Below are 115,343 nucleotides of genomic sequence, written 5' to 3'. Positions count from 1 at the left end.
GATCAGCGCGGTAAAAGCTTTGTGCTCGGCGCGGATGCCTTCCAGATACTGCACGAACGTGGCGGTCTGGGCACTGTTTTCACCCCCTGCGAGCCAGTCGCGCACCATGCTGTTGCTGGCGATGTCCTTGGCGGCGGTGAGGGGTTGAACGAGGATTCGTTCGATGTCGTTGCGCATCGCTTCGATGCTCGACGGTAGCGCTTGTTCGACCAGGTAACTCTGGGCGAGACGGTTGACCACGAGGGTATAAACGCCAACCACGATCAGAATACTGACCAGCAGGGCGGTGCCCATACTCAGGATCAACTGCCATTGAATACTGCGTCGCCAGAACTGCATGGAGCACCCCCAAAGAATAAGAGGCTGAAACACTGCAACAGCCATGCCGATTGTATACAACGCAAACGACAATTTATTCTTCGGTTGTGCGCAAAGCCGATCAGGCCTGATTGATCGTCTTGGAGATCACTTCAACCGTGGCGCTGACTTGCTCTTGGTAACGGTCGAGTTCCTGCTTGTGCTGTTTCTGCATGTCGATCTGCTGGGAGCACAGATTCATCGCCGCCAGCACCAGCAAGCGGTCACCGATCAGCGTCGGGTACTTCTTTTTGGTGTCGGCCAGGGCAGCCTTCAGCATTAATGCGGCGTCCAGCAGGGTTTGCTCTTCCCCGGCCGGCGCCTTGATCGAATAGTCCTCCCCCAGGATCGAGACGACTTTTACCCCTGCGGCGCCTTCACTCATGCGCTGACAGGGCCGGCGCTGACGCGCTCAACCAGGGCCTGGATGCGTGCGGCGGTGGCACCTTGTTTCTCTTCCTGTTCCATCAGGCTCAGTTGCAGGCTTTCGTTTTCATCCTTGGCCTGAGCCAATTCTGCGCTCAGGGTTTGGTTGGTGCCGAGCAGGGTCTGGTTCTGTTGCACCAGGTCGCTGACCAGCTGTTCCAATTGGCTTAGGGTTGCTTCCAACATTTTGATTTTCCAAGCATTTTCAAAGGGCGCGTACGATAAAGAAAAGTCACCACGGATGCCAGGGTTAATCAGGCGCAAGGCCTTGATTTTGCTGGCGGGCGACCTTCCTCGCGAACTTTAAAGACTGTGATTGGCGGATCTGGTTCCTGCACTTCGTCGCCCGGGCGGGCGTGCGACAAATACCCGCAGGGGCTCAAGACTTTAGTCGTATGACCGATAAGTCACCCATACGTCAGTCTCAGCGCGGCACGGATGCGCTCTTTTCGGTAAATACCATGTCCCTTCGTAATATGAATATCGCACCGCGGGCGTTCCTCGGCTTCACCCTGATTGGCGGTTTGATGCTGGTTTTGGGGGTATTTGCCTTGAACCAGATGAGCAAGATTCGCGGCGCCGGTGAAGACATCGCCTCCATGAGTGTGCCGAGCATTAAGAGCCTCGACGAATTCACTCAGCTCTCACTGCGCCTGCGGGTGCTGTCTTACCGTTTGCTGGTGAACCGCGAACCTGATGTTCAACAGAAGACTATTGACCTGTTCGACCTGCGCAACCAGCAGATCCGCGAGGCGCAGAAAGCCTATGAGCCGCTGATCGATGGTCCGGAAGAACGCGGCGCTTACGATAAGTACGTGCAGTTGCTGGCGCAGTATCGTCAGCTTGAAGAGCGGATGAAGACGTTCTCGCGCAACAATCAGGTCGACGACCTGCGCAAGATGCTGAACACCGAGTTGCTCGCCAACTCCGAAGAGGTCAACGCGGCCCTCGCGAAGCTGCTGGAGATCAACACCCAGCAAATCGAGGAAACTGACCAGCGCGCCGGCGATCAGTATTCGACGTCGTTCAATCTGGTGATCACTTTGCTGGTCATCGCCAGCGGCCTGACCTTGCTTTTCGCCTGGTTGCTGACCAACAGCATCACCAAGCCGATCGCCAACGCCCTGAGCGCCGCCGAAGAAATTGCCGAAGGCAACCTGACTCGCCCGATCACAGTCGACGGTGAGGACGAAGCCGGCCGTTTGCTGCTGGCCATGTCGAAGATGCAGGACAAGCTGCGTGACACCCTGCAACGGATTTCCGGCTCTGCCACGCAACTGGCGTCTGCCGCTGAAGAGCTCAACAGTGTCACCGACGAAAGCGCCCGTGGCCTGACCCAGCAGAACAACGAAATCGAACAGGCAGCCACCGCTGTCAATGAAATGACCAGCGCCGTGGAAGAAGTCGCGCGCAATGCCGTCAGCACTTCCGAAGCCTCGAAAAACGCCACCACCTCTGCCGGTGATGGTCGCGACCTTGTGCAGGAAACCGTCAGCGCCATCGAACGCATGAGCGCCGACGTCCAGAGCACCGCGACCCTGATTGGCGACCTGGCCAACGAGTCCCGTGACATCGGCAAAGTGCTGGACGTGATTCGCGGCCTGGCTGACCAGACCAACTTGCTGGCGTTGAACGCGGCCATCGAAGCAGCCCGTGCCGGTGAAGCCGGTCGTGGTTTCGCCGTGGTAGCTGACGAAGTTCGTGCCCTGGCCCATCGTACTCAGCAGTCGACCAGCGAAATCGAACGCATGATCGGCAGCATCCAGAGCGGCACCGAGCACGCGGTGGATTCGATGCGCAACAGCACCGAGCGCGCCGAGTCGACGTTAAACATTGCTCGTGGCGCTGGCATATCGCTGGACACCATTAACAGTGCGATCGTCGAAATCAACGAACGCAACCTGGTGATCGCCAGCGCCGCCGAAGAGCAGGCGCAGGTGGCCCGCGAAGTGGACCGCAATCTGGTGAACATTCGTGATCTGTCGGTGCAGTCGGCGACCGGGGCGAATCAGACGAGTGCTGCCAGCAATGAGTTGTCGCGGTTGGCGCTGGACCTGAACAATATGGTTGGGCGGTTTAGCCTTTAACCCCAAAAGCAAAAAGATCGCAGCCTTCGGCAGCTCCTACAGGATGTACGTTGATCCAATGTAGGAGCTGCCGCAGGCTGCGATCTTTTGATCTGCAAAAGCTTTTTGACAGCATCACATTTCAACAGGTTAGAATCGCTGGCACGCAGACTGCATGGTCAGTTTGTGCCCGCCTTTCTGCTTTCTGGAGTACTGCCTTTGAATGCGACGACCATCAACAGCCTGTTCTTGATCGGCGCGTTGCTGGTAGGTGCGAGCATTCTGGTGAGCTCACTTTCATCGCGCCTCGGTATCCCGATTCTGGTGATCATCCTCGCGGTGGGCATGTCGGCCGGCGTCGACGGTGCCGGCATTGTTTTTGATAACTACCCAACGGCTTATCTGGTCGGCAACCTCGCCCTGGCCGTCATCCTGCTCGACGGCGGCTTGCGCACCCGGGTTTCCAGCTTCCGCGTGGCGTTATGGCCGGCGCTGTCGCTAGCGACGGTCGGGGTGTTGATTACCACCGGGCTGACCGGCATGGCAGCCGCCTGGTTGTTCAACCTGAACCTGATCCAGGGACTGCTGATCGGCGCTATCGTCGGCTCCACCGACGCCGCGGCGGTGTTCTCGCTGCTCGGCGGCAAAGGCTTGAACGAACGGGTCACCGCCACCCTCGAGATAGAGTCCGGCAGCAACGACCCGATGGCGGTGTTCCTCACCGTAACCCTGATCGACATGCTCGCCAGCGGCCAGACCGGTCTGCACTGGAGCCTGCTCGGGCACTTTATGCGTGAATTCGGTATCGGTGCCGTCATCGGCCTGGGTGGCGGCTGGGTCATGCTGCAACTGGTCAACCGTATCCACTTGGCCACCGGCCTTTATCCGATTCTGGTCATTGCCGGCGGGTTGGTCGTGTTTGCCCTGACCAACGCCTTGCACGGCAGCGGCTTTTTGGCGGTGTACCTGTGCGGCCTGGTCATCGGCAACCGCCCGGTGCGCAGCCGCCACGGCATTTTGCACATGCTCGATGGCATGGCCTGGCTGGCGCAAATCGGCATGTTCCTGGTGCTGGGGTTGCTGGTGACGCCCCATGACTTGTTGCCGATTGCCCTGCCCGCTCTGGGTCTGGCGCTGTGGATGATTCTGTTTGCCCGGCCGTTGTCGGTGATGGTCGGTCTGCTGCCGTTCAAGGCGTTCCATGGGCGCGAGAAAGCGTTCATTTCCTGGGTCGGGTTACGCGGCGCGGTCCCGATCATTCTGGCGGTGTTCCCGCTGATGGCCGGCCTGCCCAACGCCCAGCTCTACTTCAACCTCGCGTTCTTTATCGTGTTGGTGTCGCTGCTGGTGCAGGGTACGAGCCTGCCATGGGTGGCGAAGCTTTTGAAAGTGACCGTTCCGCCGGAGCCTGCGCCGATCTCCCGCGCCGCCCTGGAAGTGCACGTCACCAGTGAGTGGGAGCTGTTCGTTTATCGCCTCGGCGCCGAGAAATGGTGCATCGGCTCGCCCCTTCGGGAACTGAAAATGCCCGAAGGCACTCGCATTGCAGCCCTGTTTCGTGGCCAGCAACTGCTCCATCCGTCGGGTAGTACGGCGCTCGAAGTCGATGATTTGCTGTGTGTAATCGGTCATGAACACAACCTTCCGGCCCTCGGAAAACTCTTCAGTCAGGCACCGCAACGAGGCCTCGATTTGCGCTTCTTTGGCGACTTCGTACTTGAAGGAGACGCCCAGCTGGCCGCGGTTGCTGCGTTGTACGGATTAAAAGTGGAAGGCATCGACCCGGACATGTCCCTGGGCCATTTCATTGCCCAGAAAGTGGGCGGTGCACCCGTGGTCGGTGACCAGGTGGAGTGGAACAATACCATTTGGACCATCGCGGTCATGGAAGGGAACAAGATCGGCAAAGTGGGCGTCAGATTTCCCGAAGGAAGTCGCCCGGGTCCGGGCTTGTTCCTCTAAACTCCACTCTTCGTCTCGTTTTCGATCGGTCTCTATGTCAACCCTGCGCACCTTTTTCATCATCGCCCTGCTGGGCTTGAGTCTTTCTGTCGGTACAGTGCAAGCGGCCGAACCTCCGTCCAGCGAAGCCGTGCAGGCGAACCTGAACAAGATCGCCGACCGCAAACTGCCGGAAGCCGATCAGAAAGCCCTGCAAACCATCCTGCAAAACACGCTGACACAACTCAACAACCAGCGTGATTACGAGCAGAAGCTGGCCGATCTCAAACGGCAACTGGCCAGCGCCCCGAAGCAGAACATCGAGAACCAGCGAGAACTGACCAAGCTCAAAGCCACTAACGTGTTGCCGGTACCGCAACGCTATGCCAAAGAGTCTATTCAGCAACTGGAGCAGATGCTCACTGAGCGCTCCACCCAGCAAAGCGATCTGCAGAAGTCCCTGGCCGACGCCAACAGTCTGGTCACTACCGCCCAGACCCGCCCCGAGCGCGCCCAGGCCGAAATTTCTACCAGCCAGACACGCATCCAGCAGATCAACAACATCCTCAAGGCCGGCAAGGACAACGGCAAGACCTTGACCCCCGAGCAACGCGACCTGCTCAACGCCGAGCTCGCGGCGCTGAATGCCCTGATCCCGTTGCGTCGCCAGGAACTGGCCGGCAACAACCAACTGCAGGACCTGGGTAACAGCCAGCATGGATTGCTCTCGGAAAAATCCGATCGCCAGGATAAGGAAATCCAGGAGCTACAAACCCTGATCAACCAGAAGCGTCTGGCGCAGTCCCAAGAGACCGTGACGCAGCAGTCCATCGAAGCGCAGAAGTCTGGCGGCAGCACGCTGCTGGCCACCGAAAGCGCGGCTAATCTGAAGCTCTCGGACTACCTGCTCAAAAGCACTGACCGCCTCAACGAAGTCACTCAGCAGAACCTGCAGACCAAGCAGCAGCTGGACAACGTGACCCAAAGCGATTCGGCGCTGGATGAGCAAATCAACGTGCTCAAGGGCAGTCTGCTGCTCTCCAAGATCCTCTATAAACAGAAACAGGCCCTGCCGCGCCTCAAGCTCGACCGCGACCTGGCCGACCAGATCGCCGACATTCGCCTTTATCAATTCGAAGTCAGCCAGCAACGGGAACTGCTCAGCAACCCGGCCACTTACGTCGACAATCTGCTGTCTACCCAGCCGCCGGAGCAAGTCACCCCGCCGCTGCGCAAGAGCCTGATGGAGCTGGCCACGACCCGCTTCGACCTGCTGGAGCGGTTGAACCGCGAACTGAGCGCGGTGCTCAACGAATCCATCACCCTGCAACTCAATCAGAAACAATTGCTCAGCACCGCGCAAAGCCTGCGGGCGACACTCGATGAGCAAATGTTCTGGATTCCCAGCAACAAGCCGCTGGACCTGGAATGGATGCGCGCCGTGCCGGAGCGCCTGGAACGTCAGGTCACCACGCTGCCGTGGGCTTCCAGCCTGAGCGAATTGAGTGATGGCCTGACCCAGCGGCCGTTGCTGTTCCTGCCGCTGGCGTTGCTGATCGGTGCCCTGTTGTGGCGGCGCAAGAACCTCTATGCCCGACTGAACAAGGTTCACCAGGACATCGGCCACTTCAAGCGCGACAGCCAGTGGCACACGCCGCAGGCGATTCTGATCAACATTCTGCTGGCGATGCCGGTCTCTCTGGGCCTGGCCTTGTGTGGCCTGGCCTTGCAGATCGACGCTCGCGGGCAAAACGCCAACATGGGCGCGGCGCTGCTGCAAATGGCTCAGGCCTGGCTGGTGTTCTACACCGCTTACCGGATCCTCGCACCAGGCGGCGTGGCCGAACTGCATTTCCGCTGGGAAAAACCTCAGGTCGAGTTCCTTCAGGGCTGGGTCCGTCGACTCGGGCTGGTGGTGATCGCATTGGTCGCCGTGGTGGCGGTTGCCGAACTGCAACCCGCGACCCTGGCCGATGACGTGCTTGGCATGCCGGTGGTGTTGACCTGCTACGCCTTGATGGCCTGGCTGCTAAGTCGCCTGCTGATCAGCAGCCCGACGCACCAGAACGCTTCGCTGTTCCGCAAAGCCGTCGGGGTCATGTTCACCGTCCTGCCGGTCGCGTTATTCGTGGCGGTGTGCTTCGGCTATTACTACACCGCGCTGAAGCTCAGCGACCGGTTGATCAACACCCTGTACCTGCTGATGTTCTGGCTGGTGATTGAAGCCACCTTCGTGCGCGGCCTCAGCGTGGCGGCACGCCGTCTGGCCTACCAGCGCGCCCTGGCCAAACGCCAGGCCGCGAAAGAGGCTGGCGACGGTGAAGCGGTGATCGAAGAGCCCACACTGGATATCGAGAAGGTCAACGAGCAGTCCCTGCGCCTGATCCGTCTGGCACTGCTTGGCGGTTTCATCGCGGCGTTGTACTGGGTCTGGTCCGATCTGATCTCGGTGTTTTCGTACCTGGATAACATCACCCTCTACGAATACACCAGCGGCACCGGCGCCAACATGAGCATGGTGCCGATCAGCATTGGCGACATGCTCGGCGCGGTGATCATCATCGGCATTACCTTCGCCCTCGCGCGCAACTTGCCGGGCCTGCTGGAAGTGTTGGTGTTGTCGAAACTGAACCTCGCTCAGGGCAGTGCGTACGCCACCACCACGTTGCTGTCTTACGTGATCGCTGGTGTCGGTTTCGTCTCGACCCTGTCGACGCTCGGCGTGAGCTGGGACAAGTTGCAATGGCTGGTGGCGGCGCTATCGGTAGGTCTCGGTTTCGGGATGCAGGAAATCTTCGCGAACTTCATCTCCGGGATCATGATCCTGTTCGAACGCCCGGTGCGGATCGGCGACACCATTACCATCGGCAACCTGTCGGGCACGGTGAGCAAGATCCGCATCCGCGCCACGACTATCACCGACTTCGACCGCAAGGACATTATTGTCCCGAACAAGACGTTCATCACCGGGCAGCTGATCAACTGGTCCCTGACCGACACCATCACCCGGGTGACCCTCAAGCTCGGCGTCGATTACGGCTCGGACCTGGACCTGGTCAAGGAATTGCTGCTCAAGGCTGCCCGTGAAAACCCACGTGTGCTGAAGGATCCCGAGCCTCACGTGTACTTCCTGAACTTCGGCGAAAGCACCCTCGATCATGAACTGCGCATGCATGTGCGCGACCTCGGCGACCGTAACCCGGTGCTCGATGAGGTCAACCGCTTCATCAACCGCGAGTTCAAGAAACAGCACATCAACATCTCGTTCCGGCAGATGGAGGTTTACCTCAAGAACATCCAGGGTCAGGAATACAGGATGGTGCCGGTCGACCCGGAAGCCAAAACCATTGCGCCTAAGCCGGATGGTCAAGTGCCTCAAGAGCCACCGGCCGCCAAACTCGACTAACCGCCCTATCCCTAGCAGAATGCTCGGACATTCTGCTGGAGATGGCCCTTGAAAGCCCTCGACGAACTGACCTTCGATAATCGTTTTGCCCGCCTGGGCGATACGTTTTCCGCCCACGTGCTGCCCGAACCCATCGACAACCCGCGTCTGGTGGTAGCCAGCCCCGCCGCCATGGCGCTGCTCGACCTCGACCCTGCCGTGGCCGACACCCCGGAATTCGCCGAACTGTTCAGCGGCCATAAACTCTGGGCCGACGCGGTCCCGCGGGCGATGGTCTATTCAGGTCATCAGTTCGGTTCCTACAACCCGCAGCTGGGCGATGGGCGCGGGCTATTGCTGGGCGAGGTTTACAACGAGGCCGGCGAGCATTGGGACCTGCACCTCAAGGGTGCCGGCCAGACGCCTTTTTCGCGCATGGGCGATGGGCGGGCGGTCCTGCGATCCTCGATCCGCGAATTTCTTGCCTCCGAAGCGCTGAATGCCCTGAACATCCCGACCACCCGCGCACTGTGCGTGATCGGCTCCGACACACCCGTCTGGCGCGAGAAACAGGAACGCGCAGCCATGGTCCTGCGCATGGCGCCGAGCCATGTGCGTTTCGGGCATTTCGAATATTTCTACTACACCAAACGTCCTGAAAAACAGAAAGAACTCGGCGACCACGTGCTGGCCATGCATTTCCCGCAATGCCTGGAACAGCCGGAACCGTATCTGGCGATGTTCCGTGAAATCGTTGAGCGCAATGCCGAGCTGATCGCCCAATGGCAGGCCTATGGGTTCTGCCACGGCGTGATGAATACTGACAACATGTCGATCCTCGGCATTACCTTCGACTACGGCCCGTTCGCCTTCCTCGACGACTTCGACGCCCACTTCATCTGCAACCACTCCGATGACCAGGGTCGTTACTCCTTCAGCAACCAGGTGCCGATCGGCCAGTGGAATCTCAGCGCCCTGGCCCAGGCCCTGACGCCTTTTATCAGCGTCGAAGCCCTGCGCGAAGCCCTCGGCCTGTACTTGCCGCTGTACCAGGCCCATTACCTCGACCTGATGCGCCGCCGCCTCGGTTTCACCACGGCCGAAGACGATGACCAGAAACTGCTGGAACAGCTGCTGCAACTGATGCAGAACAGCGGCGTCGACTACAGCCTGTTCTTCCGCCGCCTGGGTGAAGAATCACCTGAACTGGCCGTCGCCCGTTTGCGCGATGACTTCGTCGACATCAAGGGCTTCGATGCCTGGGGTGAGCTCTACATCGCCCGGGTTGCTCGTGACGGCGAGGATGATCAAGAGCAGCGGCGCAAACGGATGCATTCGGTCAATCCGCTCTACATCTTGCGCAACTACTTGGCGCAGAAAGCCATCGATGCGGCGGAGAGTGGCGACTATTCAGAGGTTCGCCGACTGCATGCGGTGTTGAGCAATCCGTTTGAGGAGCAGCCGGGGATGGAGAGCTATGCCGAGCGGCCACCGGAGTGGGGCAAGCATCTGGAGATCAGTTGCTCTTCCTGAACCCGGTCAGATAAAGGTCTCCACCGACACTCCGAAGTGCTCGGCCAACCAGCGGATCTGCCGCAGGTTGAGATGACGCTTGCCGCTCAAGATCTCGGAGACCACCGATTGGGTGCCGACGCCAGGCAGCTCGCTTTGGCTATTCACGAGCAGACCAATGGTGCAGCCGGCGCTCTCTCAGCCTAGAAATGCCACGTCGTTCTGCACGATTGAAAATGTGAGCAGACGTCTCCACATAGAGGTCATCGGCTTCTTTACAGGATCATCCGCATGACCGACTCATTCCTCATCCCCTGCCCCCACTGCAACGGCCTCAACCGCATCCCTGCCTCACGCCTCAACGATCACCCAAAATGTGGCCGCTGCAAGGCCGAGGTCTTGTCGACCAAACCCTTCGAATTGAAGCAAGGCGATTACGCCAGTCAGATCAAGGGTGATCTGCCATTGCTGGTGGACGTTTGGGCGGACTGGTGTGGGCCGTGCAAGTCGTTTGCGCCGGTGTTTGAGCAGGCGGCGGTGCAATTGGCGGGCAAGTGTAGGCTGGCCAAGCTGGACAGCGAGGCGAACCAGCAGCTGTCGGCGCAGCTGGGGATCCGTTCGATCCCGAGTCTGATTCTGTTCAAGAACGGCCGGGAAGTCGCACGCCAGAGCGGGGCCTTCCCGTTACCGCAGTTGATAAGCTGGTTGCGTAGCCAAGGGATCTGACGAGCAGTCAGGTGCTTTCCAGCAGTTTGTGCAGCTCGACGAATTGCTGCGTCAGCTTATGACGCGGATCGAGGTGGATCAGCGGCGTGTTGGCCTGGTGTGATTCACGCATGCGCACCGAACTACCCAGGTACACCGGCAACACCGGCAGGCCTTCGGCGATCAGTTCGTCGAGGATTTGCTGGGGCAGACTGGCACGAGCCTGGAACTGATTAACGACAATCCCTTCGACTTCCAGCCCTTCGTTGTGGTCTTCCTTCAATTCTTCGATTTCTGCCAGCAGACCGTATAACGCCTGACGCGAGAAGCTGTCGCAATCGAAGGGGATCAGCACACGATCAGCGGCAATCAAAGCCGAAACCGCATAGAAATTCAGGGCTGGCGGGGTGTCGAGGTAGATCCGGTCGTAATCGCCGTCCAGTTCCTCGAGCAATTTTCGCAACTTGTTGATCTTGTGTTTGGCCTCAAGCTTGGGCTGCAAGTCAGCCAGTTCGGCAGTGGCGGTGATGACGTGGAGGTTGTCGAACGGCGTTTCGTAGATATCGACCTGGTTTTTCTTCGAGAACGGTCCGGAAGACAGGGTTTGTTTGAAAAAGTCGGCAATGCCCATCGGAATATCATTCCCGGTGAGGCCTGTCAGGTACTGAGTGGAGTTGGCCTGAGCATCTAGATCCACCAATAGGGTGCGATAGCCCTCGCTGGCGCTGACCGCCGCCAGATTGCAGGCAATGCTGGATTTGCCAACGCCACCTTTCTGATTGAACACCACGCGCCGCATGTCAAAACCTCCGTGTATCAAAGAATGACCGAGTGTAGTAGTCCACAACGGTGCTTTGCTACCTCGCCGGCATAGGGACTACACAGTCAGGTGTGAACTCACGCGGAAAAAACCGTGAAGTCATGCATTGCTTGCTGACAGAGCCGACAGATAGGCCGGTTATATGGATAATGGCCAAACGACAGCGATGGGCGAACCAAACGGTACATTTCATTGAGCAAAATGTAACCATCATTTGCTACACGCCCGCAGCAACGGGATAATGCGCGCCACTCGGCGCCAAGCGCCACGTAAGGTAGTTCGCGCTTTTTGCGACTCACCGCGTCAAGGAAGCCCGCAGGGGCGGGATGTATGTCTGTGATCAACTTCAACATCGCCCAATGGCACGCGTGGGCCCCTGGGCTCGAAAGCGTGGACGATTGGCAGACCTGGAGCCAACATCCGGTCGTGCTTGCGAGCAGCGATGCCGCCCCCGATGTCTCGTTTTTGCCGGCCATGCAGCGCCGTCGACTCAGTCGTCTGGCGCGGATGGCGTTCAGTGTCGGCTGGCCTTTGGCCGATGGTCGCCAGGACCTACCGTTGGTCTTTATTTCTCGCCACGGCGAAACCCCGCGCACCTTCGATATTCTCAGCGATCTGGCTGCCGATCAGCCGCTGTCGCCGACTCAATTCAGCCTGTCCGTGCACAACGCGATCATCGGCCTGTGGTCGATCATGCGGGGTGAAACCAGCGAAATGACTGCCCTCGCTGCAGCCGGCGATGGCCTTGAACACGGCATGCTAGAGGCTGCGGCGTTGCTTGGCGAAGGCGCACCCGCGGTGCTGCTGGTCGTCACCGAAGAGCAGCCGCCCGAAGCCTACTCGACCTGGATCGACGACGTGCCCTTCCCTTACGCGGTCGGTCTGTTGATCACCCCCGGCAACGACTGGCAGCTGTCCCTGAACAGCACCTCGGATGCGTTGTCCAAAGCCCACTGGCCCCATGCCCTGAACCTATTGCGTACCCTGCTCGGCCAGCAGACAACCTGCCAACATGCCTGGAAAAATCGTGTATGGACCTGGCAACGCAACCTGTAACCGATAAAAACCGCGACGCCTATTACTGGCGCCTGCTGGCTACCGCCGCAAGCTTCACCCTGTTCGGGCTGGGCGGGCTGTGCCTGCGCGTGGTGGTTTTTCCGCTGCTGAACTGCCTGCCCGGCGATGCCCGGACACACCGGCGGCGAGCGCGGCAGACCGTCGCTCGTCTGTTCTGGTTTTTTGTGCGATTCATGGCTCGCACCGGCGTGCTGACTTACGACATCCAGGGCGCCGAAAAACTCGGTCGCCGCGGGCAAATGATCATCGCCAATCACCCGTCGCTGATCGATGTGGTGTTCCTGATCGGCCTGGTGCGCCACGCCAACTGTGTAGTCAAGAAAAGCCTCTGGGAGAACCCTTTTACCCGCGGCCCGCTAGGCAGCACCGAATACATCAGCAACGACGGCAGCATGGACATGCTCGATGCCGCTGCCGATGCGCTTAAAAGCGGCCAGACCCTGATCATCTTTCCCGAAGGTACCCGCACCCAACCGGGTCAGCCACCATCCTTCCATCGGGGTGCTGCGGCGATCGCGTTGCGCGGTGCGAAAATTCTCACACCGGTGATCATCAAGGTCAGCCCGACCACATTGACCAAGGCCGAACCCTGGTATCGGATCCCCAAACGTCGCGTTCACTTCAGTTTCCGTGTCGGGGCCGATATAGACCCACAAGCCTTCGCCGCGCAGGGCCCTGCTCCACAGGCCTCGCGCAAGCTCAATGACTATTTGCATCATTACTTTATTAAGGAGCTCGCCGAAGATGAGCGATCTGCACACTCTTAGTCTCAAGCAGGAAATCAAAGCACTGATCATCGACGCCCTGGGCCTGGAAGACATCAGCGTCGAAGACATCGGCGACGACCAGACGCTGTTCGGCGAAGGCCTGGGCCTGGATTCGGTTGACGCCCTGGAGCTCGGCCTGGCGATCCAGAAAAAGTACGGCATCAAAATCGACGCCGACGCCAAAGACACCCGCAATCATTTCAGCAGCGTGGCGAGCCTTGCGGCGTTCGTCACTGCAAAACAGGCAGCTTGAGACCGGACCATGCAAACTCGTGACGACATCTTCAACACCCTGCGCGATGCTCTGGTCGAACTCTTCGAGCTGGACCCCGAGCGCGTGAGCCTCGAATCCAACCTGTATCAGGACCTGGAAATTGACAGCATTGACGCGGTCGACCTGATCGATCACATCAAACGCCAGACCGGCAAGAAAATCGCTGCCGAAGAATTCAAAACCGTGCGTACCGTCAGCGACGTGGTCGAGGCGGTCTACCGCCTGGTTCAGCCGGCCGCATGAGTCGATTGATCGGCCTTGGCCTGCTGCTGGTGGGCCTGCTGTACCCCTTCGCGGTGTATTTCGGCATGGAGCATTTCGCCCCATGGCAGTTCGGTCTGCTGCTGGGCAGCCTGTGGCTGGCCCGGGCACTGCTCGGCGCGCGCCGCCCCGGCAGCTTGTGGATGGCGGTCACCGCGATCGTTTTTTGCCTGTTGCTGGCGCTGTTCGACAGCCCGCTGTTGCTGCGCTGGTACCCGGTGCTGATCAGCGCGTTCATGCTCGGGTTGTTTGGACTGAGCTTGATAGTCGGCCCGCCGATCATCGAACGCCTGGCGCGTTTGCGTGAACCGCAACTGCCGGCCAAGGCGATTGTTTATACGCGCCAGGTGACAATCGTCTGGAGCGTGTTTTTCCTTTGTAACGGTTTGCTCGCCGCCGCCCTGACCCTCTGGGCGCCGCTGAGTTGGTGGATGTTGTACACCGGCCTGATTTCCTACGGATTGATGGGCCTGCTGTTTGCCATTGAATGGCTTATACGACAACGGGTACGAGGCCACCCATGAATTGGATAAAACTTGAGCACCTGTTGCTCAAGGCGCAACCGGAACGTGCCGTGACGGCCGAACCGGCGCTGAATCACGCGCAACTGTGCGTACAGGCGTTGAGCCTCGCCGCGGGCCTGCAAGCCCAGGGTGTGCGGCGCATTGCCGTGCACCTTGAGGACGCCGCCGACCTGGCGATTGCCCTGCTGGGTGCCTGGCGTGCCGGGGTCAGCGTGCTGCTGCCCGCGGACCTGCAAGCCCAGACTCGACAGCGCTGGTCGACCGAAGTCGATCTGTGGCTGACCGATCAGGCCGATGACGCGCACCTGAGCGATTACCGGCATCCGCCGTTGATGCCTGCCGCACTGGATCTGGATCGTTGTTCGCTGAGCCTGTGCACGTCCGGCTCCAGTGGCGAGCCCAAGCGCATCGACAAAAACCTGCACCAACTGGCCAATGAGGTCGAAGCGCTGGAGCGGCTCTGGGGAGCCGATCTGGGCCAGGCTTGCATCATTGGCAGCGTCGCCACTCAGCATATTTACGGATTGTTGTTTCGAGTGCTGTGGCCGCTGTGCGCCGGGCGCTCGTTTGTGCGCAAGCAGTTGGCATTCCCTGAAGACCTGCAACGCGCCAGCCGCGAACACCCGGCGTTTGCCTGGGTCGCCAGCCCGGCGCTGCTCAAGCGCATGGGCGACAACCTCGACTGGCCCGCTTTAAGTGCGGTTCGCCGAGTATTTTCCTCCGGCGGTGCATTGCCGGCCGAGGCCGCGCAAAGCCTTCAGCAACGCCTGCAGCAATGGCCGACGGAAATCCTCGGCAGCTCGGAAACCGGCGGCATCGCCTGGCGTCAGGGCCAGGATCTCTGGCAGCCCTTTGCTGACATTGAATTGAGCCAGGACAGCGACGGCGCCCTGCTCATTGCTTCGCCGTACTTGCCGCACGGCCATATCGAACACACCGCGGATGCCGCGCGAATCACTGCCGACGGCCGATTCGAACTGCTCGGACGGCTGGACCGGATCGTCAAACTGGAAGAAAAACGTATCTCGCTACCGATGCTGGAACAGGCCCTGATGGCCCACGACTGGGTTGCCGAAGCACGTCTTGGCGTGGTTCAGGAAAACCGTGCTTCGTTGGGCGCGCTGCTGGTGCTGACCGAGTCAGGCCTGCATGCCTTGCGTAATCAGGGGCGACGCACCCTCACGCAAGAACTGCGTCAACATCTGAGCCAGCATTGCGAAGCCTTGGCTTTGCCACGCCGTTGGCGCCTGCTGCGGCATCTGCCGCTGAACGCTCAGGGCAAACTGCCCCAGGCCACCGTTGAAGCCGTGCTGCTGGCACCGCGCCCAAAGGCGCCGGAGGTGCTGGAGCAGATCGAAGTCGATGGTGAGTGGAGCCTGCAACTGGCGGTACCCCCCGACCTCGCCTACTTCAGCGGCCATTTTCCCCAGGCGCCGGTATTGCCCGGTGTGGTGCAAGTGGAGTGGGCGTTAACACTGGGCCAGCAATTGATGGACCTGCCGGCAAAATTCGCCGGCATGGAAGTGCTGAAATTCCAGCAACTGGTGCGCCCCGGCGATGAAGTCCAGCTGCACTTGCGCTTCGATCCGACGCGCAGCAAGTTGTATTTCGCCTATCGCAACGAGACCGCCACCTGCTCAAGTGGGCGGATCTTGGTGGAGGCCAAGGGTGATGCGTAACTTGGGTGAGTGCTGCGCACTCAATCGCGAGCAGGCTCGCTCCCACATTAGATTTTCGCCGAACACAAATCCCTTGTGGGAGCGAGCCTGCTCGCGAAGCAGACAACTCGGTCTTTCAGGTGTGAGCCAACATGCATAACCCCTGCGCCGTGGTCCCGGTCTACAACCACGAAACCGCCATCACCACCGTGGTCGATGCGCTGATTGCCTGCGGCCTGCCCTGCATTTTGGTGGACGATGCCAGCGATCAATCCTGCGCAAAGGTGCTCGATCAATTGGCCCGGCGCGACAAGGTGTACCTGATCCGACTCGGCGCCAACCAGGGCAAGGGTGGCGCGGTCATGACCGGTTTTCGCGAAGCCTCGCGCCTGGGCTTCAGCCATGCCTTGCAGGTGGACGCCGACGGCCAGCACGATCTGCAAGACGTCCAGACCTTCATCGAACAGTCACGCGCCCATCCCGAGGCGGTGATCTGCGGCTATCCGCAATACGACGCCAGCGTGCCGAAAGGTCGTTTGTACGCCCGTTACCTGACTCATGTGATGGTCTGGATCAACACCCTGTCGTTGCAGATTCGCGATTCCATGTGCGGCTTCCGCGTCTACCCGTTACCACCGACCCTGGCGCTGATCGATTCGGTGAAGATCGGCAAGCGCATGGACTTCGACTCGGACATTCTCGTGCGACTGGCGTGGCGCAATCTCCCCATGCAATGGCTGCAAACCAAAGTCCATTACCCGCTGGATGGCGTCTCGCATTTCCGCCTGTTCCACGACAATGTGCTGATTACGAGCATGCACACCCGGCTGTTCTTCGGCATGTTGCTGCGGGCGCCGGTGATTCTCTGGCGACGGTGGCGAGCATGAGTGCTGACGCGGATAAAAAGCACTGGGCTGACCGCGAAGAGCGCGGCAGCTTCTGGCTGATGAAATTCACCGCACTCTGCGCCAAAGTGCTGGGCCGTCGGCTGCTGAGTCCGCTGTTGTACGGCATCGTCCTGTACTTTTTCCTGTTCGGTCGCAGCGCTCGCCGTAGCGCCTGGCAATACCAGCAACGGCTCGCCGACTGGAGTGGTCGCAACGAATTGCGCCCGACCCATTGGCGGGTGTTCGGCCAGTTCATGGCCTTCGCCGACTCCATGCTCGACAAACTCGACGTGTGGAACGGCAAGCTGAGCATCGAGCAGATTGAAATCATCGACCCGGCATTGCTGCGCAAGCAACTGCGCGGCACCCGCGGGCAGATGCTGGTGGGCGCGCACCTGGGCAATCTCGAGGTCTGCCGTGCGTTGGCCGAGATCGGCGAAAAAGTCACGATGAACGTGCTGGTGCACACCAAGCACGCCGAGCAATTCAACCGTTTGCTGGGCGAAGCCGGCGCGACCAATCTGCGCCTGATCCAGGTCAGCGAGCTGGACCCGCTGATCATGCTGCAACTGCATGAGCGCCTGGAGCGCGGCGAGTGGCTGGCGATTGCCGGCGACCGCGTGCCGCTGCATGGCGGGCGTAGCGTGACCGTGGACTTCCTCGGCCATCAAGCTGCGTTCCCTCAGGGGCCATGGTTGCTGGCCGGTCTGCTGAAATGCCCGATCAACCTGATGCTGTGCCTGAAGAAACCGACGGGCGACTATCGACTGACCCTCGAACCGTTCGCCGAGGCCGTGGTGTGGAAACGCAGCGACCGCGAGCAGGTCATTCATCAGTGGGCCTCCCGCTATGCCGAACGCTTGGGTCACTATTGCCTTGAAGCGCCTCAACAATGGTTTAACTTTTACCCTTTCTGGAAGACCGATGACGACGCCAACGCTTGAGCCGGTAACCTTCGGCGAACTCCCTTTGCGCATCGAAGACGTGCTGGCCCTGGCCAATCGTCAGGTGCCGACGCAGTTGCAGGGCGACCCTGCGTACCGCGAGCGGATCGCCAAGGGCGCGCGATTCCTTGACTCCCTGCTGGACAAGGAAGGCGTGATCTACGGCGTGACCACCGGTTACGGCGATTCCTGCGTGGTCGCGGTGCCGCTGCATCACGTCGAGGCGTTGCCCCGTCATTTGTATACGTTCCACGGCTGCGGCCTGGGCAAACTGCTCGATGCGCAGGCGACTCGCGCGGTGCTGGCGGCGCGCTTGCAGTCGTTGTGCCACGGCGTGTCCGGGGTTCGCGTGGAGCTGCTGGAACGCCTGCAAGCCTTCCTCGAACACGACATTCTGCCGCTGATCCCGGAAGAAGGTTCAGTGGGCGCCAGTGGTGATCTGACGCCACTGTCCTATGTCGCCGCGACGTTGTCCGGCGAGCGCGAAGTGATGTTCCGGGGTGAACGCTGGCTCGCCGCCGACGTGCACCGCGAACTGGGCTGGGAGCCGCTGGTACTGCGCCCGAAAGAAGCCCTCGCCTTGATGAACGGCACTGCCGTGATGACCGGCCTCGCCTGCCTGGCCTATGCCCGCGCCGACTACCTGCTGCAATTGGCCACCCGCATCACCGCGTTGAACGTGGTCGCGCTGCAAGGCAACCCCGAGCACTTCGACGAGCGCCTGTTCGCTACCAAGCCGCATCCGGGGCAAATGCAAGTCGCCGCGTGGCTGCGCAAGGACCTGGCGATCGACGCGCCGACCGCGCCGCTGCATCGCCTGCAAGACCGTTACTCCCTGCGTTGCGCACCCCACGTCCTCGGCGTGCTGGCCGACAGCCTGAACTGGCTGCGCTCGTTCATCGAGATCGAGCTCAACAGTGCCAACGACAACCCGATCATCGACGCCGAAGCCGAGCGCGTGCTGCACGGCGGGCACTTCTATGGCGGCCACATTGCGTTCGCCATGGACAGCCTGAAAAACCTGGTGGCCAACGTCGCCGACTTGCTCGACCGTCAACTCGCGTTGCTGGTGGACGAGCGTTACAACCACGGTTTGCCGAGCAACCTGTCCGGCGCCACCGCGGATCGCGCGATGCTCAACCACGGCTTCAAAGCCGTGCAGATCGGCACCAGTGCCTGGACCGCTGAAGCGCTGAAAAACACCATGCCGGCCAGTGTCTTCTCGCGCTCCACCGAGTGCCACAACCAGGACAAAGTGAGCATGGGCACCATCGCCGCCCGCGATGCGATTCGCGTGCTGGAGCTGACCGAACAGGTCGCCGCCGCCACCCTGCTGGCCGCCAACCAAGGCGTCTGGCTGCGCAGCAAGGCCGAGGATGCCCGTCCATTGCCGCCAGCCCTGGCCGCCATGCACTTCGAGCTGGCGAAAGACTTCCCGCCGGTCATTGAAGACCGTGCGCTGGAAGGCGAATTGCGCCTGTGTCTGAAGCGTATTGCCGAGCAACACTGGAGGCTGCATGCGTAGCAAGGGAGTGTTTCACACCAATACGGAAATCCTCGTGCCGTTCTTTGACGTCGACACCATGAACGTGGTCTGGCACGGCCATTACGTCAAATACCTGGAAGTCGCCCGCTGCGCGCTGCTGGACAAGATCGGCCACAACTACGACGCCATGGTCGAGTCCGGTTACGCATGGCCGGTGATTGATCTGCAATTGCGTTATGTGCGCGGCGCGGTGTTCGGCCAGAAGTTGAACGTGCGCGCCAACCTGGTGGAGTGGGAGAACCGTCTGAAGATCAGCTACCTGATCAGCGATCTGCAAACCGGCGAACGCTTGACCCGCGCCAGTTCCGTGCAGGTCGCCGTCGACATGAGCAGCCGCGAAATGCTGTTGGCTTCACCCAAGGTGTTCACCGACGCTGTTGAAAGGATGCTCGCATGACCCCGATCTTCAAATGCCTCGGCGCTTTGGCGCTGCTTGGGTTGTCATCGATCGCTCATGCATTCGATCTGCAACAACTCAGCGATCAATTGGCCAAACCCGATGTGATCCACGGCCACTTCATCCAGGAAAAACACCTGCGCGCCCTGCCCCAGCCGTTGACCAGCAAGGGCACTTTCGTCCTCGCTAAAAACCACGGCTTGCTCTGGCTGCTGAAAACCCCGCTGCAACAGGATTACCGCATCAGCGACAAAGGCATTGCCCGGCGTGACGCCAACGGTTGGCAAATGCTCCCGAGCAAGAGTGCTGGCGCCGAGCAGAACCGCTTGTTCCTCGCCGTACTGCAAGGCGACAGCAGCGGGCTGCAACGGGATTTCGAGCTTTCGCTGAGCGGCGATGCGCAGAACTGGAAGCTGACGCTGACCCCGCGTTCAATGCTGCTCAAGCAGGTGTTCACTCAGATCAACATTGCCGGCGGCGAACTGGTGCACAGCATCGAGCTGCTCGAAACCCAGGGCGACAGCACGCTTTTACGTATGCAAGACAGCACCAGCACCCAACCGTTGAGCGATGCGGAGCAACATGACTTTGCCGAGTGAACGGAGTCTTCCACGGCTGTTTCTGATCCTGCTGCTGGCGGTGCTTGCGCTCGCCGGTTGGCAATGGCGTGACGGGGCGCCGCTGTCGGCCAACCTGATGGAACTGGTGCCAGGCACGGTGCCGGACGCGCTGGAACTGCGCGCCGAACAACGCATGCAAGAACCGCTGAACCGCGAAATGCTGGTGCTGGTGGGCCATACCGATCGCCAGCAAGCCGTCGCCATGGCGCAGAAACTGGGTGAGCAATGGCAGGCGAGCGGCTTGTTCGAAAAGGTCCAATGGAACCTGCAAGCCGACCTCCCGGCATTACGTACACAATTACTGCAAGGCCGACTGGCGATGCTCTCGGCGGCCGATCGGAAGCAGCTGATCGAGCATCCCGACGCGTTTATCCAGCAAAGGGTGCAAGCGCTGTTCGACCCCTTCACCGGTTTCAGTCTGGTGCCGAGCCAGGATGACTGGCTGGGCCTGACCGGGCGCATCCAGAACAGCCAGCCGCAACACGGTGCCGTGCAACTGGACATCGGCAGTGGTGCGCTGGTCGCCGATGCCGACGGCAAGAGTTGGGTGCTGCTGCGCTCGCGAACCACGGGCAACGCCTTCGACATGAACTTGCCGCTGCAAGTGGCCGACCTGCTCAAACACAGCCGCGAAGAGGCCGCCCAGGCCGACGTGCAGCTGATTGCTGCCAGCGGCCTGCTCTACGCTGCAGCCGGTCAACAGCAAGCGACGCGAGAAATGACCTGGGTCGGTGGCGGTGCCACGGTGGGCATTCTATTGCTGTTGCTGCTGGCCTTCCGGCGCTGGCGGGTGTTGCTGGCCTTTGTCCCGGTGCTGGTGGGCATGCTCTTCGGTGCGGTGGCCTGCGTGGCGCTGTTCGGCCATATGCACGTGATGACGCTGGTGCTCGGTTCGAGCCTGATCGGCGTGGCGGTCGATTACCCGCTGCATTACCTGTCCAAGAGCTGGAGCCTGAAACCCTGGCACAGTTGGCCGGCCCTGCGCCTGACGTTGCCGGGCCTGACGCTGAGCCTGATCACCAGTTGCATCGGCTACCTGGCCCTGGCCTGGACACCGTTCCCGGCGCTGACCCAGATTGCCGTGTTCTCTGCCGCCGGTCTGCTCGGCGCTTATTTGTCCGCGGTGTGCCTGCTGCCGGCACTGCTCAAAGGCGTCGACCTGCGACCGGCGCAATGGCCACTGCGGGTTTCCGAGTATTTGCTGGGGCGCCGTGAAGCGTTGCTCAAATTCGCGAGTACGCCGGTGCTGCTGGCGCTGCTGATTGCGTTTTGTGTGGGCGGTCTGTTGCAGCTCGACACCAAAAACGACATTCGCCAATGGGTCGGTGCACCGCAGCAACTGACTGACGAAGCACAAACCATTGCGCGCATCACGGGCTATCAACCCACTAGCCAGTTCTTCCTGGTGCGCGCGGCCAATCAGCAGCAACTGCTGGAACGCCAAACCGCGTTGAGCGAGCGGCTGGATCAGTTGGTCAACCTGGAAAAACTCCAGGGTTATCTGTCGCTCAATCAACTGGTCAGCCAACCGACCGAACAGCAGCAAGTGCGCGAAGCGTTGAACAAGTTGCCGCAGTTCTGGCAACCGCTGCTCGATCTCGGCGTGCCCGCCGAGGCGCTGCAGGCAGAGCTCACGAAGTTGCAGGCACTGCCCACCGAAGACATCGACGCGGCGCTGGTCGGTCCGTTGGCCGAACCCTATCGCGCACTGTGGCTGGGGCCGACCGATGACGGCGTAGCGGCGATGGTCAGCCTGCAAGGCCTGAACACCCCTTCACTGCTGCGGGTCCAGGCGGTGGATTTGCCGGGCGTGGAACTGGTGGATCGCCTCGGTGAGTTGAACAACGTGTTCGCCGCGACTCAGGTCAGTGCCGCAGAGTTGAAACTCGCTTCCTGTGTGCTGATCGTGCTGGTGCTGATCCTGCCGTTCGGCTTCGGCGGCGCGCTGCGAATCGTCGCCCTGCCGCTGCTGGCCGCGCTGTGCAGCCTGGCCAGTCTCGGCTGGCTGGGGCAACCGCTGACGTTGTTCAGCCTGTTCGGCCTGCTGCTGGTGACGGCCATCAGCGTCGATTACGCGATCCTCATGCGCGAACAGGTCGGCGGCGCTGCCGTGAGCCTGCTGGGCACCTTGCTGGCGGCGCTGACCACCTGGCTATCGTTCGGTCTGCTGGCGGTGTCCAGCACGCCGGCGGTGAGCAACTTCGGCCTGTCCGTTAGCCTGGGCCTGGCCTTCAGCTTCATTCTTGCGCCTTGGGCCGGACGCCAGATTCACGCCACACCGGTCGCGGAGTCTGCCGCATGATGATCGCCTTGTTTTGGGCAATGGCCCTGGCACTGTTCGCGGTGGCCACCCGTGTCGGTCGTCACTTCGGCGTGATCCCGATCGTCAGCCAGTTGCTGCTGGCCACCTTCGGCCTGCCGCTGCTGATGTACTTCTGGATCGAACCCCAGTGGCAATTGAGCGGCGCCGCGCTGGTTGCGCCGACCTGGCTTAAAAACCTCTACAGCCTGAGTTTTGCCGTGTTGCTGGGGCACATTCTCAGTGACGTGATCGACCTGCGACTCGACCGCCAGAGCCTGAAAATCGCCCTGCCGAGTTTCTCCATTCCGTTTGCCTGCGGTCTCGCGACAGCGGTCTGGCTGTTACCGCCGCAACCCTGGATCAGTTCACTGGCGGTCGGCTTGCTGTTCGCCATCACCGCGATTCCAGTGTTGTATTTGTACCTGCGACACATCAACTACCCGCCCGCCGCCACCCGGCGACTGGTGCAGACCGCGATCCTCATCGACCTCACCTGCTGGACCCTGTTCGCCATCGCCCAGGGCAGCCTGCAACTGAGCAGCCTGCTGCTGCCGCTGGCCGGCGCCTGCTTGCCGTTGCTGCTGCGCCTGTTCCGATTGCGCCAGCCGTTGCTGCACAGTGGGTGCTTTTTCGCACTGCTGGTCGTGGCGGAACACTTCAGGCTCAACGCACTGATTTTCGGCATCGGTTACCTGCTGTGGATGGCCGCGCTCAAAGTGCCGTTGGTGCTGCCGTTGCCGGTGATCTGGATGAGTCACTTGCAGACGTACATCGCGATCCCGCTGATCCTCACGTTCGGCATCGTGCAAATCAACGTCCACAGCGCCATAGCCAGCCTCGGCTGGGTGCAACTGAGCGCACTGCTGCTGTTCCCGATTGCCAGTAAACTGCTGGGCAACTGGCTGGGCCTCGGCTGGGCCGGCGCCTCGTTTGAAGGCGCCAGTCGCTGGCGGGAAAGTGTCTTGCTGAATATCCGTGGCTTGAGCGAGATCGTCTTTCTCAATCTGCTGCTGCAACAACACCTCATCAGTCCGGCGCTGTACTTTGCGCTGATGGTGATGGGCCTGATCGCGACACTGCTGCCGGCACTCGCCGGCATGCACCGAACCCCTTTGAACATCGCCGTCCCGGCAAGGAGCCCCCGTGCCAACAGTTGAAATGGAACATCGTCAGGTCGTGGTGATTGGTGCAGGTCCATCGGGCGCCATCGCCGCCGCGCTGCTCAAGCGCAAAGGTCACGACGTTTTGATGATCGAACGCCAGCATTTCCCAAGGTTTTCCATCGGTGAAAGCCTGCTGTCCCACTGCCTGGATTTCGTCGAAGAAGCCGGCATGCTCGAGGCCGTGAACGCCGCAGGATTCCAGTTGAAAAACGGTGCGGCATTCGCTTGGGGCGAGCAGTACAGCGCCTTTGATTTCGGCGACACCTTCAGCAACGGCAAGCCGACCACCTTCCAGGTCCAGCGTGCCGATTTCGACAAGCTGCTGGCCGATCAGGCCGCGCTGCAAGGCGTGGACGTTCGCTACGGCGAAGCCATCGTCAGCGTCGATTTTAACCTGCCGAAACCACAGCTCGATGTGCTTCGCGAAGACGGCAGCCAGTACCGCGTCGAAGCCGATTTCGTGCTGGATGCCAGCGGCTACGGCCGCGTGTTGCCGCGCTTGCTCGACCTTGAAGCACCGTCGGATTTCCCGGTGCGCCAGGCAGTCTTCACCCATGTCGAAGACCACATCGAGAACCCGGCCTTCGAGCGGGAAAAAATCCTCATCACCACCCACCCGATCCACCGCGATATCTGGTTCTGGACCATCCCGTTCAGTAACGGTCGTTGCTCGGTGGGCGTGGTTGCGGCAGCCGAACACTTCGAAGGCCGCATTGAGAATCTGGACGAGTGCCTGCGTGGGTTTATTGCTGAAACCCCAAGCCTGGCCGGTGTGCTGAAAAACGCCGTGTGGGATACGCCTGCCCGAACCATCGGCGGCTACTCGGCCAACGTCAAAACCCTTCACGGCCCAGGCTTTGCACTGCTCGGCAACGCGGCGGAATTTCTTGACCCGGTGTTCTCCTCTGGCGTGACCATCGCCATGCGCTCGGCGAGCATGGCCGCCGGGGTTCTGCATCGCCAACTGCAAGGCGAACGTGTCGACTGGCAGACTGAGTTCGCCCTCCCGCTCAAGCGCGGCGTCGACACCTTCCGTTGCTACGTCGAAGGCTGGTACGCCGGGACGTTCCAGGACGTGATTTATCATGAGGGCGGCTCGCCCGATATTCGCCGCATGATCAGTTCGATTCTGGCCGGGTATGCCTGGGACGAGCGCAATCCCTTCGTCACCGAACCCAAGCGCCGGCTGCGGATGCTCTCGGAGCTTTGCGCACGGGATGCCACATGAGCTACCTGAGCGACACCTACGTCGAAGAAACCCGTTTCGGTTTGTGGTTTCTGCGCAGCCACACCTGGCAGCACCATGTATTGCGAGTGGCAATCAACGATTTGCGCAGCCTGTTCAGCGAAACACCGCCGAGCAACCCGGTGCTGCTGGATGCCGGTTGCGGTCAGGGCAGGTCGTTTCAGTACTTGCGCCAGACCTTTGCGCCCCAGCGCCTGATCGGCCTGGACGCCGACCCGCACAGCCTGAACCTGGCCGGCGAAGAAGCTGTCCGTCAGGGCGTGGAGGTGGAGTTGATCGGCAGCGATTGCGCGAGCATCAACGTCCCGGACGCCAGCGTCGACCTGCTGTTCTGTCACCAGACCTTCCATCATCTGGTGCAGCAGGAACTAGCACTGGCCGAGTTCTACCGCGTACTCAAACCCGGGGGTTATCTGCTGTTCGCCGAATCCACCGAGGCTTACATTGATACTTGGGTGATCCGCTGGTTGTTCCGCCATCCCATGCACGTGCAGAAGAGCGCCGCCGGGTATCTGGACATGATTCGCCAACAGGGTTTCGAATTCGGCCCGCAAAACGTGTCATATCCATACTTGTGGTGGAGCCGCGCCAAGGATTTCGGCCTGTTTGAACGCTTGGGTCTGCGCCAGCCAAAACCCGTTGGCCAACGGGAAGAAACCCTGGTCAACGTGGTCGCGCGCAAACCCCTTGAAAGGTGTGTTTGATGTTCATTGTCAGTGGCTCAAAGTACCTATCCTGTGGGAGCGAGCCTGCTCGCGAAAGCGGTGTGTCAGTCAACAAAAGTGTTGGATGGGCCGACGCATTCGCGAGCAGGCTCGCTCCCACAGGGTGTGCGGTGGTGCTGCGATTTCTGCTACTCGGCGCTGTCCTGTTGCTGAGCGCCTGTGCCAGCCGGGCACCGCTGCCCGAGCACACCCCAAACCTGCCGTTGCCGTTGCAACTGCACATCCAGCGTCTGGTGGCTGACCAACGGCAGGACTGGGTGCTGGTGATCCAGCGTGAAGGCTTAGGGATTCGCTGGTCGATGATGGACTTGCTGGGCATTCCACAGGCACGCCAGAAACTGGTCGACGGCGAGTGGCAGGCTGACGGTCTGCTGCCACCCAATCCGGAAGCGCGAGAGCTGTTCGCCGCGCTGCTGTTTGCGCTGACGCCCAAAGATGAACTCTCGGGCAACTATCCCGCCGCGTGGCAGCATGGCTCACAACGGTCCTTGCCAGCGCACTGGGAAGTCCGTTACTCACAACCCATGAGCTTTGAATTGAACCTGCCCAAAGGTCCGAAATATCAAGTCACGCCGCTCAGTGGGGACACACCATGACGGCCTACCTGAACGCCCTCGGGGTGATCTGCGCCCTGGGCCGTGACAAGCACGAAGTCACCCGCAACCTGTTTGCCGGTGACTGCTCGGGCATGCGCAATGAGGCCGGCTGGGTGGCAGGACGGTCGCTGCCCGTGGCCGCGGTCCAAGGTGAACTGGCACCGATCCCGGCTGAGCTTGCGCAGCAAAGCAGCCGTAATAATCAATTGCTGCTGGAAGCTGCGCTGCAAATCCGCGAAGACATCGACCAGGCGATCCAGACTTACGGTCGCAGCCGCATCGGTATTGTTCTGGGCACCAGCACTTCGGGCATCGACGAAGCCAGTCGCGGCCTGGCCCATTACATCCGCGAGCATCAGTTCCCGGCCGATTACGACTACCAGCAACAGGAACTCGGCGCTCCAGCGAACTTCCTCGCCGACTGGCTGCAACTGAGCGGCCCGGCCTATGTGATTTCCACGGCCTGCACCTCCAGCGCCCGAGCGCTGATGAGTGCTCAGCGATTGTTGGACCTGGGCGTGTGCGACGCGGTGCTGTGCGGCGGTGTCGACAGCCTGTGCAAGCTGACCCTCAATGGGTTCTCGGCGCTGGAAGCGGTGTCCGGGCAACGCTGCAATCCGTTTTCGGTGAACCGTAACGGCATCAACATTGGCGAAGCGGCAGTGCTGTTTTTGATGAGCAAAAGTGTTGGCGACAGCCAGCCAATTGCCTTGCTTGGCAGTGGCGCCAGCTCTGATGCGCATCACATTTCCGCACCGGAACCCAGCGGCCGTGGCGCCCAGCAAGCAATGCGGAAAGCCTTGAGCCAAGCAGAATTGCAACCGCAGCAGATCGATTACCTGAACCTGCACGGTACCGCCACGCAACACAACGACGCCATGGAAAGCCTGGCGGTGGCGACGTTGTTTCCGGCAGGTGTGCCGTGTTCGTCGACCAAACCCATGACCGGCCACACCCTCGGCGCGGCCGGCGCTCTGGAGGCGGCGTTCTGCTGGTTGAGCCTGAGTGCAGGCAACCGCGAGCACGCCCTGCCACCCCACGTCTGGGACGGCCAGCCGGATCCCGATTTGCCAGCCCTGAATTGGGTGACCCCGGCCGATCGCCTGGCGTCCATTGCACCTCGCTACCTGATGAGCAACTCCTTTGCCTTCGGTGGCAACAACGTCAGCCTGATTATCGGAGACGCCCCATGATTGACTGGCCGATCGCCGAACTGCTGCCGCACGCTGGCGACATGATCTTTATCGAGCAGATCCTGGCGTTCGATGACGAGCAGATTCACACCCGCCTCACGGTCAAACCCGATGGCCTGTTCAACCGCCCGGACGGCAGCCTGCCGGCCTGGGTCGGCATCGAATTGATGGCCCAGAGCGTCGCCGCCTACGCCGGCTGCCATGCCCGCCAGCGTGGAGATGCAGTGGAGCTGGGGTTTCTGCTCGGCACGCGGAAATTCGAATGCAACGTCGAGCACTTCCCCGCCGGCACCGAGCTGACCATCCACGGAATACGCTCGCTGGAAGACGACAACGGCATGGGCGTGTTCGAATGCCACATCACCGCCCCCGGCATTCACGCCACCGCTCGTCTGAACGTGTTCCGTCCGCCTCAGGCCGCTCAATATCTTCATGAATCTACCGGCTCTTCAAAAGGAACCCAGCCATGACTGAATCCGTACTGGTCACCGGTTCCAGCCGTGGCATCGGCCGCGCCATCGCCTTGCGTCTGGCCCAGGCCGGGCATGACATCGTGCTGCATTGCCGCAGTGGCCTTGTGGACGCTGAAGCCGTGAAGGCCGACATCGAAGCCTTGGGGCGCAACGTGCGCATTCTGCAATTCGACGTGTCCGACCGCGCCAGCTGCAAAGCCACTCTCGACGCCGACGTGGAAACCCACGGCGCCTATTACGGCGTGGTGCTTAACGCCGGTCTGACGCGCGACGGTGCTTTTCCAGCCCTGAGCGAGGATGATTGGGATGTGGTGATGCGCACTAATCTCGACGGTTTCTACAACGTCCTGCACCCGGTCATGATGCCGATGATTCGTCGCCGCGCGGCCGGACGAATTGTTTGCATCACCTCGGTTTCCGGGTTGATCGGCAACCGTGGGCAGGTCAACTACAGCGCCTCCAAGGCCGGCTTGATCGGTGCGGCAAAGGCGTTGGCGATCGAATTGGGCAAGCGCAAAATAACCGTTAACTGTGTCGCACCCGGCTTGATCGACACCGCGATGCTCGATGAAAACGTGCCGGTGGAAGAACTGATGAAAATGATTCCCGCACAACGTATGGGCACACCTGAAGAGGTGGCCAGCGCTGTGAATTTCCTGATGTCGGCGGAAGCGTCGTACATCACCCGGCAGGTTCTGGCCGTCAACGGAGGCCTGTGCTGATGAAGCGCGTCGTCGTCACCGGCATGGCCGGCATCACCTCACTGGGCAGCGATTGGGACACCATCGCCAGCAACTTCGCCGCCAACCGCAGCGGCATCCGCCGGATGGACGAGTGGGATCGCTTCACCGAACTCAACACGCGCCTGGCGGGGCCGATCGATGACTTCAAAGTGCCGAGCCACTGGACCCGCAAGCAACTGCGCAGCATGGGCCGGGTCTCGCGCCTGGCGGTCGGTGCGGCGGAAAAAGCATTGGCCGATGCCGGGCTGTTGGGTGACGAATCGATCAAGGACGGGCGCATGGGCGTTTCCTGCGGCTCATCCACCGGCAGCACCGATGAGATCAAGGCGTTCGGCAACATGCTGCTCAACTCGGTGGCCGAGGGCCTGAACGCCAACTCCTACGTGCGCATGATGCCGCACACCACGGCGGCAAATATCAGCATCTTCTTCGGCCTCACCGGTCGGTTGATCCCGACCTCCAGCGCTTGCACCAGCGGCAGTCAGGGCATCGGTTACGCCTACGAGTCGATCAAGTTCGGCCGCTTGCCGCTGATGCTCGCCGGCGGCGCCGAAGAACTGTGCCCGACCGAAGCCATGGTCTTCGACGCGCTCTACGCCACCAGCCTGAAAAACGATGCGCCGCAGACTTCCCCACGCCCCTATGACAGCGACCGCGATGGCCTGGTGATCGGTGAAGGCGGCGGCATGCTGGTGCTCGAAGAACTCGAACACGCACTGGCTCGCGGTGCGCACATCCACGCCGAACTCGTCGGTTTCGGCAGCAACGCCGACGGCCAGCACGCCACCCGGCCGGAGCAAACCACCATGCGCCGGGCCATGGAACTGGCGCTGGAAGACGCCGGAATACAGCCTTCTGACATTGGCTACGTGAATGGTCACGGCACCGCGACTGAACAGGGCGACATCGCCGAAACACTGGCAACGAGCGCGTTGTTCGGCGAACACATGCCGATCAGCTCGCAGAAGAGCTTCCTCGGTCACACCCTGGGAGCCTGCGGTGCGCTGGAGTCCTGGTTCAGCATCGAAATGCTGAACCGCGACCTGTACGTCCACACCCTCAACCTCGACGACGTCGACCCGCATTGCGGCAAGCTCGATTACCTGCGCGGCGAGTTCCGGCAGATGAGCAACCAGTACGTGATGAACAATAATTTTGCGTTTGGTGGGGTTAATACGTCGCTGATCTTTCGGCGTTGGTCGTAACGAGGCAATGCCCGGCAGATAAAGAAACGCTGCGAGCAATGAGTAACCTGTGGCGAGGGAGCTTGCTCCCGCTGGACTGCGTAGCAGTCCTTTCTTTTGGGGCCGCTTCGCGCCCCAGCGGGAGCAAGCTCCCTCGCCACAATAGCGCCGTCTCAAACAGGTCGGTTCGACATAGCCCCCGCCCTGTCTGGCTCTGCGATGGCTGGTTGCCCAGGATCCACAGAGTCTCACAAGCCCCTTTCGGGAAAGCAGGCAGCGTTAGCGCCCTGACGCACTAGGATGGATCGAGGTTATCCAGCACCCGATTCACCGCCAGTTCCCCAGCATGATCGACTGCTGAATCCCCAGCAGTGTGTTGCTTTGCGATCCTTCCAGATACCTCGCGAAATCGCTCGCCATGACGTTGGCTGATGCCAGGGATTCACAGGCGTATTCCAGTAGGGTGTGGTTGTCGATATCGGGGGCGATGAGGAAGATTTTGCTTGGTTGGCGTGGAGCGTCCAGATCCGTGCCCGGTGGGTTTGCTGTTGTATTGGTCATAATTCGGTCCAAAAAAGTGGAGCCGTCACCGAGTCGCTACTACACAAAAGGGTGGCAGCTGTGCGCAGGTTAGTAGACCGGGGACACGAGAAACCGGCGCGCCCGAAGGCGCCCTGCGCACCGCTGCCATCAAGTGCAGGTATGAAATACCTGACTGTCAGGAGCGCAAATGCGCCTCGTTAATCCACGGGCTACTAAACCCGATCACTGGGAATCAGTGATGCGAATCAAGTTACCGATGGCCCCCAAAGCGCACAAGCCGGCGGATTCTGGAGTAGTTGTAGGCAATACCGCAAGGCGCTGTAGCCTGTCAGAGACTGTTCGGAAATGTCCTACGCTCCTCAGCGAAGTGTCCGCTTTGGCAGAGGCAACTGCACCATTTCTAGTGAACTTGCGGGCGCTTTCGCGAGCAGGCTCGCTCCCACAGTGGATGAGTGATGTGGCTAACATTGCGTTCACACCGCTGAACCCTGTGGGAGCGAGCCTGCTCGCGAATGACTGCGAAGCAGTCACGCCTTCAGCGGCTCAACCTTGCGCGTCAACAACTCCACAAACGCCTTGGCCATCGGCGACTTCTGATCCTTGCGCTGCACCAGCCACACGGCCGATACCGCCGCCGGATCGAGCAGAGGCCGATAGACCACACCATCAATGCGCATCCGTTGATAGGACGCTGGCAGCACCGAAACACCCAACCCTGCCGCCACCAGACCAATGATCGTCATTGCCTCGCCCGCCTCCTGAGCGAAGTGCGGGCTGAAGCCGGCGTCCCGGGCCAGGCTGAGTAATTGTGCGTACAGACCACTGCCATAACTGCGTGGGAAAAATACGAAGGGTTCGAGGGCCAAGGCTGACAGAAACAAGCCCTCTTCGCTGTCGTTCACCAACGGATGCTTGGAGCTGAGCACCGCCACCAGTGGTTCGCGCATCAGCTCCACCACGCTGAGCGAGTCCGGCAACCCAAGTGGCCGCATGATCCCGACTTCGATCGACTCATCCACCAGCGCATCCGCTACCTGGGTGCTGCTCATCTCCCGCAGGTTCAGGTGCACCGCCGGGAATCGCTGACGAAATGAAAAAATCGCCTGAGGGATCGTTGAGTTGAACGGCGCCGACGAGGTGAAGCCAATCTTCAGTTCACCCAACTCACCCAACTGCGCCCGCCGTGCCACGTCTGCCGCTTTATCGACCTGCGCCAGCACCAGACGCGCCTCTTCCAGGAAAAGCCGACCGGCTTCACTGAGCTCGACCCGACGATTGGTCCGCTCGAACAACCGCGCACCCACCTCTTGCTCCAGCGCCTGAATCTGCTGACTCAGGGGCGGTTGCGAGATGCCCAGCACCTGGGCGGCGCGGCCGAAATGCAGTTCTTCGGCGACGGCGATGAAGTAGCGCAGGTGACGCAATTCCATGAAAACTCCATTAGGTCGTTAAACCTATCAAACAGGTCGAACAATATATTGGATTGAATCATTAGGCAGCTATATGCTTTTTTCATTGCCTGACTGGCTGCGCCCTCCGAGGTCCGAAGTGAAAACTGCTGTCGCTCCACTTGCCCATGAAGTTCCGCCCGCAGCGGTGGACGATGTTGTCGCCGAATTAAAGGAGATCTACATCGAAAAAGGCACGCCGATGTTCATGCGCACGGTGCTGGCGCTGTTCTCCGGCGGCTTTGCGACGTTCGCCCTGCTGTATTGCGTGCAGCCGATGATGCCGCTGTTGTCCCACGAATATTCCATCAACGCGGCGCAGAGCAGCCTGATTCTGTCGGTGGCCACTGGCATGCTCGCCATCGGTTTGCTGATCACTGGCCCGATTTCTGACCGGGTCGGGCGTAAGCCGGTCATGGTGACGGCGTTGTTCGCAGCGGCCTTGTGCACCATGGCCAGCGCGATGATGCCGAGCTGGGAAGGTGTATTGATCATGCGTGCGTTGATCGGGTTGTCGTTGAGCGGCCTGGCAGCGGTGGCCATGACCTATCTGAGCGAAGAGATTCATCCACAGCACATCGGCCTGGCCATGGGTTTGTACATCGGCGGCAACGCGATTGGCGGAATGTGCGGACGCTTGATCACCGGCGTGTTGATCGACTTCGTCAGCTGGCACACGGCGATGCTGGTAATCGGCGGCCTGGCCCTGATCGCAGCGGCGGTATTCTGGAAAATCCTTCCCGAGTCGCGCAACTTCCGCGCCCGCTCATTGCACCCGCGCAGCTTGATTGACGGCTTCACCATGCACTTTCGCGACGCCGGCCTGCCGCTGCTGTTCCTTGAAGCTTTCGTGCTGATGGGCGCTTTCGTCACCCTCTTCAACTACATCGGCTATCGCCTGCTGGCCGAGCCGTACCACATGGATCAGGCCTTCGTCGGGTTGCTCTCGGTGGTGTACCTGTCGGGGATTTATAGCTCAGCGAAAATCGGCGCCCTGGCCGACCAACTCGGCCGTCGCAAAGTGCTGTGGGCGACCATCGTGCTGATGATCGCCGGCCTTGCCCTGACCATGTTCACGCCGCTGCCGGTGGTGATCATTGGGATGTTGATCTTTACCTTTGGCTTCTTCGGCGCGCATTCGGTGGCGAGCAGCTGGATTGGCCGTCGTGCGATCAAGGCAAAGGGGCAGGCGTCGTCGCTTTATCTGTTCAGCTATTACGCCGGGTCGAGTATTGCCGGTACTGCCGGCGGGGTGTTCTGGCACCTTGGCGGGTGGAACGGGATCGGGCTGTTCATTGGCGGGTTGTTGGTGATTGCGCTGTTGGTGGCGTTGAAGCTGGCGAAGTTACCGCCGTTAGAGAATGTGAAGGCCTAACGCAATCCCCCTGTGGGAGCGGGCTTGCTCGCGAAGAGGCCGTAACATTCAACATTGATGTTGACTGACCCACCGCTTTCGCGAGCAAGCCCGCTCCCACATTGACCGCGTACTAGCTGGCACCTCACACAAAAACGCCCGGCAAATGCCGGGCGTTTTTTTATCGGGCCACGATCACTCGTGATACTGCGCCGACAGTTCATGCACCGCGCGCATGAACGCGCCAGCGTGTTCCGGGTCGACTTCAGGCGTGATGCCATGGCCGAGATTGAACACGTGACCGCTGCCCTTGCCATAGCTGGCGAGGATGCGGCCGACTTCGGTGCGAATGGCTTCTGGCTTGGCGTACAGCACCGTCGGGTCCATGTTGCCTTGCAGGGCGACTTTGTTGCCGACACGCTGGCGGGCTTCGCCAATGTCGCAAGTCCAGTCCAGGCCCAACGCGTCAGCGCCTGCATCGGCGATGCTTTCCAGCCACAGGCCGCCGTTCTTGGTGAACAGGATGACCGGAACCTTGCGGCCTTCGTGCTCACGGATCAGGCCGCTGACGATTTTGCGCATGTAGGCCAGGGAGAATTCCTGGTACGCCGCCGCTGACAGGTTGCCGCCCCAAGTGTCGAAAATCTGCACCGCTTGCGCGCCAGCCATGATCTGGCCGTTGAGATAGGAAGTAACCGACTGTGCGAGCTTGTCCAGCAGCAGGTGCATGGCTTGCGGGTTGTCGTAGAGCATGGCCTTGGTCTTGCGGAAGTCTTTCGACGAACCGCCTTCGACCATGTAGGTGGCCAGGGTCCATGGGCTGCCGGAGAAGCCGATCAGCGGCACGCGACCGTTCAGTTCGCGGCGGATAGTGCTGACCGCGTCCATGACGTAGCCGAGGTCTTTGTGCGGGTCAGGGATTGGCAGGGCTTCGATGTCTGCCAGTGTGCTGACGACTTTCTTGAAGCGCGGACCTTCACCGGTTTCGAAGTACAGGCCTTGGCCCATAGCGTCCGGGATGGTCAGGATGTCGGAGAAAAGGATCGCCGCGTCCAGTTGTGGGTAGCGGTCGAGCGGTTGCATCGTGACTTCGCAAGCGAACTCCGGGTTCATGCACAGGCTCATAAAGTCACCGGCCTTGGCACGGCTGGCGCGGTATTCAGGCAGGTAGCGGCCGGCCTGACGCATCATCCAGACAGGCGTGACGTCTACGGGTTGCTTGAGCAGGGCGCGAAGGAAACGGTCGTTCTTCAGGGCAGTCATGTCGGCATCCGGAAAAAAAGTGCGGGCATTTTCTCAGAGCGCGACGCAAAAGGCACGGCAAGAGCCGCGCCTTTTGTCTATCGGGTCAATTTGTCGCGGTGGAACCTAGTATTCAGCAACACCGAGAAACAACTGTGGGAGCGAGCCTGCTCGCGAAGAGGGTTTCACATTCAACATCTCTGTTGACTGATCCACCGCCTTCGCGAGCAGGCTCGCTCCCACATTTTGACCGCATTCCAGTTTGGGAAAGTGATCAGACGCCCAGGTAATCCAGGATCCCTTCGGCGGCGTTGCGGCCTTCGAAGATCGCCGTTACCACCAGGTCAGAACCGCGAACCATGTCGCCACCGGCGAAGATTTTCGGGTTGCTGGTCTGGTGCTTGTACTGACCTTGTTCCGGTGCCACGACGCGGCCCTGGCTGTCGGTCTGGATGCTGTGCTGTTCGAACCACGACGCCGGGCTTGGACGGAAACCGAACGCGATGACCACGGCGTCGGCCGGGATGATCTCTTCAGAACCCGGGATCGGCTCGGGGCTGCGACGGCCACGGGCGTCCGGTTCGCCGAGACGGGTCTCGACCACCTTCACGCCTTCGACGCGGTCTTCACCAACGATGGCGATCGGCTGGCGGTTGTAGAGGAATTTCACCCCTTCTTCCTTGGCGTTCTTCACCTCTTTGCGCGAGCCCGGCATGTTCGCTTCGTCACGACGATACGCACAGGTCACCGACTTGGCGCCCTGGCGAATCGACGTACGGTTGCAGTCCATCGCCGTGTCGCCGCCGCCCAGCACCACAACCTTCTTGCCTTTCATGTCGACGAAATCTTCTGGCGACTTTTCAAAGCCCAGGTTGCGGTTGACGTTGGCGATCAGGAAGTCGAGCGCGTCATGCACGCCCGGCAGGTCCTCACCGGCAAAGCCGCCCTTCATGTAGGTGTAGGTGCCCATGCCCATGAACACGGCATCGTATTCTTCGAGCAGTTGCTCGACGGTCACATCCTTGCCCACTTCGGTGTTCAGGCGAAACTCGATGCCCATGCCGGTGAAGACTTCGCGACGATTGCTCAGCACGGTCTTTTCCAGCTTGAACTCCGGGATGCCGAAGGTCAGCAGACCGCCGATTTCCGGGTTCTTGTCGAACACCACCGGGGTCACGCCACCGCGAACCAGAACGTCGGCACAACCCAGGCCCGCCGGGCCTGCACCGATGATAGCGACACGCTTGCCGGTCGGCTTGACCTTGGACATGTCCGGGCGCCAGCCCATGGCGAATGCGGTGTCGGTGATGTACTTCTCGACCGAACCGATGGTCACCGCGCCGAAGCCGTCGTTGAGGGTGCAGGCACCCTCACACAGACGATCCTGCGGGCACACCCGGCCGCACACTTCCGGCAGGGTGTTGGTCTGGTGCGACAGCTCGGCGGCCTGAAGGATGTTGCCCTCGGCTACCAGCTTGAGCCAATTCGGAATGAAGTTGTGCACCGGGCACTTCCATTCGCAATACGGGTTACCGCAACCCAGGCAGCGGTGGGCCTGATCGGCCGAATGCTGGGGTTTGAAGGGTTCGTAGATCTCCACGAACTCTTTCTTGCGTTGACGCAACAGTTTCTTCTTCGGATCCTTGCGCCCGACATCGATGAACTGGAAGTCGTTATTCAGACGTTCAGCCATTGTTAAAACCTCATCAAACTCTTCAGGCGCATATCACTGCGGGTTGGCACGGGTGCTGGAAAGCAACGATTTCAGGTTGGCAGCCTTGGGCTTGACCAGCCAGAAACGGCGCAGATAGTCGTCGAGGTTTTCGGCGAGGTTACGACCCCATTCGCTGTCGGTTTCCGCGACGTATTCGTCCAGCACGCGCTGCAGGTGGCTGCGATAGGCTTCCATCGCTTCGCCGCTGATCCGCTGGATTTCCACCAGTTCGTGGTTGACCCGGTCAACGAAGGAGTTGTCCTGGTCGAGCACGTAGGCGAAACCGCCGGTCATGCCTGAGCCGAAGTTGTAACCGGTCTTGCCCAGCACGCAGACGAAACCACCGGTCATGTACTCGCAGCAGTGATCGCCAGTGCCTTCCACCACGGTGTGAGCACCGGAGTTACGTACGGCAAAACGCTCGCCCGCGGTACCGGCGGCGAACAGTTTGCCGCCGGTGGCGCCGTACAGGCAGGTGTTGCCGATGATGGCACTGTCCTGAGTCTTGTAGACGCTGCCCTTCGGCGGAACGATAACCAGTTTGCCGCCGGTCATGCCTTTGCCGACGTAATCGTTGGCGTCGCCTTCCAGGTACATGTGCAGGCCACCAGCGTTCCACACACCGAAGCTCTGACCGGCCGTCCCTTTAAAGCGGAAGGTGATCGGCGCATTCGCCATGCCTTGGTTGCCATGTTTACGAGCGATTTCACCGGAGATCCGCGCGCCGATCGAACGGTCGCAGTTGCAGATATCCAGCGCGAAATCAGCGCCGCTCATGTCGTTGATGGCCGAGGTGGCCATATTGACCATTTTCTCGGCCAGCAGGCCTTTGTCGAACGGCGGGTTGCGCTCAACCTGGCAGAATTGAGGCTTGTCTGCCGGAATGTGGTCGCTGCCCAGCAACGGCGTCAGATCCAGGTGTTGCTGCTTGGCGGTCTGGCCTTCGAGGATGTCCAGAAGATCGGTACGACCGATCAGCTCTTCGAGGGAGCGTACGCCCAGCTTGGCCAGCCACTCACGGGTTTCTTCGGCGACGTAGGTGAAGAAATTCACCACCATGTCGACGGTCCCGATGTAGTGATCCTTGCGCAGCTTTTCGTTCTGAGTCGCGACGCCGGTAGCGCAGTTGTTCAGGTGGCAGATACGCAGGTATTTGCAGCCCAGCGCGATCATTGGCGCGGTGCCGAAGCCGAAGCTTTCAGCGCCGAGGATCGCGGCCTTGATCACGTCGAGGCCGGTTTTCAGGCCGCCGTCGGTCTGCACCCGGACTTTGCCGCGCAGGTCGTTGCCACGCAGGGTCTGGTGGGTTTCGGCCAGGCCGAGTTCCCACGGAGCGCCCGCGTATTTGATCGAGGTCAGCGGCGATGCGCCGGTGCCGCCGTCGTAGCCGGAGATGGTGATCAAGTCCGCATAAGCCTTGGCCACACCGGCGGCGATGGTGCCGACGCCTGCTTCTGCGACCAGCTTCACCGAGACGAGGGCCTTCGGGTTGACTTGTTTCAGGTCGAAAATCAGCTGCGACAAGTCTTCGATCGAATAGATGTCGTGGTGCGGCGGCGGCGAAATCAGGGTCACGCCCGGCACTGCGTAACGCAGCTTGGCGATCAGACCGTTGACCTTGCCGCCTGGCAGCTGACCACCTTCGCCGGGCTTGGCGCCCTGAGCGACTTTGATCTGCAGCACTTCAGCGTTGACCAGGTATTCCGGGGTCACACCGAAACGGCCCGTCGCTACCTGTTTGATTTTCGAACTCTTGATGGTGCCGTAACGCGCCGGGTCTTCACCGCCTTCGCCGGAGTTGGAACGCGCACCGAGGCGGTTCATGGCTTCGGCCAGGGCTTCGTGAGCTTCCGGCGACAATGCGCCGAGGGAGATGCCCGCGGAATCAAAGCGCTTGAGCACCGACTCCAGCGGTTCGATCTCGCTGATGTCCAGCGGCGTGTCCAGGGTTTTGACCTTGAACAAGTCGCGGATCATCGACACCGGACGGTTGTCGACCAGCGCCGTGTATTCCTTGAATTTGCTGTAGTCACCCTGCTGCACAGCGGCTTGCAGGGTGTTAACCACGTCCGGGTTGTACGCGTGATATTCGCCACCGTGGACGAACTTCAGCAAACCGCCCTGCTGGATTGGCTTGCGCGGACTCCAGGCTTCGGCCGCCAGGGCTTTCTGCTCGGCTTCGATGTCGACGAAACGCGCACCTTTGATGCGGCTTGGCACGCCACGGAAGCTCAGTTCGCAAACTTCTTCAGACAGGCCGATGGCCTCGAACAGCTGCGCACCGCGGTACGAGGTGATGGTCGAGATACCCATCTTCGACAGGATCTTCAACAGGCCCTTGGTGATGCCTTTGCGGTAGTTCTTGAACACCTCATAGAGGTCACCCAAGACTTCGCCGGTACGGATCAGGTCGCCCAGCACTTCGTAAGCCAGGAACGGATAGACCGCCGAGGCGCCGAAACCGATCAACACCGCGAAGTGGTGCGGATCGCGAGCCGTCGCGGTTTCCACGAGGATGTTGGAGTCGCAACGCAGGCCTTTTTCGGTCAGGCGGTGGTGCACCGCGCCGGTGGCCAGGGAAGCGTGGATCGGCAACTTGCCCGGGGCAATGTGACGGTCACTCAGCACGACCTGGGTACGGCCGGAGCGTACGGCTTCTTCAGCCTGATCGGCGACGTTGCGGATTGCCGCTTCGAGGCCGACGCTTTCGTCGTAGTTGAGGTCGATGATCGCGCGCTCGAAGCCCGGACGATCGAGGTTCATCAGCGAGCGCCACTTGGCCGGGGAAATGACCGGCGAGCTGAGGATCACACGCGAGGCGTGTTCCGGCGACTCCTGGAAGATGTTGCGCTCGGCACCGAGGCAGATCTCCAGCGACATGACGATGGCTTCACGTAGCGGGTCGATCGGCGGGTTGGTGACCTGCGCGAACTGCTGGCGGAAATAGTCGTACGGCGTGCGCACGCGCTGGGACAGCACGGCCATCGGCGTATCGTCGCCCATCGAGCCAACGGCTTCATAGCCTTGCTCGCCAAGCGGACGCAGCACCTGATCACGTTCTTCGAACGTGACCTGGTACATCTTCATGTACTGCTTGAGCTGGTCGACGTCGTAGAACGCCGAACCGTGGTCGTTGTCTTCCATGGTCGCCTGGATGCGCAGGGCATTCTTGCGCAGCCATTGTTTGTACGGATGACGCGACTTCAAACGGTTGTCGATGGCATCGGTGTCGAGGATCTGACCGGTTTCGGTGTCCACGGCAAAAATCTGCCCCGGCCCGACGCGGCCCTTGGCGATCACGTCTTCAGGCTGGTAGTTCCAGACACCGATTTCCGAGGCCAGGGTGATGAAACCGTTCTTGGTGGTGACCCAACGCGCCGGACGCAGACCGTTACGGTCGAGCAGGCACACCGCGTAACGACCGTCGGTCATTACCACGCCGGCCGGGCCGTCCCACGGTTCCATGTGCATCGAGTTGTATTCGTAGAACGCACGCAGATCCGGGTCCATGGTTTCGACGTTCTGCCACGCAGGCGGAATGATCATCCGCACGCCACGGAACAGGTCGATGCCACCGGTGACCATCAGCTCCAGCATGTTGTCCATGCTGGAGGAGTCGGAACCGACACGGTTGACCAGCGGGCCGAGCTCTTCCAGGTCCATCAAATCGTTGGTGAACTTGGTGCGACGGGCCACGGCCCAGTTGCGGTTGCCGGTGATGGTGTTGATCTCGCCGTTGTGGGCGAGGAAGCGGAACGGCTGAGCCAGCGGCCATTTCGGCAGGGTGTTGGTGGAGAAACGCTGGTGGAACACGCAAATCGAGGTTTGCAGGCGCTGGTCGCTGAGGTCTGGATAGAAGGCGGTGAGATCCGCCGGCATCATCAGGCCTTTATAAATGATGGTCTTGTGCGAAAAGCTGCAGATGTAGTGATCGGCGTCGGCGGCGTTGGCCACGGACGAGCGACGACGGGAGGTGAACAGCTTGATCGCCATGTCCTGATCGCTCAGGCCTTCACCGCCGATGTACACCTGCTCGATCTGCGGCAGGCGCTCAAGGGCCAGGCGGCCGAGGACGCTGGTGTCGATCGGCACTTTGCGCCAGCCGACGAGGGTCAGGCCGGCAGCGAGGATCTCGCGGTTCATGTTCTCGCGAGCGGCTTCGGCTTTCACCGGGTCCTGGTTGAAGAAGACCATGCCCACCGCATATTGCTTGGGCAGTTCGACGCCGAAGGTTTCCTGGGCGATCGCACGCAGGAACACATCCGGCTTTTGAATCAGCAGACCGCAACCGTCACCGGTCTTGCCGTCGGCGTTGATCCCACCGCGGTGGGTCATGCAGGTCAGGGCCTCGATGGCCGTTTGCAAAAGGGTATGACTGGGCTCGCCCTGCATATGGGCTATCAGGCCGAAACCGCAGTTATCCTTGAATTCATCTGGTTGGTACAGACCTGCTTTCATAGACACTTTCTCACCAGGCTGCCTCTTGTCGAGGCAAATTTCTTTTCAATTCAACCACTTACCATCCGCGCCGAACGTACGCCAGCTTTGCGGGGGCAAAAGGGAGGTCATTGTACACACCGACACAGAGGCTCACAAATTTGACGACGAAATGTCGCAAATCTATGTCGCATTTGTGAAAGGTTTAAAGCGATCTGCTGTGCTAGTCAAAACTTTTTTAGTTTTGACTGCAACGACTCAAAGACTACTGTGACGCAGACACCACAAGGCACGCGGCCGAGGGTCTGTTGGTGCTTGCTGACGAACCGCGTTGTGATGCCAACGTGTGCGAGGCAAGGCGCGGGATGCCGCCAAGGGTGGTCCCCTTGGCAAATCCCGCAACGCAGCTTCGCGCATGTTGGCGCGCAACACGGTCGTCGGCAAGCGCCAACAGACCCTCTGAGACGGCATGCGCTTGTAGAAATTTTGAGGTGCCGGGAGAGGCGGCCTGGGTAAGGCCACCGAATCTTCAGCGAGTTGTTGCCAGTTCCTGTTGGACGCTGGCGACAGTGCGAGGCCAAGGTTTACCAGCCTGAACCTTCGCTGGCAAGGCCTTGATGGCGCTAAGGGCTGCATCGCGGTTGGCGAAGCTACCGTAAGTGATGACGTAGAGCGGCTTGCCGTTGAGGACTTTCTTGAAATAACGGTACTCGCCGCCCTGCTCCTTGACGAAGGATTGCGCGGCCGCTTCAGAGCTGGTGCCGAGGATCTGCACCACGTAGTTACCCGGCGCTTGCCCTGCGTACCAGGTGCCGCCGGCGGCCTTGGCCACGGTGGTTGGCTTTTCGGCAGGTTTGGCGGCAGCGGCGACTGGCTTGGCTGGCACTGGTGCCGGCTTCACGACAGGCGCAACCGGGGCTGGCTTGGCAGTCGCAACCTGAGTCGGCGCTGGCGTTGGCTTCGCGGCTGGCGTCGGCGCAGGACCGGCCGACAGACCTGCTGGAGGCGCGGTGGTGGTCACGGTTGGCGGCGTAGCGCTGGAACCTTCGACCGGCACGCCGTCGTCGCCTTCGGTGATGCCACCGGCAGCTTCGGCCAGCGGACCGCGCATGACCGGCTGCGAGTTGCCGACCAGCGGCAATGGCATCGGTTGCGAGTTACCGGCGAATTCGACGGCAGGCGCGCCGCCGCTGTCAGGTTGTGGCGTGCCCTGGCCGAGCGGCAGTTGCGCCTGTTCGTTGGCAGGTGCGCCAGTGGTCGGTGCTTTGCTGCGACCCGGCATCAACCAGGCGGCGGCTACCGCGACCACGACGACGGCGGAAATCGCCAATACGTGTTTCTTCGGCATGTTGAACCCCATACTTGGACGCTTGACCGCTGAGCGGCTGGCAATCATGGCTTCGATCATTGCATCGCGGGCGACCTGGTTGATGGTGCCTGGCCAACCGTCGGAGCTTTCGTGAATATCAGAGATCTGATCTGCGGTAAAAAGTTCGATACCCCGACCGGCGCCTTCGAGCCGCTGATCCAGATATTCGCGGGTTTCTTCTTCGGTGTACGGCTGCAATTCGATGACGTGGAAGCGCTCTTCCTCAAGGCTCAGCGCCTCAAGTTGAGCAATCAGCGACGACTCGCCGAACAGGAACACGTGCGGGCGACCTTCCGGTGCACCGGCAGCCAGCGCCATCAAGGCTTCCAGCGCGGATTCGTCGAGTTGTTCGGCGTCATCCACCAGCAAATAGACTTCCTGTCCCGTCAGCGCAAGCTGCACCACTTGAGCCAGAATCGCGCCAATCTCGGCCTGGGCGACGTTCAGCGCCTGGGCGACCTGATGCAGCACACCCGACGCATCGCCAGCGCCACGAGCGGAAACCACCACGCTCTGCACCGACTGTTTGTTGGTGCTGGCCACAAGGGCCTGACGCAACAGCGTCTTGCCACTGCCTTGCGGGCCGGTGACGACCAACAGCAACTGGCTGTAGCGTGCCAGGTGATGCAGTTGTCCCAGCACCGGTTTGCGCTGGGCCGGGAAGAATTTGAAGCCAGGCACCCGTGGAGCAAAAGGGTCATGACTCAACTGGTAATGGCCGAGGAAAGCCTCGTCGGCGTGCAAACTAGTCATCGGGATCTTATTAACCTTTAAGCTGAGCCAGAGCGCGGTAATCCGCTCCCAGCGTGGCCTGTAAAACCTCTTTCGGATAATCGTCGGTCACCACCGCTTCGCCCATGTGGCGCAGCAGCACCAGGCGCAAGCGACCGTCGATCACTTTCTTGTCAATTGCCATGTGTTCGAGAAAATCGGCCTCAGTCATCTCTTCAGGCGGGATGACCGGCAGGCCGGCTCGCTGGAACAGACGAATGCCGCGATCGCGCTCTTGCTCACTGATCCAGCCCAGGCGCGCGGACATTTCCATCGCCATTACGGTGCCAGCAGCGACCGCCTCACCATGCAGCCAGACACCATAGCCCATGTGGGTTTCGATAGCGTGGCCGAAGGTATGACCCAGGTTAAGCGTGGCGCGAACACCGGTCTCCCGTTCATCGGCACCGACCACTGCAGCCTTGGCCGCGCAAGAGCGCTCGATGGCGTAAGTCAGGGCAACCTGGTCCAGGGCGCGCAGGCGATCGACGTTTGCTTCAAGCCAGGTCAGGAACGGCTCGTCGCAGATCAGCCCGTATTTGATCACCTCGGCAAGCCCGGCGGACAGTTCGCGGGCCGGCAGGGTATTGAGGGTGGCGGTATCGATCAGCACCACGTTCGGCTGATAGAAAGCGCCGACCATGTTCTTGCCCAGCGGATGGTTGATCCCGGTCTTGCCGCCCACCGAAGAGTCGACTTGCGACAGCAGCGTGGTCGGGACCTGGATGAAATCGACACCACGCTGGTAGCAGGCGGCAGCAAAACCGGCCATGTCACCAACCACGCCGCCACCGAGGGCGATCACCGTGGTACGGCGGTCGTGCCGTGCGGTCAGCAGACCGTCGAAAATCAGTTGCAGGGTTTCCCAGGTCTTGAAGGCTTCGCCGTCGGGCAGCACCACGGAAACCACCGAGAACTGCGCAAGACTGCGGGTCAGACGCTCGAGATAGAGCGGCGCAACGGTCTCGTTGGAGATGATCGCCACTTGCCGCCCCCGGATATGCGGGGCCAGCAGCTCAGGCTGATCCAACAAACCTTCGCCAATATGAATCGGGTAGCTGCGCTCGCCTAGATCGACCTTGAGTGTCTGCATGTTTCCCCACAGTGAAGATGGAATCAGGCGTCCTGCCTTGAGTTAACGAATGTCCACGGCGTCTGCTGGTGTGACGCCGTTCGGTAGCCATCCGCCACAACCTTGAGCGGCTGTGACAGGACGCCGAGGATAGCGCATTTCGCGCTGCGCATTAACGGGGAGGTAGCTGCTGCAAGCGTTCGAGAATATCGAGCACCACCATTCGCGGTGGTCGCTCATCGGTTTCCACCACCAGATCGGCGATTTCCCGATAAAGCGGATCGCGAATCGCCAGCAGATCCCGAAGGGTCTTGGCCGGATCGGCAGTACGCAACAGGGGTCGATTGCGATCGCGAGAAGTGCGGCCCACCTGCTGCTCAACGGACGCGTGCAGATAGACCACCCGACCACCGGCGTGCAGCGCCCGACGATTGGCCTCGCGCATCACCGCGCCGCCACCGGTCGCCAGCACCACGCCATCGCACTCGCACAGCTCGGCAATCATCGCCTGCTCGCGGTCACGAAAGCCGGGCTCGCCTTCTTTATCGAAAATCCACGGGATATTGGCGCCCGTGCGCAATTCAATTTCCTTATCGGAATCTTTGAATGGCAGGCGCAGCTCTTTGGCCAGCAACCGGCCGATGGTGCTTTTTCCAGCCCCCATCGGTCCAACAAGAATCAAATTTCGCACAGAATCAATGACTCACAGCAATCGCCTGATTGTTCATGATACGCGGAGTGAGAAATACCAGCAGCTCGGATTTTTTCTCCGAAACCACGTCACGCCGGAAAAGGCGGCCAAGATACGGCACATCACCGAGAAATGGCACCTTATCTACAACCTTGCTCTGAGTATTTGAGAAAACGCCGCCAATCACGATGGTCTCGCCGTCGTTGACCAGGACCTTGGCATTGACCTCGTTTTTCTTGATGGGCGGTACATCCTGCACCTTGTTCAGGTAGTCCGGTTCATCCTTGGTGACCTTGACCTCCATGATGATCCGGTTGTCCGGGGTGATCTGCGGCGTCACCTCAAGGGACAACGACGCCTCCTTGAACGACACCGAGGTAGCGCCACTGGAGCTGGCCTCCTGGTACGGAATCTCCGTGCCCTTGAGGATTTTCGCGGTTTCCTTGTCCGACGTGACCACCTTGGGCTGCGAGACGATTTCGCCGTTGCCGGTTTTCTCCATGGCCGTCAGTTCGAGATCCAGCAGCACATTGTCGGTGATGAACGCGATGCCGAGCCCCGAGGTGTTGGCGGCGGTGCCCAGGTCGACGAATGGCGAGTTGGTGCTGGTGCTGCCAGGCGTACCGATGGTCGACGAAGCGTTAGCCCCGTTGCTGACGCCTGAGGTGTTCCAGTTGCCCTTGTTCTGCAACGAACCGCCCCAGCGCACACCGAGGCTTTTGTCATAGTCGACGTTGGCTTCGACGATGCGCGCCTCGATCATCACCTGACGCACCGGGATATCCAGTTGCGCGACGATACGACGGAGTTCGTCGAGACGATCCTGGGTCTGGTAGGCAATGATGTTGTTGGTCCGCTCATCCACCGTGATCGAGCCCCGCTCATCGGCTTTTGCCTCGGCATTGGTCACCGACTGGAACAGCTTGGCGATATCGGCAGCTTTGGCGTAATTCACCTGCAACAGCTCGCGACGCAGCGGCGCCAGGTCGGCGATTTGCTTCTGCGACTCCAGTTCCTGACGCTCGCGGGCGGCGATTTCATCGGCCGTCGCGACCAGCAAAACGTTGCCGATCTTGCGTTTATCCAGGCCTTTGGTTTTCAACACCAGATCCAGCGCCTGATCCCACGGGACGTTCTGCAAACGCAGCGTAATGCCGCCCTGCACTGTGTCGCTGGCGACCAGATTGAGATTGGTGAAATCGGCGATCAGTTGCAGCACCGAACGCACATCGATGTCCTGGAAATTCAACGAGAGTTTTTCACCGGTGTAGGCAAAACGCTCAGTGTTGCGCTTCTGCAAGTCATCGACGGTCATCGGCCGGATGCTGACGGTCAGCTTGTTGTCGGTCTGGTAAGTCGAATAATCGAATGCGCCGCTGGGCTCAATGCTGATCGTGGCCCGATCACCGGTGGCGCTGGCGTTGACGAACTGCACCGGCGTGGCGAAATCCTTGACGTCCAGGCGTACACGCAACGGCTCAGGCAATTGGGTCCTGGCGAAACCGAGGATAATCTTGCCGTCGCGCTCCTGAATGTCCGGGGCGATGGAAGGGTCCGACAGATCGATGACCACATTGCCTTCGCCCTGAGTGCCGCGCTGAAAATCCACACCCCGAATGGCCTTGCCTACCGGCGCATAGGCTTTCGTCGGGGCTGGCGTTGCAGTCGCGGCGCGCGGCGTTTTGGGCGCTGGGCTGGAGGCTGTTTTGTTGGCGCCTTGCCCGACCACCACGAACAGATTGTTGCCTTCCACCCGTGCGCTATACGGGGTCAACTGGGTCAGATTGATGATCAGTCGCGTACGGTCCTTGGCTTCCACCACTGTGGCGCTGCGGGCATTTCCACCGCCCAGGTCACGATTTTTGCTTTTTAGCTGACTGACGACGCCGGGCAGATCCAGCGCAATCCGGGCCGGTTGTTCCGTGGTGTAACCGTGGGGCGGCGGTGGCGGCCCATCGAACGACAACTTCAACTCGATGCGGTCCCCCGGCAGCGCCGCAACATCCAGCGCTTTGAGATTGGCCGCTTGTACCATCGGCGACAGCAACGCTATCCATAGCGAAATACCGAAGGTTGAGAAAATCCTGTTCATTATTCGAGTTCCACTATGAGTGCTCTTTCAAAGGGATGGTCCGCGGCCGCTCCAGCCAGGCACCTTGGCCGTCGGGAACAATTTCGACCACATCGACCTGCGAGCCACTGATGGCGACGATCCGCCCATCGTTACGCCCCAGGTAATCGCCGACTTTCAACCGATGCACCCCACCCGCCCCGCGCACCAGCGCAAAGGAGCCGGTCGCATTGGCGATCGTTCCGACCATTTCAAACTGCTCGATGTTGAAACCTTCGAGGTACTGCTTGACCCGATCAGGGTCAGGTTTGACATTGCGTGAGCCGTGCTTCTGGCCGGCCAGATCAACCCTGACCTGTCGGGAAAACGGGCTTCGCAGGTTGGCGGCGTTGTAGGTGAATGTTGGGTAAGACCGAAATGTCGGCGTTGGTTCAATCTTGCCAGGCGCACGCAAACGCATTTCGTTCATGTAGGCGTCCATGTCGCTGACGTCATTGTCGCTGCCACAACCGGCCAGGCCAGCGACCAACACAACTACCCAAAAGCAACGAATCGGGCTCATTTTTGCAGCCCCTTGTCGTTGTAGCGGTAGGTCTTGGCAAGGATGCTCATGCGCAACTTCGGGCCACCTTCCGGGTTGGCTGGCGCAAGGTCGAAGTCATGCAAGGTGACAATCCGTGGCAGCCCGGCCACGCCACTGACGAAGGTGGCCAGGTCGTGATAGGCACCGGTGACAGTGATCTGGATCGGCAACTCGATGTAGAACGGCTGCGTGACCTCTGGCAGCAGTTTGATCTCTTCGAACTCCAGGCCACTGCCCAGGCCGGTGCGAGTGATGTCCTCCAGCAGGCCAGGCACTTCGGTGTCACTGGGCAACTGCCGCAACAGCACGCCAAATGAGTTCTCCATTTCCTTCATCTGCTGCGTATAAAGCTCCAGATTCGCTGCCATGTGGGCTTTGGTGGCGAATTGCTCCTTAAGGGTCGACTCTTCCTCGCGCTTGAGATCGAGGTGGCTCTGAAGGTCACTGATGGAAAAACTGTAGCCCAGTGAAAACACCAGGATCATCAGCAGAATACCCGCCAGTGCCTTGATGGCTGGCGGCCAGGAACCCATGTTATTGGTGTCCAGGTCGTTGATGTCGATCTTGCGCAGACCCTCAAACCATTCAGACGGAGTCATTGGCCGCCCTCCGCAGCGGCAGGCTGAGTCTGACGAACGGTTAACTGAAAAACGTTGGCCTGGTCCAGCTGACCGGCGGTGGTCGCTTTGACTTCCGTCAGGGTCGGCGCATTGAACCAGTCCGACGCATCCAGATTACGCATCAGGTCCGAAACACGATTGTTGGAGTCTGCCGCGCCGGTAATGGACAGGGTTTTGCCGGCCATTTTCACCTCGGTGAAATACACTCCGTCCGGCAAGGTACGCGCTAACTGATCGAAGATGCGCCCGCTGATCGGACGATTGCCTTGCAAGTCCTGGATGATGCGCATGCGCTCGACCAGTTGCTGGCGACGAGCCTTCAACTCGCTGATTTGTTTGATCCGCTCGTCAACCACGGCAATCTGTTTTCCGATGTAGTCATTACGAGCAACTTGCCGATCGATGGCGCCATTAATGGCCTGGTTCGCGATCAGCACCGCACCCACAGCCCCCACCACCACACCGACCAACGCCAACAAAAAGCGTTTGCGGCGCGCTTCACGCTGCTCTTCACGCCAGGGTAAAAGATTGATCCGCGCCATCAGTCGAAACTCCTGAGGGCCAACCCGCAGGCGATCATCAGTGCCGGCGCATCGCTGGCCAAGGCACCGGCGTTGACCTTGCTGCTCAGGGCCATGTTGGAGAATGGGTTGGCCACTTGCGTCGGCGTGCCCAATCGCTGCTCGATCAACCGATCCAGCCCCGAGACCGACGCGGTGCCACCGGCCAGCAGGATGTGATCAACCGCGTTGTACTGACCGGAGGCGAAGAAAAACTGCAATGAACGCGACACCTGCTGTACCAGCGCATCGCGAAACGGCTGCAACACCTCGCTGACGTAATCGTCAGGCAAACCGCCCTGTTTCTTCGCCAACCCGGCCTGCTCAAGCGTCAGCCCGTAACGGCGCTGGATTTCCTCCGTCAGTTGACGACCGCCGAATAATTGTTCGCGGGTGTAAATGATTCGCCCCTTATGCAGCACGCTCAGGGTGGTCATGGTCGCACCGATGTCGACCACCGCTACCGTCAGACGCTCCTGAGAAGCAGCCAATTGCCCCGCCATTAATCCGAAGGAACGCTCAAGCGCATAGGCCTCGACGTCGACCACGCGCGCCGTCAGGCCCGCCAGAGCCAGGGCCGCTTCCCGGACCTCGACGTTTTCCTTGCGACAGGCCGCCAGCAGCACATTGACTCGCCCAGGGTTGCGTGCGGAAACACCCTGGACCTCAAAGTCGATGGCCACTTCGTCCAAAGGATAAGGGATGTACTGATCGGCCTCGATCTTCAGCTGGTTTTCCATCTCGTCGTCGGAAAGACCGGCATCCATCTCGAGGGTCTTGGTGATCACCGCCGAACCGGCCACGGCCACGGCGACGTTCTTCAGACTGGTTTTGGCCTTGAGCAACACGCGCGCGAGTGCCTGCCCCACGCCTTCGAGTTCGGCGATATTTTTCTCGACCACCGCATTGGCGGGCAAAGGCTCCACCGCATAGGCTTCGACCCGATAGCGGTCGCCCTGGCGGCTTAGCTCCAGAAGCTTTACCGACGTGGAGCTGATGTCGATCCCCAGAAGCGTATTGGCTTTTTTATTGAAGAGTCCTAGCACTACCAATTCCCTATGACTATCCGTGTCTTACGGACTCTGAAATATCAATTGCGTTCAAACCACCCGTCTTGACAGCAGCGCAAATGACGCCCTCGCCGGAAAATGCTTATAATGCCCAGCGTTTTTTTCCGGTTTTTACTTCAAGCGCGGGTGGTTCCCTGTTATCCGAACCCTGATGCCTCATTCATTCTTTGCCCTGGATGTCCAAAAGCCTTGATTCGTCTGCTGAAATTCTTCGGATGGTCCATCGTCGCCGTTTTCTGCGGACTGCTCCTTGGCCTTAGCGGCGCCTTTCTCTACCTTAGTCCGGGCTTACCGTCCGTGGAGGCGCTGAGAAGCATCCAGTTGCAGATTCCTTTGCGGGTCTACAGCAGCGACAACAAGTTGATCGCAGAATTTGGCGAAATGCGCCGCACACCGATCCGTTTCGCCGACATTCCCCCCAATTTCATTAATGCGTTACTAAGTGCTGAAGACGACAATTTCGCCAACCACTATGGGGTCGACCCTGGCAGCCTGATGCGCGCGGCCACCCAGTTGGTAAAAAGCGGACACATCCAGTCCGGCGGCAGCACCATCACCATGCAGGTGGCGAAGAACTTCTTCCTGACCAGCGAACGCAGCTTCTCGCGCAAAACCACCGAAATTCTCCTGGCCCTGCAGATTGAACGGCAGCTGACCAAGGACGAGATCCTCGAGCTCTACGTCAACAAGATCTATCTGGGCAACCGCGCCTACGGCATCGAAGCCGCCGCACAGGTTTATTACGGCGAATCGATTCGTGACGTCAGCCTGGCGCAGATGGCGATGATCGCCGGCCTGCCAAAAGCCCCTTCGCGTTTTAACCCGCTGGCCAACCCGGCCCGCAGCAAGGAACGTCGCGACTGGATCCTTGGGCGTATGTACAAGCTCGGCAAGATCACCGAAGCCGATTACACCACAGCGATCAACGAGCCGCTGAATGCCAGTTATCACGTGCCAACCCCGGAAGTGAATGCACCGTACATCGCTGAAATGGCCCGCGCCGAAATGGTCGGTCGTTATGGCAGCGACGCGTATACCGAGGGTTTCCGCGTCACCACCACGGTGCCGAGCAACCTGCAGGAAATGGCCAACACCGCGGTCCACGAAGGTTTGATGACCTACGACCAGCGTCATGGTTATCGCGGCCCGGAGTCGCGCCTGCCGGGCAAGACTCGCGAGGCCTGGACAACCGAGCTGACCAAGCAGCGCACCATCAGCAGCCTTGAGCCTGCCATCGTCACCCAGGTCGACAAGACCGGCCTACAGGTGATGACCCGTACCGGTGAAGAACACGTCGGTTGGGACAGCATGAAATGGGCGCGTCCGTTCCTGAACACCAACAGCATGGGCGCCAATCCGAAGCAGCCGTCGGACGTCGCCCAGGTCGGCGACCTGATTCGGGTACAGCGTCAGCCAGACAATTCGCTTAAGTTCAGCCAGATTCCGCAAGCTCAGGGCGCACTCGTTTCCCTCGACCCGCAGAACGGTGCGATTCGCTCCCTGGTCGGCGGTTTCGCCTTTGAACAGAGCAACTACAACCGCGCCATGCAGGCCAAGCGCCAGCCGGGTTCGAGCTTCAAGCCGTTCGTCTACAGTGCCGCGCTGGATAACGGCTACACCGCCGCCAGCCTGGTAAACGACGCACCGATCGTGTTCGTCGACGAGTACCTGGACAAGGTCTGGCGTCCGAAGAACGACACCAACACCTTCCTCGGCCCGATCCGTATGCGTGAAGCTCTCTACAAGTCGCGCAACCTGGTGTCGATCCGCTTGCTGCAGGCGCTGGGCGTCGACCGCACCATTGATTACATCAGCAAGTTCGGCTTCAACAAGCAGGACTTGCCACGCAACTTATCCCTGGCCCTGGGCACCGCAACACTGACGCCAATGGAAATCGCCACTGGCTGGAGCACCTTCGCCAATGGCGGCTACAAGATCAGCCCCTACATCATCGACAAGATCGAAAGCCGCAATGGCGACACGCTGTTCGCCGCCAACCCGCCGAGCGTGCCAAAAAGCGCTGTAGCCACCGACGGCATCGTCGCCCCTGTCGCGGCCAACGCCTTCACTGTCAGCGCAACCCCGGGCGAAACCCTGACTGCCCAGCCAGCGCCGCAAACGCCGGCCGTGGCCGAGCGCATCGTCGATGCCCGCACCACGTACATCCTCAACAGCATGCTCGAGGACGTGATCAAACGCGGCACCGGTCGCCGCGCCCTCGCCTTGGGCCGCAGCGACATCGCGGGCAAGACCGGTACCACCAACGAATCCAAGGACGCCTGGTTCTCGGGCTACAACGCCGATTATGTAACGACCGTCTGGACCGGTTTCGACCAGCCTGAAAGCCTGGGTCGCAAGGAGTTCGGCGGCACCGTCGCCCTGCCGATCTGGATGAGTTACATGGGCGCCGCACTCAAAGACATGCCGCCCCATACGCAGCAAGAGCCGGAAGGCATCCTCAGCCTGCGAGTCGACCCGATCAGCGGCCGTGCAGCCACCCCAGGCACGCCAGGCGCCTACTTCGAGCTGTTCAAGGCCGAAGACACGCCACCGTCGGCGAATGAGCTGGGTAACGGCAATGCGCCGGGCAGCCCGCTGCCAGCGGATGAAGCGGCGCCGATCGATTTGTTCTGATCGCAGCACCCTCTAAAAAGCCCCGCCTTCGAAAGAAGAGCGGGGCTTTTTATTGCCTCACATTTTGCGCTGACTGACCCGGCCTCTTCGCGGGCAAGCCCGCTCCCACAGGGGTTCTGTTGTGCATCAGATCGTATGCACACCGACGAACCACTGTGGGAGCGGGCTTGCCCGCGAAGGGGCCCTTATAGTCGATGCAAAAGCCACAGATACAAAAAGGCCCCGACTCATACGAATCGGGGCCTTTGATTGAAGCGCTACAACGACTTAGCCGTTGAACACGTCATCCACGCTTTTCAGCGGGTAGTTCTTCGGATACGGCAGGGTCGCTACGCCGGTCTCGATCGCGGCCTTGGCCACAGCATCGGAGATCAGGGTGATCAGACGGGCATCCATTGGCTTCGGAATGATGTACTCACGACCGAATTCCAGTTTGATGCCGCCGTAGGCGTCGCACACTTCCTGAGGAACCGGCAGCTTGGCCAGTTCACGCAGGGCGTTGGCGGCAGCCACTTTCATTTCTTCGTTGATGCGCTTGGCGCGAACGTCCAGGGCACCGCGGAAGATGAACGGGAAGCCCAGCACGTTGTTGACCTGGTTCGGGTAGTCCGAACGGCCAGTGGCCATGATCACGTCGTCACGGGTGGCGTGAGCCAGTTCCGGGGAAATTTCCGGATCAGGGTTGGAGCACGCGAACACGATCGGGTTGGCTGCCATGGATTTCAGGCCTTCAGCGCTCAGCAGGTTCGGGCCGGACAGGCCAACGAACACGTCAGCACCGGTCAGGGCGTCAGCCAGGGTGCGCTTGTCGGTCGCGTGAGCGAAAACAGCCTTGTACTGGTTCAGGTCGTCACGGCCGGAGTGGATCACGCCAGTACGGTCAACCATGTAGATGTTTTCGATGTTGGCGCCCATGCTCACCAGCAATTTCATGCAGGAGATGGCGGCCGCACCGGCGCCCAGGCAGACAATCTTGGCGTCAGCGAGGGTTTTGCCAGCGATTTCCAGGGCGTTGATCATGCCGGCCGCCGTAACGATCGCGGTGCCGTGCTGGTCATCGTGGAATACCGGGATGTCGCACTGCTCGATCAGGGCGCGTTCGATCTCAAAGCACTCAGGTGCCTTGATGTCTTCCAGGTTGATGCCACCGAAGGTGATGGAGATGCGCTTGACGGTGTCGATGAAGGCTTGCGGGCTTTCGGAATCGACTTCGATGTCGAATACGTCAATGCCGGCGAAGCGCTTGAACAGCACGCCTTTACCTTCCATTACTGGCTTGGAAGCCAATGGGCCGAGGTTGCCCAGGCCGAGAATTGCGGTGCCATCGGAAATGACTGCAACCAGGTTGCCCTTGCCGGTGTATTTGTAGGCCAGTTCAGGATCGCGGGCGATTTCGCGTACTGGTTCGGCTACGCCGGGGCTGTAGGCCAGCGACAGGTCGCGGGCGGTAGCGGTGGCCTTGGTGAGCTCGACACTCAGCTTCCCTGGACGAGGATGGGCGTGATATTCGAGAGCGGCAGTTTTCAAATCAGACATGTGGGCATTCCGCTTTTTACTGTTGGACAGACGGACCGCCGAGGATACGCGTGTCGTAAAGTCCCTACAAGACTGACCAGTCACCCCTGTCAAGCGCCCGGCCCTACGACTTTGGACCAAGAGCCGCGGAACACAAGGGATAGACTGTTCACAATCGACGGAAAAGATGTCTACAATTTTTTCTCATGGCGCCGCTTGCAGCATCGCCGGGTCGGTCAACGGCAGAAGCCAACGCGCCTGCCCTTCTTTAAGCCCACCGCGCCGCGAACGGTCCAGCACCCAGCCACGTGCCTCAATCTGTCTGCCCTTCAGCCGCTCAAGCGTCGCAACATCAAACTGCCCCAACAGATTGGGGGCAACGCGCAATACAACCGAATCCTGCAATTCGATCCAAACCCCACCGCGATTGCGCTGAACCTTGCTCACACGACCGCTGAGCACAGCGAAACCAGACGTGCTGATCTGCTCCGCTTTCAGTACAGGGGATTGGCGCCACAACCCGAGTCCGGCCTGACGGGCACTGTGTTCCGCCGCTTGCTGGCAGTCGACCAGATCGACATTCGGCGCGACCGCCACCTGAAAACCGAGCCCTTCAGCGAGCATCTGCGCTTCGAGGTTGGCGCCATCAGCGCTGTAGACATGGGCCAGCGTGCGACCGTAATGATCTTTGCTCTCTTTGCCGGGCAGCAAACCGACCCGCCCGTCGCTGGCGGCCACCAGCGCTTCCAAGCGTTGGCGCGCCGTCACCGCAAACGGCTCGTCGGAGCGGCCTTTCTTGCCCAGCTCCGGTGTATTCAAACCGATCATGCGCACGCTGCGGCCATCGCTCAGGCGCAGCGTGTCACCATCCACCACCCGCTGCACCGCGACGAGTGTCAGCCCGCTCGGCGCCGGACAGAAAGCCTGGGCACCAGACAGCCAAATCGCGGACACAAAAAAGGCGCCCGCAAGGGACGCCTTTTTTATCAGCAAGGTAAAGCCCATCGGGCTTTGCAACCTTACTCTGCAGCAGCAGGAGCTTTGGCTTTGCCAAAAGCACCGAAACGGTCTGCGAAGCGCTGTACACGGCCGCCAGTATCCAGAGTCTTCTGCTTACCGGTGTAGAACGGGTGGCACTCGTTGCATACGTCAGTACCCAGTGGCTTGCACAGGTTCGAACGAGTTTCGAACTTGTTGCCGCAGCTGCAAGTTACTGCGATGGTTTCGTACGCTGGATGGATATCGGCTTTCATGGTGTATTCCTCAGGCTAGCGTGCCGCCACTCAACACTATTGTTGAATACCGCACGTAATTAGGCCGCGGATTCTACCAGACAATGCCAATCACGCAAGCTGTCGCTTCTACCGACCGTCTGCTAGGCTCCCGGCCTTCTTCACCGCTTCATCATCGAGAAAACAACCGCGTGCCCGACGCCATATTGCGCCTCGCCCTGCCTTCGCCCCTGCGCCGCCTGTTCGATTACCGTGCCCCGGCCGGGGTCCTGCGCGCCCAGTTGCAACCGGGCATGCGCCTGCGGGTGCCGTTCGGCCGGCGGGAGATGATCGGCATTCTGGTCGAGGTCACCGACACCAGCGAAGTGCCGGTCGAAAAGCTCAAACCGGCTCTGGCACTGCTCGATGACACACCGCCGCTGCCGCCGGCGCTGTTCAAACTGTGCCTGTGGACATCCCAGTATTATCAGCACAGTCTCGGCGACACCTTGAGCTGGGCGTTGCCGGTGCTGCTGCGTCAGGGCGAACTGGCAGAAGCACGGCAGGAACGCTTCTGGTCCGCCGCGCCGGGCGCCAGCCTTGATGACCCGCGCATCGCTCGCGCCCCGCGTCAACGTGAGGCCCTGGCGACCCTGGCCCAGCACCCCCACGGTGTTGCCCATCAGTTGTTGAGCAAACTGATGCTGAGCAAGGACAGCCTGGACCTGCTGCTGGCCAAGGACTTGGTGCAAGTCGAAATCCGCAAGCACGCCCCCGGCGCCCGCCACGAACACTGGCTGGCGCAGCCGGAACTGCCACTCAACCCCGAGCAACGCGCCGCTTATGAAGCCATTCGTGCCGGGTTCGACAGTTATCACGCGTTCCTGCTGGCTGGTGTCACCGGCAGCGGCAAGACCGAAGTCTATCTGCAGTTGATCCGCGAAACCCTTGAGGCCGGCAAACAAGCACTGGTGCTGATTCCGGAGATCAACCTCGGTCCGCAGACCCTGGCGCGTTTCGAGCAGCGCTTCAATGCACGCATCGCGCTGATCCACTCGGCGGTCAACGATCGCGAACGCCTCGAAGCCTGGCTCGCCGCCCGGGACGGTGACGCCGACATTATTATCGGTACCCGTTCGGCGCTGTTCACGCCGATGAAGAACCCCGGCCTGATCATCATCGATGAAGAGCACGACGGTTCCTATAAACAGCAGGAAGGCCTGCGCTATCACGCCCGCGACCTGGCATTGGTCCGCGCCCGGCAGGAAAACATCCCGATTGTCCTTGGTTCCGCCACGCCTTCGCTGGAAAGCCTGCACAACGCCTACACCGGTCGTTATGGCCTCCTGCGATTAAACGAGCGTGCTGGTGGCGCCAAACAGCCGCGCTTTCTACGCCTGGACGTAAAAAGCCGTCCGCTGGACAGCGGCATTTCCGGGCCGATGCAACAAGCCATCGGTCAGACGCTGGCCGCTGGCCAACAAGTATTGGTGTTCCTCAACCGTCGCGGCTTTGCGCCGACTTTGCTGTGTCACGACTGCGGCTGGATGTCCGAGTGCCAGCGCTGCGATGCGCGCATGACCGTGCACCAGCGCTCCGGCGAATTGCGCTGCCACCATTGTGGCTACGTCGAACGCGTACCCCGGCATTGCCCGAAATGCGGCAAGGTCGATTTGCGGCCAGTGGGCGCCGGCACCGAGCGTGCCGAAGAGCGATTGGGGATATTGTTTCCGGACGTTCCAGTGCTGCGGGTCGACCGCGACAGCACCTCGCGCAAGGACGCGATGAATCAGCTGTTCGCGACCATCCAGAAGGGCCAGCCGTGCATTCTGGTCGGCACGCAGATGCTTGCCAAAGGGCATCACTTCCCACGGGTGACGCTGGTGTCGATTCTCGATGCCGATGGCGGGCTGTTTTCCGGCGACTTTCGCGCCAGCGAGCGCATGGCGCAGCTGATCGTCCAGGTTGCCGGGCGCGCGGGCCGGGCTGAAGAGCCGGGCAAAGTGATCATCCAGACACACCTGGCCGACCATCCGCTGCTGGTGCAACTGACTGAACAGGGCTATTTCGCCTTTGCCGAACAGGCGCTGAGCGAACGTCGCTCGGCAGGCCTGCCGCCGTTTGCGCACCTGGCGCTGCTGCGGGCTGAAGCGCACAAACCGGGGCAGGCCGAAGGCTTTCTTGATGAGGCGTGCAGCGAGGCCGAGCGCTTGCTGGCCGAACAGAATCTGACCGGCATCGAGCTGCTCGGGCCGGTGCCGGCACCGATGGAACGCCGGGCCGGGCGTTATCGTGCGCAGTTGTTGCTGCAAGCGACGGCTCGGGCGCCGCTGCATCGGTTGTTGAGCAGTTGGCTGTTGGTGCTGGAGCAGATGCCGAGCGGGCGGGCGGTGCGGTGGTCGCTGGATGTCGATCCTGTCGATTTGTATTAGAGATCAAAAGATCGCAGCCTTCGGCAGCTCCTACAGGGGAACGCGCTCGGCGTAGGAGCTGCCGAAGGCTGCGATCTCTACCGCTTTTGTCACCACATATCCATAACCTGCCCGCTATAGTTGGCAAGCCCGTCTTCGCAACGGATAATGCCCAGTTTTTCCACCAGCGCACCGAAGCGCCGCCGCGCTTGCGGTCGAAAGAGAACACCATGAAAGACACCATTCGCCAGCTGATCCAACAAGCCATCACCCAACTCGTCAACGAAGGTGTGTTGCCTGAAGGCCTGTCGCCGGCGATCCAGGTGGAAAACTCCCGTGACAAGACTCACGGCGACTTCGCCAGCAACATCGCGATGATGCTGGCCAAACCGGCCGGCATGAAGCCGCGTGATCTGGCAGAGAAAATCATCGCCGCGCTGCCGGCTGACGAAAACGTCACCAAGACCGAAATCGCCGGTCCCGGCTTCCTGAATTTCTTCCAGAACACCCAAGCCCTGGCCTCTCGACTGGACGCCGCCCTGGCCGACGCGCACATCGGCGTGCGCAAGGCCGGCACAGTGCAGCGCACTGTCGTCGACCTGTCCGCACCGAACCTGGCCAAAGAGATGCACGTCGGCCACTTGCGTTCGACCATCATCGGCGACGGCGTGGCGCGGGTGCTGGAGTTCCTCGGCGACGAAGTGATCCGCCAGAACCACGTCGGCGACTGGGGCACCCAGTTCGGCATGTTGATGGCGTATCTGCAGGAAAACCCGATCACCAGCGATGAGCTGTCGGACCTGGAACACTTCTACCGCGCCGCCAAGCAACGCTTCGACGAATCGGAAGAGTTCGCTGACCGCGCCCGTGGCTTGGTGGTCAAGCTGCAAGCCGGTGACCCGGACTGCCTGGCGCTGTGGACCAAGTTCAAAGACATCTCCCTGTCCCACTGCCAGAAAATCTACGAACTGCTGAACGTCAAACTGACCATGGCCGACGTGATGGGCGAAAGCGCCTACAACGACGACCTGATCAACGTGGTCAACGACCTCAAGGCCGCCGGCCTGCTGGTCGAGAGCAACGGCGCCCAGTGCGTGTTCCTCGACGAATTCAAGAATGCCGACGGCGACCCGCTGCCAGTGATCATCGTCAAGGCTGACGGCGGCTACCTCTACGCCACCACCGACCTGGCTGCCGTGCGTTACCGCAGTGGCCAGTTGAAGGCTGATCGCGCGCTGTACTTCGTCGACCAGCGTCAGGCCCTGCACTTCCAACAAGTGTTCCAGGTCGCGCGCCTGGCCGGTTTTGTGACGCACCCGATGGAAATGGAACACATGGGCTTCGGCACCATGAACGGTAAAGATGGCCGTCCGTTCAAGACCCGTGATGGCGGCACCGTGAAGCTGATCGACTTGCTGACCGAAGCCCAGGAACGCGCCTACGCCCTGGTGAAGGACAAGAACCCGGAGCTGGCCGATGACGAGCTGCGCAACATCGCCAAGGTCGTGGGCATTGGCGCGGTGAAATACGCCGACCTGTCCAAGCATCGCACCAGCGACTACAGCTTCAACTTCGACCTGATGCTGAACTTCGAAGGCAACACCGCACCGTACCTGCTGTACGCCTACACCCGCGTGGCCGGTGTGTTCCGCAAACTCGGCAAGGACTTCACTGAAGTCGAAGGCCAGATCGTCCTCGAAGCGGCGCACGAACACGAATTGGCGGCGAAGCTCGCGCAATTCGGCGAAGTGCTGAACAACGTGTCCGATAAAGGCACGCCGCACATCCTCTGCACCTACCTGTACGATGTCGCCGGGCTGTTCTCCAGTTTCTACGAGAACTGCCCGATCCTCAGCGCTGAAACCCCGGCGCAAATGCAGAGCCGTCTGCGCCTCGCCGCGCTGACCGGGCGCACTCTCAAGCAAGGCCTGGAACTCTTGGGTCTGGAAACTCTGGAGCGTATGTAAGTTGGCTGCCAAGAAAAAACCTGCACCCAAGCGTGGCGCCAGCCGTTACCAAGCTCCTGCAAAACAACCGATCCCGGGTTGGCTGTGGATGGCCATCGGCCTGACGGTCGGCGCGTTTCTTGTGTTCCTGATGAAGCTGGAACCGGGCAAGGGCAGCGAGAGCGTCAAACGCGAGAGGATCGAGCAGCAGAAGGCCAAAATCGCCGAGGCCAACAAGACCCCGCCGAGCCCGACGCAACCGGTGAAGCCGAAGTACGACTTCTACACGTTGCTACCGGAATCGGAAGTCATCGTGCCGCCGGATGCCGTGCCGGAGAAAACCCTGCCGACGCCGCAAGTGCCGGCCATTCCGACGACGCCGGTGACGCCAGAGCAAGCGGCGAAGATCGACACCGCGCGGGCTCAGGCCGCACTGGCCGGGATCACTCCGCCGCCAGCGCCACCAGTGTCCAAAGCGGCGCCAGTGACCAAGTTCTTCCTGCAGGCCGGTTCGTTCCGCAAGGAGGCTGACGCGGACAAGGTTCGAGCACAGATCATTTTGCTCGGCCAAGCAGTGGCGGTTGAGTCCGGCACCGTGAAGGACGAGACCTGGTATCGGGTATTGGTCGGACCGTTCAGCAACCGCGAACAGCTGACGACTGCCCAGAAACAACTGGCCGGCAGCGGTTTTAGCAACCTGTTGTTACAACAACGCCAAAGCCGCTGATTCCGTCAGTAGCACCGCGTTACCGTTCTTCGCGAGCAGGCTCGCTCCCACAGACTAGGCACAACCCTGTGGGAGCGAGCCTGCTCGCGAATGGCGTCAGCACTCGCAACAACACATCGTCGTGTACTCCACCACTCGTCCCCTCTCCCGGCCCGCAGTTGAAAAACGCTCCACCACCCCCATATGAGTTGGCATAAGGCATTTTCGCCCCGCTGCGTGGAGACTCTCCCTTGACCACCATCGTTTCAGTTCGCCGCCACGGCAAAGTCGTCATGGGCGGCGACGGCCAGGTTTCTCTCGGCAATACCGTGATGAAAGGCAACGCGAAGAAAGTTCGTCGTCTGTACCACGGCCAGGTAATCGCCGGTTTTGCCGGAGCCACCGCTGACGCCTTCACCCTCTTTGAGCGTTTCGAAGGCCAGCTTGAGAAACATCAAGGCCACCTGGTTCGCGCCGCTGTCGAACTCGCCAAAGAATGGCGCACTGACCGCTCCCTCAGCCGCCTCGAAGCCATGCTCGCGGTCGCGAACAAAGATGCCTCTCTGATCATCACCGGCAACGGCGACGTGGTCGAACCCGAAGAAGGTCTGATCGCCATGGGCTCCGGCGGCGGTTACGCCCAGGCCGCCGCCAGCGCGCTGCTGAAGAAAACCGATCTGTCGGCCCGCGAAATCGTCGAAACCGCCCTCGGCATCGCCGGCGACATTTGTGTATTTACCAACCACACCTTCACCATTGAGGAGCAGGACCTCGCTGAGTAAGCCTGTTTTGGCCACCACGCCACGGCTCACTTTTACCTGAGGACCGCCAATTATTATGTCCATGACTCCCCGTGAAATCGTCCACGAACTCAATCGCCACATCATCGGCCAGGACGATGCCAAGCGCGCCGTCGCCATCGCGCTGCGTAACCGCTGGCGCCGGATGCAACTGCCCGAAGAGCTGCGCGTTGAAGTAACGCCAAAGAACATTCTGATGATCGGCCCGACCGGTGTCGGTAAAACCGAGATTGCGCGCCGTCTGGCCAAACTGGCCAACGCGCCATTCATCAAGGTTGAAGCGACCAAGTTCACCGAAGTCGGTTATGTCGGCCGCGACGTTGAATCGATCATTCGTGACCTGGCTGACGCGGCGATCAAACTGTTGCGCGAACAGGAAATGACCAAGGTTCGCCACCGCGCCGAAGACGCCGCCGAAGAACGCATCCTCGACGCCCTGCTGCCACCGGCACGCATGGGCTTCAGCAACGACGACGCCGCACCGTCGGCCGACTCCAACACCCGCCAGCTGTTCCGCAAGCGCCTGCGCGAAGGTCAGTTGGATGACAAGGAAATCGAAATCGAAGTCGCCGAGATGGCCGGCGTCGATATCTCCGCGCCACCGGGCATGGAGGAGATGACCAACCAGCTGCAGAGCCTGTTCGCCAACATGGGCAAGGGCAAAAAGAAAAGCCGCAAGATCAAGGTCAAGGAAGCGCTGAAACTGGTGCGTGACGAAGAAGCCGGACGCCTGGTCAACGAAGAAGAGTTGAAGGCCAAGGCGCTGGAAGCCGTCGAGCAGCACGGTATCGTGTTCATCGACGAAATCGACAAGGTCGCCAAGCGCGGCAACACCGGTGGCGTCGACGTGTCCCGTGAAGGCGTACAGCGCGACCTGCTGCCGCTGATCGAAGGCTGCACCGTCAACACCAAACTGGGCATGGTCAAGACCGACCACATCCTGTTCATCGCGTCCGGTGCGTTTCACCTGAGCAAGCCGAGCGATCTGGTACCTGAGCTGCAAGGTCGCCTGCCCATTCGTGTCGAACTCAAGGCGCTGACGCCTGAAGATTTCGAGCGCATTCTCAGCGAGCCGCATGCGTCACTCACCGAGCAGTATTGCGCACTGCTGAAAACCGAAGGCCTGGTGATCGAGTTCCAGCCGGACGGTATCAAGCGTATTGCCGAGATCGCCTGGCAGGTCAACGAGAAGACCGAGAATATCGGCGCCCGTCGCCTGCACACGCTGCTTGAGCGTCTGCTTGAAGAGGTGTCGTTCAGCGCCGGTGATCTGGCCAGTGCCCACGATGACAAAGCGATCGTGATCGACGCCGATTACGTCAACAGCCACTTGGGCGAATTGGCGCAGAACGAAGACCTGTCCCGTTATATCCTGTAAGCCATACTTACAGGCGAACGCGGAACCTGTGGGAGCGGGCTTGCTCGCGAAAGCGGTCTGACATTCGACATTGATGTTGAATTTTATGACCCCTTCGCAAGCAAGCCCGCTCCCACATTTAAACCGAGGTCGCCCACACAAATGGATTGCCGGCCATGACCCCACTCCCCACCGATATCAAACTCCACAAAGCCTCGAAAACCCTGTCGCTGAAATACGCGTCCGGCGAGGAATATCACCTGCCTGCCGAGTTCCTGCGCGTGCACTCTCCTTCCGCCGAAGTCCAGGGCCACGGCAAACCTATCCTGCAATTTGGCAAGATCGGCGTAGGACTGACCAAGGTCGAACCGGCCGGTCAGTACGCACTGAAATTGACCTTCGACGACGGCCACGACAGCGGCCTGTTCACCTGGGAATATCTGTACCAGCTGGGAGTGCGCCAAGAGGATCTCTGGAACGATTATCTTGCCGAACTCAAAGCCGCCGGAAAAACCCGCGACCCGAACCAATCCATTGTCAAGCTGATGCTCTAGCTCGGGCCTTTCGCTCTTTAGAGGGCATTTTCTAATTCCATCTGTTTGAATGCTCGGCTTCCGGGTCGACGATTGGCCTGCTTGCGAAAAAAATTAAACTCGGGTAACCAATGGAACTGGCAAGTTCCCTGCAGTGCTCTCTGCGATAAAAAGCAGCGATGCAGAATTATCGGTCACCCTAGCAGTAGTACCTGGCATTTGCCGTGTGAATGCACAGCTGGGACCAGGTACTCGCCTCAGGACAATGGAGCGTCGTAGATGAGTAACAAGAATAACGATGACTTGAAGTATCAAGCCTCGGAAAACACCTTGGGGCTGAATCCTGTCGTTGGGCTGCGTGGAAAGGATTTACTGGCTTCTGCTCGAATGGTGCTAAGGCAGGCCATCCGACAACCGATCCACAGCGCCAGGCATGTCGCCCATTTCGGTCTTGAACTGAAGAATGTGTTGTTCGGCAAATCCGAGCTTCTACCGACAAGCGATGACCGTCGCTTCGCTGATCCTGCCTGGAGCCAGAACCCGCTCTATAAACGTTATTTGCAGACTTACCTGGCGTGGCGCAAGGAGCTCCACGACTGGATCGACGACAGCAACCTCTCGCCCAAGGACGTCGCACGCGGGCATTTCGTGATCAACCTCATGACCGAAGCCATGGCCCCGACCAACAGTGCGGCCAACCCGGCGGCGGTCAAACGCTTCTTCGAAACCGGCGGCAAAAGCCTGCTCGATGGCCTGTCCCATTTGGCCAAGGACCTGGTGCACAACGGCGGTATGCCAAGCCAGGTCAACATGGGCGCGTTCGAGGTCGGCAAGAGCCTGGGCGTCACCGAAGGCGCGGTGGTGTTTCGCAATGACGTGCTGGAGTTGATCCACTATCGGCCAACCACCGAGCAGGTGTATGAGCGTCCACTGTTGGTGGTGCCACCACAGATCAACAAGTTCTATGTTTTCGACCTGAGCCCGGACAAGAGCCTGGCGCGCTTCTGCCTGCGCAACAATGTGCAGACGTTCATTGTCAGCTGGCGCAACCCGACCAAGGAGCAGCGCGAGTGGGGCCTGTCGACCTACATCGAAGCGCTCAAGGAAGCGGTCGATGTGGTCAGCGCGATCACCGGCAGCAAAGACGTGAACATGCTCGGCGCCTGCTCCGGCGGCATTACCTGCACCGCCCTGCTGGGCCACTACGCCGCGATCGGCGAGAACAAGGTCAACGCCCTGACGCTACTGGTCAGCGTGCTGGACACCACCCTGGACAGCGACGTGGCACTGTTCGTCGATGAGCAGACCCTGGAATCCGCCAAGCGCCACTCTTATCAGGCCGGTGTACTGGAAGGCCGCGACATGGCGAAAGTCTTCGCCTGGATGCGCCCCAACGACCTGATCTGGAACTACTGGGTCAACAACTACCTGCTGGGCAACGAACCGCCGGTTTTCGACATCCTGTTCTGGAACAACGACACCACAAGGTTGCCCGCAGCGTTCCACGGAGACCTGATCGAGTTGTTCAAAACCAACCCGTTGATCCGCCCTGATGCACTGGAAGTGTGCGGCACACCGATCGATCTGAAGCAGGTCACTGCCGACATTTTTTCCCTGGCCGGCACCAACGACCACATCACCCCGTGGAAGTCCTGCTACAAGTCGGCGCAACTGTTCGGTGGCAAGGTTGAATTCGTGCTGTCCAGCAGCGGGCATATCCAGAGCATTCTGAACCCGCCGGGCAATCCGAAATCGCGCTACATGACCAGCACCGAGATGCCGGTCAAGGCTGAGGAGTGGCAAGAAAACTCCACCAAGCACACCGATTCCTGGTGGCTGCACTGGCAGGTATGGCAAGCCGAGCGTTCGGGCAAGCTGAAGAAGTCCCCGGCCAGTTTGGGCAACAAGGCCTATCCGGCGGGCGAAGCTGCACCGGGCACCTACGTACACGAGCGGTAACCGACACACCTCATCCCCTGTGGGAGCGGGCTTGCTCGCGAAAGCAGTCACTCATTCAATATTGATGTCGACTGACCTGACGCCTTCGCGAGCAAGCCCGCTCCCACAAGGGACCGAGGAAGAACATAGAGATAGCGATACCACCCCACAGGGCTTGAAGCATGCCGCAACAATTCATATTTCGTACCGTCGACCTGGATGGCCAGACCCTCCGCACGGCGGTACGCCCCGGCAAGCCTCACTTGACGCCCTTGCTGATTTTCAACGGCATCGGCGCCAACCTTGAGCTGGTGTTTCCGTTCGTCGCAGCACTGGATCCGGACCTGGAAGTCATTGCCTTCGATGTCCCTGGCGTCGGCGGTTCATCGACGCCGAATCGGCCGTATCGCTTTCCGGGCCTGGCGAAACTCACAGCGCGAATGCTCGACTATCTCGACTACGGCCGAGTCAATGTGATCGGCGTTTCCTGGGGAGGAGCGCTCGCCCAGCAGTTCGCTTACGACTATCCCGAGCGCTGCAAGAAACTCGTTCTGGCAGCCACGGCGGCCGGCACGGTGATGGTGCCGGGCAAGCCGAAAGTCCTGTGGATGATGGCCAGCCCACGACGCTATATCCAACCGTCTCACGTGATTCGCATTGCGCCGATGATCTACGGCGGTTCGTTCCGGCGCGATCCGACGCTCGCCGCGAACCACGCTGCGAAGGTCCGCTCGGCCGGCAAACTCGGTTACTACTGGCAGCTGTTCGCCGGCCTCGGATGGACCAGCATTCACTGGCTGCACAAGATCCACCAGCCGACTCTGGTGCTGGCCGGCGACGACGACCCGCTGATCCCACTGATTAACATGCGTCTGCTGGCCTGGCGGATTCCCAACGCCCAGTTGCACATCATCGATGACGGGCATCTGTTCCTGATCACCCGCGCCGAAGCGGTGGCACCGATCATCATGAAGTTTCTCGAGGAAGAACGTCAGCGTGCCGTAATGCATCCGCATCCGGCGCCATTCGGCGGATAACCGCCCCCGACTTTTGTTAACAAAAAGAGGTCGGCAGGACGCCGCGCCGCGCAACAACCCGTAACAGCGTCTATGGTGTTCTGGTTCGGTGTATCTGTATTTGGCCTGAAGACGAAGGAGTGTTGATTCATGCGCGAAAAACCAGCGAGGGACTTTTTACCCACTCCCGCCGCGTTCATCAATGCACAGAGTGCGATTACCGGCCTGCGCGGTCGGGACCTGTTGTCGACCCTGCGCAGCGTTGCCGCCCATGGCTTGCGCCACCCGGTGCACAGCGCCCGACACGCCTTGAAACTGGGCGGTCAACTGGGGCGCGTGCTGTTGGGCGAAACCCTGCACCCGACCAATCCGCAGGACAATCGCTTTGCCGACCCGGCGTGGAGCCTCAACCCTTTTTATCGCCGCAGTTTGCAGGCCTACCTGAGCTGGCAGAAGCAGGTCAAAAACTGGATCGACGAGAGCAACATGAGCCCGGATGATCGCGCCCGCGTCCACTTCGCGTTCGCCTTGCTCAACGACGCCATGGCACCGTCCAACAGCCTGCTCAATCCGCTGGCGATCAAGGAAATCTTTAACTCCGGCGGCAACAGCCTGGTGCGAGGCATCAGCCACCTGGTTGACGACTTCCTGCACAACGATGGCTTGCCCAGACAAGTCACCAAGCAAGCTTTCGAGGTCGGCAAAACGGTCGCCACCACTGCTGGCTCCGTGGTGTTTCGCAATGAACTGCTGGAGCTGATCCAGTACAAGCCGATGAGCGAAAAGCAGTATTCAAAACCGCTGCTGGTGGTGCCGCCACAGATCAACAAGTACTACATTTTCGACTTGAGCCCCGGCAACAGCTTCGTCCAGTTCGCCCTGAAAAACGGTTTGCAGACCTTCATGATCAGTTGGCGCAATCCGGATGTACGTCATCGCGAATGGGGGCTGTCGACGTACGTCGAGGCCGTGGAAGAAGCGATGAACGTCTGCCGGGCGATCACCGGTGCTCGCGAAGTCAATCTGATGGGCGCCTGCGCGGGCGGGCTGACCATTGCCGCGCTGCAAGGTCATTTGCAGGCCAAGCGGCAATTGCGGCGAGTGTCCAGCGCAACGTACCTGGTAAGCCTGCTCGACAGTCAGATGGACTCGCCTGCGACCCTCTTCGCCGACGAACAAACTCTTGAGGCGGCCAAGCGTCGCTCCTATCAGAAAGGCGTGCTGGACGGCCGCGACATGGCCAAGATCTTCGCCTGGATGCGCCCCAACGATCTGATCTGGAGCTACTTCGTCAACAACTACCTGTTGGGCAAAGAGCCGCCGGCGTTCGACATTCTCTACTGGAACAACGACAACACACGTCTGCCGGCAGCCCTCCATGGCGACTTGCTGGACTTCTTCAAGCACAACCCGCTGAGTCATCCGGGTGGTCTGGAGGTGTGCGGCACGCCGATCGACTTGCAGAAAGTCAACGTCGACAGCTTCAGCGTCGCGGGCATCAACGACCACATCACCCCGTGGGATGCGGTGTATCGCTCGACCCTGTTGCTGGGTGGCGAGCGTCGCTTCGTGCTGTCCAATAGCGGTCATGTGCAGAGCATTCTCAACCCGCCCTCCAACCCGAAAGCCAATTTTGTCGAAAGCACGAAACTGAGCAGCGACCCACGGGCCTGGTACTACGACGCCAAGCAAGTCGAGGGCAGTTGGTGGACCCAATGGCTGAGCTGGATTCAAGAACGTTCAGGCGCGCAAAAAGAAACCCACATGGCCCTCGGCAACCCGAACTATCCACCGATGGAGGCAGCACCCGGTACTTACGTGCGTGTGCGCTGACGTTCAACGAACCATTAAGAAGACTGGATGAAAACCCGCGACCGGATTCTCGAATGTGCTTTGCAGTTGTTCAATCAGAAGGGCGAACCGAACGTCTCCACCATGGAAGTGGCCAATGAAATGGGGATCAGCCCAGGCAATCTCTACTACCACTTCCACGGCAAGGAACCGCTGATACTCGGGTTGTTCGAGCGTTTCCAGGCCGAACTGGCGCCGCTGCTCGATCCACCGGCCGATGTCGAGCTCGCACCGGAAGATTACTGGCTGTTCCTGCACCTGATCGTCGAACGCCTGGCCCATTACCGGTTTCTGTTCCAGGACCTGTCGAACCTCGCCGGGCGCTTGCCGAAACTGGCCAAGGGCATACGCAACCTGCTCAATGCGCTGAAGCGCACGCTGGCTTCGTTACTCGCTCGATTGAAGGCTCAGGGGCAATTGGTCAGCGAGACCCAGGCACTGGGACAACTGGTGGAACAGATCACCATGACGCTGCTGTTCTCACTGGACTATCAGCGGATTCTGGATCGTGAAGGTGAGGTGAGGTTGGTGGTGTACCAGATCATGATGCTGGTGGCGCCGCATTTGCTGCCACCGATCAAGGTGGCGACGGAGCAGTTGGCACTCCAATACCTCGAAGAACACGACTGACCCTGAACACCGCTCCCACAGGGGACGGCGGTGCTTTACGAGTCGTGCACAAACAAAAACGCCCGACCTTTACAGGCCGGGCGTTTTCTTGAGCCCTGAAATCAGGACTGACTGGTTGGCGTCGATGGAGCTGGCGCGACAGTCGTGGTTGCAGCAGGGGTTGGCGCAGCAGCGGAGTTCGATGCGCTGACCGGGGTTGCCGGTTTGGCGGCAGCCACTGCTGGTTTTGGTGCAGCGGCTTTCGGAGCTGCCGGTTTTTTCACTGCTGGCTTCTTCACTGCGGCAGGTTTTGCCGCAGGTTTGGCCGCAGCGGTTTTTGCTGCAGGTTTCGCTGCGGCAGTTTTGGCCGCTGGTTTGGCAGCCGGTTTAGCGGCAGCCTTGGCCAGTGGTTTGGCAGCGGACTTCGCTGCAGGTTTGGCCGCTGCGGTTCTCGCCGCAACCGGCGCAACCTTCGCACCGGTCAAACGCTCGATCTGCTTGGTCAGGGTATCGACCTTGCTGTGCAGCGCTTTGACTTCATTGCGGCTCGGTACACCCAGGCGCGAAATGGCGCTGTTCAGACGCTTGTCGAAAGCCCCTTCCAGCTCATCCCACTTGCCCAGTGCGCGATCTTTCACGCCGCTGATGCGCGACTTGGCCGACGAAGCAGAGTCCTTGGCCGCATCGACTTTTTTGTCGACAGCGCTCTTGGTGAGTTTTTCGGCTTTCTCGCCGTCTTTGACCAATGTATCGAAGAGCTTGCTGCCGTCAGTGTCGATCTTCGAGTACACGCCTAAACCAGCCAGCCAGATTTTGCGGGAGTAGTCTTCGACTTTCCCGATCCACGAGCTGCCTTCTTTTTCAGTATTCTTTTTACCAGCCATCCCGTTCTCCTTAAGATTTTTGCGCGACGCGTTCGAGCAATGCCGTCAGCTCATCGAGCTTGGCAGAGAGTGTCTCAACGTCATGTTTAGACGGAATGCCGATACGATTCAAGGTACTTGCTACACGCGAGTCAAAAGCCTTCTCGACCTTGTCGAGTTGAACTTCGACCTTACCTTTGAAAGTAGTGACTTCACTCTTGGCTTCATCGATCTCGGCATTCGCTGCTTCAAGTTTCTCGGCAACTGCTTCTTTGCCTTTCTTTTCAACAGCTTGACCCGCGACGATCAACTCTTGAAAGTACTCGTTGCCCTCTTGGCCGACCCTGGTGTAGGCCCCCAGGCCTGCCAGCCAGATCTTGCGGGCGTAAGATTTAACGTCGCTCAGAGCAGTCGTCGAAGCGTCGATTTTTTTCTTCAAAATAACTTTGGCCATGGTGCACCTCACGCGCAGAAGGTTTGAGGAACTGCCCGCGAAAGCGTCGGGCTCAGGCACAAAGTAGTGAGAATAATTAGAAACGGCACCCTAACAACTGACATAAATCGGTGGTGCCTTATGGAAGAGATCGCAGCCACGTTTCACTCGACAGCTCCTACAAAGGACGGCGGCGTACACCTGTAGGAGCTGTCGAGTGAAACGTGGCAGCGATCTCTGCGGGATCAAGCCAACGCTTTATCGAGGGCCTTCTCGATTTCCGATTTGATGGTGCTGCTCATGGCCGACATCAACAGACCAAGTTCGACATCGACCTTGATCGAATGCTCGCCCACATACACCGCGCCTTTCACACCGGAACGCTTGAGGTTCAGGGTGTCGCCGGCCCATTGCGGCTCCAGGCCATATTGATCGGACAGTTTCTGCGCCAACTTGTCAGCCTTCTCGCGGGCTGCTTCCTTACCCAGGCCGTGGGCACGCTCAACACTAATACGGGCCATCAAATGACTCCTGCTTTATGGATACTTTCCTGAAGCATCTTGACCGCTACTGCGGCAAAACGTCCCGGCGGTTACCTATCTTACCTTCAGCCTTGCCAAGACAAAGCAGGCCACCGGGATTAGAATGTCCCGCATTCTCTTCTGGTGACAGCGATATGACTGATCAGCGCAAAGGCAGCGATGCCGAACCCACCACTCACTTCGGTTTCAAAAACGTTCCGGAAAGCCAAAAAGCGGAAAAAGTCGCTGAGGTTTTCCACTCGGTAGCCGCCAAGTACGACTTGATGAACGACCTCCTGTCGGGCGGCATGCACCGTCTGTGGAAGCGTTTCGCGATCGAGCTGTCGGGCGTGCGCACCGGTAACCGCGTGCTGGACATCGCCGGCGGCACGGGCGATCTGACCAAGAAGTTCTCGCACCTCGTTGGCCCGACCGGCCAGGTCGTGTTGGCTGACATCAACGAATCCATGCTCAAGGTCGGTCGTGACCGCCTGCTGGATCTGGGTGTGGCTGGCAATGTCGAATTCGTCCAGGCCGATGCTGAAAAGCTGCCATTCCCGGACAACCATTTCGACTGCGTGACCATCGCTTTCGGCCTGCGCAACGTTACCCATAAAGAAGACGCCTTGCGTTCGATGCTGCGCGTGCTGAAACCGGGCGGCCGTCTGCTGGTGCTGGAGTTCTCCAAACCGACCAACGCGCTGATGTCCAAAGCCTACGACGCTTACTCGTTCGCCTTCATGCCGCTGATGGGCAAGCTGATCACCAACGACTCGGAAAGCTATCGCTACCTGGCCGAATCGATCCGCATGCACCCGAATCAGGAAACGCTGAAGTCGATGATGGTCGAGGCCGGTTTCGACCGCGTGACCTACCACAACATGACCGCAGGCATCGTCGCCCTGCACCGTGGCATCAAACCCTGATGTTGCTGGCCGGCCTGCTCGCCAGCGTTGAACTCGGTCTGAACCGGGTGCTGCGTCTCGACAGCACGGCACTGCCGCGGCTGGCGCACTTGAGTGGCAAGGTGATTGCCGTCGACTGCCGCAGCCCGGCGCTGCAAGTGTTCATCCTGCCCAGCGACGAAGGCTTGATGCTGGCTTCCCACTGGGAAACCGGCGCCGACTGCACCTTGCGCGCACCGGCCTCCAGCCTGCTGAAACTGGCAATGAGCAAGGACAAGACTTCGGTCCTGCATGCTCCTGAAGTCGAACTCGACGGCGACAGCGGCGTGCTGCTGGAACTGGCGGCGATCCTTCAGGACCTTGAGCTGGACTGGGAGTACGAACTCGCACGCGTGCTGGGACCTGTCGCCACGCAACTGCTCGGCGGTCATCTGCGCAGTCGCGCACGCTTTTATCAGCATGGGTTCGCCAGCCTCAATCAGAACCTTGGCGAGTACCTGGCCGAAGAATCGCGCACCCTCGTCGGCCAGCGCGAAGCCGAAGCCCGTTTCAGTGAACTGGACCAGATCAAGCTCGATCTGGAACGTCTCGAGGCGCGCTTCGAGCGCCTTTCCCGATCCCTCGACCCAAGCGATAACGCATGAAGCTGCTTGCCGTCCGCCGTTTGTTGCGCATCCAGCGCGTTGTGATTCGCTACCGTCTCGATGACCTGCTGTTCGCCCTGCCATTGCCGTGGTTTTTGTTGGCGCTGCGTTATGCCTTGCCGTGGCGCTGGTTCCCGCGCAAGACGCTGGACCTGAGCCGTGGCGTACGATTGCGCCTGGCGTTGCAGGACCTGGGACCGATTTTCATCAAGTTCGGGCAAATCCTGTCCACCCGCCGTGACCTGCTGCCGGAAGACATCGCTGATGAGCTGATGAAGCTGCAGGACCGCGTGCCGCCGTTCGACTCGCAAGTGTCGATCAAGCTGATTGAAGAGCAGCTCGGCAAAAAGATCAGTGAAGTGTTCAGCCGCTTCGACGTCGAACCGCTGGCCTCGGCCTCGGTGGCGCAGGTGCATGCCGCGCAGCTCAAAACCGGTGAAGAAGTGGTGGTCAAGGTCATCCGCCCGGGCCTCAAACCGATCATCGCGCAGGATCTCGCGTGGCTGTTCATCCTCGCCCGCACCGCCGAAAAGCTCTCGGCCGACGCGCGTCTGCTGCACCCGGTGGACGTGGTCCTGGACTACGAAAAAACCATCTACGACGAACTCGACCTGCTGCGTGAAGCGGCCAACGCCAGCCAGTTGAAGCGCAACTTCGACGGCTCGGAGCTGCTCTACGTGCCGCAAGTCTATTGGGACTGGTGCCGGCCGAAAGTGTTGGTGATGGAGCGCATCTATGGCATTCAGGTCACCGATCTGACGACCCTGGCCGACCAGCGCACCGACATGAAAATGCTCGCCGAACGTGGCGTCGAGATCTTCTTCACCCAGGTATTCCGCGACAGCTTCTTCCACGCCGACATGCACCCGGGCAACATCTTCGTCAGCACCGTCACCCCGTGGAGCCCGCAATACATTGCGATCGACTGCGGCATCGTCGGAAGCCTGACCCCGGAAGACCAGGACTACCTGGCGCGCAACCTGTTCGCGTTCTTCAAGCGCGACTATCGCCGTGTGGCCCAGCTGCACATCGATTCGGGGTGGGTGCCGGCGGAAACCAAACTCAACGAATTCGAGGCGGCGATCCGCACTGTCTGCGAGCCGATCTTCGAAAAACCGTTAAAAGATATTTCATTCGGCCAGGTGCTGATGCGCCTGTTCCAGACCGCTCGGCGCTTCAACATGGAAGTGCAGCCGCAGCTCGTGCTGCTGCAAAAAACCTTGTTGAACATCGAAGGCCTGGGCCGTCAGTTGTACCCGGACCTCGATTTGTGGAACACCGCGCAGCCGTTCCTCGAACGCTGGATGCGTGAGCGGGTCAGCCCCAAAGCCTTGCTCGGCAACGTGCAGAGCCAGTTCGAACAACTGCCGCACCTGGCCAACATGGCCCGTGACCTGCTCGAGCGCATGTCCCAACCGCACGCTTACGACCCACCGCCGCCGTGGCACCGGCGTAAGGACGACTGGTTCATGCGCCTGCTCGGCTGTGCGCACCTGGCAGGCGGCACAATACTCGCTGCCGGTGGGCCGTTGAACGAACTCGGGCATTGGCCGGCCGGCATCATGGTGGCCGTCGGTTTGTATCTGGTCGTTCGCCGATAGCCAGAGACCCCGCACGCTGGCACACTGTTTCAACGCTTGGGTTCGACTAATGAAGTGTGGAACCCGCTGTCGGAGTCGAAGATGAAAAACTGGCTGGACGAGATCAAGTGGGACGCTGATGGCCTGGTGCCGGCGATTGCCCAGGATCACAAGACCGGGCGCGTCCTGATGATGGCCTGGATGAACCGTGAAGCGCTGGAACTGACCGCTGCCGAGAACCGCGCCATTTACTGGTCACGCTCGCGTGGCAAGCTGTGGCGCAAGGGTGAAGAGTCCGGCCACGTACAGACGCTGCATGAGATGCGCCTGGACTGTGACGCCGACGTGATCATCCTGATGGTCGAGCAGATCGGCGACATCGCGTGCCATACCGGCCGTCAGAGCTGCTTCTACCGCGTCTTCGAGAACGGCGACTGGACAACCGTCGACCCGGTTTTGAAAGACCCGCACGCCATCTATTCCGCAGGACACACTCATGAGTGACACTCTGACCCGTCTGGCCCAAGTGCTGGAAGAGCGCAAAGGCGCCGCTGCCGATAGCTCGTATGTCGCCAGCCTGTACCACAAGGGCCTGAACAAGATTCTGGAAAAAGTCGGCGAAGAGTCGGTCGAAACCATCATTGCCGCCAAGGATGCCGCGATCAGCGGCGACTGCAGCGATGTGATCTACGAAACCGCCGATTTGTGGTTCCACAGCATGGTCATGCTCGCCCAACTGGGGCAGCATCCACAGGCTGTACTCGATGAACTGGACCGTCGTTTCGGTCTGTCCGGACACGCCGAGAAAGCCTCGCGTCCGTCAGCCTGAACAACTATTAGAGAGGAGCAGCAACATGGGCATTTTTGACTGGAAACACTGGATCGTCATTCTGGTTGTTGTCGTTTTGGTGTTCGGCACCAAGAAACTGAAAAACCTCGGCACTGATGTGGGCGAGTCGATCAAGGGTTTCAAGAAAGCCATGAACGACGACGAAAAACCGACCGACCCAAATGCGACCCCGGCCCAACCGGTGCCACCGGTTCAGCCTCAGACCACACAGTCCGTGAACCAGCCGCACACCATCGACGTGCAGGCGCAAAAAGTCGAAGAGCCGATCCGCAAAGACGTGTGAGCACTGACTAATGTTTGGTATCAGCTTCTCTGAACTGCTGCTCGTCGGCCTCATAGCCCTGCTGGTGCTGGGCCCCGAGCGTTTGCCGGGTGCTGCGCGCACCGCCGGCCTGTGGGTCGGACGCCTGAAGCGCAGCTTCAACGCGATCAAACAGGAAGTTGAACGTGAAATCGGTGCCGACGAGATTCGTCGGCAACTGCACAACGAGCACATTCTGTCGCTGGAGCAGGAGGCGCGGAAGATTTTCACGCCGACTCAGCAGGAGCCGACGCCGGTTGAACCGGTGGCAACGCCGACGATTCATGCGCCAAACGCTGAAGCGGCTCCGGCCGAAACGCTGACCGCCGTCGAACCGGTACCGGTTGTGGCACCCGCAGACCCCGTTGCTCCTGCCGCCGCGCCGACAACGCCGGCTCCTCACGACACCACTTTGCCGCCGCGAGTCTCATGAGCGATCTCCCTGAAAACGACCAGCACATGCCGCTGGTTTCGCACCTCACCGAGTTGCGTACCCGTCTGCTGCGTTGCGTAGTGGCGATCTTCATCATCTTCGCCGGGCTGTTTGCCTTCACCCAGCAGATCTACACCTTCGTCTCCACGCCGCTGCGTCAGTACCTGCCAGTGGGCGCGACGATGATCGCCACCGACGTGTCGTCGCCGTTCCTGACGCCGTTGAAGCTGACCATGATGGTCTCGCTGTTCCTGGCGATCCCGGTGATCCTGCATCAGATCTGGGGCTTCATCGCCCCGGGCCTCTACAAGCATGAGAAGCGCATTGCCGTGCCGTTGCTGATGTCCAGCATCCTCCTGTTCTACACCGGCATGGCGTTCGCCTATTACCTGGTGTTCCCGTTGATCTTCCAATTCTTCGCCGCCGCCACCCCGGCCGGTGTGGAAATGATGACCGACATCGCCAGCTACCTCGATTTCGTGATGACGCTGTTCTTTGCCTTTGGCGTGGCGTTCGAAATCCCGGTGGCCGTGGTGCTGCTGGTGTGGATCGGCGTGGTCGACGTCAAATACCTGAAGAAGATCCGCCCGTACGTGATCATCGGCTGCTTCGTGGTTGGCATGATCCTGACGCCGCCGGACATCTTCTCGCAGACGCTGTTGGCCGTACCGATGTGGCTGCTGTTTGAGATCGGCATCCTGTTCGGCGGCCTGATCAGCAAGCGCGGCGATCATCCGGACGACCAGCCCGCCGACGATAACAACGACCAGCCGCCAGCGACTCAACCGTGAACCTGCTGCTTCTCGAAGAGGCCGACTTCATTGCGGCCGACAGGGCGATCCTGCGCGATCGCCGGTTGACGCACATGCAGGAAGTCCACCGTTCGGTTGTCGGCGACAGCCTGCGAGTCGGGCGTATAGGTGGCTTGATGGGCTCGGCTGAACTGCTGCGCCTGGACGCCGATGAAGCCGAACTGCGCGTCAACCTCGACCAGCCAGCACCCACCAAGCTGCCGCTGACCCTGATTCTGGCCCTGCCACGCCCGAAAATGCTCCGTAGGGTGTTTCAGACCGTGGCGGCCATGGGTGTGCCGCGAATCGTGCTGGTGAACAGCTATCGCGTCGAGAAGAGCTTCTGGCAAACCCCGTTCCTGGAGCCCGAGGCGATTCGCGAGCAGTTGATTCTCGGTCTCGAACAGGCCCGGGACAGCGTGTTGCCGGAAGTCGTTATCGAGAAGCGCTTCAAGCCGTTCGTCGAAGACCGTCTGCCCGCCATCACCGAAGGCACACTTGGTCTGGTCGGCCACCCCGGCAATTACCCGCCCTGCCCCCGTGGCCTGGACGAACCGGTGACCCTGGCGATCGGCCCCGAAGGCGGCTGGATTCCCTACGAAATCGATCTGATGGGCAAAGCCGGTCTGCAACCGGTGCAGCTGGGCGACCGCATCCTGCGGGTCGAAACCGCCGTCACTGCACTGCTAGCACGCCTTTTCTAATCCTACAGATACCCGGCCGCCTGCCGATACAGTCCCCATAAAACCAACAAATGGTTCGAGGGAGTAGCAGCATGTACCGATGGATAGCCGAGAAACTGGGGAACGTCAGCGTCAATCGCAAACTGGGTATCGGCTTCGGTCTGGTGCTGCTTCTTACCTTATTGATCACTTTCACCGGTTGGACCGGGCTGAGCGGCGTGATGAGTCGCGGCGATAAGCTGGGTTTTATTGCCAGCCTCAATGACCTGGCCAAAGACCTGCGCCTGGCCCGTCTGGATTACGAAATACGTCGCGGCGAACAAGGCCCCGGTGCGGTCAACGACCTGCTTGGCCAACTCGATACCGGCCTGAAAACCGCACGCACGTTGATCGAACAACCGGCCGACGCGGCCATGATCGACCAGCAACTGGCCGCCGTCAGTGAGTACAAACAAGCCTTCACCGCCATGACCCAGGCCGGCGCCAACCGCGAAGACGCCCGCGGCAAACTCGGCGCCACCGCCGACAACGCCGTGGCCCGTGTCGCCGAAGTCGAAAAATCCATGCTGCAAGGTGACAGCGTCGCCGATTTCAACAGCGTGATCGACCTGAGCAAACTGATCCAGCAAGCGCGCTTCCAGGTTCGCGGCTATACCTACAGCGGCAAAACCGAGGCCGAGCAACCCGCTCTTGACGCCATCGACAACGCGCTGAAAAACCTCGAGAGCCTGCCCTCCAGACTGCCGGAACAGCACATCACCAACCTGCAGCAAGCTACGGATTCGTTGAAGGCCTATCGCGCCGCCGTCAGCCAGTTCCGCGACTCTCAGGTCGCCAGCGCCGCGGCCCTCCAACGCATGGCCGATCAAGGCCAGATCCTGCGCGACACCAGCAAAAAACTCACCGTGTCGCAAACCATCGTCCGTGACACCGACGCTGCGCACGCCAAAAACCTGCTGCTGCTTGCCACCGTCCTGGCGCTCGCCTTCGGCCTGCTTGCCGCTTGGGCCATCACTCGTCAGATCGTGATTCCCCTGAGCCAGACCCTCAAAGTGGCGGAGTGCGTTGCTGCCGGCGACCTGACCCAGAACCTTATCTCTGAGCGCCAGGACGAACTCGGCCAGCTACAGCGCGCCATGCAGAGCATGACCCTGGGCCTGCGCGAGTTGATCGGTGGCATCAGTAACGGCGTCACGCAAATCGCCAGCGCCGCTGAAGAGCTGTCGGCAGTCACTGAGCAGACCCGCGCCGGGGTCAACAGCCAGAAGATCGAGACCGACCAGGTGGCCACCGCCATGAACGAGATGACCGCCACGGTGCAGGAAGTCGCGCGTAACGCCGAAGAAGCGTCCGAAGCCGCGGTTGCCGCCGACCAGCAGGCCCGCGAAGGTGACAAAGTGGTCGGTGAAGCCATCGCCCAGATCGAACGCCTGGCCAAAGAAGTCGGCAACTCCACCGAAGCCATGGGTCATCTCAAACGTGAAAGCGACAAGATCGGCAGCGTGCTCGACGTGATCAAGTCCGTGGCCCAGCAAACCAACCTGCTGGCCCTCAACGCCGCCATCGAGGCCGCCCGTGCCGGTGAGGCCGGACGCGGTTTTGCGGTGGTCGCCGACGAAGTCCGCAGCCTGGCCCAGCGCACCCAGAAGTCCACCGAAGAAATCGAAGAGCTGATCGTCGGCCTGCAAACCGGCACCCAGCAAGTAGCGACCATCATGGACAACAGTCGCAGCCTGACCGACAGCAGCGTCGAACTGACCCGCCGCGCCGGCGGCTCACTGGAAAGCATCACCCGCACCGTGTCAGCGATTCAGTCGATGAACCAGCAGATTGCTGCGGCAGCCGAACAGCAGAGCGCGGTGGCCGAAGAGATCAACCGTAGCGTGCTGAACGTGCGCGATGTATCCGAGCAGACCTCGGCAGCCAGTGAAGAAACTGCGGCGTCCAGCGTTGAGCTGGCGCGGCTGGGGACGCATCTGCAGATGCTGGTGGGCAGGTTCAAGGTTTAATCGGCCGGGCTGATCAGCGCAATAAAAAACCCCGCTTTCGCGGGGTTTTTTGTTATGCCAACTGAGGCTGCACGCTCAACGGCTTGAGCGGCAACAGCGGCGCATGGGGATCGGCCTTCACCGATTTACGCCACGCCTCCAGCCACTCGGGGTGACCTTCGTTCCAGATCTGCTCATGCAGACGACCCAATGCCACCGGGTCACTAAGCAGTTGCACGCGCTCATTGTTGTTCAGACCCTCAGGCCCGACTTTCAGCGCATGACGAACCCGCTCAATCCGCAGCCACTCGATCGGCTCGGCCTGACGGTGACGGGACGTCGCCAGTGAGCACGCCAAGGCGTTCTGCTGTGGATCGACCACTGCCCGGACGAAGCCGTCGTTCAGCGCATGCCAACGGTTTTCGTGGGTGTACTGGTCGGTCGCCAGCAATGCCTGTGGCGGATTGTATTCTTCAGGGATCAGGAACAGGCTTTCGTCACGGGACTTGAGGCCCAGGCCGACTCGACTGGAGATCACCGACACCGGAATCGACAGCATCAACGAACCGACGATCGGCACCAGCCACCAGAGGAAGCTCGGGTTCAGCCAGATCACCAGCAGGGCCCAGAAGAAGCCCAGCAAGGTTTGCGGGCCGTGGCGTTTTACCGCTTCGCTCCATGGCGTGGAGTCATCGTCACGTTGTGGAGAGTTCCAGGTCGCGGCCCAACCGAGGAACGCGGCGAGGACGAAACGGGTGTGGAAAATCATCCGCACCGGCGCCAGCAGCATGGAGAACAGCATCTCCAGCAGCATCGACAGGGTCACCTTGAACTTGCCACCGAACTCTTTCGCGCCCTTGGCCCAGATCAGGATGATGCTCAACAACTTCGGCAGGAACAGCAGCACGACGGTGGTCGAGAACAGCGCGATCGCCTTGTCCGGGTGCCATTGTGGCCACAGCGGATAGAGCTGACGCGGCTCAAGGAAGTACTGCGGCTCCATCAGCGTGTTGACCGCCAGCAGCGCCGTCGACAGCACAAGGAAGAAGAACCACAACGGCGCCGACAAGTAAGACATCACGCCCGTCAGGAACACCGCACGGTGCACCGGGTGCATACCCTTGACCAGGAACAGCCGGAAGTTCATCAAGTTGCCGTGGCACCAGCGACGATCACGCTTGAGTTCGTCCAGCAGGTTCGGCGGTAATTCTTCGTAGCTGCCCGGCAAGTCGTAGGCAATCCACACGCCCCAGCCGGCACGGCGCATCAGCGCAGCTTCGACGAAGTCGTGGGACAGAATTGCACCGGCAAACGCACCTTTACCAGGCAACGGCGCCAGGGCGCAGTGCTCGATGAACGGCTTCATGCGGATGATCGCGTTGTGGCCCCAGTAATGGGATTCGCCCAACTGCCAGAAGTGCAGACCGGCGGTAAACAGCGGGCCATACACACGGGTCGCAAACTGCTGCATGCGTGCATAGAGCGTGTCCATGCCCGAAGCGCGCGGCGCGGTCTGGATGATCCCGGCGTCCGGGGTGGCTTCCATCAAGCGCACCAGACTGGTCAGGCATTCGCCGCTCATCACGGAGTCCGCGTCGAGCACGACCATGTACTTGTAATCACCGCCCCAACGCCGGCAGAAGTCGTCGAGGTTGCCGCTTTTACGTTTAACGCGACGGCGACGGCGGCGATAGAAAATCTTGCCGAAGCCCTTGGCTTCACGGCAGACGTCCAGCCAGGCTTGCTGCTCGGCGACGCAGATATCGGCGTCGTTACTGTCGCTGAGGACAAAGAAGTCGAAGCGATCCAGGTTACCCGTGGCCGCGACCGACTCGAAGGTCGCCCGCAAACCGGCAAACACCCGTGGCACGTCTTCGTTGCAGATCGGCATCACCAGTGCGGTGCGAGCGTCCGTGGGGATCGGCTCGTTGCCGGCGCTTTTACCGGAAATGCGGTATTTGTCATGACCGGTGAGCAACTCGAGGAAGCCCATCAGTGCCGTCCAGAAACCGGCCGACACCCAGCAGAACAGAATCCCGAACAGAATTAGGATGCTGGTCTGCAGCGCATACGGCAGTACTTGCGTGACGGTTTGCAGGAACGGCTGATGCAGGACTTCGTTCAGATCGACGAACGACCAGCCCTGGTACGGCATGATGCCTTTCATGTACCAGCCGGCGACGATGGTCTGACCGAGCATCAATACCAGCAGAATGTAGCGGCGGATCGAGCCGACGGTACGCCAGCGAGCTGCCGGCAATACGTTCTCGTCTTTCGGCGGGGCCGGTGGATTGGTGCGACCGGTCAGACGCCGCCAGCCACGCACCAGAATGTTGGTGCGCCACGGCTCCGGTACGACTTTGGTCCGACGAATCGGCGGGGTTGCCCGCAGGCAAACCCGACCGCTGGCATCAAGCACCAGCATTTCCGCTTCTTCCAGTTCTTCAGCGGTGTTCAGGGTCAAACGACGCCCCACCGAGGCTTGCGCAGCCTCGGCCGGTGCATCGAACGTCGAGGACGACAGACGCTGGTGCAGCTCGCTGAAAGACTTGCAGCCCGCGAGTTCCGCGCGCTGCTCGTCGGTCATTGGCAGATGCGCCAGATACTCAGCAAGAGTCTCTGGCTGTACTTGAGAATTACTCATCGGCAGGCAACTGGTAGCTCCAGGTCTCGGTCAGGACTTCTTCAGTCGGTGCCGATTCCGGTGTGGCTGGGGCCGCGTCGGCAGCGATTGGCTGCTTGGCGTCTTTGTTGTCCTTGTCCTTGGAATCTGCGGCCGGCTTGGCTTCGGCTTGTTTGGCCTCGGCTTGCTTGGCTTCCTTATCCATCTTCTCTTGTTGCTTGGCGGCAACCTTGTCGGCCTTGGCGACGGAAGAATTGGATGCGGGTACCGATGTTTTGGCGAGGTCGGCAGTCACGACGTTCTTGACCAGTGCAGCACGCATCTCGGTAGGCTTGCCCGGATCCTTGATTTTCATCCGCAGAGTCAGGCGCCAGCCCTTGGTTTCAGGGTTGTAACGTACGCTGTTCTTGACCAGCTCGGCATTCTCGCCAACGCTGACCTGGCTGCGAACGTCCGCAGTTTCCGGCAGTGCTGCAAGGGACGGACCTTCGAAGTCCACCAGATAGGCAACGCTGCCGTCCGGCTGACGGATCAGATTGGACTGTTTCACGTCACCCGTGGAGCGCAGGGTTTGTTGGACCCAGGCGCTGTCAGGTGCGTGAAGTGCGGCTTCGTCGATGGTCCAGTGCATGCGATAAGCGACGTCTAGCGGCTGGCCAGGCTCAGGCAGCTTTTCCGGACTCCAGAACGCAACGATATTGTCGTTGGTTTCGTCGGCAGTCGGAATCTCGACCAGATCGACGGACCCCTTGCCCCAATCGCCTTCTGGTTCGATCCAGGCACTTGGACGCTTGTCGTAGCGGTCGTCGAGGTCTTCGTAGTGGCTGAAGTCGCGGCCACGTTGCAGCAAGCCGAAGCCACGCGGGTTCTCGATGGCGAAGTTGCTCACCGACAGGTGTTTCGGGTTATTCAGTGGACGCCAGATCCACTCGCCATTGCCGGCATGGATCGACAGACCGCTGGAGTCGTGCAGTTCGCGACGGTAGTTCAGCACTTTCGACGGCTGATTGGCGCCGAACAGAAACATGCTGGTCAGCGGCGCAACGCCAAGCTTGGTGACTTTGTCACGCAGGAACATTTTGGCCTTGACGTCGACAACGGTGTCGCTGCCCGGACGTAGGGTCAGGCGATAGGCACCAGTCGCCCGTGGCGAATCCAGCAAAGCAAAGATCACCAAGTGCTTGTCACCCGGTTTTGGCTGTTGAATCCAGAACTCGGTGAAACGCGGGAATTCTTCGCCAGACGGCAACGCGGTATCAATGGCCATGCCGCGAGCGGACAAGCCATAAGTGTGCCCCTTGCCGACAACGCGGAAATAACTCGCGCCGAGCATGGTCAAGATTTCGTCTTGCTTGTCGGCCTTGTTGACCGGGTACAGCACACGAAAACCGGCATAACCCAATTTTTCGGTGGCTTTAGGATCAAACTTTACGTCGCCGAAATCGAACCGACTTGGGTCGTATTTGATCTCTTCGACGTTGTTAGCCGTGATTTCGTTGATTTTCACCGGCGTATCGAAATGCATACCCTGGTGATAGAACGACAGCTTGAACGGCGTTTTCTGATCGGCCCACTCGGCTTTTTCGGTCAGGAAGCGAATTTTTTGATAGTCCGCGAATTTCATCTCGCGGAACTCGTTCGGCAGGTTACTGCGCGGGGCTTCGTATTTCTGCCCGGCCAGCTCTTTTGCCTTGACCGATACATCATCCAGATTGAATGCCCAAAGCTGACCGGCGCTGAGCAGGCAAAGCAGTGCAGAGCCCGCTACCAGAGCGCTTCGTAACCGTTTGGCAGACAATTTTGGTGCATTACAGGGACTAACAATCACGAGCAACCCTCGCCGAAAACAGATCAAAAAACCAACGGCCAGTTAAAGTGCCTGTGAGGTGTGCGGCATGAAAAAACCGACCCTACAGACCACTCTTGCCAAGTTGGCGAGCATTGTTCCGACTCCGAGGGGACTAAATGATTCCCCAAACGGTCCAGGACAAGTCTCTACCTAAGTGAAAATGGACCAACGAACGCTGATCCCCGTAGCGCGCGATTATCTAGTAGGCCGCGTTACAACGCATCAGGGGTAACAAAGTATTTATCGCGAAAAACGCCTGTTTTCAGTCGAAAAGCCCTTAAAAACATGTTTCAAGCGCTTTCAGGTCTGTAACAGGAAGGTTACCGGGCCATCGTTGACCAGGTGCACCTGCATATCCGCGCCGAATCTACCTGATGCCACAGTGCCATGCACCTGTTTCGCCTTGCCTAATAGATAGTCGAAAATTTCCTCGCCCAGGGCCGGAGGGGCAGCGGTCGAAAAACTCGGGCGCAACCCGCTCTTGGTATCGGCGGCCAGGGTGAACTGTGAGACCAGCAGCAACCCACCGCCTACCTCCGCCAGGGACAGATTCATCTTGCCCTCGGCGTCACTGAATACACGATAGTTAAGCAGCTTATGCAGAAGTTTGTCGGCGCTGGCGCGTGTATCCTCAGGCTCAACCGCGACCAACACCAGCAAACCCTGATCGACGGCACCCACCACTTCCCCCGCTACCTCGACTCGCGCACCACGCACGCGTTGCAGCAGGCCCTTCATGCTTCTTCAGGGGCCAGGTCGAGCATACGCCGGGCCATCTGATCGGCGGCGCGAACCAGTGCATCCGTAATGCCCGGCTCGGAGGCGGCATGGCCGGCGTCACGGATCACCTGCAATTCACTGTTCGGCCAGTTTTGATGCAGTTCCCAGGCGTTATCCAACGGGCAGATCACGTCGTAACGGCCATGGACAATCACACCGGGCAAATGAGCGATCTTGTCCATGTCGCGGATCAGCTGGTTCGGCTCAAGGAACGCATTGTTGGTGAAGTAGTGACATTCGATACGGGCAATCGACAGGGCGCGCTGAGGTTCGGAGAAGCGATCGACCACCAGCGGGTTCGGGCGCAGGGTGGCGGTCCGGCCTTCCCACGTGGACCAGGCTTTGGCCGCATGCATCTGGGCGATCTGATCGTTGCCGGTCAGGCGTTTGTGGAAAGCCGAGAGCAAGTCATCGCGCTCGTCCAGCGGGATGGGCGCAATGTAGTCCTGCCAGTAATCGGGGAACAGACGACTGGCGCCGCACTGGTAGAACCATTCGATTTCTTGCGGTCGGCAGAGAAAAATTCCGCGCAGAATCAGACCGTGCACACGCTCCGGGTGAGTTTGCGCGTAGGCCAGCGCCAGGGTCGAACCCCACGAACCGCCGAACAACACCCATTTATCGATGCCAAGGTGCTGGCGAATCCGCTCAAGGTCGGCGACCAGATCCCAGGTAGTGTTGTTTTCCAGGTTCGCGTGGGGCGTGGAACGACCGCAACCGCGCTGGTCGAAGGTCACAATGCGGTACAGGTTCGGATCGAAATACCGACGGCTCTGGGCATCGCACCCGGCGCCGGGGCCGCCGTGGATGAACACTACCGGCAAACCTTGCGGTGAACCGCTTTCGTCGACATACAGCGTGTGAGTTTCATCGACGGCCAGATCGTGCCGGGCGTGGGGTTTGATCTGCGGGTACAAAGTCTGCATTGCGCGCTCCGTAAGGGGTCGAGGTCATCCCTGGGGGGACTTCTATTATTCTGCCGTCCGGCATCATAAACCCGAATTACGCCAATGAGCATGCCTTGCAGAGTCAGAGTTTTTCAGCCGGTTTTTTCAGACTCGTTCTTGCCAACATTTCGGTAGTTAAACACCGCTAGACAGCATTTGTTTAAAACGCCTCAAGGTTACTTCCTGCAAGCTACAACACCTTGCGTCGTTGCCTACGGCTACGCCAGAATCCGCCGGCTTGTGCGCCTTGGGGGCGGTCGGTAACTTGGTTCCTGTCACTGCCCATCAGTGATCGGGTTTAGTAGCCCGTTGTTGCCAAGTCGCACGATGTCTCTATCAGTCAGGTATCCCATTCCTGCACTTGATGGCGGCTGTGCGCAGGGCGCCCTCGGGCGCGCCGATTTCTTGGCTCGTCGGTCTACTAACCTGTGCACAGCTGCCTCCCTTTCGTTTAGTAGCGCACGGGTTGCGGCCTCACTCTTAGAGGTTAGAGCCAATGTTCAAGGTAACTCCAAACCCGCCGGACACCGACCCGGTCTCCCCCTATGTAAGCCCCGATTCAAACAAACTCAACGAAGCCGCCGAGCGCGCCCTCGACCATCACTTCCCGCCAGCCGACCCCAAACCACCAAAACGCAACGGCCAGCTCTTCAGCGTCTGCCCGGGCATCAACCCTGAAACCCTTCTCGCCAATGCCTCGGAAGATTTGCTGTCCATCAGCGCCATCGCCGCCAACCTCGCCGACGATGTGGACGGTTCCCGCCGCTCCGTAGCCTTGGCGCTCAGCCGCATGGCCGACGGGGTGCATTTGATGGTGGAGCGAGCGCTGGATCATCTGGATGAGCCGGAAATGGCAGCGATACTCGCCAAGCAACAAAATCGAGTCAGCTGATTCGTCAGGCATAAAAAAATGGGCAACCAACCTCGTTGGCGTGCCCATTTTTTATCCCGCTCACTCGCTATGTGGAAAGTCGGTGCGTGTTACGGTCTTTCAACGATTTTCCTGGCTTGAACGCAACAGTGTTGCTGGCCTTGATTTTGAGTCAGACGGACCGGTTTGCAGACTTTGCGACTGCTGCGCAGCCGAGCGGGAGCAAGCTCCCTCGCCACAAGGTATTGTGCTGAGCTTTAGCGCTTGTAGTGTTCCTGCCCCCAGGCGAGCAGCCCTTGCAGCAATTCCTTGAGCACCACCTGAGTCGGTGCTGCCAGATCCGGGCGATAACGGAACGGCTCGAACTCTTCCATGTACGTGCACTGGCCCAACTCCAGTTGCACCGCATGGATGTTCGCTGCCGGATTGCCGTAATGGCGAGTGATGTGGCCGCCCTTGAAGCGACCGTTCAGCACATGGCTGTAATCGCCGTGGCGCGCGCAGATGGCTTCCAGCTGACTGGCCAACTGTGGATCGCAACTGGCACCGTTGAAGGTGCCAAGGTTGAAGTCCGGCAGCTTGCCGTCGAACAGGTGCGGGATCACCGAGCGGATCGAATGCGCATCGAACAATATTGCGTAGCCAAACTCGGCTTTCAGTCGCGCCAGCTCGTTTTGCAAGGTGCTGTGATACGGCGTCCAGACTTGCTCCAGATAGTTCGCCCGTTCCGTCGCCGACGGCTCCATGCCCTCACGGAACAACGGAATGCCATCGAACAGCGTCGCCGGGTACAGGCCGGTGGTGGCGCCGACATACAAAGGCTTGTCGTCAGACGGGCGGTTCAGGTCGATGACAAAACGCGAGTACTCGGCGGCCAAGGTGCTGGCGCCCAGCTCGGCAGCAAATTCGTATAGCCGCGGGATGTGCCAGTCAGTGTCCGGCAGGCTTTTCGCGTCGGGGATCAACCCCGCTTCCACCGCCGGGGTCAGGCGCAGGCCGGCGTGGGGCATGCTGATCAGCAACGGCACGCGCCCTTGTTTGAAGTTCAGAACCTTATCCACAACTGTTCTCCTAAACGCTTGTTTCGACGCCGTGACGCACGACGCGTTTTTCCAGGTCACCGCCCAGCCAGTACGACAGGTCGGCCGGACGATCGATTTGCCAGGCGACGAAATCCGCGACCTTGCCGACTTCCAGCGAGCCGTGAGTCTCGGCCATGCCCAACGCGGTGGCGGCATGAATTGTCGCGCCTGCCAGGGCTTCTTCCGGGGTCATACGGAAACAGGTGCACGCCATGTTCAGCATCAAGCGCAACGACAACGCTGGCGACGTGCCGGGGTTGAGGTCGCTGGCGATGGCAATTTTCACGCCGTGTTTGCGCAGAGCGTCCATCGGCGGTAACTGGGTTTCCCGCAGGAAGTAGAAGGCGCCAGGCAGCAACACCGCGACGGTGCCGGACTTGGCCATGGCGATGGCGTCGTCTTCGGTCATGAATTCCAGGTGATCGGCCGACAGTGCGTGATAACGCGCCGCCAGACTCGAACCGTGCAGGGACGACAACTGCTCGGCGTGCAGCTTCACCGGCAAGCCGAGTTCCTGTGCCGTGATGAACACCCGCTCGACCTGCGCGGGCGAGAACGCCAGGTATTCACAGAACGCGTCCACCGCATCTACCAGCCCTTCGGCGGCCAGGGCCGGGAGCATTTCGGCGCAGATATGGTCGATGTAGTCGTCGGCGCGATCCGCGTATTCCGGCGGTAAAGCGTGAGCGGCCAGGCAAGTGCTGCGCACGCTGACTGGCAGTTCGGTGCCGAGACGGCGGATGACCCGCAGGATCTTGCGTTCGCTGGCCAGGTCCAGGCCGTAACCGGATTTCATCTCGACCGTGGTCACGCCGTCGCGCATCAGGCTCTTCAGACGCTTGGCGGCGCTGGCAAACAACTCGTCTTCGGTCGCCGCGCGGGTGGCGCGTACGGTGCTGGCAATGCCTCCACCGGCCGCGGCGATTTCCGAGTAGCTGACGCCTTGCAGACGCTGTTCGAATTCACCGCTGCGGTTACCGCCGAACACCGTGTGGGTGTGGCAGTCGATCAGGCCCGGCGTCACCCAAGCCCCTTTTAAATCATTGACGGCCGGGTATTCGCCCGCCGGCAGTTCAGCGCGTGGGCCGATCCACTCAATGTGCGCACCTGACGTCACGATGGCCGCATCCTCGATGATCGAGTAGACGCCTTGCGCCATGGTTGCGACGTGGCAGTGTTGCCAGAGAGTTTTCATCCCGAATTCCTCGTCTTGTTCAAAATCGATTCGCGAGCAGGCTCGCTCCCACAAGGGATTTTCAGTGTTCACCCAATCCCTGTGGGAGCGAGCCTGCTCGCGAAGAGGCCATTACAGGCTCGGAAGTAATTTCACCGACACCAAATCATTCAGGCAACGCGTCGCCAACAATTCAGTCGCGGCATTGATGTCCGGCGCAAAGAACCGATCCTTCTCATAGAACGGCACTTCTTTACGCAGAATCGCCCGGGCCTTTTCCAGTTTCGACGAGGTCTTCAGACCTTCACGCAGATCCAGCCCCTGACAAGCCGCCAACCATTCCACCGCGAGAACACCGCGAGTGTTTTCGGCCATTTCCCACAGGCGCTTACCGGCAGCCGGGGCCATGGAAACGTGGTCTTCCTGGTTTGCCGACGTCGGCAGGCTGTCCACCGAGTGCGGATGGGACAACGCCTTGTTCTCGCTGGCCAGTGCCGCCGCTGTAACCTGGGCGATCATGAAGCCGGAGTTCACGCCGCCATTGGCGACAAGGAACGGCGGCAGTTGCGACATGTGCTTGTCCATCATCAGCGAAATACGGCGCTCGCTCAGGGAGCCGATTTCAGCGATGGCCAATGCCATGTTGTCGGCAGCCATGGCGACCGGTTCGGCGTGAAAGTTACCGCCGGAGATCACGTCGCCTTCAGCGGCGAACACCAGCGGGTTGTCCGATACGGCGTTAGCTTCGATGGCGAGCACTTCGGCAGCCTGACGGAACTGAGTCAGGCAGGCGCCCATGACTTGCGGCTGGCAGCGCAGGGAGTACGGGTCCTGGACCTTTTCGCAGTTCTGGTGCGAGTCGGACACTTCGCTGCGCTCACCTAACAAATCGCGGTAAGCGGCAGCGGCGTCGATTTGGCCTTTCTGACCGCGAGCGGCATGGATCCGTGCGTCGAACGGCGAGCGCGAGCCCAGCACGGCCTCGACGGTCAGGGCGCCCAGCGCCACAGCGCCAGCGAACAGGTCTTCACCTTCGAACAGACCACGCAGTGCGTACGCGGTGGAAACCTGGGTGCCGTTGAGCAGCGCCAGACCTTCTTTCGCAGCCAGGGTCAGCGGGGTCAGACCGGCGACTTTCAGTGCTTCGGTTGCTTCCATCCACTCGCCTTTGTAGCGAGCTTTACCTTCGCCCAGCAGCACCAAGGACATATGGGCCAAAGGCGCCAGGTCACCGGATGCACCGACCGAACCTTTCAATGGAATGTGTGGGTAAACCTCGGCGTTGATCAGGGCGATCAGTGCGTCGATGACCTTACGACGAATGCCGGAGAAACCACGGCTCAGGCTGTTGACCTTGAGCACCATGACCAGTCGTACCAGCGCGTCGCTGATCGGCTCGCCGACACCGGCGGCGTGGGACAGGACCAGCGAGCGCTGCAGGTTTTCCAGGTCTTCACTGGCGATACGGGTCGAAGCCAGCAGGCCGAAACCGGTGTTGATACCGTAAGCGGTACGGTTCTCGGCGAGGATCTGTTCCACGCAGGCAACGCTGGCTTCGATCTGGGCCGAGGCGCTGTTGTCGAGGGTGATTTTGACCGGCTGCTGATAGATATCACGCAGTTGGGCAAGGCTCAGTTGGCCGGGAATCAAATTTAGCGCAGTCACTTTTATTCTCCTTTTGAGAGTTTTTCTTCTTTTATAAAGAAGAGTACTAACCAGACGCTCCGGAAATGTCCGTTGTCCGTCGCTTCCCGCCTTTTGGGGGGCTGGCGCCTTGGCACGCTGGTTTGATGTAGGAATCAGTTCAGGTTCGGTAAAGCGTTGTGCAGCAAAATCGGGTCTTTCAACACACCGGCAGCCGCCGCAATGTCTGGAGCCAGCCAGCGGTCCTGGTCGTAGGCCGGGACGCGTTCACGCAGCAGTCGCCACGCGGTATCTGTGCCTGCGCCAAAACGTTGTTCTTTCAAAAATTCAAATGCCTGGGCCGCCAGCAAATACTCAATCGCAAGGATCTGCGTGCAGTTTTCCAACGCTCGGTGCAGCTTCAGCGCCGCGTTGGTGCCCATGCTCAAGTGGTCTTCCTGCAGGCCCGAGGTGACGTAGTTGTCGAGGACTGCCGGTTGCGCCAACTGACGGTTTTCCGCGCACAGCGAGGCGGCGACGTACTGGACGATCATCATCCCGGAATTCACCCCCGGGTTGGCCACCAGGAATGCCGGCAAACCGCTGACATGCGGGTTGATCAGGCGGTCCAGGCGACGTTCGGCGATGGAGCCGATTTCGGCCATGGCAATCGCCAGCAAATCCGCCGCCAATGCCACTGACTGGCCGTGCGGGTTGGCCTGGGACATCACCCGGAAATTGTCCGGTGTGCCCAGTAGCATCGGGTTGTCGGTGACGGAATTGAGTTCGGTTTCGATCTGCTTTTTGGCGTGCTCAAGCTGATCGCGAGCGGCGCCGTGGACTTGTGGAATCGAGCGGATACTCAACGCATCCTGAGTGCGAATACCTTTACTGCTGGCGATCACTTCACTGCCATCGAGCAGCGCCCGCAAGTTGATGCCGACTTGCTGCATGCCAGGGTGTGGTTTGAGCGCGATGATCTCGGCATCGAACGCAGCAATCTGGCCACGCTGGGCCTCGAAGCTCATGGCGCCGATCACGTCAGCCCATTGCACCAGACGCGTCGCGTCGGCCAGCGCCAGGCAGCTGAGGCCGGTCATGCACGGCGTGCCGTTGACCAGGCACAAGCCATCTTTGGCGCCGAGCTGGACCGGTTGCAAACCTTCTTCAGCCAAAGCGTGCTGTGCAGAAACGATCTGCCCACGATAGCTGACATTGCCAACACCCAGCAGCGCAATGCTGATGTGGGCCATGTGGGTCAGGTAACCCACCGAACCCTGGGACGGCACTTGCGGGGTGATGCCGCGGTTGAGCAGCGCGAGCAGGGCTTCGACCACCTGCCGGTGAATGCCGGATTTGCCGTGACTGTAATTGCGGATCGCCGCACACATGATCGCGCGGGTTTGCTCATCGGTCAGCGGAGCGCCGACGCCACAGGCGTGGCTGAGCAAGGTGTTGCGCGACAGCTGGCTGAGTTGCTCGTCTTTGAGCGAGACGTTGCACAACGCGCCCAGACCGGTGTTGACGCCATAGGCACGCTCGCCACTGGCGACGATGCGCTGGACGATGGCCTGGGCATTTTCGATCCGCGCCCAGACCTGTGGCGACAGCTCAAGCTGTGCGCCATGGCGGGCGACGGCGACCACATCCTGCCAACGCAGGTGGTCGCCTGCGATAACGATTTTTTCAGCTTGGGACATCATTGACCTCAACCGTACAACTTGAATATTGATGCAGCTTCACCGGCGCTTTCGCGAGCAGGCTCGCTCCCACAGGGGTACGCATTTCAATGTGGGAGCGAGCCTGCTCGCGAAGAGGCCGGCCCAATCACCGCAAATCTTTAAACCACCGCCGCCCGCCGCTGAACGAACCGATCCACATACTCATCCGCCGGCGAATGCAGGATCTCTCTCGGCGTGCCGACCTGAATCAGTCGCCCATCCTTGAGGATCGCAATGCGGTTGCCGATACGCACGGCCTCGTCGAGGTCGTGGGTGATGAAGACGATGGTCTTGTGCAGGGTCTTTTGCAGTTCCAGCAACTGGTCCTGCATCTCCGCGCGAATCAGCGGGTCGAGCGCACTGAAGGCTTCGTCCATCAGGATGATGTCGGTGTCCGCCGCCAGGGCGCGGGCCAGGCCCACACGCTGGCGCATACCGCCGGAAAGCTGATGCGGGTATTTGTTTTCGTAGCCCTTGAGGCCCACGGTGTTGATCCAGTGCAGCGCGCGCTCGGAGCACATTTGCTTGGTCTCGCCACGCACTTTCAGGCCGTAGGCGACGTTATCCACCACCGTCTTGTGCGGCAGCAGGCCAAAGCTCTGGAACACCATGCTGATCTTGTGCCGACGAAATTCGCGCAGGGCTTCCATGTCGTATTGCAGGATGTCCACGCCGTCCACCAGGATCGCGCCGCTGGTAGGGTCGATCAGGCGATTGAAGTGGCGCACCAGGGTGGACTTGCCGGAGCCCGACAGGCCCATGATCACGAAGATCTCGCCGGTGGCGATGCTCAGGGACAAGTCATTCACGCCAACCACGCAGCCGGTTTCGGCCAGCACCTGATCCTTGGTTTTGCCTTGGCCAATCATGCCCAGCGCTTCCTTGGAACGGTTGCCGAAAATCTTGAAGACGTTTTTGACTTCGATTTTGCTGATGGCTTCGTTGTTCATTTGCTCACCTCATGCCGTGGCCGACCGTACGCTTGAGTAATGCGGTCGATAACCACTGCCAGAATCACGATCGCCAGACCGGCTTCAAGGCCACGTCCGACGTTGAGGGTCTGAATTCCCACTAACACGTCTTCACCCAGGCCTCGGGCACCGATCATCGAGGCAATGACTACCATCGACAGGGCCATCATCGTGGTCTGATTGATCCCGGCCATGATGCTCGGCAGGGCCAGCGGCAGTTGCACGCCAAACAGTTGCTGCCAACGGTTGGCACCGAAGGCGTTGATCGCTTCCATCACCTCACCGTCGACCTGGCGTATGCCCAGATCAGTCAAGCGGATCAGCGGTGGCGCGGCGTAGATCACGGTGGCGAAAATCGCCGGGACCTTGCCCAGGCCGAACAGCATCAGCACCGGGATCAGGTACACGAAACTCGGCATGGTCTGCATGATGTCCAGCAGCGGCATCAGCACCGAACGCAGGCGATTGCTGCGTGCCGAGAGAATGCCCAGCGGAATGCCGATCAGCACCGAAATGACCGTGGCCACCATCATCAGCGCCAAGGTCTGCATCAGCTTGTCCCAGAGGCCGACCGCACCGACCAGGAACAATAAGCCCACGATCACCGCGGTGGTCACGACTTTGCGGGTCGCGTGCCAGGCAACGCCCGCCACGATTGCCAGCATCAGCCACCAGGGCGCCGCCCGCAGCAGCCCTTCAAGATTGACGATGGCCCACAACAGGGTGTCGGAGATGCTGCGGAACACGTCGCCGTAGTTGGTGACCAGCGAATCGACCCAACTGTTGACCCAGTCGGCGATGGAAAAGGTAAAGCTTTCGGGAAACATAAGAGACTCTCAATCAAGGGGTTGCGATCAAGCATCCGACTGCCGCTGACGGCAGTCGGAGAAACTCAACCTACAAGGCCGCGTCGATTTTTTTGGCTGCTTCTTCGCTCACCCATGCGTGCCAGACTTCAGGATGTTCCTTGAGGAAGATTTTCGCCAGTTTTGGTGATTCGATCCGCTCTTTGGCCATGCGTCCGAGGTTCTGGTTGAGCAGGTCGATCGGCAGGTTGACTTTTTCCAGCACGGCCACCAGTTCCGGGGCTTGCTCGTGGAAGGTCTTGGACAGGCCGACCTTGATGGTCACGCGCTTGTCCACGCCTGGTTTCTCTTCGAGTTTGACCAGGTCCACCTGGCCCATCAGCGGGGTTGGCGACCAGTAGTAGAACAGGATCGGCTCGCCACGCTTGTAGCTCGACAGCACGGCGGCATCCAGCGCCGGGCCGGTGCCTGGGCGGAAGTTGGTGTAGGTGCTTTCCAGACCGTAGCTTTTGAGCATTTCGCTGTTGTCCAGCTCACAGGTCCAGCCGGCCGGGCAGTTGTAGAAACGGCCCTTGGCTGGTTCTTCCTGATCCTTGAACACGGCGGCGTACTTGGCCAGGTCGGCGATGTTTTTCAGGTCCGGTGCCTTGGGTTCCAGCTTGCGCTTGGCGTCGCCTTCGATCACGTAACGCGGCACGTACCAGCCTTCGATCGCACCCACCACCGGAGCGCCGACACCGACGACTTTGCCGGCCTTCTCGGCCTTGTTCCAAACCTCGCTACGGCCGACCCATTCTTCGGCGAACACTTGAATGTCATTGCTGCTAAGGGCGTTTTCCATGGTGATGGAGTTCCCTGGCAGGCTGTCCGTCTTACAGTCGTAGCCCTTCTCCAACACGATTTGCATCACGTCGGTCAGTAGCATGCCGCTTTCCCAGTTCAGGCCGGCGAACTTCACCGGTTTGCCCGACTCGCACCAACCGGCCGCCTGAGTGGCGCCGGCACTGGCCAGCAGGCCCATGGAAAGCAATGTGGTCAGCAGGGTCTTGTTCGATTTCATTGTAGTGACGCTCCTAATCATGAATTGGCTTACGGCAGTCAAGAGGCATCCAGCCCTGTCCACGTCCAATCAGGCCTGCGCCGCAGCGCGACCAGCCCCGCTTGTTTTATTAGGTGATGCAACGTTGTCCTGCTCGACCGGCAGAATCAGTTGATCGGGTACCGAGCCGTGCCATTTTTTTGCGCACACGTAATACAGGGCTGCGGGTAGCACCAGACCGATGATCCAGGAAATATCCACACCACCCAGGGCGTCTACCAGCGGACCGGTATAGAACTTGGTGGAGATGAACGGCAGTTGCACCAGTACACCGAAGACATAGACGCTGATACCGAGGGGATTCCAGCGGCCGTAGCGACCGTTCGGATCTGCCAACGCCGGCACGTCATAGCGTTCGCGGGTGATGCAGTAGTAGTCCACCAGGTTGATCGCGCTCCATGGCGTAAAGAAAGCCAGCAAGAACAGGATGAAGGACTTGAACGCACCGAGGAACGAGTGCTGGCCGAGCAACGCAATGAGGGTCGCAGTACCGACGATAACCAGCACGAAGACCAGACGCTGCAAGCGCGTTACCTGCAGGTGACCACGGAAACCGCTGATGATGGTGGCAATGCACATGAAGCTGCCGTAGGAATTGAGCGTGGAGATGGTGACCTTGCCGAACGCGATGCTGAAGTACAGCAGCGCAGCGGTGGCACCGGTACCGCCCAGACCAACGATGTAGGCCACTTCATGGCCGGCGAATTGCCCGTTGGCCGAGGCCGCAGCAAACACGCCGAGGATCATCGCCACCTGTGCGCCAATGACCGAACCGGCGCCAGCGGCGAAAAAGGTTTTCACCGAGGACGTCTTGCTCGGCAGGTAGCGTGAATAGTCAGCCACGTAGGGGCCGAAAGCGATCTGCCAGGATGCCGCGAGCGACACCGCGAGCAGGAAGCTGCTCCAGCTGAAGTGGCGGATTTGCAGGAGCGCGCCAACGTCAGTCTGGCTCATCAGACGGCTAAACAGATAAACAAAGGCAATCACACCGATGACGCTGGCGACACGGCCAATGAAATGGATCACCCGATAACCGAGCACCGTGACCAGCACGATGACACTGGCGAAGATCAGGATGCCGACGCTGTCGCTGACGCCAAACAACTGGCCCAGCGCCTGGCCGGAAAGCACCGTTCCCGTTGCGGTGAAGCCGAGGTACATCAAACAGACCAGCACGATCGGGATGGCCGCGCCATACACGCCGAACTGTACCCGGCTGGAAATCATCTGCGGCAGGCCAAGCTTGGGACCTTGCGCCGCATGCAGCGCCATCACCCCACCGCCGAGCAGTTGACCGATCAACAGACCGATCAACGACCAGAACACATCACCGCCCAGCACCACGGCCAGGGCCCCGGTGACAATCGCGGTGATTTGCAGGTTGGCCCCCATCCACAGGGTGAACTGGCTCAACAGACGACCGTGTCTTTCCGCTTCCGGGATGTAGTCGATCGAGCGTTTCTCGATCAACGGTTCACTGTCTGCACGATCGTTGTTAACAGCCATGATTCAACCTCTGTGGATTGTTATTCGGTGTTGTTGTTTCTCTGTCGGAGCTGTGTAGGAGCTGTCGAGTGAAACGAGGCTGCGATCTTTTGATCTTGATCTCCGGCGTCAGTGACGACGCCAAAAGATCGCAGCCTTCGGCAGCTCCTACAGGGGCAAGCATTACTTGCCGGTAATCATCGGCAGGTTCAGCCCCTGCTCCTTGGCGCAGTCGATTGCGATCTGGTAACCCGCATCGGCGTGACGCATGACACCGGTGGCCGGGTCGTTGTGCAGCACGCGAGCAATACGCTCGGCCGCTTCGTCAGTACCGTCGCAGACAATCACCATGCCCGAGTGCTGGGAGAAGCCCATGCCGACGCCGCCACCGTGATGCAGGGAAACCCAGGTCGCGCCGCTCGCGGTATTGAGCAGAGCGTTGAGCAGTGGCCAGTCGGACACAGCGTCGGAACCGTCCTGCATCGATTCGGTTTCGCGGTTCGGACTGGCAACAGAGCCGGAGTCCAGGTGGTCGCGACCGATCACGATTGGCGCGGACAGTTCACCGCTGCGAACCATTTCGTTGAACGCCAGACCAAGCTTGGCGCGCAAGCCCAGGCCAACCCAGCAGATACGTGCCGGCAGACCCTGGAAGCTGATGCGCTCACGGGCCATGTCCAGCCAGTTGTGCAAGTGTGCGTCGTCCGGGATCAGTTCTTTTACTTTGGCGTCGGTCTTGTAGATGTCCTGCGGGTCGCCCGACAGTGCAGCCCAACGGAACGGGCCAATGCCGCGGCAGAACAGCGGACGGATATAAGCCGGTACGAAACCCGGGAAATCGAACGCGTTCTCGACGCCTTCTTCTTGCGCCATCTGGCGGATGTTGTTGCCGTAGTCGAAGGTCGGAATGCCCATTTTCTGGAAGTCGAGCATCGCTTTTACATGCACGGCCATGGACTGCTTGGCGGCTTTGACCACGGCAGCAGGCTCGGTCTTGGCGCGAGCGCGGTATTCGTCCCAGGTCCAGCCGGCTGGCAGGTAACCGTTGAGCGGGTCGTGGGCGCTGGTCTGGTCGGTGACCATGTCTGGGCGCACGCCACGCTTGACCAGTTCCGGCAGGATTTCAGCCGCGTTGCCCAGCAGGGCGATGGAAATCGCCTTGCCTTCCTTGGTGTATTTGGCGATGCGGGCCAGCGCGTCGTCGAGGTCGGTGGCTTGCTCATCGACATAACGGCTGTTCAGGCGGAAATCGATGCTGACCTGCTGGCATTCGATGTTCAGCGAGCAGGCGCCGGCCAGGGTCGCGGCCAGAGGTTGAGCGCCGCCCATGCCGCCGAGGCCTGCGGTCAGGACCCAACGACCTTTCAGGTCATCGTTATAGTGTTGGCGACCGGCTTCGACGAAGGTTTCGTAGGTGCCCTGGACGATGCCCTGGCTGCCGATGTAGATCCAGCTGCCGGCGGTCATCTGGCCGTACATGGCCAGGCCTTTGGCGTCGAGTTCGTTGAAGTGTTCCCAGCTCGCCCAGTGTGGCACCAGGTTGGAGTTGGCGATCAGTACACGCGGGGCGTTGCTGTGGGTCTTGAACACGCCGACCGGCTTGCCGGATTGCACCAGCAGGGTCTCGTCGTCATTCAGGTTGGTCAGGCTTTCGACGATCTTGTCGTAGCACTCCCAGTTGCGCGCCGCACGACCGATACCACCGTAAACCACCAGTTCTTTAGGGTTCTCGGCGACTTCCGGGTCGAGGTTGTTCATCAACATGCGCAGCGGCGCTTCGGTCAGCCAGCTCTTGGCGGTCAGCTTGTTACCGCGAGCAGCGCGGATTTCAACGTCACGGTGCTTTGTAAAAGAGGCGGTAGTAGGTTTCTGGGTATTGTCAGTCACGAAAAAGACTCCTCAGCGATCAATCCAAACCAACCCTGGCGGTGGGTAAGCCAGCCTGTGCGCGTCAAAGCGTCACAAGCGAATCAGTGGACGCTGCGAGGAGTCTCGGTCGACTCATACGCATACGTCTTTACTTGTACATACAAGCATATGCAATCAAGCGGCCAACTTGCTGGATGTGTGTTCAAGAAAAGTTTTGAAAGGGCTGGAAGGCGCCTGGATCAAGCGTTCTGGCAAAGATGAAATTTTTCGGGGGGATTTTGCGAGAGGCGTGACCGCTGTTACTTGGCGTGGTTTTGCGCCACGCTGGGGCGTTCGGTAACAAAGTGGTGCGCTTTGGGGAACGCTGGAAAGCAAAAGATCGCAGCCTCGTTTCACTCGACAGCTCCTACAGAGAATGGCGTTCATCCTGTAGGAGCTGTCGAGTGAAACGAGGCTGCGATCTTTTAAGAATCTTGAATCAGCGTGCAGTCAGTTCGATCACACAGCAGGCGCCATTGCTGGAAACCTCCAGCAAACCGGCGTTACCGTCGAGTTGCAGGCAGTCATGGCGACCGAGCTGTGAGGCACTGTTACCGACCTTCACTTCAAGCTCGTCAGTGACACTAAATACGAGTACGGTGCCTGCTGAGCTGAAAAACCGCTGCTCGCCGTCCAGCCACTGCAATCGCGCGCTATAACGCTGCGGTGCATAAATCAGGTTGAAGTCGCGGATCGGCCCACCGAGCAATGTGCAGGAAACCTGGCTCTCGCCGCTGAAAGCAAATGGGTCCAGCGGTAACAATGGCTGAGTGTCCTGACCATCAACCCGCAAGGTCATGCCGTCGCCTTGCAATACGGTGATCACCCGCTCATAGCCGGCGAACGTCGAGAAGCCGCCCGACTCGCCAATATCGGCAATCGACAGGCGCCAGCCAAAACCGTCAAGACCGGTGCCCGCATCGCGGGTGATTTCTTCGGTGCTGCCGCCGCCGTTTTTCCACGGCATGCGCGGGTAATCAACCGCGCGCAAAACTTTTAACTGACTCATTTATGGCTCTCTATTTATGAAACCGTCCTTCCAGACGATGACGGGAACCGGGGTGAATCAAGCGGGCGGCAGTCACCGGCTGACGGCCGGACCAGGTGCGGCGGCGGATCAGCAGGCACGGCTCGCCCTTTTCAATCTGCAGCAATTTGCACTCGGTGGCTTCAGCCAGAATCGCCTCGACCACATGCTCGCCTTCGGTCAGCGGCGCGACCTGGTTCAGATAGGCGTATGGCGTTTGCAGGGTGAAGTCCTGCTTGAGGTAGTCCGGCGCCACCAGTGCGTTGACGAAACGGTCTTCGATTTGCACCGGGATATCGTTTTCGAAATGCACGATCAGCGAGTGAAAGACTTTCTGGCCTTCACGCATGTCCAGCGCCAAGGCGCGCTCGGAACCGGCGGCCTCTTCTTCGAGGGTGATGACCTTGCAGGTATGACGATGGCCACGGGAGGCAATTTCGTCCGCGATGTTGTGCACTTCAAACAGCGCGGACTGACTTTTCGGCTCAGCAACAAAAGTCCCGACACCTTGCATGCGCACCAACAGACCGTCGGCGGTCATCTCGCGCAGGGCACGGTTGATGGTCATGCGGCTGAAGCCCAGCTGGTTGACCAGCTCGCTTTCCGACGGAACGCGGCAGTGCGGCGGCCAGTTTCCACTGTCGATTTGCTGGGTGATCATCTGTTTGACGCGGGCGTACAAGGGCGCCGGACTGTCGCCCAGATTGGCGCTCAGATTGGCATTCGGCGGCAATGTGGCAGGCGGAGTCGGCACGTTTAATCCTTGGTCATCTATTAGAGGTTGCTAGCTTGCCGGAGTTTACCGAGCAGGCAAACGTCTGTATATGTATATACAAATAACACACGATGGGGTGCTGAACCATGTCCGCCTTCTTTGCCGAACGCGCGCTGCTGCCTAGTGGATGGGCCAACAATGTACGTCTTGAGGTCAGTGCCGATGGCGTGTTGACCCATATCCAGGCCGATTCCCACGCAGATGACGCCGAACGGCTTAGCGGTCCGCTGCTGCCGGGTATGCCGAATTTGCACTCCCATGCCTTCCAGCGGGCCATGGCCGGGCTGGCGGAAGTGGCGGGTAATCCGAACGACAGTTTCTGGACCTGGCGCGATTTGATGTATCGCCTCGTCGGAAAAATCAGCCCGGAACAGCTCGGCGTCATCGCTCGTCAGCTGTACATCGAAATGCTCAAGGCCGGTTACACCTCGGTCGCGGAATTTCATTACGTACATCACGACACCAACGGCCAGCCTTACGCGGACCCAGCCGAACTGGCGCTGCGCATCAGCCAGGCCGCCAGTTCTGCCGGCATCGGCCTGACGTTGCTACCGGTGCTCTACAGCCATTCCGGTTTCGGCGGCCAGGTCCCGAACGAAGGTCAGCGTCGCTTTATCAACAGCACCGAAAACTACCTCAAGCTTCAGTCGCGCTTGCAGCCGATCCTGGCGCAGCAACCGGCGCAGTCGCTGGGTTTGTGTTTCCACTCGTTGCGTGCGGTAACACCGCAGCAAATCAGCGAAGTGCTGGCCGCCAGCGACAAGCAGTGCCCGGTGCACATTCACATCGCCGAGCAACAGAAGGAAGTTGACGACTGCCTGGGCTGGAGCGGTCGCCGTCCACTGCAATGGCTGTACGAAAACACTGAGGTCGATCAACGCTGGTGCCTGGTTCACGCGACCCACGCCAACCCGGAAGAAGTTACGCTGATGGCCAAGAGTCGCGCCATCGCCGGCTTGTGCCTGACGACCGAAGCCAACCTCGGCGACGGGATCTTCCCGGCGGTGGATTTCCTCGCTCAGGGCGGGCGCATGGGGATCGGTTCCGACAGTCATGTGTCATTGAGCGTGGTGGAAGAGTTGCGCTGGTTGGAATATGGCCAGCGTCTGCGCGACCAACGACGTAATCGCTTGTATGGCGCGGATCAGCCAATGGTTGGCCGCACATTGTACGACGCAGCGCTGGATGGCGGGGCTCAGGCGTTGGGTCAGCAGATTGGAGCGCTGGAAGTTGGCAAACGTGCGGATTGGCTGGTGCTGGATGGCAACGATCCGTACCTGGCGACAGCCAGTGGCGACGGGATTCTGAATCGTTGGTTGTTTGCCGGTGGCGACCGCCAGGTGCGGGATGTGCTGGTCAATGGCCAGTGGGTTGTGCGCGACGGGCGTCATGCCGCGGAAGAAGAAAGCAACCGCGCCTTCACCCAGGTCCTGCGCGATCTACTGGGCTGACACAAAACAAATGTGGGAGCGGGCTTGCTCGCGAAAGCGGTCTGTCAGTCAACATCTCTGTTGAATGTGACGACCCCTTCGCGAGCAAGCCCGCTCCCACATGGTTATGCGCTGGCCGCTAGTTCGAAGTCTTGGCCATCTGCGTATCCGTCGCGCGCCAGATCAGTCGCGTGGTGTCGTAACCTTGCTGACGCGCCTTGCTCAGCAATTCCTCACGCACAACGCCATTGACCGTCGGGGTCCGTGACAACAACCACAGATACTTGCGGCTTGGATCGCCAACAATGGCGGTCTTGTAGTCATCGCTGACGTACAACACCCAGTATTCGCCCTTCGCCGCACCCGGGATCAGCCGCGAAAACCAGTTGTCGAACTCGACCCACAATTTGTCGGTTTTGCCCGGCACCTGTGGCCACGCCGTGCCTTTGGCCTCTTCCCATTGCCAGTCCGCCGTCAGACAGCGGTTCAGCACCAACACCTTACCGTCAGGCTTGAGCGTGTAATGGGCTTCGGATTGCGCGCAGTTGCGCTGGAAATACATCGGCAGACGGGCCAATTCGTACCAGGTCCCTTGGTACTTCTTAAGATTGACGCTGTTGACGGTTTTCGGTGCCAACGGATCTACGCCGGAAGTGGCGCAGCCGGCCAAAACCAGGCCGGCTAAAAGGACTATCAGTAACCGTTTCATTGTTTTTCTCCCGTGGGCGCTTAGCCCCGGATTACTTCAGGCCTTGGCCGGAAAACATCAGCACTTGGTCACCGGCGTACTGCACGCTGATAAAACTGTTCTTGTCACCCCAGGTACAACTGGACATGCCGAGCGCGCCCGAGCAGTCGGTGGGTTTGCCCAGCAAGGTTTCTACCTCGGCCTTTGGCATGCCTGACGACAGCTTCGAGTAGTTTTCCTGATTGACCTTGCTGCACGCGGCCAACAAAACGCAGAACGAAAGCAGGGCGATAGAACGCAGCGACATTGTGTAGCTCCTGGGGCGAAGGGGAATGGCATGACTGCCAAGCTGAAGCTTAGAAGAGAAAACCCCTGTCTGGTTCCGTGGCTGGCCGGCTATTTGTGGGCCGCTCGTCTGTCTTTCGTGAAATATCAGGAACTTTCGTTTGCTGTTGAGTGTTTCGTCGGTTTTCGCAAAAGCCGCCTAATCTTCGCCGCCGCTCAGTCGACATATAAGCAGCGCAAGCCCACGACTGTGGCAAATTGACGCCCCTTTGTTGACCAGCCTCTTCGCGGTAGCTCATTTAATGACCAGAAACATGAAGTTCAGCCACAAGATCTTGTTGGCTGCTGCCCTCGTGGTGGCCGTTGCATTCGCCTGTTTCATCCTCTTCAACGACTACCGCCAGCGGCAAACCCTGCGCAGCAGTACCGAATCCTCGATGCAGGAACTCGGCAGCCTGACCACCAGCAACATCCAGACCTGGCTGGAAAGCCGCATTCAGTTGCTGCAATCGCTGTCCCAACAGATTGCGGTGGACGGCAGCGCCCCGGCCAACCTCAAGCGCGCCATCGACCTGCCGGCCTACACCAGTAATTTCCAGCTGAGCTATTTTGGCGGTACTGACGGCGTGATGTTCTCAGTCCCGGCCGGCAATCGTGCGGCGGATTATGACCCTCGCACCCGTGGCTGGTACAAGGCGGCCAACAGCGCGCAACAGACCATCGTCACCGAACCGTATATCGCCGCGTCGTCGGGCAAACTGGTGATCACCGTTGCCACCCCGGTGAAACATCAGAACCAAATGATCGGCGTCGCCGGCGCAGACATTGACCTGTCCAGCGTCAGCGCGATCATCAACTCGCTGAACTTCGGCGGCCACGGCCATGCCTTTATCGTCAGTGCCGACGGCAAGATTTTGATTCACCCCGACAGCAAACTGGTACTCAAGAGCCTGACCGACGCCTACCCGAACGGCGCGCCGAAAGTCAGCCCGGGCATGAAAGAAGTCGAGATCGACGGCAAGACTCAATTCATCTCCTTTACACACGTCAACGGTGTGCCCTCGGCAGACTGGTACGTGGCAATGGTGCTGGATCAGGACGCCGCGTTCTCGATGCTTAGCGAATTCCGCACTTCGGCGATCATCGCCATGGTCATTGCCGTGGTGATCATCATCGCGCTGTTGGGCTTGCTGATCAGCTTCTTGATGCAACCGTTGCTGACCATGGGCCGCGCCATGCATGACATCGCCGAAGGTGAAGGCGACCTGACCAAACGGCTGACCATCCACGGCCATGATGAATTCGGCGCGCTGGGCACCTCGTTCAACCGTTTTGTGGAGCGCATTCATACGTCGATTCGCGAAGTGTCCTCGGCCACTGGCCAGGTCAATGAAGTCGCGCTGCGTGTGGTTGCCGCGTCGAACTCGTCGATGTTCAACTCCGACCAGCAAGCCTCGCGCACCAGCAGCGTGGCCGCCGCCATCAACGAGCTGGGCGCCGCCGCCCAGGAAATCGCCCAGAACGCCGCCCTCGCCTCTCAGCATTCGAGCGATGCTCGCGCATTGGCCGAAGACGGTCAGCAAGTCGTCGATAAAACCATCGCGGCGATGCAGCAGCTCTCGGCGAAGATCAGCGATTCGTGCGGCAACATCGAAACGCTCAACAGCAACACCGTGAACATCGGGCAGATTCTGGAAGTGATCACCAGCATCTCCCAGCAGACCAACTTGCTGGCCCTCAACGCCGCCATCGAAGCCGCCCGTGCCGGTGAAGCCGGTCGTGGTTTTGCCGTGGTAGCGGACGAGGTGCGTAACCTCGCGCACCGTACTCAAGATTCGGCGCAGCAAGTGCAGAAGATGATCGAGGAGCTGCAAGTCGGCGCCCGGGAAGCCGTGAGCACCATGACCGACAGCCAGCGCCAGAGCGAAAGCAGCGTCGGCATCGCCAACCAGGCGGGCGAACGTCTGGGCAGCGTGACTCAGCGGATCGGTGAGATCGACGGGATGAACCAGTCGGTGGCCACAGCAACGGAAGAGCAGACGGCGGTGGTGGAGTCGATCAACGTCGACATCACCGAGATCAACACGCTGAATCAGGAAGGTGTGGAGAACTTGCAGTCGACCTTGCGCGCATGTGCCGATCTTGAGCGGCAGGCGGCGCGGTTGAAGCAGTTGGTGGGTAGCTTCAGGATTTAAGCCGCTTTTGCGGGCCCCTTCGCGAGCAGGCTCGCTCCCACAGTGGATCTCCAGCGTCACAAAGATCTATGTGGGAGCGAGCCTGCTCGCGAAGACGGCATCAGCAACAACGACGAACTAAAACCTTGAACCAGGCCCCGAAAGAAACACCAACTCCTCAGCCGTAGATTCCCTTCCCAACACCGCATTCCTGTGCGGAAACCGTCCAAACCGCGCAATCACCTTCTGATGCCGCTCGGCATAATCCAGGTTATCGGCAAACACCGCCCGATCCGCCTCAGGCTGCTGCGCTACCAAATCGATAAACCGCGAAACCGCCTCGTTCTGCACCGCCAGATTCTCGCAATGCTCAAACACCAGGTAGATAAACACCCGCTGGATCGGCTGCAACTGCCGATCGAAATCCGCAGCGATGCCTTGCGCCACCAGTGCCTGAGCCCTGAGATCGCCTGAAAAGGATTTGGGAGTGTCGCGAAAGATCATTCGCGGAAGTTGATCGAGCAGCAGCACCAGGGCCAGCCAACCTTCGGGGCGTTGCGCCCAGTCAGTCAATCCGCCGGCCAGTGCCTGCTCGACCCAGTCCCCGAAACGCGTCTGCGCTTCGAGGTCCTGGCTGTCGCGCTTGCCGAACCATAACTTGCCCTTGTCAGCCGCTACTTCATTCGGTGTGTCGGCTGAACCGAACCACCATTCGAGCAACGGCTGCCAGGGCGCGGTCATGTTTATTCCTTGTGGTAAGCCGTGACGCGTGCGACTTCTTCTTTCGAGCCGAGGTACACCGCTACACGCTGGTGCAGGCCTTCAGGCTGAATGTCGAGGATGCGCTGGTGACCATCAGTGGACGCGCCACCAGCCTGTTCAACCAGGAAGGACATCGGGTTGGCTTCGTACATCAAGCGCAGTTTGCCCGGCTTCGATGGCTCGCGGCTGTCGCGTGGGTACATGAACAGACCGCCACGGGTCAGGATGCGGTGCACGTCGGCAACCATCGCGGCGACCCAGCGCATGTTGTAGTTCTTTTTCAGCGGGCCTTCTTCGCCAGCCAGCAACTCGCCAACGTAGCGTTGTACCGGAGCTTCCCAGTGACGCTGGTTGGACGCGTTGATTGCGAATTCCTGAGTGGACTCCGGGATCGTGATGTCTTCATGGGTCAGTACAAAGCTGCCCATTTCACGGTCCAGGGTAAAGCCTTTCACGCCATCACCCAGGGTCAGCACCAACATGGTCTGCGGGCCGTAGATGGCATAACCGGCGGCGACCTGCTCGGTGCCTGGTTGCAGGAAAGCCTTTTCGTTCAAGGCTTCGTTCTGGCTCAGGTATTCGCTCGGGCAACGCAGCACCGAGAAGATAGTACCGACCGGTGCGTTGATATCGATGTTCGACGAGCCGTCCAACGGGTCGAATACCAGCAGGTACGCGCCTTTCGGGTATTTGCCCGGGATCTGGTAGGCATTGTCCATTTCTTCGGACGCCATGCCGGCCAGGTGACCGCCCCATTCGTTGGCTTCGAGCAGGATCTCGTTGGAGATCACGTCGAGTTTCTTCTGCACTTCGCCTTGGACGTTTTCGGTGTCCATGCTGCCCAGAACACCACCGAGGGCGCCTTTGGACACGGCGTGGCTGATTTCCTTGCAGGCGCGCGCCACCACTTCGATCAGGAAACGCAGATCGGCAGGGGTGTTGTTGCTACGGGTCTGCTCAATCAAATAGCGACTCAGGGTAACGCGGGACATGGAAGGCTCCGGTGGATTGGGGGGGGCTAAAAACCCGCGCAGTTTAACGCGAGTCGGGGCGCATTTCCTCCTATCAGACGTGTTACACCCAATAGAGTTCATGCGCCCGGTTTAGCGTAGTTCGAAACCGCCCGGATGTGCACAGGGAGTTGCTGCCACCTTCAAGGGTTGACCGGCGGCTTGCGCAACAGACTGAACGCCATCGCACCCAGAAACAAAACGCTGAGCAGCAACACCGCCCACAACCCGAACTTCTTCCAGTTTGTGTCAGTCGCAGCAGCCGTTGTCACTGTCGGCGCAGGCGTGACCACCGCCCCACCCTCCACGGCAGCCTTGCCCAACGTCGCCAACTTTGCAGCGCTGTAATCCGGAATCAACGTCGACAGCGGCAGGCTCGCCGCCTTCACCGTGGCACTTCCCAGCGCGAGCGTATAAGGCCCCGCTCCGCGCGCCAGGAACACCAATTGAGTGGAGCGCACGGCGAACCGCACAGTCGGTGCCTCGGCACCCAGGCCGCCGCCGCGTTCGTCCACCGTCAGTTTCAACTGCTGCACGGTTTGCCCTGACAGCTGCAATTCGTTCTGCACCACGTCCTGGCCACTCTGGGTCAGGCGGTAGAGCAAACCGCTGCTCAGCGGCTGCCACGGCAGGCTGCTTTCCCGACGACCGGACAAGGTGACTGGCGCCAAACTGTTGTGCTGGCTCAACTCGACTTGCAAGCGCTCGACATTCAGCCCCATGGGTAATTGCCAAGTGTATTCACCCGCCTTCACGCTGCTGCCAGCCAGCGGTTGCGACCAGACAAGCGGTAGCGGCAGGCTGCGGGTCTTGGCGCTTTGCAGTTGCGCCGAGGTCAACGTCGGGGCCGATTGCGGCGTGTTCCATAGCAAGCGCAGATAACGGGCCGATTGTCCCGGCAGAGCGACTTCATGCTGCTCGACCCGTTCATCGGCAAACGTCAGGCGTGCCACCTGACCTTCGCCCCAGGACTGCCAGTGCTGCAAGTCGTCGCTGGCTTCGAGGGTGAAACGCTGAAAGCCGTCGCGTTCGCTGGTCCAGTCGAGGATCAACTGCTGCAACGGTGCTTTGATGCTGCTGGCATCGAGCAACCAGCCGCGCAGCATTTCTTCGCCCGCTTCCAGCTGACTGGACGGCTGCACTTCGACCAGCGTGCCGTTGGCATTCGATTGCACCCGCACGCTCGGTGCGTGTTCGGTGGAGTCCGCCGAATTGTACAACGGGAACCATTTCACGTCGGTGAGGGTGCGGTTCTCGCTGGTTTGCGCTGGCGCGCGGGTCAAGGAATAAGCCTGAGCCTCACCGGCGGCATTGAACACGCGCACATCGCTGAGATCGGTTTGCCGCGCATTCAACTGCACGCTCAAGGGCAACTCGAGGCGATACCACGGACCTTCGCCGCTCACGGACAAGGGCACTTGGGTGGCGAAGTCCGCCGGTTTTTCCTGAGCACTGGCCGACAGCGCCACCCCCAGCGCCACAGCGCCCAACCAGCCCAGGTTCAGCTTCTGACTCAAAACGACACTCCTTCGGTTTCCGGGGCCGGTTTTTCAGCCTCCGCTACAGCATCAAAGCGCTTGGGCGGCAACGGGGCGAAATAGCCCACCACCAACAGCAACACGCCAACGCCGATAAACGAGACGATCCGCGCCAGCCCGCCGCGGTTACTCAATTCGACAAAGAACAGTTTGGCCACCACCACACCGATCAGCGCCGCACCGATCAGCCAGACTTCGCGGCGATGACGCAGATGACCGCCAATCATCAGACTCAGGGCCATCAAGGTCCAGACGATAGACAGACCGGCCTGCACCCGCATGGATTCGAGCAACGCCTCCAGCTCGAACGGCACACCGCCCCAATGGTGGGCCGTGCGCATCACCAGTGCAGTGAAGAACACAAACAGCGAGGCACCAGCGATCAGTTGCGTGGCGTGTTCGGCATAGTCATTGCGAATCGCCAGTTGCGTCACGGTGCTGCGGGACCAGGCGTAAACGCCGAACAGCGCAAACAGCAGACCCAACTCCAGCGGGTTGATCAGCGGCACGTAAGGCAGCGGCTCGGCGGTGCCGTCGCTGACAACGTTCGCCAGCCAGAACCAGCCGAGCATCAGCAACGCCAGCGGTGCCGCCGCGTACACACGGTATTCGCGCGGATATGCCGACACCGGCCATGGCCAGGCACGGGTTGCCGCCGCGAGTACCAAATAGAGGCTCGGCAAAATTGCCCAACCCAACCAGCGCCAGGCGTTGTACTGCTCGGACAGCAGCAACAGGCCGTAACGCAGCTCCAGGGCCAACACACCGATCAACAGCCAGCAACCGAGCACGTGGGCGGAACTGAGAGCGCGCGTCGGCAACATCGGCGCCAGACGTCGCAAGGAGATGAAATGCACAACGAACACGGCCGCCCATGCCAGCCAGCCGACGTTGGCCGCCGGGTGATAACGCGAGTGCCACGCAGCCAGTAACACCAAACCGGCGGCAGGCACCAGCAAGGTGCAGAGCAAGCCCAGCACCGACCATTTCAAGCGCAACGCCAACACCGTCCACAGCGCCACACTCACCGCCGCGACCGCCAGTAACAACGTCGCTTGCAGATTCAACGGTGCGAAGCGCAGCACTTCACTGACCCACGCCAGCGCCCACCAACCCGCGCCCCACACCAGCAGCACGTCGGACAAACGCTGCAAGCTCAGCACGTCGAACGCCGTGGCATGGTTGCCGAGCTGCAAGCGCCAGGCTCCGACCATTGCGGCCAAGCCCAACACCAGCGGCGTCCAGAAGCCGCTATGAGCCAGAGGCTTCAATCCTTCGCTCGCAAGCGGTCCGAGCACATCAGGCCCGGCCATCAGGAACGCCGCGCCGCCAATCACCTGCAACAGCAAACCGAAGACAAAACTCACGCGCTGCTTCAGGTACAGACTCAGCCAGATGATAAACAGACCGCTGGCCGCCCAAACCGCACTCGCCGTTTGCCATGGCAGGACGAACAGCACCGCCAGATTGATCAACACCAGACCGGCCAGCAGCACCACCGACAAGCCGCGCAGCAATCGCGCGTCACTTCGGACCATCTGATCGCGAGCCGCCAACAACATGCCGGCGATCAGCGCCAGGCCGATCAACGACGCGCTCAGAAGGCCGCTCCAGCCGGCACTGAGCACAGCGGCGGACTCACCGCTCGCCCCTTGCAGCCGCAGCAGGAACAACGCACCGCCGAGCAACTGCACGGCGAACGCAGTGAACAGGAAGGTGCGCGATTGCAGACGCAGGCCGACGAACAAGGTCGCCAACCCCGCCAGCGCCCAACTGATCGCCGTACCGTGAGTCAAGAAGAACAACGGTGCCAGCAGATAGAGAAAGGTCAGACCGAGACAGGCCAATACGGGCAGCCCTTTGCGCTCCCACTGCGAAGCCTGTTCAGGCAAGGCTTTGCGCAATTGATAGAAGCTGAACAACAACGCCACGCCGAGCATCAACGCGCCGAGCGGCGCACCGTCGAGCAGGCTGCTGTCGCCGATCCGCAGTTCACTGAGGAAGGCCAGGGCAGAGCCCAATTGCAGCAGCAAGGCAAAAGCTCGGGCCAGCGGCCGTTGCTGACGCAGGCCGAGCCAGAAGATCCCCGCGCCTTCCACCGCCCAGGCGGCGGAGGTCCAGCGCGCATCGAGGCCCAACGGAATGGCCAGGCTGGCGAAGATCACCCCCAGTGCCAGGCAGGTTTCCGCCAGCAGCAACGCGCGTCCGCCCATCAGCAACCGTGCCAGGCCCATGTAAATCATGCCCAACGCCAACGCGCTGAAGGCGGCGGCAAACTCGAGATGCTGAACCAGAGCGAACTGCAAACCGAAGCCCACCAACGGCGGACCGAACAGCATCGTGCCGTCGACGTAATCACCCTTTCGAGTCGACCAGCGCAGCAGCGCCTCGCGGCTGTCATCCTCGGGCGCATCGCTCATTTCCAGCAACTTGCGCCGCGCGAACAGCAGACCGATGGCCAGGTACATCAGGAAAAACACAATCAGGAACGGTTCGGTGCTCCACAACAGTTCCGGCGTATAGGAACGCAAGCCCCAGGCGAAACCGATGCCGAAGGTGCCGACGAAGCCGATCAAGTTGAGCAGCCGCCAGGCCTTGAACCAGGCGATGGCGAGGATGCCGGCGTTGAGCAAGGCGAAGTAGCTGAACAGCGCGACATGGTTGCCGGCGCCGGTGGAGGTCAGGATCGGCGCCGCGAAACCGCCGAGTGCCGCAGCGGCGGCGAGGCCCAGAGCGTCCTGGGTGATGGCGAGAATTGCCGAGAACACCGTCACCGCGACCAGCAGGCCTAACGCCGCAGTCGGATCGAGCAACGGATGCAGGCGCATTGCGGCAAACACGGTCAGGTACAACACCGCGATCCCGGTGCCCTGCAACATCAACGCGTAATGGCTGTTGCGCAGTCGCAGCCACCAACCCAGGCCGAGCAGGCCCAACGCAGCCGCCGCGACACCGGCGTAACGCAACTCGATCGGCACCATCATGCCTTCGGTGGCGTAACGCAGCAGGAACGCAAGACCGAGAAACAACAGCACCACACCGACCCGTAGCACGGTGTTGCCGCCGAACAGCCAGTTGCGGGCGCCGCGGATGGCACGCTCGATGACATTCGGACCGCGGGGGATGGCAGGCTGTTGCGGCTCGCGGGCGACGGGCTCGGGTTTCCAGGGATCGGCAGGAAGCGGGCGACTGGTTTCAGGGGCCGCAGCAATAATCGGTTCTAATTCGGGAGGGAGTTCCCAGATCAGCCCCGGGGCCTCAACAGGGATTTCGTCGAGAATGAATTCAGGAGGTGCAGCAGCTTCGCTGGCAACTGGTTCACTGGTTTGCGGCGCTTTGACGCCTGACAGCTCGAGCAATGCCAAACGCTGCTCGACCACACTCAGCGCCACCTGCACCTGTTCAAGCAGCCGGCGCTGCTCGACCGTTTGTGAATCCAGGCGGCCGATGCGAATGGCCTGGCCAATACCCAACCCGAGCAGCCCGCCCAGTAGCGCATCGCTGAACGACTCGTCGAGTATCCAACCCAGCACCAGCCCAATCAGCATGAACATCCATTGCATTGTCGATATCCCTAAGCGCAGTGGCCAACCCAAGAAGATTAGCGCAGCCCGTACAGCAAAGATCGCAGCCTTCGGCAGCTCCTACACCGACCGCGTTTACCCAATGTTAGGTGAACGCTGACTGTAGGAGCTGCCGAAGGCTGCGATCTTTTCCGGGGCGCCAGTATATCGACCCGAACGAAGGCTTACTCCAGCGCTTTCCAGATCTCCGTGGCGTACTCGCGAATCGTCCGGTCGGAGGAGAACCAGCCCATCCGGGAAGTGCTCAACACCGCTGAACGCCACCATTCGTTCGCATCGTGCCAATGGGCTTCAACCCGCATCTGCGCGTCCCAGTAAGAGTCGAAATCGGCGCAGACCAGGAAGCGGTCATAGTCGATCAGCGAATCGATCAATCCTGCGTAACGGGACGGATCATCCGGCGAGAACACCCCGCCACGTATCGCTTGCAGCACATCATTCAAACGGTGGGAGGCCGCAATATCCGGCGTCGCATTGAACTCATGGTTCTGCTTGCGCGCTTCAACCTGCTGAGCGCTGAGGCCGAAGATGAACATGTGTTCGACGCCGATGCGTTCGCTCATTTCGACGTTGGCCCCGTCCATGGTGCCGATGGTCAGCGCACCGTTGAGGCCGAACTTCATGTTGCTGGTGCCCGAGGCCTCGAAGCCTGCGGTGGAAATCTGCTCCGACAAATCCGCTGCCGGGATGATGCTTTCCGCCAGACTGACGTTGTAGTTGGGCAAGAACACCACTTTCAGCAAACCGCGCACGGTCGGGTCGTTGTTCACCACCCGGGCGATGTCGTTGGTCAATTTGATGATCAGCTTGGCCTGGTGATAACTGGCCGCGGCCTTGCCGGCGAAGATCTTCACTCGCGGCACCCAATCGATTTCCGGCTCGGCGCGAATGGCCTGATACAGCGCGACGGTGTGCAACAGGTTGAGCAACTGACGCTTGTATTCGTGGATCCGTTTGACCTGTACGTCGAACATCGCTGCCGGGTTGACCGCGACCCCCAGGCGTTCATGAATGATGTACGCCAGGGCTTTTTTGCTGTGCAGGCGCTGCTCGGCGAACGCCTTGCGGAACGCAGGCTTCTCGGCGAACGGTTCCAGCTCGAGCAAACGCTCTTCGGCGTTGTCCAGCAGATCCGGGCCGAGGGCGTCGACCATCATCGAGGTCAGCTCCGGGTTGGCCTGGTAAAGCCAGCGGCGGAAGGTGATGCCGTTGGTCTTGTTGTTGATCCGGTCCGGGTAGAGTTTGTGCAGTTCGGAAAACACCGTTTTGCGCATCAGCTGCGTATGCAGGCCGGACACGCCGTTGACGCTATGGGAACCGAGGAACGCGAGATTACCCATGCGCACACGGCGGCCGTTGTCTTCCTCGATCAGCGACACCGCGCGCAGCACGTCGAAGTCGTGAATACCTTTGGCTCGCAACGAATCGATGTGCTGGGCATTGATCAAATAAATGATCTGCATGTGCCGCGGCAGCATCCGCTCCATCAAACCGACCGGCCAGGTTTCCAGCGCTTCCGGCAGCAGCGTGTGGTTGGTGTACGAAAGCGTGTCGACGGTGACTTGCCACGCCGCATCCCACGCAACGTCGTAAACATCGACCAGCTGACGCATCAGTTCGGCCACGGCAATCGAGGGATGGGTGTCGTTGAGCTGGATCGCGGCATGATCGCCCAGGGTTAAAACCGAGGCGTGCATGTTGCGATGACGGCGCAGCAAGTCCTGCAAGGACGCGGCAACGAAGAAATACTCCTGACGCAGTCGCAGTTCCTGGCCCGCTTCAGTGCTGTCGGCCGGGTAGAGCACCCGGGAAATACTTTCGGCCCGGGCGACTTCTGCCACGGCGCCCAAGTGGTCACCGGCGTTGAAGCGTTCCAGGTGCAAATCTTCCATGGCCCGGGCGCGCCACAAGCGCAGCGTGTTGACGCTCGCCCCGCGCCAGCCGACGACCGGCGTGTCATAAGCAATCGCGCGAACGGTTTCCACAGGTGTCCAGACTTGCTTGGTTTTGCCGGTCTCGTCAGCGATCGTTTCGACACTGCCGCCGAAGCCGATCGGGTAAACGACCTCTGGCCGTTCGAACTCCCAAGGGTTACCGAAATCCAGCCAGTGTTCGGTCTGTTCCTGCTGCCAGCCGTCAACGATGGCCTGGCGGAACAAGCCATGTTCGTAACGAATGCCGTAACCGTGGCCGGCAATGCCGAGTGTCGACATGCTTTCCATGAAGCACGCGGCCAGGCGACCGAGGCCGCCGTTGCCCAGCGCTGCGTCGGGTTCCAGCAGGCGGATGCGTTCAAGGTCGACGCCGAGCTCAGTCAGGGCCTCGCGGGCCACGTCAAGCAGGCCGAGGTTGCTCAGGCTGTCGTAGAGCAGACGGCCGATCAAAAATTCGAGGGAGAGGTAGTAAACCCGCTTTTGCCCTTTGCGGTAGATCTGCCGGGTGTGGTCCATCCAGTGCTCGACCATATGATCGCGCGCCGCCAGGGCAATGGCTTCGAACCAGTCGTGGTCGAAGGCGTGATCCGGGTCTTTGCCCACCGCGTAGGTGAGTTTGGTCAAGACGGCGTCGCGGAATGCGGCCACCTCTGCTTCGCGAACAAGTGGTTCTTGAGTCATCGATAGGACCTCGAGCGAGCGTGGAGTTGTTGAGCCTAGACGGTCTGACAGGCCGTTGGAACTCTGGTTCGGCAGTTTTTCCCGTTAGTGTGAGATAGATCGACATTACCTTGTCGCGCACCGGAAAGAATGCAGGGGGCGTGCCGGGTTATCGGTGTTATTGGGCGGCATACGAAAAAATCTGGCGAAAGGTTGTTCAAAAATCCACCAGTCCCGGTATGATCGCGCGCCCTGATGCACGCTGGTAACAACCGATGATGAAGTCCAACCTGATCGCCGCTGCGGAGATCGACCGCCTCGACACCTGGGCCAAGTACTCCGCCCCGATGTGCGGTTCATGCGTTTCCAGCTGCTGCACCCTGCCGGTCGAGGTCAAGATCAAGGATCTGATCCGTATCGGCATCGTCGATGAATTCGAGCGCGGCGAGCCGCCAAAGAACATCGCCAAGCGTCTGCAGAAGGAAGGCATCGTCGAGCGTTACAACCAGAAGTCCGAGATCTTCACCCTTCAGCGCATGAGCAACAACGATTGCTTGTACCTGGATCGTAAGAGCCGTCTGTGCACTATTTATGAAAAGCGCCCGGATACTTGCCGCAACCACCCGAAAATCGGGCCTCGGCCGGGGTATTGCGCTTACAAGCCGAAAGAAGTGGCGCGTGAGAGCAGTGCCAGCCGTCGGACGCTCGAGAAGTTCTGATCCAAAATCTCGCTGGATGACCGGGCTCCTTCGCGAGCAGGCTCACTCCCACATTGAAATGCGTTCCCCTGTGGGAGCGAGCCTGCTCGCGAAGGGGCCGGCACAAACACCGCACAAACCCCAGACAAACAAAAACGCCCCCGACCTTGCGGTCGGGGGCGTTTTTTTAGCTGCTAACTAAGTCGAAACTCAGTTACCGGCTTTCTTGGCAGCGCGGGTACGCTCGCTTTCGCCCAGGATCTTCTTGCGAAGACGGATGGACTTAGGAGTGACTTCGCACAATTCGTCTTCTTGAACGAATTCCAGAGCCTGCTCCAGGGTGAAGCGGATAGGCGGAACCAGAGCGATGGTTTCGTCTTTACCCGAAGCACGCATGTTGTCGAGCTTCTTGCCTTTAGTTGGGTTGACGCCCAGGTCGTTGTCGCGGCTGTTGATACCGACGATTTGACCTTCGTACACGTCTTCACCGTGACCCAGGAACAGTTTGCCGCGAGCTTGCAGGGTTTCCAGCGAGTAAGTCAGCGCCTTACCGGTAGCCACCGAAACCAGCACGCCGTTCTGACGGCCGGACATGTCGCCGGACTTCATCACGTCGTAACGGTCGAAGATCGAGGTCAGGATGCCTGCACCGGAGGTCAGGGTCAGGAACTCGTTACGGAAACCGATCAAGCCACGTGCCGGGATGTTGTACTCAAGGCGCACACGGCCCTTGCCATCCGGAACCATGTTGGTCAGGTCGCCTTTACGGATACCGATCTGTTCCATGATCGAACCTTGCGATTCTTCCGGCAGGTCGATGGTCACGTTTTCGTACGGTTCGTGCTTCACGCCGTCAACCATGCGGATGATCACTTCCGGACGACCAACACCCATTTCGAAGCCTTCGCGACGCATGGTTTCGATCAGTACCGAGAGGTGCAGCTCACCACGGCCGGAGACTTTGAACTTGTCGGCGGTGTCGCCTTCTTCAACGCGCAGGGCAACGTTGTAGAGCAGTTCTTTGTCCAGACGTTCCTTGATGTTACGGCTGGTGACGAACTTGCCTTCACGACCGCAGAACGGCGAGTCGTTAACCTGGAAGGTCATCGAAACGGTTGGTTCGTCAACGGTCAGCGGCTTCATCGCTTCGACGTTCAGTGGGTCGCACAGAGTGTCGGAGATGAACAGCGAATCGAAGCCGCTGATGCAGACGATGTCGCCGGCAGCTGCTTCTTCAACGTCAACGCGGTGCAGACCGTGGTGACCCATCAGCTTCAGGATACGGCCGTTACGGCGCTTGCCGTCGGCATCGATCGCCACAACCTGGGTGTTCGGCTTGATGCGACCACGAGCGATACGGCCAACGCCGATGATGCCCAGGAAGCTGTTGTAGTCCAGTGCCGAGATTTGCATCTGGAACGGGCCGTCACGGTCAACTTTCGGTGCTGGTACGTTGTCGACGATCGACTGGTACAGCGGGGTCATGTCTTCAGCCATGTCGGTGTGTTCCAGACCGGCAATGCCGTTCAGGGCCGAGGCGTATACAACTTTGAAGTCCAGCTGTTCTTCGGTAGCACCGAGGTTGTCGAACAGGTCGAAGATCTGGTCCAGAACCCAGTCCGGACGCGCGCCTGGACGGTCAACCTTGTTGATGACCACGATTGGACGCAGGCCGGCTTCGAAAGCCTTCTTGGTCACGAAACGGGTTTGCGGCATAGGGCCGTCTTGAGCGTCAACCAGCAGCAGAACGGAGTCAACCATCGACATAACGCGTTCAACTTCGCCGCCGAAGTCGGCGTGGCCCGGGGTGTCCACGATGTTGATGTGGTAGCCGTTCCAGTTGATGGCGGTGTTTTTCGCCAGAATGGTAATACCGCGCTCTTTCTCCTGGTCGTTGGAGTCCATCACGCGCTCGTCGTTGAGCTCGTTGCGCTCCAGGGTGCCGGATTGACGCAAGAGTTTGTCTACCAGGGTGGTCTTACC

The 115,343-nt window shown here is 60.2% G+C and carries 96 protein-coding genes and 6 pseudogenes (2 of these 102 only partly in view); 55 read left to right on the top strand and 47 right to left on the bottom strand.

The genetic code is table 11. The features are described 5' to 3' along the window. The 3 genes and pseudogenes from ACYZTX_RS03595 to ACYZTX_RS03585 form a co-directional block, all read right to left on the bottom strand. A pseudogene (locus tag ACYZTX_RS03595) lies at nucleotides 1-294 on the bottom strand (HAMP domain-containing protein); its annotated part reaches 732 nt to the left of the window's first position; the annotation flags it as partial. A 145-nt stretch (nucleotides 295-439) separates the two neighbouring features. After that, nucleotides 440-742, bottom strand: coding sequence for a cell division protein ZapA (locus ACYZTX_RS03590; protein ID WP_462032976.1), 303 nt, complete (start codon nucleotides 740-742; stop codon nucleotides 440-442). Continuing rightward, nucleotides 739-969, bottom strand: a complete 231-nt coding sequence (locus tag ACYZTX_RS03585) for a hypothetical protein (protein ID WP_462032975.1) — start codon at nucleotides 967-969, stop codon at nucleotides 739-741. The genes ACYZTX_RS03590 and ACYZTX_RS03585 overlap by 4 nt, the downstream gene beginning before the upstream one ends. Before the next feature lie 209 nt (nucleotides 970-1,178). Here ACYZTX_RS03585 and ACYZTX_RS03580 point away from each other — a divergent pair. From ACYZTX_RS03580 to selO, 5 genes and pseudogenes are all read left to right on the top strand, one after another. Next, nucleotides 1,179-2,015: pseudogene (locus ACYZTX_RS03580) on the top strand (MCP four helix bundle domain-containing protein); the annotation flags it as partial. Next, a complete protein-coding gene (locus ACYZTX_RS03575; protein WP_461979566.1) occupies nucleotides 1,998-2,870 on the top strand; it encodes a methyl-accepting chemotaxis protein in 873 nt (290 codons plus the stop codon). The pseudogene ACYZTX_RS03580 and the gene ACYZTX_RS03575, both read left to right, overlap by 18 nt. Nucleotides 2,871-3,068: 198 nt before the next feature. Next, nucleotides 3,069-4,811, top strand: a complete 1,743-nt coding sequence (locus ACYZTX_RS03570; protein WP_462032974.1) for a potassium/proton antiporter — start codon at nucleotides 3,069-3,071, stop codon at nucleotides 4,809-4,811. 34 nt (nucleotides 4,812-4,845) lie between these two features. After that, on the top strand, nucleotides 4,846-8,196 hold the full coding sequence (mscK, locus tag ACYZTX_RS03565; RefSeq protein WP_462032973.1) for a mechanosensitive channel MscK: 3,351 nt from the start codon (nucleotides 4,846-4,848) through the stop codon (nucleotides 8,194-8,196). A gap of 48 nt (nucleotides 8,197-8,244) precedes the next feature. Then, nucleotides 8,245-9,708: a protein adenylyltransferase SelO gene (selO, locus tag ACYZTX_RS03560; protein ID WP_462032972.1), complete on the top strand. Its 1,464-nt coding sequence runs from the start codon at nucleotides 8,245-8,247 to the stop codon at nucleotides 9,706-9,708. 6 nt (nucleotides 9,709-9,714) lie between these two features. Here the strand turns inward: selO and ACYZTX_RS03555 are convergent. Next, nucleotides 9,715-9,849 (bottom strand): annotated as a pseudogene (locus ACYZTX_RS03555) (transcriptional regulator); the annotation flags it as partial. A gap of 129 nt (nucleotides 9,850-9,978) precedes the next feature. Here ACYZTX_RS03555 and trxC point away from each other — a divergent pair. Then, the gene (trxC, locus tag ACYZTX_RS03550) at nucleotides 9,979-10,413 is read left to right on the top strand and encodes a thioredoxin TrxC (RefSeq protein WP_462032971.1); all 435 of its coding nucleotides are present in this window, start codon (nucleotides 9,979-9,981) and stop codon (nucleotides 10,411-10,413) included. 7 nt (nucleotides 10,414-10,420) lie between these two features. Here trxC and ACYZTX_RS03545 read toward each other — a convergent pair whose 3' ends face one another. Then, the gene (locus ACYZTX_RS03545) at nucleotides 10,421-11,191 is read right to left on the bottom strand and encodes a ParA family protein (RefSeq protein WP_462032970.1); all 771 of its coding nucleotides are present in this window, start codon (nucleotides 11,189-11,191) and stop codon (nucleotides 10,421-10,423) included. A 351-nt stretch (nucleotides 11,192-11,542) separates the two neighbouring features. Between ACYZTX_RS03545 and ACYZTX_RS03540 the strand changes: the two genes are divergently transcribed. From ACYZTX_RS03540 to ACYZTX_RS03445, 20 genes are all read left to right on the top strand, one after another. Next, nucleotides 11,543-12,268 (top strand): beta-ketoacyl synthase chain length factor, encoded by a 726-nt coding sequence (locus ACYZTX_RS03540; protein ID WP_462032969.1) that lies wholly within the window; start codon nucleotides 11,543-11,545, stop codon nucleotides 12,266-12,268. Beyond that, entirely contained in the window at nucleotides 12,244-13,056 is an 813-nt protein-coding gene (locus ACYZTX_RS03535; protein WP_462032968.1) for a lysophospholipid acyltransferase family protein, read from the top strand. Before ACYZTX_RS03540 ends, ACYZTX_RS03535 begins: the two co-directional genes overlap by 25 nt. Further along, nucleotides 13,034-13,309: a phosphopantetheine-binding protein gene (locus ACYZTX_RS03530; protein ID WP_462032967.1), complete on the top strand. Its 276-nt coding sequence runs from the start codon at nucleotides 13,034-13,036 to the stop codon at nucleotides 13,307-13,309. Before ACYZTX_RS03535 ends, ACYZTX_RS03530 begins: the two co-directional genes overlap by 23 nt. A gap of 9 nt (nucleotides 13,310-13,318) precedes the next feature. Beyond that, a complete protein-coding gene (locus ACYZTX_RS03525; RefSeq protein ID WP_017336166.1) occupies nucleotides 13,319-13,573 on the top strand; it encodes an acyl carrier protein in 255 nt (84 codons plus the stop codon). Further along, complete coding sequence (locus ACYZTX_RS03520; RefSeq protein WP_462032966.1) at nucleotides 13,570-14,115, top strand: COG4648 family protein; 546 nt, start codon at nucleotides 13,570-13,572, stop codon at nucleotides 14,113-14,115. Before ACYZTX_RS03525 ends, ACYZTX_RS03520 begins: the two co-directional genes overlap by 4 nt. Beyond that, on the top strand, nucleotides 14,112-15,794 hold the full coding sequence (locus ACYZTX_RS03515; RefSeq protein ID WP_462032965.1) for an AMP-binding protein: 1,683 nt from the start codon (nucleotides 14,112-14,114) through the stop codon (nucleotides 15,792-15,794). Before ACYZTX_RS03520 ends, ACYZTX_RS03515 begins: the two co-directional genes overlap by 4 nt. Nucleotides 15,795-15,925: 131 nt before the next feature. Next, complete coding sequence (locus ACYZTX_RS03510) at nucleotides 15,926-16,660, top strand: glycosyltransferase family 2 protein (protein ID WP_462032964.1); 735 nt, start codon at nucleotides 15,926-15,928, stop codon at nucleotides 16,658-16,660. After that, nucleotides 16,657-17,604 carry an LpxL/LpxP family acyltransferase gene (locus ACYZTX_RS03505; RefSeq protein WP_462032963.1) on the top strand — a complete coding sequence of 316 codons (948 nt, stop codon included), beginning with the start codon at nucleotides 16,657-16,659 and terminating at the stop codon, nucleotides 17,602-17,604. The genes ACYZTX_RS03510 and ACYZTX_RS03505 overlap by 4 nt, the downstream gene beginning before the upstream one ends. Further along, nucleotides 17,585-19,129, top strand: a complete 1,545-nt coding sequence (locus tag ACYZTX_RS03500) for an HAL/PAL/TAL family ammonia-lyase (RefSeq protein WP_461976344.1) — start codon at nucleotides 17,585-17,587, stop codon at nucleotides 19,127-19,129. The genes ACYZTX_RS03505 and ACYZTX_RS03500 overlap by 20 nt, the downstream gene beginning before the upstream one ends. Next, nucleotides 19,122-19,547 (top strand): acyl-CoA thioesterase, encoded by a 426-nt coding sequence (locus ACYZTX_RS03495; RefSeq protein ID WP_462032962.1) that lies wholly within the window; start codon nucleotides 19,122-19,124, stop codon nucleotides 19,545-19,547. Before ACYZTX_RS03500 ends, ACYZTX_RS03495 begins: the two co-directional genes overlap by 8 nt. Continuing rightward, nucleotides 19,544-20,146, top strand: a complete 603-nt coding sequence (locus tag ACYZTX_RS03490) for an outer membrane lipoprotein carrier protein LolA (protein ID WP_462032961.1) — start codon at nucleotides 19,544-19,546, stop codon at nucleotides 20,144-20,146. Before ACYZTX_RS03495 ends, ACYZTX_RS03490 begins: the two co-directional genes overlap by 4 nt. Further along, nucleotides 20,130-22,469, top strand: a complete 2,340-nt coding sequence (locus tag ACYZTX_RS03485) for an MMPL family transporter (protein ID WP_462032960.1) — start codon at nucleotides 20,130-20,132, stop codon at nucleotides 22,467-22,469. Before ACYZTX_RS03490 ends, ACYZTX_RS03485 begins: the two co-directional genes overlap by 17 nt. After that, nucleotides 22,466-23,626 carry a cation:proton antiporter gene (locus ACYZTX_RS03480; protein ID WP_462032958.1) on the top strand — a complete coding sequence of 387 codons (1,161 nt, stop codon included), beginning with the start codon at nucleotides 22,466-22,468 and terminating at the stop codon, nucleotides 23,624-23,626. Before ACYZTX_RS03485 ends, ACYZTX_RS03480 begins: the two co-directional genes overlap by 4 nt. Continuing rightward, nucleotides 23,613-24,860 carry an NAD(P)/FAD-dependent oxidoreductase gene (locus tag ACYZTX_RS03475; protein ID WP_462032957.1) on the top strand — a complete coding sequence of 416 codons (1,248 nt, stop codon included), beginning with the start codon at nucleotides 23,613-23,615 and terminating at the stop codon, nucleotides 24,858-24,860. Before ACYZTX_RS03480 ends, ACYZTX_RS03475 begins: the two co-directional genes overlap by 14 nt. Then, complete coding sequence (locus ACYZTX_RS03470; protein ID WP_462032956.1) at nucleotides 24,857-25,582, top strand: class I SAM-dependent methyltransferase; 726 nt, start codon at nucleotides 24,857-24,859, stop codon at nucleotides 25,580-25,582. The genes ACYZTX_RS03475 and ACYZTX_RS03470 overlap by 4 nt, the downstream gene beginning before the upstream one ends. Before the next feature lie 134 nt (nucleotides 25,583-25,716). Further along, nucleotides 25,717-26,199 carry a hypothetical protein gene (locus ACYZTX_RS03465; protein ID WP_462032955.1) on the top strand — a complete coding sequence of 161 codons (483 nt, stop codon included), beginning with the start codon at nucleotides 25,717-25,719 and terminating at the stop codon, nucleotides 26,197-26,199. Beyond that, nucleotides 26,196-27,392, top strand: coding sequence for a beta-ketoacyl-[acyl-carrier-protein] synthase family protein (locus ACYZTX_RS03460; protein ID WP_462032954.1), 1,197 nt, complete (start codon nucleotides 26,196-26,198; stop codon nucleotides 27,390-27,392). Before ACYZTX_RS03465 ends, ACYZTX_RS03460 begins: the two co-directional genes overlap by 4 nt. Further along, nucleotides 27,389-27,862 carry a hotdog family protein gene (locus ACYZTX_RS03455; protein WP_462032953.1) on the top strand — a complete coding sequence of 158 codons (474 nt, stop codon included), beginning with the start codon at nucleotides 27,389-27,391 and terminating at the stop codon, nucleotides 27,860-27,862. The genes ACYZTX_RS03460 and ACYZTX_RS03455 overlap by 4 nt, the downstream gene beginning before the upstream one ends. Beyond that, nucleotides 27,859-28,587 (top strand): 3-oxoacyl-ACP reductase FabG, encoded by a 729-nt coding sequence (gene fabG, locus ACYZTX_RS03450; RefSeq protein ID WP_462032952.1) that lies wholly within the window; start codon nucleotides 27,859-27,861, stop codon nucleotides 28,585-28,587. The genes ACYZTX_RS03455 and fabG overlap by 4 nt, the downstream gene beginning before the upstream one ends. After that, a complete protein-coding gene (locus ACYZTX_RS03445; protein WP_462032951.1) occupies nucleotides 28,587-29,813 on the top strand; it encodes a beta-ketoacyl-ACP synthase in 1,227 nt (408 codons plus the stop codon). The genes fabG and ACYZTX_RS03445 overlap by 1 nt, the downstream gene beginning before the upstream one ends. 274 nt (nucleotides 29,814-30,087) lie before the next feature. Here the strand turns inward: ACYZTX_RS03445 and ACYZTX_RS03440 are convergent. Then, nucleotides 30,088-30,353, bottom strand: a pseudogene (locus ACYZTX_RS03440) (DUF6124 family protein). Nucleotides 30,354-30,862: 509 nt separating this feature from the next. Next, nucleotides 30,863-31,765 (bottom strand): LysR family transcriptional regulator, encoded by a 903-nt coding sequence (locus ACYZTX_RS03435; protein WP_462032950.1) that lies wholly within the window; start codon nucleotides 31,763-31,765, stop codon nucleotides 30,863-30,865. A 166-nt stretch (nucleotides 31,766-31,931) separates the two neighbouring features. Between ACYZTX_RS03435 and ACYZTX_RS03430 the strand changes: the two genes are divergently transcribed. Then, the gene (locus ACYZTX_RS03430; protein ID WP_462036981.1) at nucleotides 31,932-33,158 is read left to right on the top strand and encodes an MFS transporter; all 1,227 of its coding nucleotides are present in this window, start codon (nucleotides 31,932-31,934) and stop codon (nucleotides 33,156-33,158) included. A 174-nt stretch (nucleotides 33,159-33,332) separates the two neighbouring features. Here the strand turns inward: ACYZTX_RS03430 and hemE are convergent, their stop codons facing one another. The 11 genes from hemE to ACYZTX_RS03375 all read right to left on the bottom strand — a co-directional run bounded on the left by hemE (nucleotide 33,333) and on the right by ACYZTX_RS03375 (nucleotide 49,313). Next, a complete protein-coding gene (gene hemE, locus ACYZTX_RS03425; protein ID WP_109627584.1) occupies nucleotides 33,333-34,400 on the bottom strand; it encodes a uroporphyrinogen decarboxylase in 1,068 nt (355 codons plus the stop codon). Between the two features lie 253 nt (nucleotides 34,401-34,653). Next, nucleotides 34,654-36,072, bottom strand: coding sequence for an FAD-dependent oxidoreductase (locus ACYZTX_RS03420; RefSeq protein ID WP_154979184.1), 1,419 nt, complete (start codon nucleotides 36,070-36,072; stop codon nucleotides 34,654-34,656). Nucleotides 36,073-36,105: 33 nt separating this feature from the next. Then, entirely contained in the window at nucleotides 36,106-40,551 is a 4,446-nt protein-coding gene (gene gltB, locus ACYZTX_RS03415) for a glutamate synthase large subunit (protein ID WP_462036980.1), read from the bottom strand. 508 nt (nucleotides 40,552-41,059) lie between these two features. Continuing rightward, nucleotides 41,060-42,652 carry an AAA family ATPase gene (locus ACYZTX_RS03410; protein ID WP_462032949.1) on the bottom strand — a complete coding sequence of 531 codons (1,593 nt, stop codon included), beginning with the start codon at nucleotides 42,650-42,652 and terminating at the stop codon, nucleotides 41,060-41,062. A gap of 10 nt (nucleotides 42,653-42,662) precedes the next feature. Then, nucleotides 42,663-43,763, bottom strand: a complete 1,101-nt coding sequence (aroB, locus tag ACYZTX_RS03405) for a 3-dehydroquinate synthase (RefSeq protein WP_462032948.1) — start codon at nucleotides 43,761-43,763, stop codon at nucleotides 42,663-42,665. Nucleotides 43,764-43,914: 151 nt separating this feature from the next. Next, complete coding sequence (gene aroK / locus ACYZTX_RS03400) at nucleotides 43,915-44,433, bottom strand: shikimate kinase AroK (RefSeq protein ID WP_462032947.1); 519 nt, start codon at nucleotides 44,431-44,433, stop codon at nucleotides 43,915-43,917. A 4-nt stretch (nucleotides 44,434-44,437) separates the two neighbouring features. Beyond that, entirely contained in the window at nucleotides 44,438-46,525 is a 2,088-nt protein-coding gene (gene pilQ, locus ACYZTX_RS03395; protein ID WP_462032946.1) for a type IV pilus secretin PilQ, read from the bottom strand. Between the two features lie 13 nt (nucleotides 46,526-46,538). Next, nucleotides 46,539-47,066 carry a pilus assembly protein PilP gene (locus ACYZTX_RS03390; protein WP_462032945.1) on the bottom strand — a complete coding sequence of 176 codons (528 nt, stop codon included), beginning with the start codon at nucleotides 47,064-47,066 and terminating at the stop codon, nucleotides 46,539-46,541. Then, nucleotides 47,063-47,686, bottom strand: a complete 624-nt coding sequence (pilO, locus tag ACYZTX_RS03385; protein ID WP_462032944.1) for a type 4a pilus biogenesis protein PilO — start codon at nucleotides 47,684-47,686, stop codon at nucleotides 47,063-47,065. Before pilO ends, ACYZTX_RS03390 begins: the two co-directional genes overlap by 4 nt. Further along, nucleotides 47,683-48,249: a PilN domain-containing protein gene (locus ACYZTX_RS03380; protein WP_462032943.1), complete on the bottom strand. Its 567-nt coding sequence runs from the start codon at nucleotides 48,247-48,249 to the stop codon at nucleotides 47,683-47,685. The genes pilO and ACYZTX_RS03380 overlap by 4 nt, the downstream gene beginning before the upstream one ends. Beyond that, nucleotides 48,249-49,313: a pilus assembly protein PilM gene (locus ACYZTX_RS03375; protein ID WP_462032942.1), complete on the bottom strand. Its 1,065-nt coding sequence runs from the start codon at nucleotides 49,311-49,313 to the stop codon at nucleotides 48,249-48,251. The genes ACYZTX_RS03380 and ACYZTX_RS03375 overlap by 1 nt, the downstream gene beginning before the upstream one ends. A gap of 216 nt (nucleotides 49,314-49,529) precedes the next feature. Here ACYZTX_RS03375 and ACYZTX_RS03370 point away from each other — a divergent pair, with 216 nt between their 5' ends. After that, complete coding sequence (locus ACYZTX_RS03370) at nucleotides 49,530-51,971, top strand: penicillin-binding protein 1A (protein WP_462036979.1); 2,442 nt, start codon at nucleotides 49,530-49,532, stop codon at nucleotides 51,969-51,971. A 267-nt stretch (nucleotides 51,972-52,238) separates the two neighbouring features. Here the strand turns inward: ACYZTX_RS03370 and ACYZTX_RS03365 are convergent, their stop codons facing one another. From ACYZTX_RS03365 to rpmE, 3 genes are all read right to left on the bottom strand, one after another. After that, nucleotides 52,239-53,507, bottom strand: coding sequence for a malic enzyme-like NAD(P)-binding protein (locus ACYZTX_RS03365; protein ID WP_449642738.1), 1,269 nt, complete (start codon nucleotides 53,505-53,507; stop codon nucleotides 52,239-52,241). Nucleotides 53,508-53,690: 183 nt separating this feature from the next. After that, on the bottom strand, nucleotides 53,691-54,491 hold the full coding sequence (locus tag ACYZTX_RS03360) for a thermonuclease family protein (protein ID WP_462032941.1): 801 nt from the start codon (nucleotides 54,489-54,491) through the stop codon (nucleotides 53,691-53,693). Nucleotides 54,492-54,505: 14 nt separating this feature from the next. Beyond that, nucleotides 54,506-54,739, bottom strand: coding sequence for a 50S ribosomal protein L31 (gene rpmE, locus ACYZTX_RS03355; RefSeq protein WP_282379923.1), 234 nt, complete (start codon nucleotides 54,737-54,739; stop codon nucleotides 54,506-54,508). A gap of 170 nt (nucleotides 54,740-54,909) precedes the next feature. On the opposite strand from rpmE, the gene ACYZTX_RS03350 reads away from it, so the two are divergent. From ACYZTX_RS03350 to ACYZTX_RS03305, 10 genes are all read left to right on the top strand, one after another. Further along, nucleotides 54,910-57,129: a primosomal protein N' gene (locus tag ACYZTX_RS03350; protein ID WP_462032940.1), complete on the top strand. Its 2,220-nt coding sequence runs from the start codon at nucleotides 54,910-54,912 to the stop codon at nucleotides 57,127-57,129. Between the two features lie 209 nt (nucleotides 57,130-57,338). After that, a complete protein-coding gene (gene argS / locus ACYZTX_RS03345; RefSeq protein WP_462032939.1) occupies nucleotides 57,339-59,075 on the top strand; it encodes an arginine--tRNA ligase in 1,737 nt (578 codons plus the stop codon). A 1-nt stretch (nucleotide 59,076) separates the two neighbouring features. Further along, nucleotides 59,077-59,781 carry an SPOR domain-containing protein gene (locus tag ACYZTX_RS03340; RefSeq protein WP_462032938.1) on the top strand — a complete coding sequence of 235 codons (705 nt, stop codon included), beginning with the start codon at nucleotides 59,077-59,079 and terminating at the stop codon, nucleotides 59,779-59,781. Nucleotides 59,782-60,011: 230 nt separating this feature from the next. Next, entirely contained in the window at nucleotides 60,012-60,542 is a 531-nt protein-coding gene (gene hslV / locus ACYZTX_RS03335; protein ID WP_007899242.1) for an ATP-dependent protease subunit HslV, read from the top strand. Between the two features lie 55 nt (nucleotides 60,543-60,597). Beyond that, entirely contained in the window at nucleotides 60,598-61,938 is a 1,341-nt protein-coding gene (gene hslU / locus ACYZTX_RS03330) for an ATP-dependent protease ATPase subunit HslU (RefSeq protein ID WP_462032937.1), read from the top strand. A gap of 155 nt (nucleotides 61,939-62,093) precedes the next feature. Then, nucleotides 62,094-62,471, top strand: coding sequence for a gamma-butyrobetaine hydroxylase family protein (locus ACYZTX_RS03325; protein ID WP_462032936.1), 378 nt, complete (start codon nucleotides 62,094-62,096; stop codon nucleotides 62,469-62,471). A gap of 258 nt (nucleotides 62,472-62,729) precedes the next feature. After that, nucleotides 62,730-64,409, top strand: coding sequence for a class II poly(R)-hydroxyalkanoic acid synthase (gene phaC, locus ACYZTX_RS03320; RefSeq protein WP_462032935.1), 1,680 nt, complete (start codon nucleotides 62,730-62,732; stop codon nucleotides 64,407-64,409). A 161-nt stretch (nucleotides 64,410-64,570) separates the two neighbouring features. After that, the gene (gene phaZ, locus ACYZTX_RS03315; RefSeq protein ID WP_462032934.1) at nucleotides 64,571-65,425 is read left to right on the top strand and encodes a poly(3-hydroxyalkanoate) depolymerase; all 855 of its coding nucleotides are present in this window, start codon (nucleotides 64,571-64,573) and stop codon (nucleotides 65,423-65,425) included. A 129-nt stretch (nucleotides 65,426-65,554) separates the two neighbouring features. Continuing rightward, entirely contained in the window at nucleotides 65,555-67,237 is a 1,683-nt protein-coding gene (phaC, locus tag ACYZTX_RS03310) for a class II poly(R)-hydroxyalkanoic acid synthase (protein ID WP_462032933.1), read from the top strand. Nucleotides 67,238-67,264: 27 nt separating this feature from the next. Beyond that, nucleotides 67,265-67,885 carry a TetR/AcrR family transcriptional regulator gene (locus ACYZTX_RS03305; RefSeq protein ID WP_462032932.1) on the top strand — a complete coding sequence of 207 codons (621 nt, stop codon included), beginning with the start codon at nucleotides 67,265-67,267 and terminating at the stop codon, nucleotides 67,883-67,885. Nucleotides 67,886-67,986: 101 nt separating this feature from the next. On the opposite strand, the gene ACYZTX_RS03300 is transcribed toward ACYZTX_RS03305, so the two are convergent. From ACYZTX_RS03300 to ACYZTX_RS03290, 3 genes are all read right to left on the bottom strand, one after another. Further along, complete coding sequence (locus ACYZTX_RS03300; protein WP_462032931.1) at nucleotides 67,987-68,748, bottom strand: phasin family protein; 762 nt, start codon at nucleotides 68,746-68,748, stop codon at nucleotides 67,987-67,989. 10 nt (nucleotides 68,749-68,758) lie between these two features. Beyond that, on the bottom strand, nucleotides 68,759-69,181 hold the full coding sequence (locus ACYZTX_RS03295; protein ID WP_347802194.1) for a phasin family protein: 423 nt from the start codon (nucleotides 69,179-69,181) through the stop codon (nucleotides 68,759-68,761). A 224-nt stretch (nucleotides 69,182-69,405) separates the two neighbouring features. Then, the gene (locus ACYZTX_RS03290) at nucleotides 69,406-69,681 is read right to left on the bottom strand and encodes a polyhydroxyalkanoic acid system family protein (RefSeq protein ID WP_462032930.1); all 276 of its coding nucleotides are present in this window, start codon (nucleotides 69,679-69,681) and stop codon (nucleotides 69,406-69,408) included. Between the two features lie 155 nt (nucleotides 69,682-69,836). Here ACYZTX_RS03290 and ubiE point away from each other — a divergent pair, with 155 nt between their 5' ends. The 11 genes and pseudogenes from ubiE to ACYZTX_RS03235 all read left to right on the top strand — a co-directional run bounded on the left by ubiE (nucleotide 69,837) and on the right by ACYZTX_RS03235 (nucleotide 77,877). Beyond that, a complete protein-coding gene (gene ubiE / locus ACYZTX_RS03285) occupies nucleotides 69,837-70,607 on the top strand; it encodes a bifunctional demethylmenaquinone methyltransferase/2-methoxy-6-polyprenyl-1,4-benzoquinol methylase UbiE (RefSeq protein WP_007948968.1) in 771 nt (256 codons plus the stop codon). Further along, nucleotides 70,607-71,230, top strand: a complete 624-nt coding sequence (locus tag ACYZTX_RS03280; protein WP_462032929.1) for a ubiquinone biosynthesis accessory factor UbiJ — start codon at nucleotides 70,607-70,609, stop codon at nucleotides 71,228-71,230. Before ubiE ends, ACYZTX_RS03280 begins: the two co-directional genes overlap by 1 nt. Then, nucleotides 71,227-72,831 carry a ubiquinone biosynthesis regulatory protein kinase UbiB gene (ubiB, locus tag ACYZTX_RS03275; RefSeq protein ID WP_462032928.1) on the top strand — a complete coding sequence of 535 codons (1,605 nt, stop codon included), beginning with the start codon at nucleotides 71,227-71,229 and terminating at the stop codon, nucleotides 72,829-72,831. Before ACYZTX_RS03280 ends, ubiB begins: the two co-directional genes overlap by 4 nt. A gap of 81 nt (nucleotides 72,832-72,912) precedes the next feature. Then, nucleotides 72,913-73,314, top strand: coding sequence for a phosphoribosyl-AMP cyclohydrolase (gene hisI / locus ACYZTX_RS03270; protein ID WP_150796910.1), 402 nt, complete (start codon nucleotides 72,913-72,915; stop codon nucleotides 73,312-73,314). Further along, a complete protein-coding gene (locus ACYZTX_RS03265; RefSeq protein ID WP_007899279.1) occupies nucleotides 73,307-73,639 on the top strand; it encodes a phosphoribosyl-ATP diphosphatase in 333 nt (110 codons plus the stop codon). The genes hisI and ACYZTX_RS03265 overlap by 8 nt, the downstream gene beginning before the upstream one ends. Before the next feature lie 25 nt (nucleotides 73,640-73,664). Further along, nucleotides 73,665-73,943, top strand: coding sequence for a twin-arginine translocase TatA/TatE family subunit (locus ACYZTX_RS03260; protein ID WP_462032927.1), 279 nt, complete (start codon nucleotides 73,665-73,667; stop codon nucleotides 73,941-73,943). 10 nt (nucleotides 73,944-73,953) lie between these two features. Next, the gene (gene tatB / locus ACYZTX_RS03255) at nucleotides 73,954-74,394 is read left to right on the top strand and encodes a Sec-independent protein translocase protein TatB (protein WP_462032926.1); all 441 of its coding nucleotides are present in this window, start codon (nucleotides 73,954-73,956) and stop codon (nucleotides 74,392-74,394) included. Further along, on the top strand, nucleotides 74,391-75,185 hold the full coding sequence (gene tatC / locus ACYZTX_RS03250) for a twin-arginine translocase subunit TatC (protein WP_462032925.1): 795 nt from the start codon (nucleotides 74,391-74,393) through the stop codon (nucleotides 75,183-75,185). The genes tatB and tatC overlap by 4 nt, the downstream gene beginning before the upstream one ends. Then, complete coding sequence (locus ACYZTX_RS03245; protein WP_462032924.1) at nucleotides 75,182-75,889, top strand: 16S rRNA (uracil(1498)-N(3))-methyltransferase; 708 nt, start codon at nucleotides 75,182-75,184, stop codon at nucleotides 75,887-75,889. The genes tatC and ACYZTX_RS03245 overlap by 4 nt, the downstream gene beginning before the upstream one ends. A 50-nt stretch (nucleotides 75,890-75,939) precedes the next feature. Beyond that, a pseudogene (locus tag ACYZTX_RS03240) lies at nucleotides 75,940-77,019 on the top strand (methyl-accepting chemotaxis protein); the annotation flags it as partial. Then, complete coding sequence (locus tag ACYZTX_RS03235; protein ID WP_462036978.1) at nucleotides 77,005-77,877, top strand: methyl-accepting chemotaxis protein; 873 nt, start codon at nucleotides 77,005-77,007, stop codon at nucleotides 77,875-77,877. The pseudogene ACYZTX_RS03240 and the gene ACYZTX_RS03235, both read left to right, overlap by 15 nt. A gap of 52 nt (nucleotides 77,878-77,929) precedes the next feature. Here the strand turns inward: ACYZTX_RS03235 and mdoH are convergent, their stop codons facing one another. The 4 genes from mdoH to pip all read right to left on the bottom strand — a co-directional run bounded on the left by mdoH (nucleotide 77,930) and on the right by pip (nucleotide 84,034). Continuing rightward, nucleotides 77,930-80,500: a glucans biosynthesis glucosyltransferase MdoH gene (gene mdoH, locus ACYZTX_RS03230; RefSeq protein ID WP_462032923.1), complete on the bottom strand. Its 2,571-nt coding sequence runs from the start codon at nucleotides 80,498-80,500 to the stop codon at nucleotides 77,930-77,932. Next, nucleotides 80,493-82,307 (bottom strand): glucan biosynthesis protein G, encoded by a 1,815-nt coding sequence (locus ACYZTX_RS03225; RefSeq protein WP_462032922.1) that lies wholly within the window; start codon nucleotides 82,305-82,307, stop codon nucleotides 80,493-80,495. The genes mdoH and ACYZTX_RS03225 overlap by 8 nt, the downstream gene beginning before the upstream one ends. A gap of 321 nt (nucleotides 82,308-82,628) precedes the next feature. Further along, nucleotides 82,629-83,066, bottom strand: a complete 438-nt coding sequence (dtd, locus tag ACYZTX_RS03220) for a D-aminoacyl-tRNA deacylase (RefSeq protein ID WP_462032921.1) — start codon at nucleotides 83,064-83,066, stop codon at nucleotides 82,629-82,631. Further along, nucleotides 83,063-84,034, bottom strand: coding sequence for a prolyl aminopeptidase (pip, locus tag ACYZTX_RS03215; RefSeq protein WP_462032920.1), 972 nt, complete (start codon nucleotides 84,032-84,034; stop codon nucleotides 83,063-83,065). Before pip ends, dtd begins: the two co-directional genes overlap by 4 nt. Nucleotides 84,035-84,551: 517 nt before the next feature. Here pip and ACYZTX_RS03210 point away from each other — a divergent pair. Beyond that, on the top strand, nucleotides 84,552-84,947 hold the full coding sequence (locus tag ACYZTX_RS03210; RefSeq protein WP_462032919.1) for a DUF6124 family protein: 396 nt from the start codon (nucleotides 84,552-84,554) through the stop codon (nucleotides 84,945-84,947). A 236-nt stretch (nucleotides 84,948-85,183) separates the two neighbouring features. Here the strand turns inward: ACYZTX_RS03210 and hutG are convergent, their stop codons facing one another. The 11 genes from hutG to hutC form a co-directional block, all read right to left on the bottom strand. Further along, nucleotides 85,184-85,987 (bottom strand): N-formylglutamate deformylase, encoded by an 804-nt coding sequence (gene hutG, locus ACYZTX_RS03205; protein ID WP_462032918.1) that lies wholly within the window; start codon nucleotides 85,985-85,987, stop codon nucleotides 85,184-85,186. Nucleotides 85,988-85,997: 10 nt separating this feature from the next. After that, nucleotides 85,998-87,203, bottom strand: coding sequence for an imidazolonepropionase (gene hutI, locus ACYZTX_RS03200; protein ID WP_462032917.1), 1,206 nt, complete (start codon nucleotides 87,201-87,203; stop codon nucleotides 85,998-86,000). Nucleotides 87,204-87,314: 111 nt separating this feature from the next. Further along, nucleotides 87,315-88,847: a histidine ammonia-lyase gene (gene hutH, locus ACYZTX_RS03195; protein ID WP_462032916.1), complete on the bottom strand. Its 1,533-nt coding sequence runs from the start codon at nucleotides 88,845-88,847 to the stop codon at nucleotides 87,315-87,317. A gap of 134 nt (nucleotides 88,848-88,981) precedes the next feature. Beyond that, the gene (gene hutH, locus ACYZTX_RS03190; RefSeq protein WP_462032915.1) at nucleotides 88,982-90,505 is read right to left on the bottom strand and encodes a histidine ammonia-lyase; all 1,524 of its coding nucleotides are present in this window, start codon (nucleotides 90,503-90,505) and stop codon (nucleotides 88,982-88,984) included. A gap of 140 nt (nucleotides 90,506-90,645) precedes the next feature. Then, the gene (locus ACYZTX_RS03185; RefSeq protein WP_462032914.1) at nucleotides 90,646-91,476 is read right to left on the bottom strand and encodes a quaternary amine ABC transporter ATP-binding protein; all 831 of its coding nucleotides are present in this window, start codon (nucleotides 91,474-91,476) and stop codon (nucleotides 90,646-90,648) included. Further along, nucleotides 91,473-92,324: an ABC transporter permease gene (locus ACYZTX_RS03180; protein WP_074872803.1), complete on the bottom strand. Its 852-nt coding sequence runs from the start codon at nucleotides 92,322-92,324 to the stop codon at nucleotides 91,473-91,475. Before ACYZTX_RS03180 ends, ACYZTX_RS03185 begins: the two co-directional genes overlap by 4 nt. A 70-nt stretch (nucleotides 92,325-92,394) precedes the next feature. Next, nucleotides 92,395-93,363 (bottom strand): ABC transporter substrate-binding protein, encoded by a 969-nt coding sequence (locus ACYZTX_RS03175; RefSeq protein WP_462032913.1) that lies wholly within the window; start codon nucleotides 93,361-93,363, stop codon nucleotides 92,395-92,397. Nucleotides 93,364-93,432: 69 nt separating this feature from the next. Beyond that, entirely contained in the window at nucleotides 93,433-94,908 is a 1,476-nt protein-coding gene (locus ACYZTX_RS03170; RefSeq protein ID WP_462032912.1) for a purine-cytosine permease family protein, read from the bottom strand. A 162-nt stretch (nucleotides 94,909-95,070) separates the two neighbouring features. Further along, nucleotides 95,071-96,774: a urocanate hydratase gene (gene hutU, locus ACYZTX_RS03165; RefSeq protein ID WP_462032911.1), complete on the bottom strand. Its 1,704-nt coding sequence runs from the start codon at nucleotides 96,772-96,774 to the stop codon at nucleotides 95,071-95,073. A gap of 460 nt (nucleotides 96,775-97,234) precedes the next feature. Further along, nucleotides 97,235-97,804: a HutD/Ves family protein gene (locus ACYZTX_RS03160; RefSeq protein WP_462032910.1), complete on the bottom strand. Its 570-nt coding sequence runs from the start codon at nucleotides 97,802-97,804 to the stop codon at nucleotides 97,235-97,237. Nucleotides 97,805-97,814: 10 nt separating this feature from the next. Then, nucleotides 97,815-98,483 (bottom strand): histidine utilization repressor, encoded by a 669-nt coding sequence (hutC, locus tag ACYZTX_RS03155; protein ID WP_462036977.1) that lies wholly within the window; start codon nucleotides 98,481-98,483, stop codon nucleotides 97,815-97,817. Between the two features lie 200 nt (nucleotides 98,484-98,683). On the opposite strand from hutC, the gene ACYZTX_RS03150 reads away from it, so the two are divergent. Further along, the gene (locus ACYZTX_RS03150) at nucleotides 98,684-100,048 is read left to right on the top strand and encodes a formimidoylglutamate deiminase (protein ID WP_462032909.1); all 1,365 of its coding nucleotides are present in this window, start codon (nucleotides 98,684-98,686) and stop codon (nucleotides 100,046-100,048) included. A gap of 118 nt (nucleotides 100,049-100,166) precedes the next feature. Here the strand turns inward: ACYZTX_RS03150 and ACYZTX_RS03145 are convergent, their stop codons facing one another. Continuing rightward, a complete protein-coding gene (locus ACYZTX_RS03145; RefSeq protein WP_462032908.1) occupies nucleotides 100,167-100,736 on the bottom strand; it encodes a lipocalin family protein in 570 nt (189 codons plus the stop codon). Nucleotides 100,737-100,767: 31 nt separating this feature from the next. Continuing rightward, on the bottom strand, nucleotides 100,768-101,022 hold the full coding sequence (locus tag ACYZTX_RS03140; RefSeq protein WP_131061244.1) for a hypothetical protein: 255 nt from the start codon (nucleotides 101,020-101,022) through the stop codon (nucleotides 100,768-100,770). A 30-nt stretch (nucleotides 101,023-101,052) separates the two neighbouring features. Here ACYZTX_RS03140 and ACYZTX_RS03135 point away from each other — a divergent pair, with 30 nt between their 5' ends. From ACYZTX_RS03135 to ACYZTX_RS03125, 3 genes and pseudogenes are all read left to right on the top strand, one after another. Next, nucleotides 101,053-101,262 (top strand): hypothetical protein, encoded by a 210-nt coding sequence (locus ACYZTX_RS03135; protein ID WP_449642774.1) that lies wholly within the window; start codon nucleotides 101,053-101,055, stop codon nucleotides 101,260-101,262. 40 nt (nucleotides 101,263-101,302) lie between these two features. Beyond that, nucleotides 101,303-102,337, top strand: a pseudogene (locus tag ACYZTX_RS03130) (HAMP domain-containing protein); the annotation flags it as partial. Between the two features lie 93 nt (nucleotides 102,338-102,430). After that, complete coding sequence (locus ACYZTX_RS03125; RefSeq protein WP_462032330.1) at nucleotides 102,431-103,195, top strand: methyl-accepting chemotaxis protein; 765 nt, start codon at nucleotides 102,431-102,433, stop codon at nucleotides 103,193-103,195. A gap of 117 nt (nucleotides 103,196-103,312) precedes the next feature. On the opposite strand, the gene ACYZTX_RS03120 is transcribed toward ACYZTX_RS03125, so the two are convergent. The 5 genes from ACYZTX_RS03120 to ACYZTX_RS03100 all read right to left on the bottom strand — a co-directional run bounded on the left by ACYZTX_RS03120 (nucleotide 103,313) and on the right by ACYZTX_RS03100 (nucleotide 112,683). Beyond that, entirely contained in the window at nucleotides 103,313-103,915 is a 603-nt protein-coding gene (locus ACYZTX_RS03120; RefSeq protein ID WP_462032907.1) for a DUF924 family protein, read from the bottom strand. Between the two features lie 2 nt (nucleotides 103,916-103,917). Then, nucleotides 103,918-104,928: a class 1 fructose-bisphosphatase gene (locus ACYZTX_RS03115; protein WP_462032906.1), complete on the bottom strand. Its 1,011-nt coding sequence runs from the start codon at nucleotides 104,926-104,928 to the stop codon at nucleotides 103,918-103,920. A gap of 161 nt (nucleotides 104,929-105,089) precedes the next feature. After that, a complete protein-coding gene (locus ACYZTX_RS03110) occupies nucleotides 105,090-106,463 on the bottom strand; it encodes a DUF3999 domain-containing protein (protein ID WP_462032905.1) in 1,374 nt (457 codons plus the stop codon). After that, nucleotides 106,460-110,047 carry a DUF2339 domain-containing protein gene (locus ACYZTX_RS03105; protein ID WP_462032904.1) on the bottom strand — a complete coding sequence of 1,196 codons (3,588 nt, stop codon included), beginning with the start codon at nucleotides 110,045-110,047 and terminating at the stop codon, nucleotides 106,460-106,462. The genes ACYZTX_RS03110 and ACYZTX_RS03105 overlap by 4 nt, the downstream gene beginning before the upstream one ends. A gap of 185 nt (nucleotides 110,048-110,232) precedes the next feature. Continuing rightward, the gene (locus ACYZTX_RS03100) at nucleotides 110,233-112,683 is read right to left on the bottom strand and encodes a glycogen/starch/alpha-glucan phosphorylase (RefSeq protein ID WP_462032903.1); all 2,451 of its coding nucleotides are present in this window, start codon (nucleotides 112,681-112,683) and stop codon (nucleotides 110,233-110,235) included. A gap of 254 nt (nucleotides 112,684-112,937) precedes the next feature. On the opposite strand from ACYZTX_RS03100, the gene ACYZTX_RS03095 reads away from it, so the two are divergent. Beyond that, nucleotides 112,938-113,381 (top strand): YkgJ family cysteine cluster protein, encoded by a 444-nt coding sequence (locus ACYZTX_RS03095; protein WP_083375245.1) that lies wholly within the window; start codon nucleotides 112,938-112,940, stop codon nucleotides 113,379-113,381. Nucleotides 113,382-113,570: 189 nt separating this feature from the next. On the opposite strand, the gene typA is transcribed toward ACYZTX_RS03095, so the two are convergent. Continuing rightward, nucleotides 113,571-115,343, bottom strand: partial view of a translational GTPase TypA gene (gene typA, locus ACYZTX_RS03090; protein ID WP_462032902.1) — the 3' portion only. It continues 48 nt past the right edge of the window; the window shows 1,773 of its 1,821 coding nt (coding positions 49-1,821); its start codon lies off the right edge, out of view; the stop codon is at nucleotides 113,571-113,573.

It is taken from the genome of Pseudomonas sp. MDT1-17 (genome assembly GCF_054898105.1).
The sequence above is the reverse complement of the archived record's forward strand: the minus strand, read 5'-3'. Positions and strand labels throughout refer to the sequence as shown.

What these genes read in the sequence shown, in the direction of transcription:
- ACYZTX_RS03185 (WP_462032914.1), bottom strand. Translation starts at nt 91,476, where the DNA reads ATGAACAACGAAGCCATCAGCAAAATCGAAGTCAAAAACGTCTTCAAG.
- trxC (WP_462032971.1), top strand. Translation starts at nt 9,979, where the DNA reads ATGACCGACTCATTCCTCATCCCCTGCCCCCACTGCAACGGCCTCAAC.
- pilO (WP_462032944.1), bottom strand. Translation starts at nt 47,686, where the DNA reads ATGACTCCGTCTGAATGGTTTGAGGGTCTGCGCAAGATCGACATCAAC.
- ACYZTX_RS03210 (WP_462032919.1), top strand. Translation starts at nt 84,552, where the DNA reads ATGTTCAAGGTAACTCCAAACCCGCCGGACACCGACCCGGTCTCCCCC.
- ACYZTX_RS03410 (WP_462032949.1), bottom strand. Translation starts at nt 42,652, where the DNA reads ATGACTAGTTTGCACGCCGACGAGGCTTTCCTCGGCCATTACCAGTTG.
- ACYZTX_RS03575 (WP_461979566.1), top strand. Translation starts at nt 1,998, where the DNA reads ATGTCGAAGATGCAGGACAAGCTGCGTGACACCCTGCAACGGATTTCC.
- ACYZTX_RS03125 (WP_462032330.1), top strand. Translation starts at nt 102,431, where the DNA reads ATGTTCAACTCCGACCAGCAAGCCTCGCGCACCAGCAGCGTGGCCGCC.
- ACYZTX_RS03160 (WP_462032910.1), bottom strand. Translation starts at nt 97,804, where the DNA reads ATGAGTCAGTTAAAAGTTTTGCGCGCGGTTGATTACCCGCGCATGCCG.
- ACYZTX_RS03120 (WP_462032907.1), bottom strand. Translation starts at nt 103,915, where the DNA reads ATGACCGCGCCCTGGCAGCCGTTGCTCGAATGGTGGTTCGGTTCAGCC.
- ACYZTX_RS03365 (WP_449642738.1), bottom strand. Translation starts at nt 53,507, where the DNA reads ATGTCTGATTTGAAAACTGCCGCTCTCGAATATCACGCCCATCCTCGT.
- ACYZTX_RS03360 (WP_462032941.1), bottom strand. Translation starts at nt 54,491, where the DNA reads ATGGGCTTTACCTTGCTGATAAAAAAGGCGTCCCTTGCGGGCGCCTTT.
- ACYZTX_RS03590 (WP_462032976.1), bottom strand. Translation starts at nt 742, where the DNA reads ATGAGTGAAGGCGCCGCAGGGGTAAAAGTCGTCTCGATCCTGGGGGAG.
- ACYZTX_RS03420 (WP_154979184.1), bottom strand. Translation starts at nt 36,072, where the DNA reads ATGGCTGAACGTCTGAATAACGACTTCCAGTTCATCGATGTCGGGCGC.
- mdoH (WP_462032923.1), bottom strand. Translation starts at nt 80,500, where the DNA reads ATGAGTAATTCTCAAGTACAGCCAGAGACTCTTGCTGAGTATCTGGCG.
- ACYZTX_RS03265 (WP_007899279.1), top strand. Translation starts at nt 73,307, where the DNA reads ATGAGTGACACTCTGACCCGTCTGGCCCAAGTGCTGGAAGAGCGCAAA.
- ACYZTX_RS03170 (WP_462032912.1), bottom strand. Translation starts at nt 94,908, where the DNA reads ATGGCTGTTAACAACGATCGTGCAGACAGTGAACCGTTGATCGAGAAA.
- ACYZTX_RS03585 (WP_462032975.1), bottom strand. Translation starts at nt 969, where the DNA reads ATGTTGGAAGCAACCCTAAGCCAATTGGAACAGCTGGTCAGCGACCTG.
- ACYZTX_RS03525 (WP_017336166.1), top strand. Translation starts at nt 13,319, where the DNA reads ATGCAAACTCGTGACGACATCTTCAACACCCTGCGCGATGCTCTGGTC.
- ACYZTX_RS03260 (WP_462032927.1), top strand. Translation starts at nt 73,665, where the DNA reads ATGGGCATTTTTGACTGGAAACACTGGATCGTCATTCTGGTTGTTGTC.
- ACYZTX_RS03510 (WP_462032964.1), top strand. Translation starts at nt 15,926, where the DNA reads ATGCATAACCCCTGCGCCGTGGTCCCGGTCTACAACCACGAAACCGCC.
- ubiB (WP_462032928.1), top strand. Translation starts at nt 71,227, where the DNA reads ATGAAGCTGCTTGCCGTCCGCCGTTTGTTGCGCATCCAGCGCGTTGTG.
- gltB (WP_462036980.1), bottom strand. Translation starts at nt 40,551, where the DNA reads ATGAAAGCAGGTCTGTACCAACCAGATGAATTCAAGGATAACTGCGGT.
- ACYZTX_RS03470 (WP_462032956.1), top strand. Translation starts at nt 24,857, where the DNA reads ATGAGCTACCTGAGCGACACCTACGTCGAAGAAACCCGTTTCGGTTTG.
- aroB (WP_462032948.1), bottom strand. Translation starts at nt 43,763, where the DNA reads ATGCAGACACTCAAGGTCGATCTAGGCGAGCGCAGCTACCCGATTCAT.
- phaZ (WP_462032934.1), top strand. Translation starts at nt 64,571, where the DNA reads ATGCCGCAACAATTCATATTTCGTACCGTCGACCTGGATGGCCAGACC.
- phaC (WP_462032935.1), top strand. Translation starts at nt 62,730, where the DNA reads ATGAGTAACAAGAATAACGATGACTTGAAGTATCAAGCCTCGGAAAAC.
- ACYZTX_RS03095 (WP_083375245.1), top strand. Translation starts at nt 112,938, where the DNA reads ATGATGAAGTCCAACCTGATCGCCGCTGCGGAGATCGACCGCCTCGAC.
- ACYZTX_RS03435 (WP_462032950.1), bottom strand. Translation starts at nt 31,765, where the DNA reads ATGGAATTGCGTCACCTGCGCTACTTCATCGCCGTCGCCGAAGAACTG.
- ACYZTX_RS03300 (WP_462032931.1), bottom strand. Translation starts at nt 68,748, where the DNA reads ATGGCTGGTAAAAAGAATACTGAAAAAGAAGGCAGCTCGTGGATCGGG.
- ACYZTX_RS03180 (WP_074872803.1), bottom strand. Translation starts at nt 92,324, where the DNA reads ATGTTTCCCGAAAGCTTTACCTTTTCCATCGCCGACTGGGTCAACAGT.
- hslU (WP_462032937.1), top strand. Translation starts at nt 60,598, where the DNA reads ATGTCCATGACTCCCCGTGAAATCGTCCACGAACTCAATCGCCACATC.
- ACYZTX_RS03325 (WP_462032936.1), top strand. Translation starts at nt 62,094, where the DNA reads ATGACCCCACTCCCCACCGATATCAAACTCCACAAAGCCTCGAAAACC.
- phaC (WP_462032933.1), top strand. Translation starts at nt 65,555, where the DNA reads ATGCGCGAAAAACCAGCGAGGGACTTTTTACCCACTCCCGCCGCGTTC.
- ACYZTX_RS03460 (WP_462032954.1), top strand. Translation starts at nt 26,196, where the DNA reads ATGACGGCCTACCTGAACGCCCTCGGGGTGATCTGCGCCCTGGGCCGT.
- ubiE (WP_007948968.1), top strand. Translation starts at nt 69,837, where the DNA reads ATGACTGATCAGCGCAAAGGCAGCGATGCCGAACCCACCACTCACTTC.
- argS (WP_462032939.1), top strand. Translation starts at nt 57,339, where the DNA reads ATGAAAGACACCATTCGCCAGCTGATCCAACAAGCCATCACCCAACTC.
- dtd (WP_462032921.1), bottom strand. Translation starts at nt 83,066, where the DNA reads ATGAAGGGCCTGCTGCAACGCGTGCGTGGTGCGCGAGTCGAGGTAGCG.
- ACYZTX_RS03515 (WP_462032965.1), top strand. Translation starts at nt 14,112, where the DNA reads ATGAATTGGATAAAACTTGAGCACCTGTTGCTCAAGGCGCAACCGGAA.
- tatB (WP_462032926.1), top strand. Translation starts at nt 73,954, where the DNA reads ATGTTTGGTATCAGCTTCTCTGAACTGCTGCTCGTCGGCCTCATAGCC.
- ACYZTX_RS03135 (WP_449642774.1), top strand. Translation starts at nt 101,053, where the DNA reads ATGACTGCCAAGCTGAAGCTTAGAAGAGAAAACCCCTGTCTGGTTCCG.
- ACYZTX_RS03445 (WP_462032951.1), top strand. Translation starts at nt 28,587, where the DNA reads ATGAAGCGCGTCGTCGTCACCGGCATGGCCGGCATCACCTCACTGGGC.
- ACYZTX_RS03305 (WP_462032932.1), top strand. Translation starts at nt 67,265, where the DNA reads ATGAAAACCCGCGACCGGATTCTCGAATGTGCTTTGCAGTTGTTCAAT.
- ACYZTX_RS03500 (WP_461976344.1), top strand. Translation starts at nt 17,585, where the DNA reads ATGACGACGCCAACGCTTGAGCCGGTAACCTTCGGCGAACTCCCTTTG.
- ACYZTX_RS03490 (WP_462032961.1), top strand. Translation starts at nt 19,544, where the DNA reads ATGACCCCGATCTTCAAATGCCTCGGCGCTTTGGCGCTGCTTGGGTTG.
- ACYZTX_RS03495 (WP_462032962.1), top strand. Translation starts at nt 19,122, where the DNA reads ATGCGTAGCAAGGGAGTGTTTCACACCAATACGGAAATCCTCGTGCCG.
- ACYZTX_RS03175 (WP_462032913.1), bottom strand. Translation starts at nt 93,363, where the DNA reads ATGAAATCGAACAAGACCCTGCTGACCACATTGCTTTCCATGGGCCTG.
- pilQ (WP_462032946.1), bottom strand. Translation starts at nt 46,525, where the DNA reads ATGAACAGGATTTTCTCAACCTTCGGTATTTCGCTATGGATAGCGTTG.
- ACYZTX_RS03485 (WP_462032960.1), top strand. Translation starts at nt 20,130, where the DNA reads ATGACTTTGCCGAGTGAACGGAGTCTTCCACGGCTGTTTCTGATCCTG.
- ACYZTX_RS03145 (WP_462032908.1), bottom strand. Translation starts at nt 100,736, where the DNA reads ATGAAACGGTTACTGATAGTCCTTTTAGCCGGCCTGGTTTTGGCCGGC.
- rpmE (WP_282379923.1), bottom strand. Translation starts at nt 54,739, where the DNA reads ATGAAAGCCGATATCCATCCAGCGTACGAAACCATCGCAGTAACTTGC.
- ACYZTX_RS03545 (WP_462032970.1), bottom strand. Translation starts at nt 11,191, where the DNA reads ATGCGGCGCGTGGTGTTCAATCAGAAAGGTGGCGTTGGCAAATCCAGC.
- hisI (WP_150796910.1), top strand. Translation starts at nt 72,913, where the DNA reads ATGAAAAACTGGCTGGACGAGATCAAGTGGGACGCTGATGGCCTGGTG.
- ACYZTX_RS03520 (WP_462032966.1), top strand. Translation starts at nt 13,570, where the DNA reads ATGAGTCGATTGATCGGCCTTGGCCTGCTGCTGGTGGGCCTGCTGTAC.
- ACYZTX_RS03390 (WP_462032945.1), bottom strand. Translation starts at nt 47,066, where the DNA reads ATGAGCCCGATTCGTTGCTTTTGGGTAGTTGTGTTGGTCGCTGGCCTG.
- pip (WP_462032920.1), bottom strand. Translation starts at nt 84,034, where the DNA reads ATGCAGACTTTGTACCCGCAGATCAAACCCCACGCCCGGCACGATCTG.
- ACYZTX_RS03540 (WP_462032969.1), top strand. Translation starts at nt 11,543, where the DNA reads ATGTCTGTGATCAACTTCAACATCGCCCAATGGCACGCGTGGGCCCCT.
- hutH (WP_462032915.1), bottom strand. Translation starts at nt 90,505, where the DNA reads ATGTCCCAAGCTGAAAAAATCGTTATCGCAGGCGACCACCTGCGTTGG.
- ACYZTX_RS03105 (WP_462032904.1), bottom strand. Translation starts at nt 110,047, where the DNA reads ATGCAATGGATGTTCATGCTGATTGGGCTGGTGCTGGGTTGGATACTC.
- ACYZTX_RS03150 (WP_462032909.1), top strand. Translation starts at nt 98,684, where the DNA reads ATGTCCGCCTTCTTTGCCGAACGCGCGCTGCTGCCTAGTGGATGGGCC.
- ACYZTX_RS03140 (WP_131061244.1), bottom strand. Translation starts at nt 101,022, where the DNA reads ATGTCGCTGCGTTCTATCGCCCTGCTTTCGTTCTGCGTTTTGTTGGCC.
- ACYZTX_RS03280 (WP_462032929.1), top strand. Translation starts at nt 70,607, where the DNA reads ATGTTGCTGGCCGGCCTGCTCGCCAGCGTTGAACTCGGTCTGAACCGG.
- hemE (WP_109627584.1), bottom strand. Translation starts at nt 34,400, where the DNA reads ATGACTGCCCTGAAGAACGACCGTTTCCTTCGCGCCCTGCTCAAGCAA.
- ACYZTX_RS03455 (WP_462032953.1), top strand. Translation starts at nt 27,389, where the DNA reads ATGATTGACTGGCCGATCGCCGAACTGCTGCCGCACGCTGGCGACATG.
- ACYZTX_RS03535 (WP_462032968.1), top strand. Translation starts at nt 12,244, where the DNA reads ATGGACCTGGCAACGCAACCTGTAACCGATAAAAACCGCGACGCCTAT.
- ACYZTX_RS03530 (WP_462032967.1), top strand. Translation starts at nt 13,034, where the DNA reads ATGAGCGATCTGCACACTCTTAGTCTCAAGCAGGAAATCAAAGCACTG.
- hutC (WP_462036977.1), bottom strand. Translation starts at nt 98,483, where the DNA reads ATGATCACCCAGCAAATCGACAGTGGAAACTGGCCGCCGCACTGCCGC.
- fabG (WP_462032952.1), top strand. Translation starts at nt 27,859, where the DNA reads ATGACTGAATCCGTACTGGTCACCGGTTCCAGCCGTGGCATCGGCCGC.
- ACYZTX_RS03380 (WP_462032943.1), bottom strand. Translation starts at nt 48,249, where the DNA reads ATGGCGCGGATCAATCTTTTACCCTGGCGTGAAGAGCAGCGTGAAGCG.
- ACYZTX_RS03480 (WP_462032958.1), top strand. Translation starts at nt 22,466, where the DNA reads ATGATGATCGCCTTGTTTTGGGCAATGGCCCTGGCACTGTTCGCGGTG.
- tatC (WP_462032925.1), top strand. Translation starts at nt 74,391, where the DNA reads ATGAGCGATCTCCCTGAAAACGACCAGCACATGCCGCTGGTTTCGCAC.
- ACYZTX_RS03115 (WP_462032906.1), bottom strand. Translation starts at nt 104,928, where the DNA reads ATGTCCCGCGTTACCCTGAGTCGCTATTTGATTGAGCAGACCCGTAGC.
- ACYZTX_RS03505 (WP_462032963.1), top strand. Translation starts at nt 16,657, where the DNA reads ATGAGTGCTGACGCGGATAAAAAGCACTGGGCTGACCGCGAAGAGCGC.
- ACYZTX_RS03100 (WP_462032903.1), bottom strand. Translation starts at nt 112,683, where the DNA reads ATGACTCAAGAACCACTTGTTCGCGAAGCAGAGGTGGCCGCATTCCGC.
- hutI (WP_462032917.1), bottom strand. Translation starts at nt 87,203, where the DNA reads ATGAAAACTCTCTGGCAACACTGCCACGTCGCAACCATGGCGCAAGGC.
- ACYZTX_RS03235 (WP_462036978.1), top strand. Translation starts at nt 77,005, where the DNA reads ATGCAGAGCATGACCCTGGGCCTGCGCGAGTTGATCGGTGGCATCAGT.
- ACYZTX_RS03290 (WP_462032930.1), bottom strand. Translation starts at nt 69,681, where the DNA reads ATGGCCCGTATTAGTGTTGAGCGTGCCCACGGCCTGGGTAAGGAAGCA.
- ACYZTX_RS03295 (WP_347802194.1), bottom strand. Translation starts at nt 69,181, where the DNA reads ATGGCCAAAGTTATTTTGAAGAAAAAAATCGACGCTTCGACGACTGCT.
- mscK (WP_462032973.1), top strand. Translation starts at nt 4,846, where the DNA reads ATGTCAACCCTGCGCACCTTTTTCATCATCGCCCTGCTGGGCTTGAGT.